Annotated in this window: 100 protein-coding genes and 4 tRNA genes (2 of these 104 only partly in view); 27 read left to right on the top strand and 77 right to left on the bottom strand. The window is 66.5% G+C overall.

Annotated elements, in window-relative coordinates; genetic code table 11:
• The 3 genes from AC5P7A_RS01520 to AC5P7A_RS01510 all read left to right on the top strand — a co-directional run.
• A protein-coding gene (locus AC5P7A_RS01520) for a DUF1653 domain-containing protein (RefSeq protein WP_014647839.1) crosses the window boundary here: on the top strand, positions 1-78 show its end. 156 nt of this gene lie to the left of the window's left edge; 78 of the gene's 234 nt are visible here — the last part of the coding sequence; its start codon lies off the left edge, out of view; the stop codon is at positions 76-78.
• A 91-nt stretch (positions 79-169) separates the two neighbouring features.
• Positions 170-742, top strand: coding sequence for a TetR/AcrR family transcriptional regulator (locus tag AC5P7A_RS01515; protein ID WP_049442390.1), 573 nt, complete (start codon positions 170-172; stop codon positions 740-742).
• A 13-nt stretch (positions 743-755) separates the two neighbouring features.
• A complete protein-coding gene (locus AC5P7A_RS01510; RefSeq protein WP_014647841.1) occupies positions 756-1,088 on the top strand; it encodes an SMR family transporter in 333 nt (110 codons plus the stop codon).
• Between the two features lie 22 nt (positions 1,089-1,110).
• Here the strand turns inward: AC5P7A_RS01510 and AC5P7A_RS01505 are convergent, their stop codons facing one another.
• Both AC5P7A_RS01505 and AC5P7A_RS01500 read right to left on the bottom strand, forming a co-directional pair.
• On the bottom strand, positions 1,111-1,284 hold the full coding sequence (locus AC5P7A_RS01505; protein ID WP_005417836.1) for a DUF1328 domain-containing protein: 174 nt from the start codon (positions 1,282-1,284) through the stop codon (positions 1,111-1,113).
• A 94-nt stretch (positions 1,285-1,378) separates the two neighbouring features.
• Positions 1,379-2,020 (bottom strand): LysE family translocator, encoded by a 642-nt coding sequence (locus AC5P7A_RS01500; RefSeq protein WP_032956184.1) that lies wholly within the window; start codon positions 2,018-2,020, stop codon positions 1,379-1,381.
• Positions 2,021-2,182: 162 nt separating this feature from the next.
• Here AC5P7A_RS01500 and AC5P7A_RS01495 point away from each other — a divergent pair, with 162 nt between their 5' ends.
• Positions 2,183-2,875, top strand: coding sequence for an aspartate/glutamate racemase family protein (locus tag AC5P7A_RS01495; protein ID WP_032956186.1), 693 nt, complete (start codon positions 2,183-2,185; stop codon positions 2,873-2,875).
• 12 nt (positions 2,876-2,887) lie between these two features.
• Here AC5P7A_RS01495 and AC5P7A_RS01490 read toward each other — a convergent pair whose 3' ends face one another.
• Positions 2,888-3,283 carry a hypothetical protein gene (locus AC5P7A_RS01490; protein ID WP_032956187.1) on the bottom strand — a complete coding sequence of 132 codons (396 nt, stop codon included), beginning with the start codon at positions 3,281-3,283 and terminating at the stop codon, positions 2,888-2,890.
• A gap of 241 nt (positions 3,284-3,524) precedes the next feature.
• On the opposite strand from AC5P7A_RS01490, the gene AC5P7A_RS01485 reads away from it, so the two are divergent.
• Positions 3,525-4,040 carry a DUF3011 domain-containing protein gene (locus tag AC5P7A_RS01485; protein ID WP_495219826.1) on the top strand — a complete coding sequence of 172 codons (516 nt, stop codon included), beginning with the start codon at positions 3,525-3,527 and terminating at the stop codon, positions 4,038-4,040.
• A gap of 86 nt (positions 4,041-4,126) precedes the next feature.
• A complete protein-coding gene (locus tag AC5P7A_RS01480; protein WP_049442388.1) occupies positions 4,127-4,576 on the top strand; it encodes a GNAT family N-acetyltransferase in 450 nt (149 codons plus the stop codon).
• On the opposite strand, the gene AC5P7A_RS01475 is transcribed toward AC5P7A_RS01480, so the two are convergent.
• From AC5P7A_RS01475 to thrS, 11 genes are all read right to left on the bottom strand, one after another.
• The gene (locus AC5P7A_RS01475; RefSeq protein ID WP_049442387.1) at positions 4,555-4,896 is read right to left on the bottom strand and encodes a low molecular weight protein tyrosine phosphatase family protein; all 342 of its coding nucleotides are present in this window, start codon (positions 4,894-4,896) and stop codon (positions 4,555-4,557) included. The genes AC5P7A_RS01480 and AC5P7A_RS01475 overlap by 22 nt on opposite strands.
• Positions 4,893-5,093: a hypothetical protein gene (locus tag AC5P7A_RS01470; protein ID WP_049442386.1), complete on the bottom strand. Its 201-nt coding sequence runs from the start codon at positions 5,091-5,093 to the stop codon at positions 4,893-4,895. The genes AC5P7A_RS01475 and AC5P7A_RS01470 overlap by 4 nt, the downstream gene beginning before the upstream one ends.
• A gap of 117 nt (positions 5,094-5,210) precedes the next feature.
• Positions 5,211-5,287, bottom strand: a tRNA-Pro gene (locus tag AC5P7A_RS01465).
• Between the two features lie 68 nt (positions 5,288-5,355).
• Complete coding sequence (locus AC5P7A_RS01460; protein WP_005410431.1) at positions 5,356-5,712, bottom strand: MerR family transcriptional regulator; 357 nt, start codon at positions 5,710-5,712, stop codon at positions 5,356-5,358.
• The gene (locus tag AC5P7A_RS01455; protein WP_005410432.1) at positions 5,693-5,992 is read right to left on the bottom strand and encodes an integration host factor subunit alpha; all 300 of its coding nucleotides are present in this window, start codon (positions 5,990-5,992) and stop codon (positions 5,693-5,695) included. Before AC5P7A_RS01455 ends, AC5P7A_RS01460 begins: the two co-directional genes overlap by 20 nt.
• A 27-nt stretch (positions 5,993-6,019) precedes the next feature.
• Entirely contained in the window at positions 6,020-8,401 is a 2,382-nt protein-coding gene (pheT, locus tag AC5P7A_RS01450) for a phenylalanine--tRNA ligase subunit beta (protein ID WP_049442385.1), read from the bottom strand.
• An 87-nt stretch (positions 8,402-8,488) separates the two neighbouring features.
• Positions 8,489-9,484, bottom strand: coding sequence for a phenylalanine--tRNA ligase subunit alpha (locus AC5P7A_RS01445; protein WP_005417865.1), 996 nt, complete (start codon positions 9,482-9,484; stop codon positions 8,489-8,491).
• Positions 9,485-9,677: 193 nt separating this feature from the next.
• Positions 9,678-10,037 carry a 50S ribosomal protein L20 gene (gene rplT, locus AC5P7A_RS01440; protein ID WP_005410435.1) on the bottom strand — a complete coding sequence of 120 codons (360 nt, stop codon included), beginning with the start codon at positions 10,035-10,037 and terminating at the stop codon, positions 9,678-9,680.
• Between the two features lie 11 nt (positions 10,038-10,048).
• Positions 10,049-10,246: a 50S ribosomal protein L35 gene (rpmI, locus tag AC5P7A_RS01435; RefSeq protein WP_005410436.1), complete on the bottom strand. Its 198-nt coding sequence runs from the start codon at positions 10,244-10,246 to the stop codon at positions 10,049-10,051.
• Positions 10,247-10,512: 266 nt separating this feature from the next.
• On the bottom strand, positions 10,513-11,055 hold the full coding sequence (infC, locus tag AC5P7A_RS01430; protein WP_079222586.1) for a translation initiation factor IF-3: 543 nt from the start codon (positions 11,053-11,055) through the stop codon (positions 10,513-10,515).
• 48 nt (positions 11,056-11,103) lie between these two features.
• A complete protein-coding gene (gene thrS, locus AC5P7A_RS01425; protein WP_197605690.1) occupies positions 11,104-13,005 on the bottom strand; it encodes a threonine--tRNA ligase in 1,902 nt (633 codons plus the stop codon).
• Positions 13,006-13,434: 429 nt separating this feature from the next.
• Here thrS and AC5P7A_RS01420 point away from each other — a divergent pair, with 429 nt between their 5' ends.
• From AC5P7A_RS01420 to AC5P7A_RS01410, 3 genes are read left to right on the top strand one after another with little or no spacing between them, the layout of a single operon-like run.
• Positions 13,435-13,731 (top strand): hypothetical protein, encoded by a 297-nt coding sequence (locus AC5P7A_RS01420; protein ID WP_014647850.1) that lies wholly within the window; start codon positions 13,435-13,437, stop codon positions 13,729-13,731.
• Entirely contained in the window at positions 13,731-13,994 is a 264-nt protein-coding gene (locus tag AC5P7A_RS01415; protein ID WP_046431798.1) for a hypothetical protein, read from the top strand. The genes AC5P7A_RS01420 and AC5P7A_RS01415 overlap by 1 nt, the downstream gene beginning before the upstream one ends.
• 10 nt (positions 13,995-14,004) lie before the next feature.
• Positions 14,005-15,564 carry a PepSY-associated TM helix domain-containing protein gene (locus AC5P7A_RS01410; protein WP_053495090.1) on the top strand — a complete coding sequence of 520 codons (1,560 nt, stop codon included), beginning with the start codon at positions 14,005-14,007 and terminating at the stop codon, positions 15,562-15,564.
• Positions 15,565-15,588: 24 nt separating this feature from the next.
• Here the strand turns inward: AC5P7A_RS01410 and AC5P7A_RS01405 are convergent, their stop codons facing one another.
• The 29 genes from AC5P7A_RS01405 to AC5P7A_RS01265 all read right to left on the bottom strand — a co-directional run bounded on the left by AC5P7A_RS01405 (position 15,589) and on the right by AC5P7A_RS01265 (position 45,369).
• Positions 15,589-15,993 carry a VOC family protein gene (locus tag AC5P7A_RS01405; protein ID WP_197605687.1) on the bottom strand — a complete coding sequence of 135 codons (405 nt, stop codon included), beginning with the start codon at positions 15,991-15,993 and terminating at the stop codon, positions 15,589-15,591.
• Positions 15,994-16,090: 97 nt separating this feature from the next.
• Positions 16,091-17,281 carry a glycoside hydrolase family 18 protein gene (locus tag AC5P7A_RS01400; RefSeq protein WP_495219825.1) on the bottom strand — a complete coding sequence of 397 codons (1,191 nt, stop codon included), beginning with the start codon at positions 17,279-17,281 and terminating at the stop codon, positions 16,091-16,093.
• A gap of 280 nt (positions 17,282-17,561) precedes the next feature.
• Positions 17,562-19,670, bottom strand: coding sequence for a polyribonucleotide nucleotidyltransferase (gene pnp, locus AC5P7A_RS01395; protein WP_046431803.1), 2,109 nt, complete (start codon positions 19,668-19,670; stop codon positions 17,562-17,564).
• Between the two features lie 151 nt (positions 19,671-19,821).
• Positions 19,822-20,082: a 30S ribosomal protein S15 gene (gene rpsO, locus AC5P7A_RS01390; RefSeq protein WP_005417886.1), complete on the bottom strand. Its 261-nt coding sequence runs from the start codon at positions 20,080-20,082 to the stop codon at positions 19,822-19,824.
• Positions 20,083-20,255: 173 nt separating this feature from the next.
• Positions 20,256-21,164: a tRNA pseudouridine(55) synthase TruB gene (gene truB / locus AC5P7A_RS01385; protein WP_014647857.1), complete on the bottom strand. Its 909-nt coding sequence runs from the start codon at positions 21,162-21,164 to the stop codon at positions 20,256-20,258.
• A gap of 107 nt (positions 21,165-21,271) precedes the next feature.
• A complete protein-coding gene (gene rbfA / locus AC5P7A_RS01380) occupies positions 21,272-21,655 on the bottom strand; it encodes a 30S ribosome-binding factor RbfA (protein ID WP_005410447.1) in 384 nt (127 codons plus the stop codon).
• Between the two features lie 132 nt (positions 21,656-21,787).
• On the bottom strand, positions 21,788-24,433 hold the full coding sequence (gene infB, locus AC5P7A_RS01375) for a translation initiation factor IF-2 (RefSeq protein ID WP_014647858.1): 2,646 nt from the start codon (positions 24,431-24,433) through the stop codon (positions 21,788-21,790).
• A gap of 92 nt (positions 24,434-24,525) precedes the next feature.
• Positions 24,526-26,037 carry a transcription termination factor NusA gene (nusA, locus tag AC5P7A_RS01370; RefSeq protein ID WP_014647859.1) on the bottom strand — a complete coding sequence of 504 codons (1,512 nt, stop codon included), beginning with the start codon at positions 26,035-26,037 and terminating at the stop codon, positions 24,526-24,528.
• Positions 26,038-26,041: 4 nt separating this feature from the next.
• Positions 26,042-26,632: a ribosome maturation factor RimP gene (rimP, locus tag AC5P7A_RS01365; protein WP_014647860.1), complete on the bottom strand. Its 591-nt coding sequence runs from the start codon at positions 26,630-26,632 to the stop codon at positions 26,042-26,044.
• A gap of 366 nt (positions 26,633-26,998) precedes the next feature.
• Positions 26,999-27,075, bottom strand: a tRNA-Met gene (locus AC5P7A_RS01360).
• 82 nt (positions 27,076-27,157) lie between these two features.
• Positions 27,158-27,234, bottom strand: a tRNA-Met gene (locus tag AC5P7A_RS01355).
• A 127-nt stretch (positions 27,235-27,361) separates the two neighbouring features.
• Positions 27,362-28,822, bottom strand: coding sequence for an NADH-quinone oxidoreductase subunit NuoN (gene nuoN / locus AC5P7A_RS01350; protein ID WP_032957446.1), 1,461 nt, complete (start codon positions 28,820-28,822; stop codon positions 27,362-27,364).
• Between the two features lie 15 nt (positions 28,823-28,837).
• Positions 28,838-30,346 (bottom strand): NADH-quinone oxidoreductase subunit M, encoded by a 1,509-nt coding sequence (locus AC5P7A_RS01345; RefSeq protein WP_019660580.1) that lies wholly within the window; start codon positions 30,344-30,346, stop codon positions 28,838-28,840.
• A 23-nt stretch (positions 30,347-30,369) separates the two neighbouring features.
• A complete protein-coding gene (gene nuoL / locus AC5P7A_RS01340) occupies positions 30,370-32,544 on the bottom strand; it encodes an NADH-quinone oxidoreductase subunit L (protein ID WP_046431809.1) in 2,175 nt (724 codons plus the stop codon).
• 7 nt (positions 32,545-32,551) lie between these two features.
• On the bottom strand, positions 32,552-32,857 hold the full coding sequence (nuoK, locus tag AC5P7A_RS01335) for an NADH-quinone oxidoreductase subunit NuoK (protein ID WP_005417921.1): 306 nt from the start codon (positions 32,855-32,857) through the stop codon (positions 32,552-32,554).
• Positions 32,854-33,510, bottom strand: a complete 657-nt coding sequence (locus tag AC5P7A_RS01330; RefSeq protein ID WP_014647864.1) for an NADH-quinone oxidoreductase subunit J — start codon at positions 33,508-33,510, stop codon at positions 32,854-32,856. The genes nuoK and AC5P7A_RS01330 overlap by 4 nt, the downstream gene beginning before the upstream one ends.
• Positions 33,511-33,519: 9 nt before the next feature.
• On the bottom strand, positions 33,520-34,008 hold the full coding sequence (gene nuoI, locus AC5P7A_RS01325; RefSeq protein ID WP_005410456.1) for an NADH-quinone oxidoreductase subunit NuoI: 489 nt from the start codon (positions 34,006-34,008) through the stop codon (positions 33,520-33,522).
• 4 nt (positions 34,009-34,012) lie between these two features.
• Positions 34,013-35,107 (bottom strand): NADH-quinone oxidoreductase subunit NuoH, encoded by a 1,095-nt coding sequence (nuoH, locus tag AC5P7A_RS01320; RefSeq protein WP_014037948.1) that lies wholly within the window; start codon positions 35,105-35,107, stop codon positions 34,013-34,015.
• Positions 35,104-37,338 (bottom strand): NADH-quinone oxidoreductase subunit NuoG, encoded by a 2,235-nt coding sequence (gene nuoG, locus AC5P7A_RS01315; RefSeq protein ID WP_111206883.1) that lies wholly within the window; start codon positions 37,336-37,338, stop codon positions 35,104-35,106. Before nuoG ends, nuoH begins: the two co-directional genes overlap by 4 nt.
• Complete coding sequence (gene nuoF / locus AC5P7A_RS01310) at positions 37,335-38,675, bottom strand: NADH-quinone oxidoreductase subunit NuoF (protein ID WP_014647866.1); 1,341 nt, start codon at positions 38,673-38,675, stop codon at positions 37,335-37,337. The genes nuoG and nuoF overlap by 4 nt, the downstream gene beginning before the upstream one ends.
• A 4-nt stretch (positions 38,676-38,679) precedes the next feature.
• Positions 38,680-39,207: an NADH-quinone oxidoreductase subunit NuoE gene (gene nuoE, locus AC5P7A_RS01305; RefSeq protein ID WP_014647867.1), complete on the bottom strand. Its 528-nt coding sequence runs from the start codon at positions 39,205-39,207 to the stop codon at positions 38,680-38,682.
• A gap of 97 nt (positions 39,208-39,304) precedes the next feature.
• Positions 39,305-40,612: an NADH-quinone oxidoreductase subunit D gene (locus AC5P7A_RS01300; RefSeq protein ID WP_445978799.1), complete on the bottom strand. Its 1,308-nt coding sequence runs from the start codon at positions 40,610-40,612 to the stop codon at positions 39,305-39,307.
• Positions 40,609-41,358: an NADH-quinone oxidoreductase subunit C gene (locus tag AC5P7A_RS01295; protein ID WP_014647869.1), complete on the bottom strand. Its 750-nt coding sequence runs from the start codon at positions 41,356-41,358 to the stop codon at positions 40,609-40,611. Before AC5P7A_RS01295 ends, AC5P7A_RS01300 begins: the two co-directional genes overlap by 4 nt.
• Positions 41,359-41,391: 33 nt before the next feature.
• Positions 41,392-41,946 (bottom strand): NuoB/complex I 20 kDa subunit family protein, encoded by a 555-nt coding sequence (locus AC5P7A_RS01290; protein WP_005417936.1) that lies wholly within the window; start codon positions 41,944-41,946, stop codon positions 41,392-41,394.
• Complete coding sequence (locus AC5P7A_RS01285) at positions 41,937-42,293, bottom strand: NADH-quinone oxidoreductase subunit A (protein ID WP_008265012.1); 357 nt, start codon at positions 42,291-42,293, stop codon at positions 41,937-41,939. Before AC5P7A_RS01285 ends, AC5P7A_RS01290 begins: the two co-directional genes overlap by 10 nt.
• Positions 42,294-42,404: 111 nt before the next feature.
• Positions 42,405-42,489, bottom strand: a tRNA-Leu gene (locus tag AC5P7A_RS01280).
• Between the two features lie 51 nt (positions 42,490-42,540).
• Complete coding sequence (gene secG, locus AC5P7A_RS01275) at positions 42,541-42,978, bottom strand: preprotein translocase subunit SecG (RefSeq protein ID WP_014647871.1); 438 nt, start codon at positions 42,976-42,978, stop codon at positions 42,541-42,543.
• 31 nt (positions 42,979-43,009) lie between these two features.
• Complete coding sequence (tpiA, locus tag AC5P7A_RS01270; protein ID WP_014647872.1) at positions 43,010-43,765, bottom strand: triose-phosphate isomerase; 756 nt, start codon at positions 43,763-43,765, stop codon at positions 43,010-43,012.
• 668 nt (positions 43,766-44,433) lie between these two features.
• Positions 44,434-45,369 (bottom strand): isopenicillin N synthase family dioxygenase, encoded by a 936-nt coding sequence (locus tag AC5P7A_RS01265; protein WP_032956201.1) that lies wholly within the window; start codon positions 45,367-45,369, stop codon positions 44,434-44,436.
• A 194-nt stretch (positions 45,370-45,563) separates the two neighbouring features.
• On the opposite strand from AC5P7A_RS01265, the gene AC5P7A_RS01260 reads away from it, so the two are divergent.
• The 3 genes from AC5P7A_RS01260 to AC5P7A_RS01250 are packed head-to-tail and all read left to right on the top strand — an operon-like array spanning position 45,564 to position 49,457.
• On the top strand, positions 45,564-47,441 hold the full coding sequence (locus AC5P7A_RS01260) for a DUF3413 domain-containing protein (protein WP_495219824.1): 1,878 nt from the start codon (positions 45,564-45,566) through the stop codon (positions 47,439-47,441).
• A 20-nt stretch (positions 47,442-47,461) separates the two neighbouring features.
• A complete protein-coding gene (locus tag AC5P7A_RS01255; protein ID WP_014647875.1) occupies positions 47,462-48,607 on the top strand; it encodes a glycosyltransferase family 4 protein in 1,146 nt (381 codons plus the stop codon).
• Positions 48,600-49,457: a polysaccharide deacetylase family protein gene (locus tag AC5P7A_RS01250; protein ID WP_495219823.1), complete on the top strand. Its 858-nt coding sequence runs from the start codon at positions 48,600-48,602 to the stop codon at positions 49,455-49,457. The genes AC5P7A_RS01255 and AC5P7A_RS01250 overlap by 8 nt, the downstream gene beginning before the upstream one ends.
• 78 nt (positions 49,458-49,535) lie before the next feature.
• Here AC5P7A_RS01250 and glmM read toward each other — a convergent pair whose 3' ends face one another.
• The 5 genes from glmM to trpB all read right to left on the bottom strand — a co-directional run bounded on the left by glmM (position 49,536) and on the right by trpB (position 54,739).
• Entirely contained in the window at positions 49,536-50,897 is a 1,362-nt protein-coding gene (gene glmM, locus AC5P7A_RS01245) for a phosphoglucosamine mutase (protein ID WP_014647877.1), read from the bottom strand.
• Entirely contained in the window at positions 50,897-51,772 is an 876-nt protein-coding gene (gene accD / locus AC5P7A_RS01240; protein ID WP_005410473.1) for an acetyl-CoA carboxylase, carboxyltransferase subunit beta, read from the bottom strand. Before accD ends, glmM begins: the two co-directional genes overlap by 1 nt.
• A gap of 261 nt (positions 51,773-52,033) precedes the next feature.
• Complete coding sequence (trpA, locus tag AC5P7A_RS01235; protein WP_046431828.1) at positions 52,034-52,843, bottom strand: tryptophan synthase subunit alpha; 810 nt, start codon at positions 52,841-52,843, stop codon at positions 52,034-52,036.
• Between the two features lies 1 nt (position 52,844).
• Positions 52,845-53,525, bottom strand: coding sequence for a hypothetical protein (locus AC5P7A_RS01230; RefSeq protein WP_049407824.1), 681 nt, complete (start codon positions 53,523-53,525; stop codon positions 52,845-52,847).
• The gene (gene trpB / locus AC5P7A_RS01225; RefSeq protein ID WP_032957499.1) at positions 53,522-54,739 is read right to left on the bottom strand and encodes a tryptophan synthase subunit beta; all 1,218 of its coding nucleotides are present in this window, start codon (positions 54,737-54,739) and stop codon (positions 53,522-53,524) included. Before trpB ends, AC5P7A_RS01230 begins: the two co-directional genes overlap by 4 nt.
• A gap of 97 nt (positions 54,740-54,836) precedes the next feature.
• On the opposite strand from trpB, the gene AC5P7A_RS01220 reads away from it, so the two are divergent.
• Positions 54,837-55,724: a LysR substrate-binding domain-containing protein gene (locus AC5P7A_RS01220; RefSeq protein WP_241887542.1), complete on the top strand. Its 888-nt coding sequence runs from the start codon at positions 54,837-54,839 to the stop codon at positions 55,722-55,724.
• Positions 55,725-55,795: 71 nt separating this feature from the next.
• On the opposite strand, the gene AC5P7A_RS01215 is transcribed toward AC5P7A_RS01220, so the two are convergent.
• The 13 genes from AC5P7A_RS01215 to prmB all read right to left on the bottom strand — a co-directional run bounded on the left by AC5P7A_RS01215 (position 55,796) and on the right by prmB (position 74,166).
• On the bottom strand, positions 55,796-56,905 hold the full coding sequence (locus AC5P7A_RS01215) for a toxic anion resistance protein (RefSeq protein WP_495219822.1): 1,110 nt from the start codon (positions 56,903-56,905) through the stop codon (positions 55,796-55,798).
• A 44-nt stretch (positions 56,906-56,949) separates the two neighbouring features.
• Positions 56,950-57,651 (bottom strand): hypothetical protein, encoded by a 702-nt coding sequence (locus AC5P7A_RS01210; RefSeq protein ID WP_014647883.1) that lies wholly within the window; start codon positions 57,649-57,651, stop codon positions 56,950-56,952.
• 2 nt (positions 57,652-57,653) lie between these two features.
• Positions 57,654-63,041 carry a DNA repair ATPase gene (locus tag AC5P7A_RS01205; RefSeq protein WP_495219821.1) on the bottom strand — a complete coding sequence of 1,796 codons (5,388 nt, stop codon included), beginning with the start codon at positions 63,039-63,041 and terminating at the stop codon, positions 57,654-57,656.
• An 85-nt stretch (positions 63,042-63,126) separates the two neighbouring features.
• Entirely contained in the window at positions 63,127-65,145 is a 2,019-nt protein-coding gene (locus tag AC5P7A_RS01200) for a hypothetical protein (RefSeq protein WP_014647885.1), read from the bottom strand.
• The gene (locus tag AC5P7A_RS01195; protein ID WP_014647886.1) at positions 65,142-65,816 is read right to left on the bottom strand and encodes a hypothetical protein; all 675 of its coding nucleotides are present in this window, start codon (positions 65,814-65,816) and stop codon (positions 65,142-65,144) included. The genes AC5P7A_RS01200 and AC5P7A_RS01195 overlap by 4 nt, the downstream gene beginning before the upstream one ends.
• 168 nt (positions 65,817-65,984) lie before the next feature.
• Positions 65,985-66,641, bottom strand: a complete 657-nt coding sequence (locus tag AC5P7A_RS01190) for a phosphoribosylanthranilate isomerase (protein ID WP_014647887.1) — start codon at positions 66,639-66,641, stop codon at positions 65,985-65,987.
• On the bottom strand, positions 66,638-67,408 hold the full coding sequence (gene truA / locus AC5P7A_RS01185) for a tRNA pseudouridine(38-40) synthase TruA (RefSeq protein WP_014647888.1): 771 nt from the start codon (positions 67,406-67,408) through the stop codon (positions 66,638-66,640). The genes AC5P7A_RS01190 and truA overlap by 4 nt, the downstream gene beginning before the upstream one ends.
• Positions 67,409-67,440: 32 nt before the next feature.
• Positions 67,441-67,803: a VOC family protein gene (locus tag AC5P7A_RS01180; protein ID WP_495219876.1), complete on the bottom strand. Its 363-nt coding sequence runs from the start codon at positions 67,801-67,803 to the stop codon at positions 67,441-67,443.
• A gap of 26 nt (positions 67,804-67,829) precedes the next feature.
• Positions 67,830-69,842 (bottom strand): FimV/HubP family polar landmark protein, encoded by a 2,013-nt coding sequence (locus AC5P7A_RS01175; protein ID WP_014647890.1) that lies wholly within the window; start codon positions 69,840-69,842, stop codon positions 67,830-67,832.
• A gap of 145 nt (positions 69,843-69,987) precedes the next feature.
• A complete protein-coding gene (locus tag AC5P7A_RS01170; protein ID WP_014647891.1) occupies positions 69,988-71,016 on the bottom strand; it encodes an aspartate-semialdehyde dehydrogenase in 1,029 nt (342 codons plus the stop codon).
• A gap of 90 nt (positions 71,017-71,106) precedes the next feature.
• Positions 71,107-72,144 carry a 2-hydroxyacid dehydrogenase gene (locus AC5P7A_RS01165; protein WP_197621854.1) on the bottom strand — a complete coding sequence of 346 codons (1,038 nt, stop codon included), beginning with the start codon at positions 72,142-72,144 and terminating at the stop codon, positions 71,107-71,109.
• Complete coding sequence (aroC, locus tag AC5P7A_RS01160) at positions 72,137-73,240, bottom strand: chorismate synthase (RefSeq protein ID WP_014647893.1); 1,104 nt, start codon at positions 73,238-73,240, stop codon at positions 72,137-72,139. Before aroC ends, AC5P7A_RS01165 begins: the two co-directional genes overlap by 8 nt.
• Complete coding sequence (prmB, locus tag AC5P7A_RS01155) at positions 73,237-74,166, bottom strand: 50S ribosomal protein L3 N(5)-glutamine methyltransferase (protein ID WP_014647894.1); 930 nt, start codon at positions 74,164-74,166, stop codon at positions 73,237-73,239. Before prmB ends, aroC begins: the two co-directional genes overlap by 4 nt.
• 123 nt (positions 74,167-74,289) lie before the next feature.
• Between prmB and AC5P7A_RS01150 the strand changes: the two genes are divergently transcribed.
• Both AC5P7A_RS01150 and asd read left to right on the top strand, forming a co-directional pair.
• Entirely contained in the window at positions 74,290-74,940 is a 651-nt protein-coding gene (locus tag AC5P7A_RS01150; RefSeq protein ID WP_014647895.1) for an SCO family protein, read from the top strand.
• Positions 74,937-75,779 carry an archaetidylserine decarboxylase gene (gene asd / locus AC5P7A_RS01145; RefSeq protein WP_169411778.1) on the top strand — a complete coding sequence of 281 codons (843 nt, stop codon included), beginning with the start codon at positions 74,937-74,939 and terminating at the stop codon, positions 75,777-75,779. The genes AC5P7A_RS01150 and asd overlap by 4 nt, the downstream gene beginning before the upstream one ends.
• A 111-nt stretch (positions 75,780-75,890) precedes the next feature.
• Here asd and AC5P7A_RS01140 read toward each other — a convergent pair whose 3' ends face one another.
• Both AC5P7A_RS01140 and AC5P7A_RS01135 read right to left on the bottom strand, forming a co-directional pair.
• On the bottom strand, positions 75,891-76,238 hold the full coding sequence (locus tag AC5P7A_RS01140; RefSeq protein WP_046431838.1) for a ribonuclease E inhibitor RraB: 348 nt from the start codon (positions 76,236-76,238) through the stop codon (positions 75,891-75,893).
• Between the two features lie 23 nt (positions 76,239-76,261).
• Positions 76,262-77,872, bottom strand: coding sequence for a transglycosylase SLT domain-containing protein (locus AC5P7A_RS01135; RefSeq protein ID WP_495219820.1), 1,611 nt, complete (start codon positions 77,870-77,872; stop codon positions 76,262-76,264).
• A 122-nt stretch (positions 77,873-77,994) separates the two neighbouring features.
• On the opposite strand from AC5P7A_RS01135, the gene AC5P7A_RS01130 reads away from it, so the two are divergent.
• Positions 77,995-79,500 carry a helicase HerA-like domain-containing protein gene (locus AC5P7A_RS01130; protein WP_046431840.1) on the top strand — a complete coding sequence of 502 codons (1,506 nt, stop codon included), beginning with the start codon at positions 77,995-77,997 and terminating at the stop codon, positions 79,498-79,500.
• Positions 79,501-79,626: 126 nt separating this feature from the next.
• Complete coding sequence (greB, locus tag AC5P7A_RS01125; protein ID WP_014647900.1) at positions 79,627-80,133, top strand: transcription elongation factor GreB; 507 nt, start codon at positions 79,627-79,629, stop codon at positions 80,131-80,133.
• A gap of 87 nt (positions 80,134-80,220) precedes the next feature.
• Here the strand turns inward: greB and AC5P7A_RS01120 are convergent, their stop codons facing one another.
• The 11 genes from AC5P7A_RS01120 to AC5P7A_RS01070 all read right to left on the bottom strand — a co-directional run bounded on the left by AC5P7A_RS01120 (position 80,221) and on the right by AC5P7A_RS01070 (position 95,901).
• On the bottom strand, positions 80,221-81,045 hold the full coding sequence (locus AC5P7A_RS01120; RefSeq protein WP_495219819.1) for a DUF3025 domain-containing protein: 825 nt from the start codon (positions 81,043-81,045) through the stop codon (positions 80,221-80,223).
• A complete protein-coding gene (gene rimO / locus AC5P7A_RS01115; protein WP_495219818.1) occupies positions 81,042-82,403 on the bottom strand; it encodes a 30S ribosomal protein S12 methylthiotransferase RimO in 1,362 nt (453 codons plus the stop codon). Before rimO ends, AC5P7A_RS01120 begins: the two co-directional genes overlap by 4 nt.
• 188 nt (positions 82,404-82,591) lie before the next feature.
• Positions 82,592-82,807 (bottom strand): hypothetical protein, encoded by a 216-nt coding sequence (locus tag AC5P7A_RS01110; protein ID WP_041863666.1) that lies wholly within the window; start codon positions 82,805-82,807, stop codon positions 82,592-82,594.
• An 88-nt stretch (positions 82,808-82,895) separates the two neighbouring features.
• Positions 82,896-91,172, bottom strand: a complete 8,277-nt coding sequence (locus tag AC5P7A_RS01105) for a host specificity factor TipJ family phage tail protein (protein ID WP_495219817.1) — start codon at positions 91,170-91,172, stop codon at positions 82,896-82,898.
• A complete protein-coding gene (locus AC5P7A_RS01100) occupies positions 91,163-91,558 on the bottom strand; it encodes a hypothetical protein (RefSeq protein WP_014647904.1) in 396 nt (131 codons plus the stop codon). The genes AC5P7A_RS01105 and AC5P7A_RS01100 overlap by 10 nt, the downstream gene beginning before the upstream one ends.
• Positions 91,558-92,019, bottom strand: a complete 462-nt coding sequence (locus AC5P7A_RS01095) for a DUF1833 family protein (protein ID WP_014647905.1) — start codon at positions 92,017-92,019, stop codon at positions 91,558-91,560. The genes AC5P7A_RS01100 and AC5P7A_RS01095 overlap by 1 nt, the downstream gene beginning before the upstream one ends.
• Positions 92,016-92,369 carry a hypothetical protein gene (locus tag AC5P7A_RS01090; RefSeq protein ID WP_014647906.1) on the bottom strand — a complete coding sequence of 118 codons (354 nt, stop codon included), beginning with the start codon at positions 92,367-92,369 and terminating at the stop codon, positions 92,016-92,018. Before AC5P7A_RS01090 ends, AC5P7A_RS01095 begins: the two co-directional genes overlap by 4 nt.
• Positions 92,366-94,681, bottom strand: coding sequence for a phage tail tape measure protein (locus tag AC5P7A_RS01085; RefSeq protein WP_069116152.1), 2,316 nt, complete (start codon positions 94,679-94,681; stop codon positions 92,366-92,368). Before AC5P7A_RS01085 ends, AC5P7A_RS01090 begins: the two co-directional genes overlap by 4 nt.
• A 94-nt stretch (positions 94,682-94,775) precedes the next feature.
• Positions 94,776-95,018 (bottom strand): phage tail assembly protein T, encoded by a 243-nt coding sequence (locus AC5P7A_RS01080; protein WP_227864145.1) that lies wholly within the window; start codon positions 95,016-95,018, stop codon positions 94,776-94,778.
• An 80-nt stretch (positions 95,019-95,098) separates the two neighbouring features.
• On the bottom strand, positions 95,099-95,443 hold the full coding sequence (locus AC5P7A_RS01075; protein WP_014647908.1) for a hypothetical protein: 345 nt from the start codon (positions 95,441-95,443) through the stop codon (positions 95,099-95,101).
• Complete coding sequence (locus AC5P7A_RS01070) at positions 95,443-95,901, bottom strand: hypothetical protein (RefSeq protein ID WP_014037992.1); 459 nt, start codon at positions 95,899-95,901, stop codon at positions 95,443-95,445. The genes AC5P7A_RS01075 and AC5P7A_RS01070 overlap by 1 nt, the downstream gene beginning before the upstream one ends.
• A 365-nt stretch (positions 95,902-96,266) precedes the next feature.
• Between AC5P7A_RS01070 and AC5P7A_RS01065 the strand changes: the two genes are divergently transcribed.
• From AC5P7A_RS01065 to AC5P7A_RS01055, 3 genes are read left to right on the top strand one after another with little or no spacing between them, the layout of a single operon-like run.
• On the top strand, positions 96,267-96,938 hold the full coding sequence (locus AC5P7A_RS01065; RefSeq protein ID WP_032957503.1) for a dienelactone hydrolase family protein: 672 nt from the start codon (positions 96,267-96,269) through the stop codon (positions 96,936-96,938).
• Positions 96,935-97,357, top strand: coding sequence for an HIT domain-containing protein (locus AC5P7A_RS01060; RefSeq protein ID WP_014647910.1), 423 nt, complete (start codon positions 96,935-96,937; stop codon positions 97,355-97,357). Before AC5P7A_RS01065 ends, AC5P7A_RS01060 begins: the two co-directional genes overlap by 4 nt.
• 15 nt (positions 97,358-97,372) lie before the next feature.
• A complete protein-coding gene (locus AC5P7A_RS01055; RefSeq protein ID WP_005418011.1) occupies positions 97,373-97,540 on the top strand; it encodes a LiaI-LiaF-like domain-containing protein in 168 nt (55 codons plus the stop codon).
• Positions 97,541-97,646: 106 nt separating this feature from the next.
• Here the strand turns inward: AC5P7A_RS01055 and dcd are convergent, their stop codons facing one another.
• Both dcd and apbC read right to left on the bottom strand, forming a co-directional pair.
• Positions 97,647-98,219 carry a dCTP deaminase gene (dcd, locus tag AC5P7A_RS01050; RefSeq protein ID WP_014037995.1) on the bottom strand — a complete coding sequence of 191 codons (573 nt, stop codon included), beginning with the start codon at positions 98,217-98,219 and terminating at the stop codon, positions 97,647-97,649.
• Positions 98,220-98,297: 78 nt separating this feature from the next.
• Positions 98,298-99,152, bottom strand: coding sequence for an iron-sulfur cluster carrier protein ApbC (gene apbC / locus AC5P7A_RS01045; protein ID WP_014647911.1), 855 nt, complete (start codon positions 99,150-99,152; stop codon positions 98,298-98,300).
• Positions 99,153-99,365: 213 nt separating this feature from the next.
• Between apbC and AC5P7A_RS01040 the strand changes: the two genes are divergently transcribed.
• The 7 genes from AC5P7A_RS01040 to AC5P7A_RS01010 all read left to right on the top strand — a co-directional run bounded on the left by AC5P7A_RS01040 (position 99,366) and on the right by AC5P7A_RS01010 (position 114,418).
• The gene (locus AC5P7A_RS01040) at positions 99,366-102,155 is read left to right on the top strand and encodes a TonB-dependent receptor plug domain-containing protein (RefSeq protein WP_014647912.1); all 2,790 of its coding nucleotides are present in this window, start codon (positions 99,366-99,368) and stop codon (positions 102,153-102,155) included.
• 387 nt (positions 102,156-102,542) lie between these two features.
• Positions 102,543-105,521 (top strand): TonB-dependent receptor plug domain-containing protein, encoded by a 2,979-nt coding sequence (locus AC5P7A_RS01035; protein ID WP_014647913.1) that lies wholly within the window; start codon positions 102,543-102,545, stop codon positions 105,519-105,521.
• Between the two features lie 94 nt (positions 105,522-105,615).
• The gene (locus tag AC5P7A_RS01030) at positions 105,616-107,643 is read left to right on the top strand and encodes an alpha/beta hydrolase family protein (RefSeq protein ID WP_495219816.1); all 2,028 of its coding nucleotides are present in this window, start codon (positions 105,616-105,618) and stop codon (positions 107,641-107,643) included.
• Between the two features lie 172 nt (positions 107,644-107,815).
• A complete protein-coding gene (locus AC5P7A_RS01025; protein WP_032957470.1) occupies positions 107,816-109,918 on the top strand; it encodes a M13 family metallopeptidase in 2,103 nt (700 codons plus the stop codon).
• Positions 109,919-110,133: 215 nt separating this feature from the next.
• A complete protein-coding gene (locus AC5P7A_RS01020; protein ID WP_069116157.1) occupies positions 110,134-112,140 on the top strand; it encodes a M13 family metallopeptidase in 2,007 nt (668 codons plus the stop codon).
• A 123-nt stretch (positions 112,141-112,263) separates the two neighbouring features.
• Positions 112,264-112,758: a VOC family protein gene (locus AC5P7A_RS01015; RefSeq protein ID WP_445978787.1), complete on the top strand. Its 495-nt coding sequence runs from the start codon at positions 112,264-112,266 to the stop codon at positions 112,756-112,758.
• Positions 112,759-112,834: 76 nt separating this feature from the next.
• Complete coding sequence (locus tag AC5P7A_RS01010; RefSeq protein ID WP_288496721.1) at positions 112,835-114,418, top strand: phytoene desaturase family protein; 1,584 nt, start codon at positions 112,835-112,837, stop codon at positions 114,416-114,418.
• A 140-nt stretch (positions 114,419-114,558) separates the two neighbouring features.
• On the opposite strand, the gene AC5P7A_RS01005 is transcribed toward AC5P7A_RS01010, so the two are convergent.
• Positions 114,559-115,012 carry the 3' portion of a rhomboid family intramembrane serine protease gene (locus AC5P7A_RS01005; protein ID WP_126411223.1) on the bottom strand. 218 nt of this gene lie beyond the right edge of the window, so only the last 454 of its 672 coding nucleotides appear in the window; its start codon lies beyond the right edge, outside the window — the gene reads right to left on this strand; its stop codon occupies positions 114,559-114,561.

Here is a 115,012-nt window from a genome sequence, read left to right as displayed (position 1 = left end):
CGCCCCTACCCGATGTTCGTCGAGCAGGTCCCAGGCAAACACGGCCCGCAGGCGCGTTTCGCACGCATCGACGATTGATCCGGCTCCCACCGGGCGGTGGCCGATGGTCGCGCCGGTGACGCGATCCGGCTGCGCTACAATCATACCGTCCAGTCGGTTTCTTCCCATCATGTCCCCGCCCCCTCCCCGCTCGCGGCGCAAAGCGCCCGACAGCGTGCGCCAGTCATTGCTGCACGCCACCATCGCCGTGATTGGCCAGAACGGGCTGGCGGCACTGACCGTGCAGGATGTCGCGCGCGTGGCCGGGGTCAGCAAGGGCGCGTTGTTCCACCATTTCAGCAGCAAGCAGGCGCTGGTCGATGAAGCCATCGGCGCACTCATCGGCGAATTCGAGGCGCGTGTGCGCACGCTCCTGCAGGACGGCACGCCCGGCCACGGCTGCTTCAGCCGCGCCTATGTGCGGGCCAACTTCGAGCACCTGCTGCAGCAGGAACAGGACAACGACGTCGGCCTGACCCTGGGCAACCTGATGGAGCCGGCCCTGCTGGCGCACTGGCGCGACTGGAAGCGCGCGATGCTGGCCGAGTTCCCCGGCGAGGCGGGCGATCCGCGCCTGTACGCGGCACGCTGCGCGGCCGATGGCTATTGGGCCACCGCCTATGGTCGGCCGCTGGACGAAGCAGAGCGCCTCAATGCGCTGGCGATGGCCGAGCAGGCCCTCAAGCTGTGCGACCCGCAGTGACCCGGAGCCCGCGATGAACCCCTATATCTACCTGGCCGCCGCCATCGTGCTGGAAGTGATTGCCACGTCGCTGCTGAAGGCCTCGGACGGCATGAGCCGGCTGTGGCCGACACTGGGCGCGCTGGTCGGCTACGGGCTGTGCTTCTACCTGCTGTCGGTCACCATGAAGTCGGTGCCGACCGGCATCGCCTATGCGATCTGGTCCGGCGTCGGCATCGTGCTGATCTCGCTGATCGGCCTGGTGGTGTTCAAGCAGCGGCTGGATGCAGCTGCGCTGGCCGGCATCGCGCTGATCTGCGCCGGCGTGCTGGTGATCAACCTGTTCTCGCGCAGCAGCGCGCACTGAACACGCTGCTGCGCGACAGGTGCTAGCTGACCTTCTTCGCCACGCTCATGCCGATCAGGAACAGCACCACGGCAATGATGATGCCGGCCCAGAACAGGAACTTGGCGATGCCCACAGCGGCACCGGCGATGCCGCCGAAGCCCAGCACGCCGGCGATGATGCCGATGATGGCGAAAATGATGGCCCACTTGATCATGTCAGTCCTTACCCCGCGGGGAACGCAAACGGTGTGATCAGGCTAGGCCGCAGCCGATGCGGCAGTCGTGAAAAGGCCGCGTGTGCGGCGTGAATCAGCGCGGCCGGAAGCGCAGCAGCGCCACCGCGAAGGCCAGGAACACGCTTCCCACCAGCCGGTCGAACCAGCGCCGTGCGAATGGCTTTGCAAGCCAACGACGCAGGCCGTGGCCACCGGCGGCGTACATCACGTACCAGAACAGTTCGCAGGCCGCGAAGGTCGCCACCAGCACGCTGTACTGCACGGCCTGGCTACGCGACGGATCAACGAACTGCGGCAGGAACGCCGCGGCGAACAACAACAGCTTGGGGTTGCTCAGGCCAACCCACAGGCCGCCACGGAATACCGTCGCTGCGCCATGTACCGGCGCCAGTGTGACCTCTGCAGCATCGGCCACCGCGGGTGCCGGGCGGCAGCTGTCACGCCACGCCTTGATGCCAAGCCAGGCCAGGTAGGCCACACCGAGATAGCGCAGCACTTCGAACAGCATCGGCGAGGAGTGCAGCAACGCGCTCAGGCCCGCAGCGGATGCGGCCAGCACCAGCAGCATCGCCAGCAGGCAGCCGGCCATGGCCGGCACGCTGCCACGGAACCCCAGCCCGACGCTGCGCCCGAGGATGTGCAGCATGTTCGGCCCGGGCGTCCCGCACAGCACGAAGACCGTGGCCAGGAACCACCACCAGGTATGCAGGGCCATTGCCGGTTTCCACTTCAGAAGACGGCACCAGCATAGGGCACCCATGCAGGACGCGGCACATACAGCGGGCGGTGGATGCGACGGTTACAGATGCCGGCGCCCGTGCACGGCAGCGCCACTGCCATCTGTGCTGCAATGGCCGTCTCTGGCTTGGAGCAGTGCATGAAGACCCTTGGCCTGATCGGCGGCATGAGCTGGGAAAGCTCGGCGCAGTACTACCGGCTCATCAACGAGGCGGTGCGGCATCGCCTCGGTGGCGCGCATTCGGCGCAACTGCTGCTGTGGTCGGTGGATTTCGCCGGCATCAAGCAGCTGCAGCACGACGGCCAATGGGATCTGCTGGGCAACCACATGCTCGATGCTGCACGGCGGCTGCAGGCCGGTGGCGCCGAGCTGCTGGTGATCTGCACCAACACCATGCACACGCTGGCCGGCCGGATCGAAGCCGGATGCCCGCTGCCCCTGCTGCATATCGCGGACCCGACCGCCGCGGCGATCCTGCAGGCCGGCATCCGCAAGGTGGGACTGCTCGGCACCGCCTTCACCATGGAGCAGGCGTTCTACCGCGACCGGCTGCAGGACCGCTTCGGGCTGGAGGTACTGGTTCCGGAGGCCGATGATCGCCGCAGCGTGCACGACATCATCTACCAGGAGCTGATCTGCGGCGTGGTCAGCGAGCATTCGCGGCAGGCATACGCCGGCGTGATCGCGCGCCTGGTTGCACGCGGCGCCGAAGCGATCATCCTCGGCTGTACCGAAATCATGTTGCTGGTCCGCGCCGAGGACAGCCCGGTGCCGCTGTTCGACACCACCACCCTGCACGCCCTGGCGGCGGTGGATGCGGCACTGGCCTGACCCTGCGCGCTGTCAGTCTTCGCCCTGCACTTCCAGTGCGGTGATCAACCAGTCGACCACGGCCTGCGAATCACACAGGAAGAAGATGGCATCGCCCGAACGCGCCTCAGTCAGCAGCCGATAGACGGTAATCGCCACTGCCGACTGGTTGGCGATGAACACCTCCGGGCTGCGCGGTCCCTCGCTGTGGCCGGCCACGGCATGCAGCGCCTTGCGCGCAGCCACGGTGGCGGGCGGGTCCGCGCTGCGGGCCAGTTCCGGCCCGCGCAGGCCCCACGCAATGAACACATGCTTGCCCTTGAACGTGGTGTCCAGGACACGCACCTGCCCGGCCTCTGCGCCAGCCGAGCGATGAATGACGGTACTGCTGATCAACGCAACCCCCTGTGGTCGTCGTGGTCCGCGCATCCTCCTCCACACGCCGGCTGCACGCCAGTGACGGCAGCCACAGGCTGGGCCGGCAAGCGTGGGAGAGATGTAAGAAGGTGTAAGCCGATGCGATCGGATGTGCCGCGATGATAAGGGATGTAAGGCTCTGCATGGGCCGGTGCACACTACTAAATCCCCACTGAGCCAACGCCGGAACGATCCGTTCCGAGGGCCCCGGGCTGGTCCATTCTTGCGGCCCGTTCCCCTGCCGAGGCCCCCCATGACCCATCGCCTGCTGCTGCCGATTGCCCTCCCCACCCTGGCCCTGCTGCTGGCCGCCACCACGGTGGCCGCCCAGGATTACGACAGCGATCCCATTGCGCCGCTGCGCTGCGAATCGCAGTTCAACAAGACCCAGCAGTGCCCGATCGAAGGCCGCATGCGCCTGGCCAGGCAGCTGTCGGTCACCCGCTGCGTAGAGGACCAGAACTGGGGCCAGAGCCGCCGCATGCTCTGGGTCACCGACGGCTGTCGCGCCGAGTTCGTGGCCGACGGACAGGGACGCGGCCGCTGGCCGGGGCGCGGCCGTGACCGTGACCGCGATGACCATGGCGAGCGCCTGGTCTGCGAGTCCTACGAGCAGAAGGACAAGGAATGCCGCATCCGTGTGCGCCACGAGGTACGCCTGGTCAAGCAGAAGTCGGTGACACCGTGCGTCGAGGATCGCAACTGGGGCTGGGACCGCCGCGGCGTGTGGGTCAGCGACGGCTGCCGTGCCGAGTTCCGTGTGTATTGACTGCCGACCACACGCTGGCTGTGGCGGATGCGCAGACACGGCCGACGCGATCGATAGACTGGGCGCACCCAGCCCAGGAGCCTTCGATGGTGCCGCCCGATCCCTCCTCGACGATGTTGCACATCCGCGAGGCAATGCCCGCCGACGTTTCCGCGTTGATCGCGCTCGACAGCGTTGCGGTCCACGATCCGCAACGCGCACGGCAGATCAGCGACTGGCAGGCCAATGGTGGCATGCACGTGGCCGAATGGGCCGGCCAGCTGGCCGGTTACCTGGCCATCCACCATCACTTCTTCGGCGAAGCCTTCGTCGAGATGCTGATGGTGGCGCGCGAACAACGCAGCCAGGGCGTCGGCGCCGCCCTGCTGCGCCATGCCATCGCGCTGCACGGCCACGGCAGGCTGTTCACTTCGACCAATGCTTCCAATACCGGCATGCAACGCCTGCTCGCCGCTTCGGGTTTCATCGACAGCGGCATCGTGCACGGATTGGACGAAGGCGATCCGGAACTGATCTACCGCTTTGCCGGCAGCTGATCGAGATACGTGGTCACCTTTGCATCCAGCAGGTCCATCAACAGCGGATCCATGCAGCGATAGTCGTCGGGGATATCCAGGCAATGCAGGCGCTTGTGTTCCAGCAGGCGCGCATAGGCGGCCTGCAGGCGATGCTGGTGCTTGGCCTCCATCACGAAGATGACATCGGCCCAGCGGATATCCGCCGGGCCGATGGGGCGTCGTGCATGCGGGCTGGTGCCGGCCGACAGCGCAGCGAAGCCGGGTCGCCGTCGCCACATGGCTTCGGCGGTCGGGCTGCGCAGCTGGTTGCGGCTGCAGACGAACAGCAGGTTGATCATTCCTGTTCCTGCAGTTGGCGGGCGCTGAGGACCGGATAGGTGAAGCCCAGCTGGCGTGCGCGCGCGAGCTTGGCATCGCGCGTATACAGCAGCTTCCAGTTCTTCTCGGGCTTGTAGCTGTAGGCGGTCGTGGCGCGGTCGCCACCACGGTTGCGAGCCTGGCTGCGACGCCAGGCACGGCTTCTTGCAGAATCCATGATGTGTTCTCGTGAGTACCGGGTTCAGCAGCCGCGGTAGTACGAGTGGCGCGCAGCATACACCGCACGCACAAAAAAGCCCACGCATCGCTGCGCGGGCTTCTTGATTCATCACAGTGGTCGGGACGGCCGGATTCGAACCGACGACCCTCTGCCCCCCAGGCAGATGCGCTACCAGGCTGCGCTACGCCCCGACTGATGCTGCGATGTGCCCGCCACTGCGGCGGGCCGTGAAGTATAGCGGATTACGATGGAAATGGGATCAGCGGCGCAGCAACTGCAGCACTTCTTCCAGCTCCATGCGCACCTGCTTGATGATCTGGTTGCTCAGCGCCGATTCCTCGCGGGCATCGGGGCCGTCCAGACGCAGGCGTGCACCACCGATCGTGTAGCCCTGTTCGTACAGCAGGCTGCGGATCTGCCGCACCATCAGCACGTCGTGGCGCTGGTAGTAGCGGCGGTTGCCTCGGCGCTTGGCCGGCTCAAGGCTGGGAAACTCGGTTTCCCAGTAGCGCAGGACATGCGGCTTGACGTCGCACAGCTCGCTGACTTCACCGATGGTGAAGTAGCGCTTGGCCGGGATCGGCGGTAGTTCGCGGTTACTGCCCGGATCCAGCATAAGCTTCCACCCTCTCCTTGAGCTTCTGGCCCGGACGGAAGGTGACCACCGTACGGGCGGAAATCGGAATTTCCTCGCCGGTCTTGGGGTTGCGACCCGGGCGCTGGTTCTTGCGCCGCAGATCGAAATTGCCGAAGCCCGACAGCTTCACCTGACGTCCCTGTTCCAATGCTTCACGCAGCACATCGAAAAACGCGTCGACGAATTCCTTGGCTTCCCGCTTGTTCAGACCGACTTCGTCGAACAGCTTTTCCGCCATCTCCGCCTTGGTCAATGCCATTGCCTGCTACCCCCGAGTGCTGCCCGCTCAGCCGCGGATCCGGGCGTGGTGTTCACGCTCGATGGCAGTGACCGCCTCGGCCACCACCGCATCCACGTCGCGGTCCGTCAGAGTGCGCGACTTGTCCTGCAAAATCAAGCCCATAGCGAGACTCTTGAATCCCGGCTCGACGCCCTGGCCGACGTAACGGTCGAACAGGTTCAGGTCGCGCAGCAGCGGGCCGGCGGCCTGGCGGACGGTGGCCGCCAGATCGGCCCAGGCCACCTGTTCAGGCACCAGGAACGCCAGGTCGCGACGCACCGCCGGGAAGCGCGACAGCTCGCCGGCGCGCGGCAGTCGGCGGGCCGTCAGCGGCTCCAGGTCCAGCTCGAAGGCGTAGACGTCGGCTTCGATATCCATCGCCCGGGTCAGTCGCGGGTGGATCTGGCCGATCCAGCCGATCGCCACGCCATCGCGGTACACCTCGGCCGAACGCGCCGGGTGACCGTAGGCGCGGACGGACGGGCGGAACTCCAGCTGCGCGCCACTGGCGGCCGCCAGCGACTCCAGGTCGCCCTTCAGGTCATGGAAGTCGACCTTGCGGGTCGGCAGGCCCCACTGCACCGCCTGCGCCTCACCGCAGACCGCAGCGGCCACGCGCGGGGTTTCCAGCGGTGCCGGCTGGCCGTCTCCGGCCTGCTGGGCGAACACGCGGCCGAGCTCGAACAGGCGCACACGGCCCAACTGGCGGGCGGCGTTGCGGCCCAACGTGGCGACCAGGCCCGGCAGCAGCGACGGGCGCATCACCGCCAGTTCGGCCGACAGCGGGTTGGCCAGCGGCACCAGGCCGTCGCGCAGCTGCCACTGGGTCAGCAGCGCGTCGTCGACGAAGGCGAAATTGACGGTTTCCTGCTGGTCACGGGCGATCAGCTGGCGGCGCACGCTCAGCGCGTCCAGCTGGGTCTCGCTCGGCATCGCCACGCGCGAGGCACCGCCCGGCAGCGTGGTCGGGATCTGCTCGTAACCGTGGATGCGGGCCAGCTCTTCGATCAGGTCTTCTTCGATGGCGATGTCGAAGCGGCGGCTCGGCGCGACCACCTGCCAGCCGTCGGCGGCGGCGACCACGTCCATGCCCAGCGCGCGCAGGATGCGCTCGACTTCCGCATCGTCGATGGTGATGCCGAGCACGCGGGTGATGCGGGCGCGGCGCAGCACGATGGTCGCTGGCTGCGGCAGATCGGCTTCACGCACGGCCTCGGTGACCGGTGCCGGGGTACCGCCGGCCAGGTCCAGCACCAGGCGGGTGGCGTACTCGATCGCGGTGCGCGGCAGCGCCGGATCGACGCCGCGCTCGAAGCGATGGCCGGCATCGGTGTGCAGGCCAAGCTTGCGGCCACGACCCATGATCGCGGCCGGCGCGAAGTGCGCGGCTTCCAGGAACACGGCGGTGGTCGCGTCGGTGACGCGGGTGTCGAAGCCGCCCATCAGGCCGGCCAGGCCGACCGCGCGGTCAGCGTCGGTGACCACCAGGAAGCTGTCGTCCAGCGCAGCATCGCGGCCGTCCAGCAGCTTCAGCGTCTCGCCCGCGCGCGAACGCCGCACGGCGATGCTGCCCTGCAGGGTGCCCAGGTCGTAGGCGTGCATCGGCTGGCCCAGCTCCAGCATCACATACTGGGTGATGTCGACCAGCAGCGAGACCGGACGCACGCCACTGCGGCGCAGGCGCTCGGCCATCCACAACGGGGTCTTGGCGGCAGCATTGACGCCTTCGATGACACGGCCCAGGTAACGCGGCGCTTCGGCGCCGGCGTCGAGCTGGATGCTCAGCTCACGGCTGCCGACTGCCGGAATGGCGTCGGCAGCGAAGTCCAGCACTTCACTGCGGGTGGCGGCGGCGACGTCGTAGGCGATGCCGCGCAGGCTGAAGCAGTCGGCGCGGTTCGGGGTCAGCTTGATCTCGATGCTGGCATCCGGCAGGCCCAGGTACTCGACCAGGGTCTGGCCGACCGGTGCGTCGTCGGGCAGTTCCAGCAGGCCGGAAGCATCGTTGTCCAGGCCCAGTTCCTTGGCCGAGCACAGCATGCCGTTGGACTCGACGCCACGCAGCTTGGCCGGCTTGATCTTCAGCTCGCCGATCTGCGCACCGACCATCGCCAGCGGCGCGACCAGGCCCGGGCGCGCGTTCGGGGCGCCGCACACGATCTGCAGCAGTTCGCCCTGCCCGGCATCAACCCTGCACACCTGCAGGCGATCCGCTTCCGGATGGCGCACCGCGTCGACGATGCGTGCCACGACCACGTGGTCGAGGCCTTCGCCCAGCGCGGTCACGTCTTCCACTTCCAGGCCGATGGCGGTCAGCACTGCACTCAGTTCATCGCGCGAAGCGCCGGTCGGGACGTGGCTGCGCAGCCAGTTTTCGGAGAATTTCATGGTGTCATCCTGGTGGGCCCGGCGCATGCGCCTGGGCCTGCGAATTTGGGAGCAGCCGAGCATGGCTCGGCCCTACACGGTTGCGGCTTACGCGAACTGTTTCAGGAACCGCACGTCGTTCTCGAAGAACGCACGCAGGTCGTTGACGCCGTAGCGCAGCATTGCAAAGCGCTCCACGCCCATGCCGAAGGCGAAGCCGGTGTAGCGCTCCGGATCGATGCCGACGTTGCGCAGCACGTTCGGATGGACCATGCCGCAGCCCAGCACTTCCAGCCAGCGGGTGCTGCCATCGGGCTGCTGCCAGGCGATGTCCACTTCCGCGCCCGGCTCAACGAACGGGAAATAGCTGGGGCGGAAGCGCATTTCGAAATCGCGCTCGAAGAAGGCGCGCACGAACTCGGCCAGCGTGCCCTTCAGGTCGGCGAAGGTCGAATGCTCGTCCACCAGCAGGCCTTCCACCTGATGGAACATCGGCGAATGGGTCTGGTCGCTGTCGCTGCGGTACACCTTGCCGGCGGCGATCATGCGCAGCGGCGGCGCGTGGTCACCCATGTAGCGCACCTGCACGCCGGAGGTGTGCGTGCGCAGCAGGCGGCCGTCGCCGAAGTAGAAGGTGTCGTGCATGGCGCGCGCCGGATGGTGCGGCGGGAAGTTCAGCGCCTCGAAGTTGTGCCAGTCGTCCTCGATCTCCGGCCCTTCCGACAGCTCGTAGCCCAGCCGGCCGAAGATGCCAGTGATGCGCTCCAGGGTGCGGGTGATCGGATGCAGGCCGGCGCGGTCGCCGTTGCGACCCGGCAGGGTGATGTCGATGGCTTCGGCGGCCAGGCGTGCATCCAGTGCCGCATCTTCCAGCAGCGCCTTGCGCTCGCCGAGCGCGCGGGTCAGCGCGTCGCGGGCCTGGTTGATCGCTTCACCGGCGGCCTTGCGCTCGTCGGCCGGCAGGGCGCCGAGCTGCTTGAGCTGCGAGGTGATGCTGCCACTCTTGCCAAGCAGGGCCACGCGCAGCTGTTCCAGCACGTCGGGGCTCTGTGCGGCGGCCACATCGGCCAGCGCCTGGGTGGTGAGGGATTGGATGTCGCTCATGGGGGGCCGGAACTCCAGTCGATCTGCCATCGCGATGCGCGAAGGGCCGACCCCTGTCGCCACCGCCGTCCCCGCGCTGCCGCCATGGCCTCGCCGGGACCCAAAAAAGAATGGGGAAGGACTTGCGCCCTTCCCCATGCATTGCCTTGACCTGACACCGTTCCGGATGAACGGTTACGGCATCGGGAAGGACTTATGCCGCCAGCGCGCCCTTGGCCTTTTCGGCCAGCGCAGCAAAACCGGCTGCGTCGTGCACGGCGATGTCAGCCAGGACCTTGCGGTCCAGGGTGATGCCGGCCTTCAGCAGACCGTTCATGAAGCGGCTGTAGCTCAGGCCGTTGATGCGGGCAGCCGCATTGATACGGGTGATCCACAGCGAACGGAAGTTGCGCTTCTTCTGCTTACGGCCGATGTAGGCGTACTGCTGTGCCTTGATGACCGCCTGCTTGGCGACGCGGAAGACCTTGCGGCGGGCGTTGTAATAGCCCTTGGCGAGATCCAGAATCTTCTTGTGGCGGCGACGCGCCTGTACGCCACGCTTAACTCGTGCCATTTTTCAGTTCCTCAGAGGTAAGGGAGCATGCGGTCCAGACGGCCTGCGTCTTCTGCACGGACATGGCCCGTCTGACGCAGATTACGCTTACGCTTGGTCGCTTTCTTCGTGAGGATGTGGCTACGGTTGGCGTGGCCGCACTTGTACTTGCCCGAGGCGGTCTTGCGGAAACGCTTGGCCGCTGCCCGGTTGGTCTTGATCTTGGGCATTGCAATGTCCTTGATGGGATTTGACCCTGGTTTCTGACTGATCTGGCGGCGGCCTGGGCCGCTCTTTCCGTCCTGCCATGATCGGCGTACGACCCGTCCTGGGTGGGTCGAGCCGGGCATGATACAGGCAAAACCGCCCTGCCACCAGCCCCAGCACCCCTTGCGCCGGCATTTCACCGGCATCCTGCAAAAGCAAAGGGACGCCAGTGGCGTCCCCTTACCCTGAACCATTCAGCCAGGCGCCCCGGAAGGCGGCCCGTCAGGCCTCAGGTCTTCTTCTTCGGCGCGATCATCATGACCATCTGACGCCCTTCCAGGCGCGGACGGGATTCAATGACGATGTCCTCGCCCAGATCGGTCTCGATCCGGTTGGCCATTTCGCGACCCAGTTCCTGGTGGCTCATTTCACGGCCACGGAAACGGATGTTGACCTTGATCTTGTCGCCTTCTTCAAGGAACCCGCGCATCTTGCGCAGCTTGATCTGGTAGTCGCCCTCGTCCGTGACCGGACGGAACTTCACTTCCTTGATCTCGACCTGCTTGGTCTTCTTCTTGGCCTCGCTGGCCTTCTTCTGCGCTTCGAACTTGAACTTGCCGAAGTCCATGATCTTGCAGACCGGCGGATCGGCCTGCGGCTGGATTTCGACCAGGTCCAGGCCTTCATCTTCGGCCATGGACAGCGCTTCGTCGCGCGACAACACGCCGATCATTTCTCCGTCACTGCCGATCACGCGGACGCGCGGCACACGGATTTCCTGATTCTTGCGGTTCTGTTTGTTGTCAGGGGTGCTGATATTACGTTCTCCCAAGGGTATCGAACCGGTCCGGGTGCCTGTGCCCCCGGACCGGACCTTTGCTTACGCGCCCTCGGCCTGGAGCCGCTCGATGAAGGCCTGCAGGCTCATGCTGCCCAGGTCTTCGCCAGAACGCGTACGCACCGCCACAGCCCCATTTTCCTTCTCGCGGTCACCAATGACCAGCAGGTAGGGCACGCGCTGCAACGTATGCTCGCGGATTTTATAGCCGATCTTCTCGTTACGCAAATCCGAGCTGACGCGGAAGCCTTGCTCCGCAAGGGTTTTGGTCACGCCCGAGACGTAGTCGGCCTGGGCGTCGGTGATGTTGGCCACCACCACCTGGATCGGCGCCAGCCAGGCCGGGAACTGGCCGGCATGGTGCTCGATCAGGATGCCCAGGAAGCGCTCCATCGAGCCGACGATGGCGCGATGCAGCATGACCGGGTGCTTCTTCTGGCTGTTCTCGTCCACGTACTCGGCGCCCAGGCGGCCCGGCATCATGAAGTCGACCTGCATGGTGCCCAGCTGCCAGGTACGGCCGATGGCGTCCTTCAGGTGGTACTCGATCTTCGGGCCGTAGAAGGCGCCCTCGCCCGGCAGCTCCTGCCATTCCACGCCACAGGCGGACAGCGCCGAACGCAGTGCGCCCTCGGCCTTGTCCCAGGTGGCGTCGTCGCCCAGGCGCGATTCCGGACGCAGCGCGATCTTGATCTGGATCTCGTCGAAGCCGAAGTGCTGGTAGACCGCCAGCGCCTGCTGGTGGAACGCGGTCACTTCCGATTCGATCTGGCTCTCGGTGCAGAACACATGGCCGTCGTCCTGGGTGAAACCACGCACGCGCAGGATGCCGTGCAGCGCGCCGGACGGCTCGTTGCGGTGGCAGGAACCGAACTCACCGTAGCGGATCGGCAGGTCGCGGTAGCTGTGCAGGCCCTGGTTGAACACCTGGATGTGGCCCGGGCAGTTCATCGGCTTGACCGCGTAGGTGCGCTTCTCCGACTCGGTGAAGAACATGTTGTCCTGGTAGTTGTCCCAGTGGCCGGACTTCTTCCACAGGCTCACGTCCAGGATCTGCGGGCAGCGCACTTCGCCGTAGCCGCTGCTGCGGTAGACCTTGCGCATGTACTGCTCGACCACCTGCCACAACGCCCAGCCCTTCGGGTGCCAGAACACCAGGCCCGGCGCCTCTTCCTGCAGGTGGAACAGGTCCTGCTGCTTGCCGATGCGGCGGTGGTCGCGCATCTCGGCTTCCTCGATGCGCTTGATGTACGCCTCGAGCTGCTTCTTGTCGGCCCAGGCGGTGCCGTAGATGCGCTGCAGCTGTTCGTTCTGCGCATCGCCGCGCCAGTAGGCGCCGGAGATGCGGGTCAGCTTGAAGGCCTTCAGGAAGCGCGTGTTCGGCACGTGCGGGCCGCGGCACATGTCCACGTATTCCTGGTGGTAGTACATGCCCATCGCCTGGATGTCGTCGGACATGTCCTCGATCAGGCGCAGCTTGTAGTCCTCGCCACGGGCCTTGAAGATCTCGATCACTTCGGCGCGCGGCGTCATCTTCTTGATGACGTCGTAATCCTGGGCGATCAGCTCACCCATGCGCTTCTCGATCGCGGCCATGTCGTCCGGGGTGAACGGGCGCTCGGAATAGATGTCGTAATAGAAGCCCTCGGCGATCACCGGGCCGATCACCATCTTCACGTCCGGGTACAGCTGCTTGACGGCGTGGCCGACCAGATGGGCGCAGGAGTGGCGGATGATCTCCACGCCCTCCTCGTCCTTGGCGGTGATGATGCGCAGGCTGGCATCGTGGTCGATGACGTCACTGGCATCGACCAGCACGCCATCGACCGAACCGGCGATGGTGGCCTTGGCCAGGCCGGCACCGATCGACTGGGCGACGTCCATGACGCTGACGGGGTTTTCGAACTCGCGGCGGCTGCCGTCGGGAAGGGTAATGTTGATCATCGCATTGGCTTCGTGCGGGGCCCGCTGGGCGGGCTGGAAAGCGTTCCCGGGCCATTGCCCGGGCAATAAAAAAGCGCCGCGAGGGCGCCTGGAACACAGGGCCTTCGGGGGCAGGTCAACAGTGGGCGGTGGTAGTGCTCATGTCGCACGCTCGGCCGGCGCTGGGCGCGGGCCACCTTGTTCCAGTCAGGGTTCTGCGACGATCTTAAACCAGCACACCGGAAAGCCCAAGGCCTACCGTACGGTCCGCTGAATGGCCCTCGCTGGCGGCGTGAAAACGCAATGATTACCATGTCCGCGCAGCCCGCCCCGTGCCAGCCTGCCCGCTTCCCCCCAGGACCTCGTGATGCGCCACCCGCTCCGACCGGCTCCCGCCGGCCCCGCCCGTGCCCCGCGTTCGCTGGCCCGCTGCCATGGCGGCCGCCCGCAATGATCACCGTCGGCCTTTCCACGCTGGGCTTCTGCAGCCTGGGCATGCTGGCAGCGATGTTCTCGGCACTGGCCTTCTATGCCGCCTCGCCGCACTGCCGCTGGCCCCGCCTGCGCCGCGCCGGCCGCCTCGGCCGCGAGATCGGCCTGGTCGCCGCGGCTGCCGCATTGTGGCTGTGGATGGCCGAACTCGGCTTTGCCGCTGGCCTGGTGGCGATGCTGTGCACCTGGATGCTGGCCGCGATGCTGCTGCCGGCACTGGCCGCCTGGCATCGCCCGGGCACGGAGTCGCCCTGATGTGGCCGCGCGCCTTCGCCGGCATCGTGGCCGGCTTCTTGCTGGCCGCCGCCGCGACCGGGCTGGTGACGTGGTTGCCGCCGGGCCCCTGGCAGAACGCGCTGGTGCCCAGCCTGATCACGTTCATCCCGCTGTGGATGCTGGCTGCCCTGTGGGCGTTCAGCTTCCGCAGCGCGCTGCGCGCCTGGGTGACACTGGCCGGCAGCGCTACGGCCGGCTTCGCCGTGCTGACGCTGCTGCGCCTGACCGGCGCGGTGCAATGAGACTCCCCCCATGAAGTTCAGCTCGCAGACCCTGCGTACGTTCACCACCCTGCACACCTGGGTCGGCCTGGTTGCCGGCTTCGGCCTGTTCGTGGCCTTCTACGCGGGTGCGCTGACCCTGTTCCACCACGACCTGCCGCTGTGGCAGACGCCCGGTGCAGCCACCGCGTTGCCGGCGGGCCTGGACGACGCACAGTACCTGCTGGAAGACGTGCTGGCGGCACACCCGGAGGCCCGCCGCCACGTCGGCATGACGTTCCCCGGCGCCGAACATCCGCAACCCCTGGCCTACTGGCAGGCCGACGACGGCAGCTGGCGCTATGCCTGGCCGGGCCAGATCGCCGGCAGCCCGACGCCGCCACAGACCGGGCTGGCCGAACTGGTCAACGAACTGCACTACAGCCTCGGCCTGCCAGTGGCCGGCATCTACGTGATGGGCATCGTCAGCCTGCTGTATGGCATGGCGCTGCTGAGCGGCCTGGTGATCCACCTGCCGAAGCTGTTCGGCGACCTGTTCGCGCTGCGGCCGGGCCGCAACCTGAAGCAGCTGTGGCAGGACGCGCACAACGTGATCGGCGTGCTCAGCCTGCCCTTCCACCTGATGTTCGCGGTCACGGGCGCCCTGCTCTGCCTGGTGTTCGTGCAGATGGCCCTGCTCAATCCACTGATCTACGACGGCAAGGCCCTGCAGGCGGTACCGACTGCAATGGACACCGCGCCGGTGCGCGACGCCAGTGGCATCCCGGCACCGCCGGGCAGCCTGCGCCTGCTGCATGCGCGCGCGCTTGAAGTAGCCCGCGCACAGGGCGTGGCCAACTTCGAGCCGGCCTACCTGAAACTGGCCAACGCCGGCGATGCCAACGCCACGATCGAGATCACGGGCGAATCCACCGGCACACTCGGGCCGCTCGGTTCGGTGGCCCTGGACGTGGCCACCGGCAACGTCCTGGCCTCCCAGCTGCCGGGCCAGCGCGATGCCAACCACGCCACGCTCAGCGCCGCCTATGCCCTGCACTTCGGCGAGTTCGGCAACGGCGTGGTGGTCTGGCTGTACTTCCTGCTCGGCCTCGGCGGTGCGTTCCTGTTCTACTCCGGCAACCTGTTGTGGATCGAGTCGCGGCGCAAGCGTCGCCAGCCGCAACAGCCGCGTGCCGGGGTGAACATGGCACGGGCCACGGTTGGCGTGTGCATCGGCCTGTGCGTGGCGATCTCGGTCGCTTTCATCACCGCGCTGGTGCTGGAGCGGTTGGCACCGTCGGCGGTCGACCATGGCATCCGCTGGGCCTGCTTCGGCAGCTGGGCAGCCTGTGCGCTGTGGGCTGCACTGCGCCGCCCCGCGCAGGCGGCGCGCGAGCTGCTGTGGGCCGCAGCGCTCAGCACTGCACTGGTGCCGGTCCTGCACGGCGCACTCAATGGTGACTGGCTGTGGCGCGCCGCCGCGCGTGGCCATTGGCCGCTGTTCTGGGTCGATGCCATCGCGCTGGCCATGGCCTTCGGCTTCGCTCGCCTGGCCGTCGCCAGCCAGCGCCGCGCCCGCAACGGCGACCCCAACAGCGTCTGGGCCAACTAAGCGTTCACCGGGCATGGCCCGGCGCTACCGCTGCGGGTGTTCTTCGCCCGGGTAACGACTCACTTCGATCAGGTTGCCATCCGGGTCGCGGAAGTACACCGATTCGATCGGTCCCAGCGCACCGGTACGTGTGGCCGGCCCCTCCTCCACCGCGATGGCCTGCGCCCGCAGGTGCGCCAGCACATCGACCATTGCCGTATGCGTGACCAGGCACAGATCGGCACTGCCCGGCGTGGGTCGCAGCGCATGCGGCTGCAGTGGCGCGCTGGCCGGATGCAGGTTGATCTTCTGCTGGCCGAACTGCAGCGCGGTACGGCCAGCGCCGAAGCGCACGACCTGCATGCCGAGCACGCGCTGGTAGAAGTCACAGCTGCGTTCGATGTCGGCGACGGTGAGGACCAGGTGGTCCAGGCGTTCGAGATGGATCATGCCCAAAGCGTAGCGCCGCCGGCGTCGTCGCAATGTGCGGTGTCGGGCCGATGGCGTTGCCGCCTGGCGCCGGGCATGGCCCGGCGCCACCAGTGACTCAATCGCCGATGCGCGCCTTCTGCCACGGGCCGAGCATCGCGTTGAGCAGGCTGGCCTGCTCGTCGTCGCCGGTCAGCTCCCACATGAACACCCCGGCCAGGCCCTGCTCGCGGGCGAACCGGGCACGCAGGCCGATCGAGCGCGGGTCTTCATAGCTGATGAAGATCTTCTGCACGGCGTTGTACAGCCACGGGCTCTGCGCCTGCGGCTGCCAGTGCTTCACCCAACCCGGCTGGTCGAGATAGCGCGCCTTGATCACCCGCCAGTCGCCGGCGTCGGCCGGTGCGCTGTAGGGCTGATACAGGCCATCCGGCGCATCGCCGGTGACCTTGAAGCCGCGCCCATAGAACGGCACGCCCAGCACCAGCTTGTCGGCCGGCACGCCGTGCTCGCGGTAGTACTGCACCGCGCCGGCCACGTTGTTCCAGCGCCGCAGCTCCGGCGCCAGCGGATCGGCCGGCACTTCATGCAGGGGCGCATTGAAGGTCGACACCGATGAGAAGCCGGTGCCCATGTCATAGCTCATCAGGTTGATGAAATCGAACACCTTGGCCAGCGCCGGCAGGTCGTAGCTCGCCGCCGGATCATAGGGGCCATCGGTCTGGAGGCGACCGGCGGCCAGCGCGGCGCTCAGCAGCATTGGCTGCCCCACCTTGCGCCCGTGCGTGTCGAGTGCCACGCGGAACGCCTGCGCGAGCCTGGTCAGGTTGGCGCGATCCTGCGGGCGATGCGCCAGCTCCTTCGGCCCGCCACTGACCGGGAACTCCCAGTCGATATCCACACCATCGAAGCTGCCGGCATGGTGATCGAAGAACAGTGCCATGCATGAGTCCACCAGGCGCTTGCGGCTGGCCTCGGTCAACGCTGCATCGGAGAACCCACCCGCACCCCAGCCACCGATCGAAATCAGCGTGCGCAGGTGCGGATGCGCCTTCTTGAGCTCGGCCAGCGCGGCGAAGTTCTTCGGCGCTTCCGCGCCGACCGCGCAGCGGCCGTCCTCGATGGTGGAGAACGCATAGAACAGATGGGTCAGGCGCTCGGCGGGAATGCTCGACACCGGATAGCGCTCGGCCGAGCCGCCGGGGTAGTAGGCACCGAAGATCGGCGGCGGCGCCGGCGCAGCGCGCGCAGCGATGGGCACGGCACCGGCGATCAGCACGGCAAGGACGGCCACGGTCTGGCGGAACATGGGATCTCCCGGTTCGAAGGCGCCGCCACGTTAGCAAACCGATGTGGCTGTGGGACGGTTGTCGCGGCATGTCGTCCCGTGGACATTCGTGATCCGCGCAACCGTGACAGAACGATGGCCACGTGGCGGCGCTCACGCACTGCAGCAGGACATGCAGCGACCTGGATGAGCGGCACTGCATGACATCAAGGCAAAGAAAAAGCGGGCCGAAGCCCGCTTTTTCATTTGCGAAAGCGTGAGGACCGACGGGCCTCACCCACCGCACAATCAGCAGTACCGATTATTCGGCGCTGACGGCGTCGCCTTCTTCCACGGCCTTCATCGACAGGCGGATACGGCCCTGCTTGTCGACTTCCAGCACCTTGACCTTGACCACATCGCCTTCCTTCAGCACGTCGCCGACCTTCTCGACGCGATCGCTGGAGATCTGCGACACGTGGACCAGACCGTCCTTGCCCGGCAGGATCGTGACGAACGCACCGAAGTCCATGATCTTGGCGACCTTGCCTTCGTAGATGCGGCCCGGCTCGACGTCCGAGGTGATCTGCTCGATGCGGGCCTTGGCGGCCTGGGCAGCGATGGCATTGACCGAAGCGATGACGATGGTGCCGTCATCCTGGATGTCGATCTGGGTGCCGGTTTCCTTGGTGATGGCCTGGATGGTCGAGCCACCCTTGCCGATCACTTCGCGGATCTTGTCCGGGTGGATCTTGATGGTCAGCAGGCGCGGCGCGTAGTCGGACAGCTCTTCACGCGGAGCGGTCAGGCCGTGGGCCATTTCGCCCAGGATGTGCAGACGACCAGCCTTGGCCTGCTGCAGAGCCTGCTTCATGATCTCTTCGGTGATGCCTTCGATCTTGATGTCCATCTGCAGGGCGGAAATGCCCTCAGCGGTACCGGCCACCTTGAAGTCCATGTCGCCCAGGTGATCTTCGTCACCCAGGATGTCGGACAGGACGACGAAGCGCTCGCCTTCCTTGACCAGGCCCATGGCGATACCGGCCACCGGCGCCTTCACCGGCACGCCGGCGTCCATCAGGGCCAGCGACGAGCCGCAGACCGATGCCATCGACGAGGAACCGTTCGACTCGGTGATTTCCGAGACGACGCGGATGGTGTACGGGAAGGATTCCAGCGACGGCATGACAGCCAGCACGCCGCGCTTGGCCAGGCGACCGTGGCCGATTTCGCGGCGCTTCGGGCCCATCATGCGGCCGCACTCACCCACCGAGAACGGAGGGAAGTTGTAGTGGAACAGGAAGTTTTCCTTGTACTCACCGGCAACGGCGTCAATGACCTGGCCGTCACGGGCGGTGCCCAGGGTGATGGTCACGATGGCCTGGGTTTCGCCACGGGTGAACAGCGAGGAACCGTGGGTACGCGGCAGCACGCCGGTCTTCACGGTGATCGGGCGGACGGTGTCCAGCGCACGGCCGTCGATACGGACCTTGGTGTCCAGCACCGAGTCACGCATGGTGCGGTATTCCAGTTCGCCGAATTCCTTCGACAGCTCGGCCGGGTTCCAGCCTTCAGCGGCCACGCGACCAGCCAGGGCTTCGAACACGTCCTTCTTGATCGCCGAGATGGCGTCGCGGCGCTGCAGCTTGTCACGCACCTGGAAGGCTTCGCCCAGGCGCGGGCCGATGGCTTCCTTCAGGGCGGAGATCAGCGCTTCGTTCTTGGCCGGGGCTTCCCAGGTCGACGGCTTGGTGCCGGCTTCGACGGTCAGCTCGTTGATCGCGTTGATGACCTTCTGCATTTCGCGGTGACCGAAGGTCACGGCGCCCAGCATCACTTCTTCGGACAGCAGCGCGGCTTCGGATTCAACCATCAGCACAGCGTTGGAGGTACCGGCGACGACCAGCTCCAGCTGCGAGTCAGCCAGTTCGCTGACGGTCGGGTTCAGGATGTACTCGCCGTTCTTGTAACCGACCTTGGCCGCGCCGATCGGACCCATGAACGGGGTGCCAGCCAGGGCCAGGGCAGCCGAAGCACCGATCAGGGCCGGGATGTCACCGTCCACGTCCGGGTTCAGCGACATCACCGTGGCGATGATCTGCACTTCGTTCTTGTAGTCTTCCGGGAACAGCGGGCGGATCGGACGGTCGATCAGACGCGAGATCAGGGTTTCCTTCTCGGTCGCACGGCCTTCGCGCTTGAAGAAACCACCCGGGATACGGCCGCCGGCGTAGAACTTTTCCTGATAATCGACGGTCAGCGGGAAGAAGTCCTGGCCTTCGCGCGCGCTCTTGGCGGCGACGGCGGTGACCAGCAGTACGGTGTCGTCCATCTTGACGATGACGGCGCCGCTGGCCTGACGGGCGACTTCGCCGGTCTCAAGCGTGACGGTGTGCTTGCCGTACTGGAAGGTTTTGGTGATTTTTGCCACGGAGGGTGTCCTTGGGGATGCTGTCTGCGAATTTGGACCGTCGGCGACCCTTGCCGCCAGCGGGTGGCCGGATCGTTCCGGCCTGAATCGGGGATTGCGGTACTACAAAACAAAACCGCGGCGCATCGCTGCGCCGCGGGGGATTCGTTGCTTAGCGACGCAGGCCAAGCTTCTCGATCAGGGCCTTGTAGCGCTCGACGTCCTTCTTCTTCAGGTAGTCGAGCAGGCTGCGACGGCGGTTGACCATCTGCAGCAGGCCGCGGCGGCTGTGGTGGTCCTTCTTGTGGGTCTTGAAGTGGCCGGTCAGCAGTTCGATGCGGGCGGTCAGCAGTGCAACCTGGACTTCCGGGGAGCCGGTGTCAGCCGCGCTGCGCTTGTTGTCTTCAATGACCTTCTGGGTGTCGATCGACATTTCTTTTTTCTCTGTGATGCGTGGCCGGCAGGAACGCGCTTCGCGCACCGCCAGGCTCGCCGTGGACTACGAGGATGAAACCTGCGCGAGGCAGGTTGCCGGAAAACGGCCGCGAAATTGTAACGGCCGGGGGCGTCCGGGACAAGGACCGGGGCTGAACCGGCAGGCCCCGGTCAGAGGTTGAAACGGCGCTGCGGGGCCAGCAGGCCACTCTCGTCGACCTGGCCCAGGCCCTGGACAGCATCGTCCGGACCGAACACGGCCACCAGGCCGCGCGGCCAGGACAGGTCGCGCTGGCGCTGGCCCACGCAGAACCGGTGGGCCTGGTCGGCGTCCAGGTCGACCCTCGGGTATTCAGCCAGGCCGGCCGCCAGCGGCAGCAGCAACGCGTCCATGCCAGCCTCGTCACCGGCCTCGACCATCGCCCGCAGCTGGTCCAGGGTGACCATGGCAGGCTCGCGGAACGGCTCGACCCAGAGCCGGCGCAGCGCGCTGATGTGGGCGCCACAGCCCAGGCGTTCGCCGAGGTCGCGGGCCAGACTGCGGATATAGGTGCCGGAACCACAGGTCACGCGCAGCCGCAGCCGTTCCGGCTGCTGCTCCAGCACCTCGATGGCGTGTACCTGCACCTCGCGTTCGGGCGCTTCGATGACGTCACCGCGGCGGGCCTTCACATACAGCGGTTCACCGCCCTGCTTCAGCGCCGAATAGATCGGGGCACGCTGGCGGATGGTGCCGGTCAGCGGCGCCAGCGCAGCCTGCAGGGCCTGGGCACTGATCGCCGGCACCGGGCGCTGCAGCAGTACCTGGCCTTCGGCATCGTCGGTATCGGTGGTCTGGCCGAGCACGATCTCGGCGTCGTAGGCCTTGGCCGAACCCAGCAGCAGGCCGGCGATCTTGGTCGCCTCGCCGAAACACAGCGGCAGCAGGCCGGTGGCCAGCGGGTCGAGGCTGCCGGTATGGCCGCCCTTTTCGGCGCGGAACAGGCGGCGCGCCACCTGCAGGGCGGCGTTGGAGCTCATGCCGGTCGACTTGTCGAGCAGCAGGATGCCATCCAGGCGACGGAACTGAATTCGGGTCATGACAGGAAAGTGTTGAGACGGGCCATGCTCGGCTGCCGCAGCGCGGCCTGCATCAGACATCGCGCAGCCGGAATGCAGCAACGCCGGGCATGCCCGGCGTCGCGCGGTTATTCTTCGTCGCTCTCGCGACGCTTCTCGGCGGCCAGCGTATCGGGCAGGTCGCGCAGGATGTTGTCGATGTGCTCACCACGATCGACCGAGTCGTCGTAGTGGAAATGCAGCTCCGGCACGTGGCGCAGCTTCATCGCGCGGGCCAGGTCCATGCGCAGGCGGTAGCCCAGTTCCTTCAGGCCGGCCACGGCTTCAGCCGAACGTTCCGGCATCAGCGCGGTGACGAACACCTTGGCATGGGCCATGTCGCGGGTGATTTCCACGTCGGACACGCTCACCGAGGGCAACCCGTGCTCGCGCACGGCGTTGTGCACCAGGGTGCCGAGTTCACGGCGCAGCTGGGCGGAGACACGGTCGGTTCGATGGAAAGTCTTGGGCACGAGGAGCTCTTGGTTCAGTTGTCGCCCGACCAACGGTCGGGCACTACCTTTGATTCGATTGTCGCCCGACCAACGGTCGGGCGCTACAGGTACATGGTGGGGCCCGACCGTTGGTCGGGCCACCTTGCAGCATTACAGGGTGCGCGGCACTTCGATACGTTCGAAGCACTCGATCTGGTCACCCGGCTTGACGTCGTTGTAGGCCTTCACCGCGATACCGCATTCGGTACCGTTGCGGACTTCCTCGACGTTCTCCTTGAAGCGACGCAGCGATTCCAGCTCGCCCTCGAAGATCACTACGCTGTCGCGCAGGACGCGGATCGGCTTGTTGCGCTTGACCACACCCTCGATGACCATGCAGCCGGCGACGGCACCCAGCTTCGAGCTGCGGAAGACGTCGCGGACCTCGGCGATACCGATGATCTCTTCGCGGATCTCCACGCCCAGCAGACCGGAGGCCACCTGCTTCACCTGGTCGATCACGTCATAGATGATCGAGAAGTAACGCAGGTCGACACCATTGGATTCGATGATGCGACGGGCCGAAGCGTCCGCACGCACGTTGAAGCCGATGACGGTGGCCTTCGAAGCGGCGGCCGAGTTGGCGTCCGACTCGGTGATGCCACCCACGCCGGAGTGGATCACGTTGATGCGGATGTCTTCGTTGGACAGCGCGACCAGTGCCTGGCTCAGCGCCTGCACCGAACCCTGCACGTCGGCCTTGATGACCAGGTTGAGGACCTGCTGGCCCTCGCCCTTGCCCAGGGTCGCCATGATGTCTTCCATGCGGCTGCCAGCGGTGGCCACCAGGCGCGATTCACGGCGCTTGGTCTCGCGCTGCTGGGCAACGTCCTTGGCCAGGCGCTCGTCCTCGACGACCACGAAGTCGTCACCAGCTTCCGGCACGCCGGACAGGCCCAGGACCTGCACCGGGATGGACGGGCCGGCGAACTCCGGCTGCTTGCCGGTTTCGTCGAACAGCGCACGCACGCGGCCGTACTGGATGCCGCACACCAGGTAGTCGCCCTTCTTCAGGCGGCCCTGCTGCACCAGCACCGTCGCGACCGGGCCGCGGCCCTTGTCCAGCGACGATTCGATCACCACGCCCGAGGCGCGGCCTTCATCGACCGCCTTCAGTTCCAGCAGTTCGGCCTGGATCGAGATGGCGTCCAGCAGGTCGTCGATGCCCAGGCCGGTCTTGGCCGAGATCTCCACCATCTGGGTGTCACCACCGAAGTCTTCGGCCACGACCTGCTCGGACAGCAGTTCGTTCTTGACCCGCATCGGATCCGCGTCGGACTTGTCGATCTTGTTGATCGCCACGATCAGCGGCACACCCGCCGAACGCGCGTGCTGGATCGCTTCCTTGGTCTGCGGCATGACGCCGTCATCGGCGGCCACGACCAGCACCACGATGTCGGTCAGCTTGGCGCCGCGCGCACGCATCGAGGTGAAGGCGGCGTGGCCCGGGGTGTCCAGGAAGCTGATCACGCCCTTCGGCGTATCGACGTGGTAAGCGCCGATGTGCTGGGTGATGCCACCCGCTTCGCCGGTGGCGACCTTGGTGCGGCGGATGTAATCCAGCAGCGAGGTCTTGCCGTGGTCGACGTGGCCCATGATGGTGACCACCGGCGGACGCTGGGTGGCTTCGCCCTGGTTTTCACCGGTCGAGGCCAGCAGTGCGTCTTCGGCGTCGTTGTCGTTGGCGCGGATCGCCTTGTGGCCGAGTTCTTCGGTCACCAGCGCGGCGGTGTCGTGGTCGATGGACTGGGTGATGGTCGCCATCACGCCCATCTTGAACAGCGCCTTGACCACCTCGCCGCCCTTCAGCGCCAGCTTCTGCGCCAGGTCGGCCACGGTGATGGTGTCGCCGATCGCCACTTCACGCACCACCGGTGCAGTCGGACGCTCGAAGGCGTGCGGGCCGGCATTGTTGCCACCGCGCGACATGTCGCGACGGCCACCGGCCTGGTTGCGCCCGCCCGGACGACCCCGGGTGTTGCTGTTGTTGCTGTTGCCACGACGCGCACGGTCGGCGGCCGACAGGTGCATCTGGCCGGCGAAACGGTCACCCGGGCCACGCTCGTTGCGCGGCGCGCTGCGGTTGTTGCGGTCGTCGTTGCGCGGCGGCGGCGGTGCACCACGCGGCGCAGCCGGGGCTGCGGCCGGGGTGCGCGGCGGGCGCGGCGCGGTTTCGTCGATCGGAGCACGCTTGGGCTTGCTGGCAGCCAGCGTCTCGGCCGCCTTGGCGGCAGCCGCAGCTTCCTCGGCAGCCTTCTTCTCGGCCTCGGCGCGTTCCTTGGCGGCGGCCTCTTCCTCACGGGCACGGACGATGGCTTCGTCGCGCAGACGATCCTTCTCGGCCAGGGCCTGCTGTTCGGCAAGGTTGCGGGCACGCGACTCTTCCAGCTTGCGCAGGATGTCGGCGCGCTCTTCGTCCGGGGTCATGGCGCGAGCACCATCCTTGACGTAGGTACGCTTCTGGCGCACCTCGACATTCACGGTCGTCTTGCTGCGACCGGAATTGACCGTCACTTCCTGCTGCTTCCGGCGGTTGAGCGTGATCTTCTTCGCAGACTGATCGGTCTCTTCCGGGGCCTGCTCGGGCTTGCCGTGCGAACGACGAAGGAAGCCCAGGAGCTTCACCTTCTCGGAGCTGGTCACGACCTGGTCGGGACCGCTGAACTTCATGCCGGCACCGGCCAGCTGTTCCAGCAGTTTTTCGACCGGCGTGTTGACCAGTTCGGCAAGCTTGCGGATGGTGGTTTGCTGCGACATTCGGATCCTATGATCTTGTGGGCGCCCCCCCGCATGTGGAGGTGGCGCGGATTCTACGCCCTGAGCGGCTCAGGGCCCTGTTCATTGCCGGCTCATTCGCCGCGTTCCAGTCGGGCGATCTCCTCGGCACGGGCGGCCAGGATCAGCGCAGCGGCGCGCGCCTGATCCAGTCCTTCGATGCCGAAGTCCATGACCTCGTCGGCGGCCAGGTCGGACAGATCCTCGCTGGTACGCACGCCGTGGCCGGCCAGCGCGTACGCGGTGGCTTCGTCCATGCCCTTCAGGGACAGCAGGTCCTGCGCCGGCTGGCCGTCTTCAAGGCCTTCCTCGACTGCCAGGGCCTCATTGAGCAGCGCATCGCGGGCACGAGCGCGCAGCTCTTCGACGATGTCCTCGTCGAAACCTTCCACGGCCAGCAGTTCGCCGACCGGGACATATGCGATTTCCTCGACGGTGCCGAAGCCTTCGCTGACCAGGATGCCGGCGATTTCCTCGTCCACTTCCAGCTTGTCCATGAACAGCTGGCGGGCCGCAGCCTGCTCGGCTTCCGACTTGGCGGTGACCTGGTCCTGGGTCATCACGTTGAGCTGCCAGCCGGTCAGGCGGCTGGCCAGGCGCACGTTCTGGCCGCCCTTGCCGATCGCCTGGGCCAGGCGGTCTTCGGCAACGGCCAGGTCCATCGAGTGCTTGTCTTCATCGACGATGATCGACTGCACTTCGGCCGGCGCCATCGCGTTGATGACGAAGTTGGCCGGGTTGTCGTTCCACAGCACGATGTCCACGCGCTCGCCATTGAGCTCGTTGGACACGGCCTGCACGCGCGAACCGCGCATGCCGATGCAGGCGCCGATCGGATCGGTGCGCTGGTCGTGGGCCAGCACGGCGATCTTGGCGCGGTCGCCCGGGTCACGTGCACAGGCCTTGATTTCCACCAGGCCCTGGCCGACTTCCGGCACTTCCAGCTTGAACAGCTCGATCATGAATTCCGGGGCGGCACGGCTGATGAACAGCTGCGGGCCACGCGGCTCCGAGCGCACTTCGGCCAGGTAGCCGCGCACGCGGTCACCGGCGCGCAGCACGTCGCGCGGGATGCCCTTGTCCTTCGGGATGAAGCCTTCGGCGTTGCCGCCGAGGTCGACATAGATGTTGCCGCGCTCGGCGCGCTTGACCACGCCGGTGATCAGCTCACCCACGCGATCCTTCCACGCATCCACGACCTGCTGGCGCTCGGCTTCGCGCACGCGCTGGACGATGACCTGCTTGGCGGCCTGGGCAGCGATGCGGCCGAAATCCGGGTTCTCGATCTGCTCTTCGATGTAGTCACCGACCTCGACGCCTTCGGCTTCATCGACGGCGTCCATCAGGCGGATCTGGCGGTCCGGCGATTCCATGACCACGTCATCGGCCACCACTTCCCAGCGGCGGAAGGTTTCGTAGCTGCCGTCCTTGTGGTCGATGACCACGCGGGTCAGTACTTCCTCGTCGGGATAGCGCTTCTTCGCTGCCGAGGCCAGGGCGGCCTCGATGGCATCGAAGATCACTTCACGCGGCACGCCCTTCTCGTTGGCGACTGCGTCGACTACCAGCAACAGTTCCTTGCTCATTGGCTCACTCCGCGCGCGGCTTCTTTGCCGCCGGCTCGTTGGAAGAAGAATTCGTGTTCGGCTTCGGACGCTTCGGTGCCGGACCGGTCGGCTTGCTCGGGGCCAGCCCCAGCGCCACCCAGTCGGGCATGATCCGTGCCTTGTCGATGTTGTCGGCCGACACGACCACTTCGGCCTTGTCGACGATGAAAGTGATGGTCCCCGCCGCCTCGTCGGTCGCCTCGATACGACCCTGCAGGCGACGACGGTTGTCCTGCGGCAGCTTCAGCGTGACCTTGGCCGATTCGCCGAGGTGACGGCCGAACTGCTCCAGGCTGAACAGCGGACGGTCGACGCCCGGCGAGGACACTTCCAGCGTGTAATTGCCGCTGATCGGGTCCTCGACGTCCAGCTGCGCCGACACTTCGCGGCTGACCCGCTCGCAGTCGTCGACATTGATGATGCGCTCGGGCTGTTCAGCCAGCGGCACGTCGATGTAAAGGCGCAGGGTCGCACCGCCGGGGGCCGGCAGATACTCAACGCCCAGCAGCTCCAGGCCCAGCGACACAACGGTCGGGGCGAGCAGATTCGCGATGTCGGTTGCCTTGTCGCTCACAGCCTGCCTTGATCTCTATGGTTGGGTGCCGGCCTTGGCCGGCGTGGAAACGTGACGCCCCGGAAACGACAAAGGGCCCGTTGGGCCCCTTTTCCGGAAAGACTCCGGTGACTGGATTCCGGTTGCAACCTGCATTGCCTGCCGGTTGCGGCCCTCCTTCCGGGTCCGGACTCCCGCTGGGAGGCCGCCTTCAGGGGTACTGCTAGGCCGCTGATGATAGCGACTGCACCGCGCTGGTGCAAGGTGCGGACCCGGGTCAGATCCCTTTTCCCGTGGATAAGGGATCTGACCCCGATCACACAGAAACAACGCAGACCCCAAAGAAAAACGCCCTCGAAGCAGGACTTCGAAGGCGATCTCTTTACTTGGTAGCGGGGGCAGGATTTGAACCTGCGACCTTCGGGTTATGAGCCCGACGAGCTGCCAGACTGCTCCACCCCGCATCAGAAGCGGAATCATGAGGCATTGCTGCGAAAAATGCAAGCTTTCCCTCATTCATCGAACCGGTTGGCGCCGATCCGACGTTGGTAGCGGGGGCAGGATTTGAACCTGCGACCTTCGGGTTATGAGCCCGACGAGCTGCCAGACTGCTCCACCCCGCACCGGAAGTGTTTGAACTGCTGCCCTGCTCTTTCGAGGAGGACTACCGCAACGATGTTCTGGCTGAACCGCTGCAGTGACAACTCAGGCTGCGCATATTACACGAATCGCGCAGCTTTGTGTCAACTTTTATGCAAGATGCGCAAATGCCTGCTGGCACCAGACCATGATCGGGTTCCAGGCCAGGCCCAGCGCGAGCAGCGCCAGGGCATTCACGCCCAGCACCACGCCCAGCACGCGGTCGTTGCTGCGCGGCATGGCCTCGCCCACCGGCTCATCGAAGTACATGACCTTGATGACGCGCAGGTAGTAGAAGCAGCCGACCACGGCGCACAGCACGCCGAGGATGGCCAGCCACAGCAGCCCGCCGTTGACGGCCGCGCCCAGCACCGCCAGCTTGGTCCAGAAGCCCAGGAACGGCGGGATGCCGGCCAGCGACGCCATGATGCACAGCACCAGGCCGGCCATCCACGGGTTGCGGGCGTTCAGGCCCTTGAAGTCCTCGATGTTCTCGGCTTCAAAGCCGGCACGCGACAGCGCGATGATCGCGCCGAAGGCGGCGGTGGACATGATCGCGTAGGCCAGTGCGTAGAACAGCGCGGCGGCGTAGCCCTGCGAACCGCCACCGGCGATGCCCATCAGCAGGAAGCCGATGTGCGAGACGGTGGAGAACGCCAGCATGCGCTTGAGGTTGCTCTGCGCGATGGCCATCAGGTTGCCGATGACCAGCGATACCGCGGCCAGGCCGGCGATCAGCAGCTGCAGTTCGGTCGACAGCGGACCCACGCCCATTTCCAGCAGGCGGTAGGCCATGCCGAACGCGGCCAGCTTCGGCGCCGAGCTGATGAACAGTGCGATCGGTGCCGGGGCACCCTGGTACACGTCCGGCAGCCACATGTGGAACGGCGCGGCACCCAGCTTGAAGGCGACGCCGGCGATCATGAACACCGCACCGGTGATCAGCAGCACGCGCTCTTCCGAGTGCGGGATGGCCTCGCGGATCACATCCAGGTGCAGGCTGCCGGTGGCGCCGTAGATCAGCGACATGCCGTAGAGCAGCAGGCCCGAGGCCAGCGAACCCAGCACGATGTACTTCATCGCCGCTTCCGACGCCAGGCCGCTTTCGCGGTTGCTGGCGACCAGGGCGTAGGAGCACAGCGCCAGCAGTTCCAGGCCCAGGTAGACCATCAGCAGGCTGCCGGCCGAGACCAGGATCATCATGCCGGCGGTGCCGAACAGGATCAGCACCGGGATCTCGCCCTGGAACAGGTCGCGATCACGCAGGTAGCGCCAGCCGTAGACCAGGGTCAGGCCGCTGAGCAGCACGATTCCGGTCTTCATCACGTCCGCGGCGGTATCGCGCACGAACATGCCATGGAAGACCTCCCCCTGCCCGCCCACGCCGGTGGCCAGCATGAACAGCACCACGGCCAGCGCAGCGAGCGAGAACAGGTGGGTGACGATCTTGTTCCGGTTGCTGACGAACAGGTCGAGGATCATCAGGGCGAAGGCGCTGCCGATCAGCACCAGCTCGGGAGCGAGCGGTGGCAGGTCAGCGGCGGTCAATGGCAGCAGCGGCGAGGTGGTCATCATCAAATCCTGGAATTACAGCAGCTTGCTGGATGCGATCTGCATCGCCAGCTTCGCGATCGAGGGCTCCATCAGGTCGGTCAGCGGCTTGGGGTAGATGCCCAGGGCCAGCACGCCGATGGCGAACACGCCCAGCACCAGCCATTCGCGGCCGTTGATGTCCTTCAGTTCGGCAACATGGCTGTTGGCCACTTCACCGAAGAAGATGCGCTTGTACAGCCACAGGGTGTAGGCGGCGCCGATGATCAGGGTGGTGGCCGCGCCCAGGGCGATCCACGGATTACGCTGGAAGGCCGAGAGGATGACCATGAACTCGCCAACGAAACCGCTGGTACCCGGCAGGCCCGCGTTGGCCATGAAGAACAGCATCGCGAAGGTGGCGAACCACGGCATCACGTTGACCACGCCGCCGTAATCGGCGATGCGGCGGCTGTGCATACGGTCGTACAGCACGCCGACGCAGGAGAACATCGCGCCGGACACGAAGCCGTGCGAGATCATCTGCACCATGGCGCCCTGCAGGCCCAGGCGCGCGGCGTCGGCGTTGCCGGCTTCGCGCACCAGCCACAGGGCGATGAAGGTGCCCAGGGTGACAAAGCCCATGTGCGCGATCGACGAATAGGCGATCAGCTTCTTCATGTCGTCCTGCACCAGGGCGACCAGGCCGACGTAGATCACCGCGATCAGCGACAGCGCGATCACCAGCCAGGCCCATTCCTGCGACGCGTCCGGGACGATCGGCAGGTTGAAGCGCAGGAAGCCGTAGCCACCGATCTTCAGGGCGATCGCGGCCAGGATCACCGAACCGGCGGTCGGCGCTTCCACGTGGGCGTCCGGCAGCCAGGTGTGGACCGGGAACATCGGCACCTTGACCGCGAAGGCGATCAGGAAGGCGAAGAAGATCCAGGTCTGCTCCTTGGCCGACAGCGGCAGCGCGTACAGGTCGGCCAGCTGGAAGCTGCCGCCCTTCATGTACAGGTAGATCAGCGCCACCAGCATCAGCACCGAGCCGAGGAAGGTGTACAGGAAGAACTTCAGCGCGGCGTAGATGCGGCGCGGACCGCCCCAGACACCGATGATCAGGAACATCGGGATCAGCATCGCTTCGAAGAACACGTAGAACAGCATTGCGTCCGTCGCGGCGAAGATGCCGACGGTGACACCTTCCAGGATCAGGAAGGCCGCCACGTACTGGTTCACGCGCTTGTCGATGGCGCTCCAGGCGCCGATCAGGGCAAGCACGCTGACCAGGGTGGTCAGCAGGATCAGCGCCACGGCAATGCCGTCCACGCCCAGGTTGTAGCCGATCTTGTACGCCGGGATCCAGGCATGGGTCTCGACGAACTGCAGACCATCGACGCCTGCGTTGTAGCCGCTCAGCAGCGAGAGGCTCGCCACGAAGGTCAGCACCGCTACGCCCAGCGACGCCCAGCGGGCGGTCTGCGCATCACGGATCGCAAGGATCAGGGCACCACCGATGATCGGCAGCCAGATGAGGACACTGAGTAGAGGCCAGTTCGACACGTCTTCTTATTCCGTACAGGTCATCAACGCAGGTAATGCATCAGCACGCCCAGCAGGGCAATCAGGCCGATGATCATCGCGAAGGCGTAGTGATAGAGGAAACCGGATTGGGTACGACGCAGCACGCCGGCTGCGACGTCCACAACACGTGCCGAGAGATTGACCACGCCGTCGACGATGTTGCTGTCGATCCAGCGCGAGACCTTGCCCAGCTTGACGCTGCCACCGGCAAAGCCATCGATCCACAGCTTGTCGAAGCCGTACTTGTTTTCAAGCACCGACACCAGCGGAGCAAAGGTCTTGCGGGCCTTGCCCGACAGGTCCGGCTTCCACAGGTAGAACAGTGCGGCCAGCAGGAAGCCCGCAACGGTCAGCATGAACGCCGGAGCCATCATGCCATGCAGCGCGAAGGCGACCGGGCCATGGAACTCCTCACCCAGGAAGCCGATGGTGTTCTTGGCCGGATCGTAGAAGTCGACGATGCCGGTGAAGAACGTGTGCGCCTGGCCCTTGATGGCATCGTGCGCGTGGTTGCCGGCCCAGTCGGTGCCGTACAGCATCGGGCCGATGCTGAAGAAACCGATGGCGATCGACGGGATGGCCAGCAGGATCAGCGGCAGGGTCACCACCCACGGGGTTTCGTGCGGCTCGTGCGGACCGTGGCCATGGCCGTGGTCGTCGTGGCCATCACCATGGTGTGCATCGCCGTGGTGGGCGTCGGCGGCGTGGTGATCGTCATGGCCATGGCCGTGATCGTCATGCGCGTCGCGGAAACGCTCCTTGCCGTGGAAGGTCAGGAACAGCAGGCGGAAGCTGTAGAAGCTGGTGACGATCACGCCACCCAGCACCGCCCAGTAGCCATAGGTGGCCACCCAGCTGTTGGACAGGTGCGCGTGCAGCTCGGCCGCCTCGATGATGGTGTCCTTCGAGTAGAAGCCGGAGAAGAACGGCGTGCCGACCAGCGCCAGGGTACCGATCCACATGGTGATGAAGGTGATCGGCATGTACTTGCGCAGGCCGCCCATCTTGCGCATGTCCTGCTCGTGGTGCATCGCGATGATGACCGAGCCGGCGCCCAGGAACAGCAGGGCCTTGAAGAAGGCGTGGGTCATCAGGTGGAACACGGCAGCCGAATAGGCCGACACGCCCAGTGCAACCGTCATGTAGCCCAGCTGCGACAGGGTCGAGTACGCGACCACGCGCTTGATGTCGTTCTGCACGATGCCGATCAGGCCAGTGAAGAACGCGGTGGTGGCACCGATGAACAGCACGAAGTTCAGCGCGGTCTGCGACAGCTCGAACAGCGGCGACATGCGGGTGACCATGAAGATACCGGCGGTCACCATCGTCGCGGCGTGGATCAGTGCCGAGATCGGGGTCGGGCCTTCCATCGAGTCCGGCAGCCACACGTGCAGCGGGACCTGGGCCGACTTGCCCATGGCACCGATGAACAGGCAGATGCAGATGACGGTGGCGATCGACCAGATCACCGGCTCGTTCAGCAGCTGCATGCCCAGCAGCGTGCCGTCCCAGATCTGCAGCTGGGCGCGCGGGTCGGCCAGCATGCCGGCCTGCGAGAACACCTGCGAGTAGTCCAGGGTGCCGAACACCCACAGCACGCCGGCGATGCCCAGCAGGAAGCCGAAGTCACCGACGCGGTTGACCAGGAACGCCTTCATGTTGGCGAAGATCGCGGTCGGGCGCTTGAACCAGAAGCCGATCAGCAGGTACGACACCAGGCCCACCGCTTCCCAGCCGAAGAACAGCTGCAGGAAGTTGTTGCTCATCACCAGGGTGAGCATCGAGAAGGTGAACAGCGAGATGTAGCTGAAGAACCGCTGGTAGCCCGGATCGTCCTGCATGTAGCCGATCGTGTAGATGTGGACCAGCAGCGACACAAAGGTCACCACCACCATCATCATCGCGGTCAGCTTGTCGACCATGAAGCCGACGTGGGCCGAGTACTGGCCGACTTCGAAGAACGTGTAGATGTTCTGGTTGAACGGCTGCGCCCCACCCCACAGCAGCTGGTAGAGCGTATACATCGACAGGCCGCAGGCCACCGCGACGCCGAGGATGGTGATGGTCTGCGCGCCGAAGCGCTTGACCTGGCGACCGAACAGGCCGGCGATGATGCTGCCGAACAGCGGTGCGAGCACCACTGCGATCAACAGACTCTTGGAGAGAGTGATTTCCATCTGTGGATCAGCCCTTCAACGAATCGACTTCGCCGACATTGATCGTGCGGCGTGTACGGAACAGAGTCACCAGGATCGCCAGGCCGATGGCGGCTTCCGCGGCGGCGACGGTCAGGATGAAGAACACGAACAGCTGGCCGGACGGATCGCCCAGCTGACGCGAGAAGCCGACGAAGTTGATGTTCACCGACAGCAGCATCAGCTCGATCGACATCAGCAGGACGATGACGTTCTTCCGGTTGAGGAAGATACCGGCCAGGCTGATGGCGAACAGCACCGCGCCCAGCGCGAGGATATGGCCAAGGGTGATCACGGCTGGGTCTCCTCGCCGGCGACCGGCTTGCTGTTGCTGTGCACGACCGGTGCTTCGGCACCCATCTTGACCATGCGCAGGCGCTGGCCGGCCTTGACCATGGTCTGCTGGCCCGGGTTCTGGCTCTTCACGCCGGTACGGCGACGCAGGGTCAGCATCACGGCGGCAACCACGGCCACGGTCAGGATGACGGCGGCGAACTCGAACGGCAGCAGGTACTCGGTGAACAGCGTGCGTGCCAGCCAGGTGATGTTGGAGCTGTCGGCGGCGACCGCAGCGGCGTTGTCGGCCGGGAACGGCGTGACCGAACGCGCCTTGACCCCGATCAGGATCAGCATCTGCGCCAGCATCGCGACCGCGACAATCAGGCCGACCGGCAGGTAGCGCACCCAGCCCTCACGCAGCTTGGTGGGGTCGATGTCCAGCATCATCACCACGAACAGGAACAGCACCATCACCGCACCGACGTAGACCAGCACCAGCGCCACACCGAGGAACTCGGCGCCCACCAGCAGCCACACGCAGGCGATGGAGAAGAAGGTCAGCACCAGGCAGAGCACGGCGTGAACCGGGTTGCGCACGCTGATCACCGCACCGGCCGAAACCGTTGCCGCGATGGCGAACACCCAGAAAGCGATATTTACCCAATCCATCTCTCGACCTCAGCGGTAAGCGGCATCGGCGGCGCGACGCTCGGCGATCTCGTTTTCGAGACGGTCGCCCAGGGCCAGCAGCTGCGGCTTGGTAACGATGTTTTCGCCACGATTCTCGAAGTGGTACTCGAGGATGTGGGTTTCGACGATCGAGTCCACCGGGCAGCTTTCCTCACAGAAGCCACAGAAGATGCACTTGAACAGGTCGATGTCATAACGCGTGGTGCGGCGGGTGCCGTCCTCGCGCTTGGCCGAGTCGATGGTGATGGCCAGCGCCGGGCACACCGCTTCGCACAGCTTGCAGGCGATGCAGCGCTCTTCGCCGTTGGGATAACGGCGCAGCGCATGCAGGCCACGGAAGCGCGGCGACTGCGGGAACTTCTCCATCGGGTACATCATCGTGTACTTCGGCTTGAAGCTGTACTTCAGCGTCAGCCAGAGGCCCGCCAGCAGTTCGAGCAGCAGCAGGCTCTTGAAGTAATGGGTAATCCTGTTCATCACTTTAGACGCCCTTTTGAATCACGCCGAAGAACACCATGACGGCGGTAACCGCGATCCACAGAATGGCCAGCGGGATGAAGACCTTCCAGCCCAGGCGCATGATCTGGTCGTAGCGGAAGCGCGGGAAGCTGGCACGGAACCAGATGTAGGCACTGGCGAAGAAGAACACCTTGACGAACAGCCACGGCGCGCCCCCCTTCCAGATCCAGTCGACCAGCGGCGAGACATCGCCGAAGTTGACCCAGCCCTGGACCGGGCTCAGCCAGCCGCCGAGGAAGAAGATCGAGATCAGGAAGCTGATCAGGATCATGTTCGCGTATTCGGCCAGGAAGAACAGGGCGAAGGCACCGCCGGAGTATTCGACCATGTGGCCGGCGACGATTTCCGATTCGCCTTCCACCACGTCGAACGGCGCGCGGTTGGTTTCAGCCACGCCCGAGACCCAGTAGATGACGAACAGCGGGAACAGCGGCAGCAGGAACCAGTCGAAGAAGCCGGAACTGCCGGCCTGCGCCATCACGATGTTGCTCAGGTTCAGGCTGCCCGAGGCGATCATCACGCCGACCAGGGCGAAGCCCATGGCGATTTCGTAGCTGATCATCTGCGCCGAGGCGCGCATCGCCCCCAGGAACGCATACTTCGAGTTGGACGCCCAACCGGCCAGGATGATGCCGTAGATGCCCAGCGAGGTCATCGCCAGCAGGTACAGCAGGCCGGCGTTGGCGTTGGACAGCACGATCTGCGAATCGAAGGGCACCACCGACCAGGCCGCGAAGGCCGGGGCCAGGGTGATCAGCGGGGCCAGCAGGTAGATCGCCTTGTTGGCGCTGCTCGGCTGAACCACTTCCTTGAACAGCAGCTTGAAGACGTCGGCGAAGGCCTGGAAGATGCCCATGCCCACGTACATCGGGCCGTGGCGGACGTGCATCCAGCCGATCAGCTTGCGTTCCCAGACCACGTAGAAGGCCACCGAGATGATCACCGGAACGGCGATCACCAGGATCTTCAGGATGATCCAGATCAGCGCGCCGATGTCACCGAGGCCCAGCAGCCACTGGTGCAGCGGGTCGACCGCGTTCAACAGCAATTCGTTCATGCAGCCACCACCGATACGCGAGCGGCACCCAGCGGCGCGGTCGCGCCGTGGCCCGATTCAATCCAGACCGAACCCGCAGCGACGCGGGCGTCGACCACCACCGGCAGGGTGGCCTTGCCGGCATCGGTGCCGACCTTGGCCATCTGCCCTTCCTGCAGCTGCAGGCGAGCGGCATCTTCAGCGTTCAGCACGATGCGCGGGGCGTTGTTGAGCGGATGCGACTGCAGCGCCGGGGCGCGACGGACCACCGCATCGGTGCGGTAGATCGCGGCGGTCGAAGCCACTTCCAGGCCTTCGCCGGCAACCACCGGCTGCGCCGAAGCGGCAACGGTGACCGATACCGGGGCCAGGCTGGCGCGCAGGCCGGCCAGGTCGGTGAAGTCGAAACCGGCCACGGCCAGCTCGCCGCCCAGGGCGCGCAGCACGCGCCAGCCTTCACGGGCCTCGCCCGGCAGCTTGCCGCCGGCACGGGCCGACTGCTCGCGACCATCAAGGTTGGTCAGGGTGGCGTCGATTTCCGGCAGCGCACCGATCGGCAGGATCACGTCGGCGACGTCGCGGGTGGAGGCACAGGCGAACTGGCTGAAAGCCACCACCTGGGCACCGGCCAGCGCCTTGCGCGCGGCAGGTGCATCGGCGAAGTCCAGGCCCGGCTCAAGGCCGTACACCACATAGGCCTGGCGCGGCTGCGCCAGCATCGCGGCGACGTCCTTGCCAGCCGGCAGCACACCGGCGCGGGTCAGGCCAACGGCGTTGGCGCCCTGCGGGATGCGGCACAGCTTGGCACCGGTGGCGGCGGCGAACTCACGCGCAGCAGCGCGGATCGCGGCAGCCTGCGGGTGGTTTTCGGCGATGCCACCGACGATCAGCACGGTGTTGTTGCCGCCCTGCACTGCCGAACGCAGCTCGGCGTTGGCCAGCGCGTCGACGAACTTGGACGGTGCGACGATCTGCTTGCCGGCGATGCTGAAGGCGAAGTCGAAGTCCACCGGGTTGACGACATGGATCTTCGCGCCCTTGGTGGTCTGCGCCTTGCGCAGGCGGGCGTGCAGCAGCGGCAGTTCGTGGCGGATGTTGCTGCCCAGAACGACGATGCGGTCAGCGCCTTCGATTTCGGCCAGCGGCAGGCCGAACACTTCGGCGGTTGCGGCGTCGGAGAAATCGCGGTTGTTGATGCGGTGGTCGACGTTGCCCGTGCCCAGGCCCTTGGCCAGGCGGGCCAGCAACGCGCCTTCCTCGTTGGAGGTGGACGGGTGCACCAGCACGCCCAGGTTGTCGCCCTGGTTCGCCTTGAGGATCTCGGCGGCCGCGGCCAGGCCTTCGGCCCAGCTCACTTCCTTCCACTCGCCATTGACCTTGCGCAGCGGCTTGACCGCACGGTCTTCGCTGTACAGGCCCTGGTGCGAGTAGCGGTCACGGTCGGACAGCCAGCACTCGTTCACGGCTTCGTTGTCGCGCGGCACGGTGCGCAGCACTTCACCGCGACGCACGTGCAGGAACAGGTTCGAACCCATCGCGTCGTGGTAGCCCAGCGATTCGCGCGCGGTCAGTTCCCACGGACGGGCGCGGAACTGGAACACCTTGTTGGTCAGCGCGCCGACCGGGCAGACGTCGACGACGTTGCCGGACAGCTCGGTGGTCAGCGGCTTGCCGTCGAAGGTGCCGATCTGCAGGTTCTCACCGCGGTACATGCCACCCAGTTCGTAGGTACCGGCAACGTCGGCGGTGAAGCGGACGCAGCGGGTGCACTGGATGCAGCGGGTCATCTCGGTAGCGACCAGCGGGCCCATGTCCTCGTCCGGCACCACGCGCTTGCGCTCGTTGAAGCGGCTGACCGAACGGCCATAGCCCAACGATACGTCCTGCAGCTCGCACTCGCCGCCCTGATCGCAGATCGGGCAGTCCAGCGGGTGGTTGATGAGCAGGAACTCCATCACCGAGCGCTGGAACTTCAGTGCCTTCTCGCTGCGGGTGGCGACCTTCATGCCGTCCATCACCGGGGTGGCGCAGGCCGGCGCCGGCTTCGGCGACTTCTCCACGTCCACCAGGCACATGCGGCAGTTGGCGGCGATCGGCAGCTTCTCGTGGTAGCAGAAGCGCGGAATCGGAATACCGGCCTTGTCGGCCGCCTGGATGATCATCGAACCCTTGGGCACGACCAGCGACTTGCCATCGATCTCGATGGTCACGTGATCCGGTGGCACGTTCGGGTTTACGGGTTGCGCGCTCATGCGGCGGCTGCCTCCACCTTCTTGCCGTCAACCATCGAATGACCGTTGACGATGTAGTACTCGAATTCGTCCCAGAACTGGCGCAGGAAGCCCTGGATGGGCCATGCAGCCGCTTCACCGAACGCACAGATGGTGTGGCCTTCGATCTGCCCCGCCACCGCCTTCAGCTGGTGCAGGTCTTCCATCGTGGCCTTGCCGGCGACGATGCGCTCCAGCACGCGGTGCATCCAGCCGGTACCTTCACGGCACGGGGTGCACTGGCCGCAGGATTCCTTGTGGAAGAACTGGCTGATGCGGCAGGCGAACTTGACGCAGCAGACGCTGTCGTCGAGCACCACGATCGCGCCCGAACCCAGGCCGGAGCCCAGTGCACGGATGGTGTCGTAGTCCATCGGCAGGTCCTCCAGCTCGGCCGCGGTCAGCACCGGCATCGACACGCCGCCCGGGATCGCGCCCTTCAGCGTGCGGCCCGGACGCAGGCCACCGGCCATTTCCAGCAGGTCGTGGAATTTGGTGCCGAGCGGCACTTCGAAGTTGCCGCCGTTCTGCACGCAGCCGGACACCGAGAAGCACTTCGGACCGCCGTTGGCGGTCAGGCTCAGGCCCTTGAACCACTCCGGACCGTTGCGGATGATCGCCGGCACCGAACCGTAGGTTTCGGTGTTGTTGATCGTCGACGGCTTGCCATACAGGCCGAAATTGGCCGGGAACGGCGGCTTGTAGCGCGGCTGGCCCTTCTTGCCTTCCAGCGATTCCATCAGCGCGGTTTCTTCGCCGCAGATGTAGGCGCCGGCGCCCAGCGCACCGTAGATGTCGATGTCCACGCCGCTGCCGAGGATGTTCTTGCCCAGCCAGCCGTTCGCATAGGCGTCGGCCAGGGCCTGCTCGAAGTGCTCGAACGGCTCGTGGTGGAACTCACCGCGCAGGTAGTTGTAACCCACGGTCGAACCGGTGGCGTAGCAGGCAATCGCCATGCCTTCCACCACCGAATGCGGGTTGTAACGCAGGATGTCGCGGTCCTTGCAGGTGCCCGGCTCGGATTCGTCCGAGTTGCAGAGGATGTACTTCTGCATGTTGCCCTTGGGCATGAAGGACCACTTCAGGCCGGTCGGGAAGCCTGCGCCACCGCGGCCGCGCAGGCCCGAGGCCTTGACCATCTCGATGACCTGCTCCGGCGGGATCTTCTCTTCGAGGATCTTGCGCAGGGCGGCGTAGCCACCGGTCTTCAGGTAGCTTTCGTACGACCACGGGGTGTCGTAATGCAGGGTGGTGTAGACCACCTGGTGCGGCAGCGGCGCGGGGCCGACCGGACCCTTGGATTCGTGGTGATGTGCCATGCCCTTACTCCAGCCCGTCCAGCAGCTCGTCGACCTTTTCCAGGGTCAGACGCTCATGGTAGTGACCGTTGATGACCATCATCGGCGCGCCGCCACAACCGGCCAGGCACTCTTCCTCGCGCTTGAGGTAGACGCGGCCATCCGGGGTCGATTCACCGTGCTTGATGCCCAGCTTCTTCTCGCAATGGCGGACGATGTCCTCGGCGCCATTGAGCCAGCAGCTGATGTTGGTGCAGATGGCCACGTTGTTGCGGCCCACCTTCTCGGTCTCGAACATCGAGTAGAAGCTGGCGACCTCGTAGGCCCACACCGGCGGCAGGTCGAGGTACTTGGCGACGGCGGCGATCAGCTCGTCGGTCAGCCAGCCCTGGTTCTGCTCCTGGGCCGCATGCAGGCCCTGCAGCACGGCAGAGCGCTTGCGGTCCGGCGGGAACTTGGACAGCCAGTGATCGATGTGAGCGCGGGTCTTGTCGCTCAGCACCACCATCGGGTCGACGTCGCGCGCCGCCTCGAAATTACCTGTCGCCTTCATCGGCCGACCTCAGCGAAATGCATAACGTGAAATTCCAGAAACTGCGGCGCCGGCTTGCGCCGGCTGCCTGCAGCGGGCGTTGGCGTGGCGGACGGCATTACCGGTCAACCTCGCCGAACACCAGGTCATAGGTACCGATCATCGCCACCACGTCGGCCAGCATGTGGCCGCGCACGATCGAATCGATCGAGGACAGGTGGGCGAAGCCCGGTGCGCGCAGGTGCACGCGGAAGGGCTTGTTGGCGCCATCGGAGACCAGGTAGCAGCCGAATTCGCCCTTGGGCGCTTCCACGGCCGCATAGGTTTCACCCGCCGGTACGCAATAGCCTTCGCTGAACAGCTTGAAGTGGTGGATCAGCGCTTCCATGTCGTCCTTCATGTCCTCGCGCTTGGGCGGAGCGACCTTGAAGTTCTTGACCATGACCGGGCCGGGGTTGGCCTTCAGCCACGCCACGCACTGCTTGATGATGCGGTTGGATTCGCGCATTTCGGCGACGCGGACCAGGTAGCGGTCGTAGCAGTCGCCTTCCTTGCCCAGCGGGATGTCGAAATCGACAGCATCGTACTTGGCGTACGGGCGCTTCTTGCGCAGGTCCCAGGCCACGCCCGAGCCACGCAGCATCACGCCGGTCATGCCCCACTGGTGCGCCAGTTCCGGAGTGACCACGCCGATGCCGACGGTACGCTGCTTCCAGATGCGGTTGTCGGTCAGCAGGGTTTCGTATTCGTCGACGCGCTTGGGGAACTCGACGGTGAAGTTCTCCAGGAAGTCCAGCAGCGAGCCTTCGCGCGAAGCATTGAGCTGCTTCAGCGCCTTGCCCTTGTGCCAGCGCGATTCCTTGTACTTCGGCATGTGGTCCGGCAGGTCGCGGTAGACACCGCCCGGGCGGTAGTACGCCGCGTGCATGCGCGCGCCGGAGACCGCTTCATAGCAGTCCATCAGCTCTTCGCGCTCACGGAAGGCATACAGCATCACGGCCATCGCACCCAGGTCGAGCGCGTTGGAGCCCAGCCACATCAGGTGGTTGAGGATGCGGGTGATCTCGTCGTACATGGTGCGGATGTACTGCGCACGCTCCGGCGCCTCGATGCCCATCAGGGTCTCGATCGCGCGCACGTAGGCGTGCTCGTTGCACATCATCGACACGTAGTCGAGGCGATCCATGTAGCCGATCGACTGGTTGAACGGCTTGGACTCGGCCAGCTTCTCGGTGCCACGGTGCAGCAGACCCACGTGCGGGTCGGCACGCATGATGGTTTCGCCGTCCATTTCCAGGATCAGGCGCAGCACACCGTGAGCGGCCGGATGCTGCGGGCCGAAGTTCATGGTGTAGTTGCGGATTTCCTGCCGGCTTTCGGCGGCGTTGCTGGCGAACGCTTCGCCGGCCTGGTGTACTTGGCTCACTTCACTGCCTCCTGCGCGCGCTCACCGGCTGCGGTCTGCAGACGGGCGTCGTCACGGATCACGCGCGGCACGCCGACACGCGGCTCCACCGAGGTGACCGGTTCGTAGATCACGCGCTTCTTTTCTTCGTCGTAGCGGACTTCGACATTGCCGATCAGCGGGAAGTCCTTGCGGAACGGATGGCCGACGAAACCGTAGTCGGTCAGGATCCGGCGCAGGTCCGGGTGGCCTTCGAAGATCACGCCGTACAGGTCGAACGCTTCGCGCTCGAACCAGTTCAGGCCCGGCCACACGCTGGTCAGCGAGGACACCACCGGCAGCGCTTCGTCAGGGGCGAAGCAGCGCAGGTGCATCATCAGGTTGTGCTGGTACGAGCGCAGCTGGGCGACCACGGCGAAACGCTGGGTCGGCATGTGCTGCGGGCGGGCACCGTCGGCACCGTTTTCCTCGGTGGGGAACTCGCCCCACGCGAAGCGGCCCTGGGCCTTGCCTTCGACGCCACGGCTGAAGCCCTGCGAGGACACGTCGGCGGTGTCCCATTCGTCGGAGCCATAACCGAGGTAGTCGACGCCGCACAGATCCACGGCCTGCTCGAAACCAAACTCGTCACGCAGCGCCAGGGCGGTGGCGTGCCACTCGGCGGCAGGCACTTCCAGCGTCACTTCGCCGCGGGGTTCGACCACGATGACCTTCGCACCAGCGAAACGTGCGGAGAGTCGGTCGATGAAGGATGCTTGCTCTGCCATGGGGGCTTGGCGCGCTCTTGTCAGGTGAAGGGGTCAGCGGGCGATGGTCTGTGTACGCCAGATCTTCTTCTGCAGCTGCAGGATCCCGTACACCAGCGCCTCGGCGGTCGGCGGGCAGCCCGGGACGTAGACGTCCACCGGCACCACGCGATCACAGCCGCGCACGACAGAATAGGAGTAGTGGTAATAGCCACCGCCGTTGGCGCAGCTACCCATCGAGATGACCCACTTCGGGTCCGGCATCTGGTCGTAGACCTTGCGCAGCGCCGGGGCCATCTTGTTGACCAGGGTACCGGCCACGATCATCACGTCGGACTGACGCGGCGACGGGCGGAACACCACGCCGTAACGGTCAAGGTCCAGGCGCGCGGCGCCGGCGTGCATCATCTCGACCGCGCAGCAGGCCAGGCCGAAGGTCATCGGCCACATCGAGCCGGTGCGCGCCCAGTTCAGCAGTGCGTCGACGCTGGTGGTGACGAAGCCCTTTTCCAGCAGCGGGTTGTCGCCTTCCGGCCGCAGGATGTCATCAACCCGGCCTTCCGGCGACGGGTTGTTCATGAGGCCATCGAGAGTCTGAATCACTCCCATTCCAGCGCTCCCTTCTTCCAGACGTAAATGAAACCGAGGAACAGCATGCCGACGAACAGGCCCATGGTGATGAGCGAACGGGCGCCCAGCTCCATGAAGACCTGGGTCCACGGCACGATGAAGATGATTTCCAGGTCGAAGACGATGAACTGGATCGCGATCAGGTAGTAGCGCACGTCGAACTTCATGCGCGCGTCTTCGAAGGCCTCGAAGCCGCACTCGTACGGCGACAGCTTTTCCAGATCGGGGCGGCGGGGACCGAGGAATCGACCAACCAGCATCAGCGTAATGCCGATACCGGTGGCAACGATCAGAAACAGCAGAGAAGGCAAATATTCGGCCAGCACAGCGATTCTCTCTTGCCTCTGCCGCCGCGCCTGCAGGCGCTTTGGCATGGGGGAGTGGACGGGAACCTGCCTGGCGCCTTGCGCGCCAGACGAACCCGCTTTACTTACAAATGGTGCCCAAGAGGGGACTCGAACCCCTACGACTTGCGTCGCTACCACCTCAAGGTAGTGCGTCTACCAATTCCGCCACCTGGGCAAACGATCACATCAGACTATCTTCCCGATGCGCCGCGTATTGTAACCGGCTTCAGTGTTTCTGGGAGCCTTCCGAAGGCTTTTCTTCACCAGAAACCGAAGATTCCGCCTGAGCCGGCACATTCGCCGCCGGAACCGGGGCGGCCGGGACCGGATCGGCCTTCGGAACGGCCGGCAGTTCGCCCGCCGGAGCCGCCGGCGCGCTGGCCGCCGGGGCGGACATCAGGCCCAGGTCCTGGTCGGCCGCCGGACGGGTGCCGTGACCGGCATACCAGGCCATGAAGAGACTGATGCCGAAGAACACGACGGCCAGCCACTTGGTCGACTTGGACAGGAAGTTCGAGGCGCCACGCGCACCGAACACCGTACCCGAGGCGCCGGCGCCAAAGCCCGAACCCGCCGCCGCACCCGAGCCACGCTGCATCAGGATCAGCGCGATCATGGCCACAGCGACCAGCACGTAGACGACATTGAGGATCAACATCAGCATTGGAAACCGCCCTCGGACAATACTTCTAGGATTAGTTCGCGGCCGCCGCCCGTGCGATGGCCAGGAAGTCCGCGGCCACCAGGGAGGCGCCGCCGACCAGCCCACCATCGACATCCGGCTGCGCGAACAGTTCCCCGGCATTGTCGGGCTTCACGCTACCGCCGTAAACAATGGGCAGTGAATCAGCAATTCTAGCATCGAAGCGCGCAACTTCGCCACGGATGAACGCGTGCACCTGCTGTGCCTGCTCCTTTGTAGCAGTACGGCCGGTACCGATGGCCCAGACCGGCTCGTAGGCGACCACGGCCTTGGCAAAGCCGGCCGCGCCGACCAGTTCCAGCACCGGCGCCAGCTGGCTGGCGATGACCGCTTCGGTCTGCCCGGCCTCGCGCTGCTCCAGGGTCTCGCCCACGCACAGCACCGGCACCAGGCCGGCATGCTGGGCGGCGGCGAACTTGCGCGCGACCAGCTCGCTGCTTTCATGGTGATACTGGCGGCGCTCGGAATGGCCGACCAGGCCATAGCGGGCCCCGACCTCGACCAGCATGGCCGCGCAGACCTCGCCGGTATAGGCGCCCTTCTCGTTGCTGCTCACGTCCTGCGCGCCGAAGGCCAGGCTGGTCTCGCCGAAGTCCTCGACCAGCTCGCCCAGGTACGGCAGCGGCGGCAGGATCACCACATCCACCCCCTCCAGCGGCAGCCCGGCAGCCACCTGCCCCAGCAGTTCATTGGCGAATTGACGGCTGCCATGCAGCTTCCAGTTTCCGGCGACGATCTTGCGGCGCATGAGCGGGTGGCTCCTGTGTGAAGTCAGCCGGTCATGATACCCGTTGCGGCAAAATCCGTTTCATTGTAAGCGGTTACATGGATTTTCAGCCAACGGCGCAGCCCCTCGTGGCGGGAGTTTGTTTGGGTTGGTCGCGGAAAGCCCGGTTGGATTGGTGGGCTTGGCCGGGCGGGTGGGGATGGCGGGGGACGCCGTAAACCCGTCCGTGGGGGCTTGGCCGCGGCATCCATGCCGCGGACACCCCCGTCATCCCCACCCGCCCGGCCTCCGACACATTCCGGCGGTTCCGCCCGCCACGGAAAGAAAAAAGAAGAGCAAGAGCAAAAGCGGCATACCACGTGCCCTGCCCCACTTCGATCTAACAGATCTCATCCACGCATGGCGTGGATCTACCGTGTCGAGCAAGGTCGACACCCACCAACCGTCACCGGGAAACTGTCGAAGGCGGGGAGGTGTCGGATGGCGGGGTGTCCGCGGCATGGATGCCGCGGCCAAGCCCCCAGGGATGGGTTTACGGCGTCCCCGCCATCCGACACCTCCCCGCCTCCCCACGGAACACCCCAGAGCCGCTTTGGCTTTGGACTTGCCGGCCAGCGGCCGGCACTACCGCGGGTGCAGGGTGCAACCCTGCAAAGAAAAAGGCCGCCTTTCGGCGGCCTCACTTTTCTTTACTTCAGCTTGATCTCGCGCAGGCGTTCCTCGAGGAAGCCGTGGGCGGTGATCGCCTCCGGATACCGGCTCGGGTTCTCCGGAGTGATGCACGAGGGCAGCACGTCGATCAGGAAGTCCGGGTTCGGGTGCAGGAAGAACGGCACCGAGTAGCGCGGCTGGCGCGCCAGGTCACCCGGGGGGTTGACCACGCGGTGGATGGTCGACGGATACACGTGGTTGGTCAGGCGCTGCAGCATGTCGCCGATGTTGACCACGATCGTGTCCGCATCTGACGTAAATGGCACCCACTCGCCGTCATGCGACTGCACTTCCAGGCCTGCGGCACTGGCGCCGACCAGCAGGGTGATGAAGTTGATGTCGCCATGGGCACCGGCACGCACGTTCGGGATGTCGTCAGTGGTGATCGGCGGGTAGTGGATCGGGCGCAGGATCGAGTTGCCGAAGTTGGTCTTGTCGGCGAAGAAGTCTTCCGGCAGGCCAATGTGCAGGGCCAACGCGGACAACACGCGCGACCCCAGGTTGTCCAGCGCCTGATACAGGCCGTAACCGCGCTCACGGAAACCTTCGACCTCGGCCGGCCACAGGTTCGGCGCCATCACGTCCCGGTACTTGGAATCGTCGGCGATCTCGCGGCCGATGTGCCAGAACTCCTTCAGGTCGAAATGCTTGGAGCCCTTGGCGGTTTCCACGCCGAACGGGGTGTAGCCGCGGGCGCCGCCGCTGCCGGCCACGTGGTACTTGCGCTTGACCTCTTCCGGCAGGGCGAAGAAAGCCTTGAAGGCATCGTAGGCCGCGTCGATGTCGGCCTGCGGGATGCCGTGGTTACGGATGCCCGCGAATCCCCATTGGCGGTAGGCCGCGCCCAGCTCGGCCACGAAGGCCTCGCGGTCGCTGTCGAAACGGGTGATGTCGAGGGTGGGGATCTGGCTCACAGCGGTTCCTGGCTTGTCGTTGGGTCTGAGGGGGCCAACGCATTCATGGCCCGCCTGAACATTGTGACAGATCGCCCGGGGGACGCCACTCGATACACGGAAACAAACCGATACAATGCGCGACCCGCGCGCGGAGCAACGCTTCCGTCACGTTGGCCCCGCCCCTCTCCTTCACCCCCTGAACCTGTCCCACCATGCCCGCAGCTGCCCCTGCCGCCCCTGCCATTGAAGGTTCCGCCCGGCGCTGGCGGCGGCTGGCCTGGTGGTCGCTGTTCATCGCCGGCAATGCGGTACTGGCCGCGGCGATTGCGCTGGGCAATGTACCGCTGCGTGACAATCCGGGCGGCGGCGCCGGCCTGGCCTATCTGGCGGTCGCCCTGCCCGGCCACCTGCTCGCGTTCGGTGTGCTGGCCGGCCTGCTGCCGCTGCTGCTGGGCCTGTGGCCACGCAGCGCGCGTACGCTGAGCATCAGCGCGGCCGTGCTGCAGGGCCTGTGGCTGTGCCTGCTGCTGGTCGACGCCAAGGTCTTCACCCTGTACCGCTTCCACCTCAATGCCATGGTCGTGAACATGGTGTTCGGCGGCGCCCTGCAGGACCAGGTTGCCCTGTCCTGGAAGACCTGGCTGCAGGTCGGCCTGCTGGTTGCCGCGGTCTTCACCGCCGAGGGCCTGCTGGCCTGGGCGTGCTGGAAACTGCTGCCGGCCGCGCCGCGCCGTCGACGGGTGCTGCAGGCCTGGGCGGTGGTCGCGCTGCTGATGGCCGGCGGCCAGGTCGCCACGGCCTACTACGACGCCCGCGGCGACCGTGATGTGATCGCGCAGTGGAACTACCTGCCGTGGGCGCAGCCGATCACGGCCAAGAGCTTCATGCGGCGCCTGGGCGTGGTCAGCCAACAGCACGCCGGCCTGCCCGACCCGCGCCATGCGCAGCTGCTGTACCCGCTGCATCCGCTGCGCTGCCAGAGCCCACATCGTCCCAACGTACTGATGGTGGTACTGGAGTCGCTGCGCCACGATGTGCTGACACCGCAGCTGATGCCCAACACGTCGACGCTGGCGCAGGATGCGCGCGTCTTCGACCACCATTTCAGCACCGGCAATGCCACCCGCTACGGCCTGTTCGGACTGTTCTACGGCCTGCCCGGCGGCTATTGGCCGAGCATGCTTGACGAGCAGCGTGGCTCGCAGCTGTTCCAGGTGCTGGGCCAGCAGGGCTACGACCTGCACCTGTACGGCAGTGCGCCGTTGTACAGCCCGGAGTTCGATCGCACGGTGTTCGCCGATGTCCGCGACCAGCTGCACCAGGGGCCGGCAGCGCTGAAGTCAGACGGCCGCGACCGCGCGATCATCAGTGCGCTGCAGCAGGACATCCGCGCCAGCCAGGCCGCGCAGCGCCCGTGGTTCGGCTTCGTGTTCCTCGACTCCACCCATGCGCCCTACCACATGCCCGAGGGCTATCCGGCGGTGGCCACACCGATGGCCGCCGATATCGATTTCCTCAAATTCGGCCCGGAGCATGACCCGACGCCGGAACTCAACCGCTACCGCACCGCCGTGCACTATGCCGACAGCCTGATCGGCTCGCTGCTGGACGACCTGCGCGCACAGGGCCTGGCCGAGGACACCATCGTGCTGGTCACCGGCGACCATGCCGAAGAGTTCAACGACCTCAAGCTGAACTACTGGGGCCACAACGGCAACTTCTCCGACTATCAGCTGCAGGTCCCGTTCGTGCTGCATTGGCCGGGCAAGGCCGCTGGCCACGACGCACGCACCAGCTCGCACGAAGACTGGGTGCCGACACTGATGCGCCACGCACTGGGTTGCGAGAACGCACTGGCCGATTACAGCACCGGCCAGGACCTGCTGGCCGAGCCGCAGGGCACGCGTGCGCTGGTGGTCGAAAGCTGGTCGCAGCGCGCGGTGCGCCATGGCGATGCCATCTATGTGTTCGACAAGTTCGGCAACGCCACCGCCCTGGACCTGCGCTACCGGCCGCTGCCACAGCAGGCGCCCGATGCGGCCGCCGTACGCACTGCATGGGAAGCGCTGACCCGCTTCCGCAACCGCTGACCCTCAAGGATCGATCCTGCATGAACCGTCCGCTGCGCATCCTGCACACTGAAGCCGCCAAGGGAATGGGCGGGCAGGAGATCTACATCTTCCGCCACATGCAGGTGATGCGCGCGCGTGGCCACGAGGTGGCGCTGCTGTGCCAGCCCGAAGCGCGACTGGCCCAGCTGGCACGCGATGATGGTTTCACCGTGCATACCCTGCGCATGGGTGGCCTGCTGCGCCTGCTGCGCGGCATCTGGTCGGTCTCGCGCCTGGTGCGCCGCGAACGCTATGACGTGGTCAACACCACCAGCCGCCGTGACGCACTGATCGCCGCCGCCGGTGCACGCCTGGGCGGCACGCCGCTGGTGGTGCGCTCGCGCCACCTGATGAGCCCGGTCAACTCGCTGCTGACCTATACCGGCCTGCCGCACCGGGTGCTGACCGTCAGCAGCTTCGTGAAGCAGTTGCTGGCCGCGCGCGGCATTCCGGCCGAACACATCGGTATCGTGCCGCCCATCGCGGTCCCGCCGCGCTGGAGCGAAATTCGCAAGGACGACCCCTGGCAATGCCTGCAGGAGGTACGCGCGGACGTGCGCGCCGAACTCGGCTTCGGCGAACAGGACATCGTGGTCGGTTGCGTGGCGGTGCTGCGCGAACCCAAGGGTCATGCCGACCTGCTGCAGGCGATGGTGCCGCTGTGCAAGACGCACCCGAACCTGCACCTGGTGGTGGTCGGCGATGGCCAGCCGGTCATGGACCGGCTGCAGGCGCTGCGCGACGAGCACGGGCTGCAGCAGCAGGTCCATCTGCTCGGCTATCGTGATGGCGCATGCCGGCTGATGGCTGGCTTCGACATCTTCGCGCTGGCATCGCACAAGGAAGCGGCCGGTACCGTCTTCCTGGAGGCCGCCTATGTCGGGGTGCCGATCGTGGCCACGCGGGTGGGTGGCGTGCCGGAGATGGTGGTGGATGGCAGCAATGCGATCCTCACCCGGCTGGGCGACAATGCAGCCCTGACAGGCGCCCTGCGCCTGCTGGTGGACGATCCGGAACGGCGGCGGCAGATGGGCCGCGCCGGGTGGGACTGGATGCGCAGCGCGCACCGGTTCACTCCCGACGGCCACGGTGAGACCACCGAACACTATTACCACCAGTGGCTGAAGGAGCTGGGACATGGCTGATGCCCGAACCGTACCGGTGCTGATGCACCACCACGTCAGTCCGTCGCCGGGTATGATCACCGTGTCACCGGAGAATTTCGAGAGCCAGATCGCATGGTTGGCCGGCAACGGCTGGACCTCGCTGACACTGGACCAGTACGCCGGTTTCCTGGCCGGCAAGCCGGTGCCGCGCAAGTCGATCGTGATCACCTTTGACGATGGCTACCTGGACAACTGGGTGTATGCGCACCCGATCCTGCAGAAGTACGGCATGCACGCGGTGGTGTTCGTGGTCACCGGCTGGATGGGCGAAGGCCCGGAGCGGCCCCACGCCGGGCTTGCCGGGGCAACGTTGCCTGCCACGCCGGACCATCGCGGCTGCGAAGCGGCGATCTACGAGCAGAACCGCAGCGACGACGTGATGATGCGCTGGAGCGAAGCGCGCGCGGCCATCGCCGCCGGCACCTTCGAAGTGCATTGCCACACCCATACCCACACCCGCTGGCTGCGCCGCGACGACCTGGACCGCGCACAGCGCCGTGCCGGCCTGAGCCACGACCTGGCAGTCTCGCGCGACGTCCTGCAGGACAAGCTTGGCGAGGTGTCCGATACGCTGTGCTGGCCCTACGGCGATTTCGACCAGGACCACATCGAGGTGGCGCGCGAGCACGGCTTCCGCTACCTGCATACCACCCACCCGTTCGGACGCAATGTGGTGGGCGGCGACCCGGAGCGCATCTATCGTTTCGCGATCCGCAACCGCCCGGCCAGCTGGCTGCGAAAACGCATCGCACAGAGCTACAACCCGCTGATGGCACCGCTGTTCAATGGCTTCAAGGCACGCCAGAAGAAGATGGTGCCGGGGCCGTAGGCAACCCACCGCCCTGCCCCTTCAACGAAAACGCCCCGGAATGCCGGGGCGTTTTCGTTGGGCGGATGTGCAGCGGCCTCAGGCGGCGGCTTCACGTACCGCCGCGGACAGTCGATCCAGCGTGTCCTGCATCAGCGTCGCATCATCGGCCTCGACCGTGACCCGCACCACCGGCTCGGTACCGGACGGGCGCAGGAACGCACGGCCACGGCCGGCCACCGACTGCTGCGCGACAGCCAGCGCGGCCTGCACGCTGCCGGCCTGCACCGTGGCCTTGGCCGAGACATTGCCCAGCCGCACGTTGACCGTCTTCTGCGGCACCCGCACCAGTCCTTCCAGCGCCTGGCGCAGGGTCTGCCCGCTGTTGCGCAATGCCACCAGCACCTGCAGCGCGCTGACGATGCCGTCGCCGGTGGTGGCCCGATCCAGGCACAGCAGGTGGCCGGAGGCTTCACCGCCGAGCACGCCGCCGCCTTCCATCAGCGCCTGGTGCACGTAGCGATCGCCGACATTGCTGCGCACGAACGGAATCTGCAGGTCGGCAAATGCCTTCTCGACGCCGTAGTTGCTCATCAGCGTGCCGACCACCGGGCCGCGCAGGCGGCCTTCGGCTTTCCATGCACGGGCCAAGATATACAGCAGGTCATCGCCGTCGACCGGGTTGCCCTGGTCGTCGGCCATCAGCACGCGGTCGCCATCCCCATCGAAGGCGATGCCGAGATCGGCGCGGGTTTCGCGGACCTTGGCCGCCAGGTTGTCGATGTGGGTGGAACCCACGCCGGCGTTGATGTTGACGCCGTTGGGCTCGGCACCAATGCCGATCACCTCGGCGCCCAGTTCACGGAACAGCAGCGGCGCGATCTGGTAGGTGGCGCCGTGCGCGCAGTCCAGCACCAGGCGCACGCCACGCAGGTCGAACGCGCGCGGCACGCTGGCCTTGCAGAACTCGATGTAGCGGCCGACCGCTTCGCGCGCACGCGACGCCTTGCCCAGCTTTTCCGATTCGGCGGTGGTGAACGGGATGTCCAGCGCCGCTTCCAGGGCCAGCTCGGTGGCATCGTCGAGCTTCTCGCCCTGGGCGGAGAAGAACTTGATGCCGTTGTCGTAGTGCGGGTTGTGCGAGGCGCTGATGACGATGCCAGCGTCCACGCCAAGCGTACGGGTCAGGAACGCCACCGCCGGGGTCGGCATCGGCCCCAGCAACTGCACGTCCGCACCGGCGGCGACCAGGCCGGCTTCCAGTGCCGCTTCGAACATGTAACCGGAGATGCGGGTGTCCTTGCCGATCACCACGATCGGCCGGCGCCCATCCTGGCCGCGCTGGTCGACCAGGACACGGCCCAGGGCGTTGCCCAGGCGCAGCACGAAGTCGGCCGAGATCACGCCCTGGCCGACCCGTCCACGGATGCCATCAGTACCGAAGTACTTGCGGCCTCCCATCAAGCCACCTCCGGCGCCGGCTGACGGCCCAGCATTGCCAGCAGATCGGACAGGCGGTCGCGCATTTCGCGACGGTCGCAGATCTGGTCGATGGCGCCGTGCTCCAGCAGGAATTCCGAGCGCTGGAAGCCTTCCGGCAGCTTCTCGCGCACGGTCTGCTCGATCACGCGCGGGCCGGCGAAGCCGATCAGCGCCTGCGGCTCGGCGATGTTGATGTCACCCAGCATCGCGAAGGAAGCCGACACGCCGCCGGTGGTCGGATGGGTCAGCACCGAGATGTACGGCAGGCCGGCTTCACGCAGCTTGCCCAGCGCGGCCGAGGTCTTGGCCATCTGCATCAGCGAGAACAGGCCTTCCTGCATGCGGGCGCCACCGCTCTGCGAGAAGCACACGTAGGGCGCACCGATCTCGACCGCGGTTTCCGCGGCCAGTGCGAAACGCTCGCCGACCACCGAGCCCATCGAGCCGCCCATGAAGGCGAAGTCGAACGACGATGCCACCAGCGCACGGCCCTTGAGCAGGCCGCGCATGGCGATCAGCGCGTCGTACTCGCCGGTGTTCTTCTGCGCGATCTTGATGCGCTCGCTGTACTTCTTCTGGTCCTTGAACTTGAGCAGGTCGGTCGGCCCCAGGCGCGCACCGATCTCGGTGGTGCTGTCGGCATCGAACAGGGCGGCCAGGCGCGCACGCGCACGGATCGCCATGTGATGGCCGCACTTCGGGCAGACTTCCAGGTTCTCTTCCAGTTCCGGACGGTACAACGCGCTGCCGCAGTTGCTGCACTTTTCCCACAGGCCCTCGGGGACACTGCGCTTCTTGCTGGGGGTGTTGTCGGTGCGGATGCCGGACGGCATCAACTTGCTGAGCCAACTCATGCGGGAGGACACTTCCGTTCAGGGCGGCCCGGGGGCCGCAAAGGCGGACAGTCTAGCTCCGCTTTCCCCGCCCGTGCACCCCCTTGCCAGCCACGGGGCAGCCGGAAAAAACCATGCTGGGACGTACGTTTAGGTGCTGGGGCGGTGCCCACCGCTGGCCGGCAGCCCTTGCGTGCAGACCGATGGGTAGTGCCGGCCGCTGGCCGGCAGCCCTTGCACGCGAGCCCTCAGGAGGATGCCGGTCAGCGGCCGGCACTACCGTTACGCGTCCAGCGCCTGCCGCAGCGGGGCGAGGAAGGTCCGGGCGTGCTGCGCGGCCTCTTCCGCCGAGCCCGCTTCGGCCAGCGCCGCCACCAGCGCGCTGCCCACCACCACGCCGTCGGCCTGCCGGGCCATGGCCGCGGCACTGGCGGCATCCTTGATGCCGAAGCCCGCCACCACCGGCACCGACGCACGCGCGCGCAACGCCTGCAGGCGGGCACTGGCGGCATCGCTGTCCAGGCGCTCGGACGCGCCGGTGACACCGGCAAAGCTGACGTAGTAGAGATAGCCACGGGCCAGCGCCAGCAGCTTGTCGGCTCGCGCCTCGCTGGTGGTCGGCGACGCCAGCAGTACCAGCGCAAGGCCGGCTGCGTCGAACGCCTGCTGGGCGTCGCCCGCTTCTTCCGGCGGCAGGTCGACCAGCAGCACGCCGTCCACGCCGGCGTCGACGGCGGCCTTGGCGAAGGCCGCGTAACCGTGGATCTCCACCGGGTTCAGGTAGCCCATCAGCACCACGGGGGTCTGCGCATCGCGCTCGCGGAACTGCGCCACGGCCTGCAGGACGTAGCGGCTGCCGGCGCCGCGCGCCAGCGCGCGCTCGGAGCTGCGCTGGATGGTCGGGCCATCGGCCATCGGGTCGGAGAACGGCACGCCCAGTTCAATCACGTCGGCGCCGGCGTCGACCAGTGCGTGCATGACCGGCACGGTGGCCTCCAGCGAGGGATCACCGGCCGTGACGAAGGGGATCAGCGCCTTGCGCTGCTGTTCGCGCAGACGCTGGAAACAGGCATCGAGTCGGGATACGGACATTTCAGGCACATCCTTCAATCAGTTCAATCGCATCGCTGGTTCCCCAGTACATCTGGGTGACCCGCCCTTCAAACAGTTCCACGCGGATACCCAGGTCCGAACCCGGGTCCTGCCAGGTGAGGTACTCGCCCTGGTCACCATCGTAGGCATGCGGGCTGGATACCGGCGGCTTCGGGAACTGGGCCATGGCCTGGGCGCGGGTCATGCCGACACGCAGGCCGAACGGACCGGGCTGCTGGGTCGGCGCCCCGCTGTCCGGATCCAGGCCGAGATCGAAACGGACGACGCGATCTTCATCGGTCATCATCGACACGCCGGGCGGCAGCCCCTTGCCGTCGTAGTACTCGCAACTGCCGCCGATGGCTTCGACCGCCCCTTGCGCGGTCCACGGCCCGAGTGCCTTCAGATCGCCCATGTGCTGGCCGATCAGCACCTCGCCGGCATGGTCCAGCGCCACCGAGACCACCGCGGGCGCGCCATCGCTGTCCATATCTTCCGTGGACGGCGGATCGACGATCGGCGCACGTGCCATCGGGTCGAGGTCATCATTCGCGGCCGCCTGCTGTGCCGGCTGCGTGGTGGCCTTGGCGGCCGGTGCCAGCAGCGGCGGCTCCGGCGGCTGGCACGCGGCCAACCCCAGCGCCAGCAGCAGCACGCCACTGTTGCGCAGCAGCGCGCTCACAGCACCAGCCCTTCGCGCGCGGCGATGGTATGCACATCCTTGTCGCCACGGCCGGACAGATTGCACAGCACGATCTGGTCACGCGGACGCTCACGCGCCAGCTTGATCGCCTGCGCCAGCGCATGGCTGGACTCCAGCGCCGGCAGGATGCCCTCGGTATGCGCCAGCAGGTGGAAGGCCTGCAGTGCTTCGTCATCGGTGATGCCGAGGTAGCGCGCGCGGCCGGTATCGGCCAGGAATGCGTGTTCGGGGCCGACGCCCGGATAGTCCAGGCCGGCCGACACCGAATGGGTCTCGATGATCTGGCCGTCGTCGTCGCACAGTACATAGGTGCGGTTGCCATGCAGCACGCCCGGGCGACCGGCGGCGATCGATGCAGCATGGCGACCGGTGCTGATGCCATCACCTGCGGCCTCGGCGCCGACGATCTCGACCTGGCGGTCGTTGAGGAAGGCATGGAACAGGCCGATGGCATTGCTGCCGCCGCCGACGCAGGCAGTGATCGCATCGGGCAGGCGGCCGTACTCGGCCAGCATCTGCTCGCGTGCCTCGCGGCCGACGATGGCGTTGAAGTCGCGCACCATGCGCGGATAGGGATCCGGACCGGCGACCGTACCGATGATGTAGAAGGTGTCCTGGACATTGGTCACCCAGTCGCGCATCGCTTCGTTGAGCGCGTCCTTCAAAGTGGCCGAACCGGAGGTGACCGGCACCACCGTCGCGCCGAGCAGCTTCATGCGGTAGACGTTGATCTTCTGCCGCTCGATGTCGGTGGCGCCCATGTACACCACGCATTCCAGGCCCAACCGCGCGGCAACCGTGGCGCTGGCCACGCCGTGCTGGCCGGCACCGGTCTCGGCGATGATGCGCTTCTTGCCCATCCGCGCCGCCAGCAGCGCCTGGCCGATGGTGTTGTTGATCTTGTGCGCGCCGGTGTGGTTCAGGTCTTCGCGCTTGAGCAGGATCTGCGCGCCGCCGACATGGTCGCTCAGCCGCTGGGCGTGGTAGATCGGGCTCGGCCGGCCCACGTAATGGGCCAGGTCGCGGTCGTAGGCGGCCTGGAAGGCCGGATCCTGGCGGGCCTGGTCATAGGCCTGGGCGAGTTCCTGCAGCGGGCCGACCAGGGTTTCGGCAACGAAGCTGCCACCGTAGCGGCCGAAATGGCCCTGGGCATCCGGGAAGGCGTGGTAGTCGGCAATGGGGGAGGCAGACATGGAAGCGACCGCTGGTTCGAGACAGGTGGATACTCTAGCGCACGGGTCGTGACCGGAAAATGGATATTATCTGGCATATACCGTCAGGAAATCTCACATGAGCCGTTCGCTGTTGCCACCGCTCAATGCGCTGCGCGCGTTCGAGGCCACCGCCCGCCTGGGCGGGGTTGGCCGCGCCGCGCAGGACCTGCACGTGACCCACGGCGCGGTCAGCCGCCAGCTGAAGCTGCTGGAAGACCACCTCGGCCTGGCGCTGTTCCAGCGGGCCGGTCGCGGCCTGCGCCTGACCGATGCGGGCACGCGCCTGCAGGCAGCGTGCAGCGAGGCCTTCAGCGGCATCGAAGACTGCGTGCGCGAACTGCGCCGGCCGACCGCGGCCCCGGCGCTGGTGCTGGGCTGCAGCGGCAGCGTGCTGGCGCGCTGGATGATTCCGCGCCTGCCCGCACTGCAGGCTGCCCTGCCCGGCGTACGCCTGCAGTGGTCGGCGCTGGATGGCAGCTTCACCGAGGCGCAGGCCGCACTGGACGCGGTGCTGCTGCTGGCGCAGGGGCCGTGGCCCCGGGGCTGGCAGGTGCGTGAGCTGGCGCCGGAACGGGTCGGTGTGGTGGTGGCCCCCTCGCATCCGGCCGCGCAGCGCCTGCGGCATGTGCCGCCCTCGGCGCTGCTGCAGGAGACGCTGCTGCACACCAGCTCACGGCCGCAGGCATGGCCGGCGTGGGCGCAAGCGCACGATCTGGACACCTCGAAGCTGCAGCTGGGTACTGCCTTCGAGCACCTGTACTACCTGCTGGAGGCAGCGGTGGCCGGGCTGGGCCCGGCGATCGCACCCGAGCCCCTGGTGGCCGAGGACCTGGCCGCCGGGCGACTGGTCGCGCCGTGGGGGTTTGCCGCCACCGGTGGCTTCTGGGTGCTGGCGCGACCGGATGGACCGGCAGATGGGCGCGTGGATGCGCTGGCCGACTGGCTGGGCCAGCAACTGCGCTGACAACAAAAAGGGGACGGAGGGGATTAAGTCGCAAGTGGCACAAACGACTTAATCCCCTCCGTCCCCTTTTTTCAGCTGGCAGTCGGGGTGACCAGTCGCTGCTGCAGGTCTTCGCGCAGGCGCGACAGCTCGACTTCGGCCTGCTGCCGCTGCTGCATTCCTTCGCGATGGATGCTGCGCACTTCCTCGACCGTGGCGATCAACTGGTCGTGCACGTGGCGCAGCGTGGCCACGTCGATCACGCCGCGCTGGTTGCTGCGCGCGGTATCCACCGAGGCCTGGCGCAGCAGGTCGGCGTTGCGGCGCATCAGCTCGTTGGTGGCATCGTCGATGGCGGTGGACAGCTCGACCGCGGCCTTCTGCTCACCCAGCGAAAGCTGGATGGCGAACTGGCGCTTCCACGACGGGATGGTGATCTCGCGCACCGTGTTGAACTTCTCGATCAGCTGCAGCGCGTTGGCCTGGATCAGGCGGATCATCGGCAGCGACTGGTCGGCCGCATGCTGCATCAGCTGCAGGTCGGACACGCGCTTTTCGAGGAGGCGGATCGCGTTGTCGACTTCGCTCTGGCGGATGCGCTGCTGCGGATCCTCACTGCCCTGCCCGGCCTGCTGCTCGGCCTGCAGTTCGGCCAGGCGCTGCTTGCCGGCCGCAGCATACAGGCCCAGCGCATGGCGTTCTTCGCGGACGATGTCATGCATGCGGTCGAACTCGCCCACGCGCTTGCCCATCAACGCCTGCTGCACACCGACATCACCCAGCAGCTGCTCGATCTGCGCATTGGTGTCGCTGAACTTCTGCACCAGCTCGCCCTTGGATACGCGCAGGCGGTCGATCAGGCCACCGATCACCGGCACCTTCGACCGCTGCGCGAAGCCGTCCAGCTTCAGGCTGCGTGCGATGCGCACCACTTCGCCCAGTTTCTCGCCGCTGGCATCGAGGTCACGATTGCGCACCTGGTCCAGCAACTGGCTGGAAAACGCTGCGGTGCGCGTGGCCGCTTCGCGACCGAAGACCTGCAGGTTGCCCGGGCGCAGGTCTTCCAGCTCCAGACGGATCTCGGCGATGCGCGGCAGATCCTCGCGGACCAGGCCAAGCGCCTGCAATGCGCCTTCATCGAGCGGAACGGCGGTAGTCGTGCCGGGTACGAGGGCACCGGGGGTCTGGCTGTCCTGGGTCATCGGGCAGTCTCCTTGCAGTTGGGTAAGCGGCAGCGGCGGCCGGCTCAAGGCAGTCTAGCCTGAGCCGCCGCGACCTCGTCATCGATCTGTGCGTGCAGCGTGGCGGCCTTCGCCGCCAATGTGGCGCCGGCCGCGGCCTGGCCCGCCGCGGCGGCCTGCCGCCAGGCTGGCAACAGGACGTCATGGATGCGCGCGAAGCGTTGCAGCAGCACGTTGTCCTGGTCCTGCAGGAGCTGCCACTGGCCGGCCTCGAGACGGCGCAGCGTGGCCAGCCGGCGCAGGTGATCGAGCCGTTGCGACAGCGCGGCCTGGCCGGCGGTATCCAGCGACGCCAGCCGCACCGCTGCCAGCTCGACCCAGGCGTCCAGCGCTGCGGCCGCCGCTGAATGTCCGGCGATGGCCATGGCCCGCAGCTGCAGCTGCTGCTGCAGCTGCTGGGCCTGCTCGCGCGCCTGCAGGGCCAGCACGCCCAGCTGCGACTGCAGCGCACGTCCTTCCGCCTCGCGATCGACATCGCGCCCCAGCAGGCGGCCCCACCAGCCCGCCTGCTGCCGGATCTGCGCCGGGTTATCGGCCTGCAGGGCCAGCGCGATGCGTGCCAGTGCGGCCACCAGCCCTGCGCCCGCGCCCGGCGGCAACGGTGTTTCGCGCCGCGCCAGCGCCTGCAGCAACGGCGCACCATAGTCGGCCAGCGCGGCGACATCGGCCGTGTCCGGCAAGCTCGGTGGCGGCAGTGGCGCCTGCATGGTCACGGCAGCGGCGGCGGCTTCGGTGTCGTCGCTGGAATCTCCTCACCGTCGTCCGGCGGCAACGACTCGCCGTAGAAGTGACGCATCAGCGCCTCATCCAGCGCGCGCTCCTCCGGCGTCGTGGCACGGCGCACACGCGCACGCTGCGCCACCGCACTGTTCGGCACCCCACGCTCGACCTGCTGCCGCGCCCAGCCGGCGAACGCGGCCAGGGTCTGGGACACCTGTGCCTGCTGCGCCTGCGATGCCGCCAACAGTTCCACCAACGGTGCCAGGCCAGCCTGCAGGTCGTCGGCCAGGACCGTCGTCGGCACACTGGCGGCTGCCGCGACCGGCACCGGCGCGGCGGCCGGACGTGTTTCAGAAAGACGATGCAGGGCCTCCAGCAACGCCGGCCACGGTGCCGGGTCGGCAACGGCAATCGCTTCCGGCGCCGGCGGTGGAAGCTGCAGGGCGGTGGCGATGTCGGCCAGCTGCGCGACCACGCGCCCGCCGACATCGCTGTCGTCGGCCCCCATGGCCTTGTTGCGCAGGAAGTCGCGCTTGATCTGCGTCCAGCGTTGCGCCTGCGTGTCGTCCAGCACGCCGCGCAGCTCGGCCAGCTTCAACAGGTTTTCTTCGGCGCCGGTGGTCAGCAGCTGTGCCTCGCCCAGGTAATGATCGGAGATCAACTGCTGCAGCTCGTCCTCGTTCATCACCGGCGAGATCTTCTCGGCCAGCTTGTTCATGTTGCGGTAGCTACCCTGCAGCCGGAACGGCGGCTCGGTGCGGTAGCGATCGTCCTGCGCGGCACTGGCGATGTACTGCTGGTTGACGCGGTAGACCACGTCGCGCACGCGCAGCATGCGCTGCAGGGTGGCGGTGATTTCGTTGATCTCCGCGCTGCTGTAGGCGTGGCTCAGGCCGTTGGTCGAGACCTCCTTGCCCATCGCCCGGTCGACCAGCGTGTACAGGTCAGCCATGTCGCGCGTAGCCAGCGGCGCCAGCACCGGGTTGGAAGTCAGGCTGTTCTCGATGTAGCTGAGGGTAAAGGCCGCCTCCATGCCACCGAGCACATCACCCAGGTTGTAGATGTCGGCACGGTTGGCCAGCATGTCCGGAATCTTGAACACCTCGCCAGACTCGGTGTACGGATTGCCGGCCATCACCACGCAGAATTTCTTGCCGCGCATGTCGTAGGTGCGGGTGCGACCGCGCCACACACCCTCGATACGGCGGGTGCCATCGCACAGCGAGATGAACTTCTGCAGGAACTCCGGATGGGTGTGCTGGATGTCGTCCACATACAGCATGGTGTTGTTGCCCATTTCCAGCGCCAGGTTGAGCTTCTCCAGCTCCTGCCGCGAGGTCGCGTCCGGTGCCTGGGCCGGGTCCAGCGACCGCACCTCGTGACCCAGCGCCGGGCCGTTGATCTTCATGAAGACCAGGCCCAGGCGGTGCGCCACGTATTCCATAAGCGTGGTCTTGCCGTAGCCGGGCGGCGAAATCATCATCAGCAGGCCCATCAGGTCGCTGCGCTTGTTCTCGCCGACCGTGCCCATCTGCTTGGCCAGGTTGTCACCGATCACGCCCAGGTAGACATCATTGATCAGCTTGTTGCGTACGAACGAGGACAGCGGCCGCGCCTTGAACTCGGAAAGCCGCAAGGTCTCGCGCTCGCGGCCGATGATGCCCTGGCGCAGCGCCTGGTAGGCATGGAACGCTGGCACGAAATGACGCAGGTGCTGCTTCAGGCGCGCCAGGAAATCATCCAGCGATACCACCAGCGTGCCGTTGCTGATGCGTGCGTGTTCACCCAGCAGGCCACTGACCTCCGCCTGCAGCGCGGCGTCGCTGGCACGGGTACGCAGCTGGCGCTGCACCAGCAGCAGTGCTGCAGCCTCGTCGACGTAGCCGGCATGCGGGGCATGCGCCGGCATCCGCGCCAGCGCCCGCAGCCACTGACCGGCCAGCGCCCAGCGCGTGGCCAGCGGATCCTGGCTGCGCTGCAGGGCGCGTTCGACCGCCTCGCGTTGCCCGGCCTGTTCCAGCTGCCGAGCCAGTGCCTCCAGCAGCGCTACCGCATGGCGGCTGCTGCTGAACACCGGTTCGCCGGCCGCCAGTTCCTCGCCCAGATAAGCGGCCGCGGCCTCTGCGGCATCGGCATCGAACGGCAACGCGTGGGATTGCGCATACGCCAGCAGTGCCTCGGCCATTTCCGCACGCAACGCCAGGCGCCCTTCGTCGGACCCCAGCAGGCGTGCCAGCGCTTCAGCACCCATCTGGCGGGCCGGCCATTGCGCCACCGCTTCGCGCCGCTGCTCGGCAGCCCAGAACAGCACCGCCAGCGCACGCACCCGCGGTGCATGCCGCAGGCTGCCGGCCGCCTGCTGCAAGGGCAGCAACGCACGCAGGATCAGCGCGGCATCATGGTCATGGATGCCGCGCTCGTAGCCTTCGCGGTAGCGCGGTGCGGCAAACGCACGCACGCGCTGGTCCAGTGCTTCGGGCGTGGCGACGTCGTGCTGCAGCGTGGCCAGGTCAAGCCCGTCGCTCCCCTCCTGCGCGGCCATCAACAGGCTGCCGGCAAGATACTCGCCGCGATACAGTGCAGGTGATTCGGAGTCCAGGGTGACCGGCCAGAACGGCTTCAGCGCATCCAGCTCCGGATCGTGCAGCGTCTCCAGGAAGTCGGTGCCGGTCAGATGGATCGCCAGCGTGTCACCACGCGGCAGCAGGGTCAGGTCCAGCGCCTGGGTGTTGACGCTGAAGCGATGGCGCGGCCCCAGCCGCACCACGTTGCCGCCCGCCTCGTACAGATCACTGCGGTCACGCAGCTGGCGCACCGCCTGGTCACGCACGCCCTTCAGGCGCGCTTCGATGTCGTCGGCCTTGACGTTGTCATGCAACGCGCGCAGGCGTTCGGCCAGCTCACGCAGCTTGAGGATCAGCGGATCGCCGGCAAAGAACGCATTGAGCTCATCGGCGGTGGCGAAGCGCTCGGTGCGCTTGGCCAGGCCATCGAGGATGCGGCTGGCCGCATCCAGCACCGAACGTGCCTTGCGCTGGCGGTCATCCAGCAGCGCCTGCTTGTGCGTTTCGAAGGCTTCAACCAGCTCTTCGCGCTTGCTCAGGATGTCGCCGAGGAACTGCTCGTGTTCGCCGAACTGGCTCTCCAGCTCCTCCAGCTGCACCAGCAGGCGCGACAGCTGCTCGTCGGCACGCTCCGGGTCCGTGGCCAGCGCCAGCGCGCTGGTGATCGACTGCGAGAACAGCGCGAACTGCGCGGCGAACTGCGCCACGGCCTCGGCTGAGCCGAGCGACCTGCGGCGCTGATCGGCACGCGCGCGGGCCTGGTTGAGGCGGCCGTACAGCACCGAAATGGACTCGACCACGCGGGTGCGGGCGGTGGCATCGTCCACCTTCAGGCCGGCCATCAGTTCAGACAGCATATCCAGATCGGCCGCCATCCCGCGCAGCCCCTCCAGCTGCTCATCCAGCTGGCGGGCACTCTGCGCCTGCTGCGCAGCTTCATCCAGCGCCTGCAGGCGCGTGGTCAGCGGCACCAGCGCGGCATCGCCGGCGAGGAAGTCACCCGTGGCGGCGCCGACATGATCCTGCGCCTCCACCAGCTCGGCCGTCATCGTCTCGATGCGCGCGGTGTCGATGTAACGCAGCTCGCGGATGGTCAGCAGCCGTCCACGCAATGCGGTGATCGCATTGAGGGCCTCGACGAAGGCCTGCACCTCGTTCCAGTTCTGCGGCTGCAGCCGGCCCAGCAGCGCCTTGTGCGCGGCCTCTGCCTCGACCATCGCCTGCGCCGACTGCTGGCGGATCGACTGCACCTTCTCGTACTCGTCCAGCACCGATTCGCCGGTGGCGCTGATCTGCCGCAGCAGCGCCTCGGCGCCATCGCAGGCCGCGTCGCCCAACCAGTGGTGGGCATCGAACAGGCGCCGGGTGTCGGCCACCAGGCGCTGGTAGCGCTGCACCGACACGTCCTGGCCATCGATCTCGCGCGCCAAGTTGAACAGGTTGGAGATGCCCCGCACCAGTTCGGCATTGCCGATGCGGCCCATGAAGGTGTTGCCGGGTGGCCGGCTTGCAGCAAACTCGTCACTGCTGAACGGGGTCTGCCAGACCTGCATCGGATGGATGCGGGTCGGTTCGCTGCCTTCGGCATGGAACAGCACCATGCGCCCGTCCTGCATCAAGGCGTAGCCATGGCCGAACACCGGGTTCTGCAGCACGCGCTGGATGGTGTTGTAGACGAACAGCGCCGAGCGCCCGCCTTCGCGCTCGTAGAAGATGTACAGCACGTCCTCGCCGTTGGGCGAACGGATGCTGCGCTTGAACTGCATGCCGGCCATCGAGGCGTCGAACGCCTTGTGCTCGCCGCCCTGCAGGTAATAGCCACCCGGGAAGATCACGCCGTGGTCTTCGGGCAGCTGCACGCAGGCCTGCACGATCGCATCGTTGCGCACGATGCCGCCGGTCAGCGTGTTGTAGATCAGCCCGCGCCACTCCGTCTCGCGGTACGGCAGCACTTTCAGCAGCACCAGCGAGCCGACCCGGGCGAACTCGAACTGGGCGTCGTCCAGCGACTGCGTGCTGTCCTCCACCGGTTCGCTGTAGATGCCCTGCCCTGTCTCGGTGTTGTTCTCGACCTTGATCGTGAGGTCGCCGCCGGTGGTCTCCACGAACAGGGTATCGAGGATGTTCAGGTGCGAATGGCGGCCATTGACCGCCAGGTCGCGGGTCGCCCGGGTCCATTCGAAGTCGAACGGCGGCGGCAGTGCGACATCGCGCTCACCGCGCGCATCCAGATAGGTCAGTTCGCCATCGCGCGACAGCGCCCAGCGGAACACGCGCACGTCGCTGCTGCGCTCACCGATCTGGAACGACGCCAGCAGCTTGTCCCCCACCACGATCAGCTGCAGCAGGCGCGCGTGCTTGTAGTAGGCGTACAGTTCGTTGAAGTCGTGCACGAAGCCGGGCTGGTCGAGGAAGCTGCCCTTCAGCTCCAGCGCCGCCACGTCGTAGCCGTCGCTGCCCTGCACCAGCCGGTACAGGCCGAACACGTCCTCGATGCGGGTCTGGGTCTTCAGCCCGATGAACACGTTGTAGCCGAACAGCAGGCGGTCCGGCCCGACCTGCACGATGTCACGGCCGACGCAGTTGTTTTCGCTGCGGATGCGGAAGCGACCGACCACCTCCAGGCGGCTGTCGCCGAACTCGGCCAGGCGCTGGCGGTTGAGCGTTTCGGCCAGGCCCTGCAGGCGCTGGCCCTGCTCGGCCAGGCGGCGGCGCAGGACTTCATAGGCACCGCCCTGGGCAACGGCCTGGTCGACGGTAGTGCCGCCGGCCTCCGGTGCAGTGGATTCGGCGGACGGATGGGTATCAGACATCAGCAGGCTTCCGGCTCACGGGCGGACGGCCGCGGTTGCGGCCGACGCGGGCGGGCGATGGCCGCAGCAGCCATCGCCCGATGCATCAACGGGCGCTGTCGACCACGGTGGCCGACACGGTCGGCACCGCTTCGGCATCCTCGGCGATCTGGCGCGGCGCCGGTTCGGCCACGGCCACGCCCAGGTAGCGCTGCATCAGCTCCTGCACGATCGGGCTCTTGCCGGCAAAGCCTTCGATCGACTTGCCCAGCGACACTGCCTTGACCAGGTTCTCGAACATGCCGCCGTCGCCACCGACCAGATCGATATCGGCATTGCGCAGCGCGCTGGCGATGACGTTGGCGTTCTCGCGCGAGACTTCCTTGCCGGCTTCGATCGAGGCCAGCGCCTGCTTCAGGCTGTTGTCCAGCATCATGCGGAACTCTTCGTGGCCACGTGCCTGGTCGCTCAGCGAAGCGATCGCTTCGAACTTGCGCACCAGGCCTTCGGCCTCGGCCAGCAGCTTCTTCTGCACCACGCCGGCTTCGGCGTTGCCCAGCGATTCGGTGGCGGTGGCACGGGCCAGGCCCATCTTCTCCTCACCCTGCGCCTGCGCCTGCAGGGTCTCGGCCAGCACGCGGGCTTCGTTGCTGCCCTGCTTCAGGCTGGCTTCGGCCTTGGCTTCGATCACGCGGGCCTCGGCGATGCCGACCTTCTCGATGGCCAGTGCCGAAGCTTCACGCACCTGCGCTTCGGCCAGGCCCGGTGCGGCCTGCTCGGCGCGCAGCGCGTCGGCCAGCAGGCGCTTGGCTTCGGCCTGCTTGCCGGCTGCTTCGTGTTCGGCCTGGGCCAGCGTGGTCAGTTCCACTGCGCGGTGCTTGGAAGCGGTCTCGCGTGCCTGCGCTTCCTTTACCTCGCGCACCAGCGATTCCTGCGCCTTGGCCTCGGCTTCCAGGATCAGCACCTGCTTCTGGCGGTCGGCCTCGGAGACCTCGCGCACTTCCTTGATGCGCTCTTCCTCCTGCGCCACGGTCTTGTCGATGGAGATGCGTTCGCGGGTGATGTTGGCCACGTCCATCTTGCCCTGCTCGACCACCTTGTCGCGCTCCACGCCCTGCAGCTGCACTTCGCGGTCGGTGGTGACCTGCTCAAGCTGGCGTGCGCGCTCGACGCGCTCGGCCTCGATGGCCACGGCGCGCTGGCGGTTCTGCTCGGCCACTTCCACTTCGCGCAGGCGGTTCTGGTCGCGGATCTCGATCAGCTGCTGTGCTTCGATGCGGGCGTTCTCGGACAGCTGGCGCTGCTCTTCCTGCACCTTGGCGGTCTCGGCCTCCTCGCGCGCGCGGATGGTCTCGATCTCGCGCTTCTGGCGTGCTTCGGCTTCGGCCTGCTGGCGTTCCAGCGCCAGCAGCGCTTCACGCGCTTCCACGTTCTTCTTGGTGATGGCGAGCTTCTCGTTCTGCTCCAGCTCGTTGGTCACCACGTTCTGCGCGGCGGTCAGCTCGGTGATCTTGCGGATACCCTGCGCGTCAAGGATGTTGAACTGGTCCAGCAGCGCCTTCGGGGTCTGCTCCAGGTAATCGATCGCCACGTCTTCCAGCACATAGCCGTTGAGGTCGTTGCCGATCACCGCGATGATCTCGTCGCGGAACTCCTGGCGCTTCTCGAACAGTTCGGTGAAGTCGAACTTCTTGCCGACCGTCTTCAACGCTTCGGAGAACTTGGCGTTGAACAGCTCATCGACGGCATGCTTGTCCGACGCACGGTCGGCACCGATGGCCTTGGCCACGCGCAGCACGTCGGCCTGGGTCTCGTTCACCCGCAGGTAGAAGGCCACGGCGATGTCGGCACGCATGTTGTCGCGGCAGATCAGGCCTTCCTTGCCACGGCGGTCGATCTGCAGGGTGATCAGGCTGATCCGCATCAGCTCGGCGCGGTACAGCACCGGGATGATCAGCGCACCGGTGAAGTGCACCTTGGGCGTGGAGCTCATGTCGTTGACGATCAGGGCCACGCCCTGGTCGACCTTGCGGTAGAAGGCCTTGAACAGCCCGGCCACGCCCAGCAGCAGGACGAGCAGGCCGCCGGCGACGGCCAGGAACGGTAAGAGGGATGCCAACGTCATTGATGAGTCTCCTTGTTGCCCGGAAGCAGGTTGTCCTGGAAATCGAGGGCGATCGCATCGGCGCGGACCACCCGGTAATAGTGTTGTTCGGCCATGTGCTCAACCAGCACGATGCGCTCGCCACGCTGCAGTTCGATGTCGCTGCGGATCTGCAGCACCAGCCCGGCGCCGCCATCATCGACCGTGGCATGACCGCTGCGTGCGTCCACCTTCGGCGACGCGACCACGCCGGCCCGGCCGAGCAGCGATGCCTGCGGCACCGGCCGCAGGCGCAGCAGGAAGCGCCGGACCGGGCGCAGGATCAGCGCGATGAGCGGTACCGCTGGCAGCGGTGCCAGCACCGCCACGAGCGTACCCAGGCCCCAGCGCAGCAGGTCCGGCAGCGGCAGCAGTACGAACAGATGGATGAAATAGGTGATGAGCCAGCCGAACAGGCTCAGCAGGGTGACCACCACCATGATCGGGACGCCACCCAGGCCCCAGCGCGCCAGCATGGCCGACAGGCCACTGAGGTCGGTCCCCGCCTCGAGCGCGCCATCGGCGCCGAGATTGCCAAAACCGTCATCGACCAGGCCGAACGCCGCAACCGCCCAATACATCACCGACACCAACAGCAGAATGCTGTACGGCAGCGTCGGGTAACCGAGTACGACGGTGAGAAACTCCTGCATCGCTTGCCTTCCTGGGCTGTGGGCGGCGGCCGCCCGTTCGGGGCGCGCCGCGCGCGTCCCGTCGATCCCCGCGCCAGCCCTCATGGCAGGCGCGCTTGGGACCATCCTATGTGAAGAATGCGTGCAGGCTCAAATCCAGGTCCAAATCACGGCAAATAATGACGCCAATCACTCGAGAACCGTGCAATCGGCGCGGCGCACTTCCTCGACGAAGGTGCGCATCTTGTAGCCGTCCTTGATGCCCGGCTCCAGTTCGATGCCACTGGAGACATCCACGCCCCACGGCAGGGTACCCAGCACCGCGTCGTAGACGTTTTCCGGGTTCAGGCCGCCGGCCAGCAGGAACGGGCGATGCAGGCCGGTCGGGATCCGGCCCCAGTCAAAGGCCACGCCGGTGCCGCCACCGCCACCCGGCGCGTGGCTGTCGAACAGGAAGCCGGCGGCGCTGGGATAGCGCAGCTGCAGGGTGCGGGCGTTGATCTCTTCACGGCCGCCCATGGCGATCGCCTTCAGGTACGGCATGTTGAAGCTGCGGCAGAAGCTCTCGTCTTCCTCGCCGTGGAACTGCAGCAGGGTCGGTCGTACCGTGCGCAGCACCTCGCGCACTTCTTCCTTGCTGTTGTTGCGGAACAGCGCCACCACGTCGACCATGGGCGCGATCGCCTGGCGCATCGCGCGTGCCTCGGCCGGAGCGACCCGGCGGCTGCTTTCACGGGCGAAGATGAAACCCACCGCGTCCACGCCCAGCTCACCGGCCAGGCGGACGTCGCCGGCCCGGGTCATGCCACAGAACTTGATGCGCGTGCGGTAGTAGGAGCGGCTCATAGCGTGACCTCGGCGGGCAGATGCCAGTTGTCGGGGTACAGGGGCCCAAGGAACACCAGGCCCTGCGGCGGTGCGGTGGGACCGGCTACGGTGCGATCGCGCCCGGCCAGCAGTTCGGCGATCCATTCCACCGGCTTCTCGCCACTGCCCACCAGGATCAGCGATCCGACGATATTGCGGACCATGTGATGAAGGAATGCATTGCCCTGCACGGCGACCTCGATCACCTCGCCCTGGCGGCTGACCTGCAGTGACTGCAGTTCACGCCGTGCATGCAGCGCCTGGCACTGCACCGAGCGGAACGCGCTGAAGTCGTTCTCGCCTAGCAGGGCCTGGCCGGCGGCATGCATCAGGCCCGCGTCCAGCGCACGGCGCTCCCAGCTGAGGGTCTGCCGCTGCAGCGCCGGCCGCACTTCGCGGTTGAGCAGGCGATAACGGTAACGGCGTGCCCGCGCCGAGAAGCGGGCGTGGAAATCATCGGCCACGGGCACGCACCAGCGCACCGCGATCGAGCGCGGCAGGCGGGTGGTGGTGCCCAGCATCCAGGCGCGCGGATCGCGCACCACGTCGGTGTCGAAATGCACGACCTGGCACTGGCCGTGCACGCCGGCATCGGTGCGACCGGCACAGACCACCTGCAGCGGCGCATCGGCCACCGACGACAGGGCCTGCTCAAGGCTGGCCTGCACGCTGGGACCACCCTCGCCCAGGTTCTGCCAGCCCCTGAAATCGCTGCCGTCGTACTCGACGCCAAGCGCGTAACGCATGTGCTACCTCGATGTTGCGGGAGGGGCGGCGCTCAGGCCGGATCGCGTTCGGACCAGACCGCCAGTTCGTTGCCACCGGGCTCGACGAACTGGAAGCGGCTGCCACCGGGGAAAGAAAACACCGGCCGTACGATCTCACCGCCAGCGTTGCGCACCGCCGCCTCGATGGGCGCCAACTGGTCGGCATACAGCACCAGCAGCGGCGCGCCGCTGTCACTGGCCCGTTGCGGCTGGCCGCGGAAGAAGCCGCCCTGCAGGCGGCCATCGTCGAAGGCGGTGTAGTCGCTGCCATAGTCGACGAACGACCACCCGAACACCTTTTCGAAGAAGGCGCGGCTGTCGGCCGGGTCACTGGAGGCGAATTCAACGTAGTCGATACGGCGCTCGCGGCTCATGGCACGGTCCTTGTCGGCGGGTTCGGTCACGGCAGGCGGGCCAGCAGTTCGCGAGCCTGGGCCTGGCAGTGCAGGTCGCCGCCCTCGGCCACTTCCAGCAGCAACGTCCGTGCGGTCTGCGCATCGCCCAGGTCGAGGTAGGCGATGGCCAGTTCCAGGCGTTCCTGCCCGGCGCGCGGCGCCCAGCCGGCATCGCTGGCCGGCGCGGCAGTACCGTCTTCATGCGCGGCCGCGGCCAGCGCGTCGTGCGGCGCCGCGCTCGAATCCCCGCCGTCATGATGCTCGGCCGGCAGGTCGAACACGCCGCGGAACTGCGGCTGCTGTTCGGCGTGCAGCGCGTAGTCCGGTACTGCGATCTCGTCAGGGACCGCCTGCGCGGGCGGCTCATCCTGCACGGGGGTGTCCTGCATGGCCACCGGCTCGTCCCAGCGCGGCAGGTCGGTCACGGCCCCGGGCAGCTCCACCACTTCGTCATCGCGCAGCGTCTGCGCCTGCCAGTCAGTCTGGGCGGCGACGTCGGCGGCCGCTTCGGCAGCCACGTCATCCTGCACCTCGGCTTCGGTCGCCCAGGCAGGCATCGCCGGTTCCTGGCGGCCACTGTCGGACACCGCCGTCGACCACGAAGACTGCTCGGCCAGCGTATCCAGCGCCGCGCCGGCCGGTACCGCAGCGGCCAGGCCGGCGGCGTCGCCTTCCTCGCGCAGCGGCGGCAGTGGCGACGGCTTGCGACGACGCAGCAGCCAGGCCGCGCCGGCCGCCAGCAACAGCACCGGCAGACCCAGCCAGTACCACGGCGTTGCCGCATCGCGGGCAGCCGGTGCCTGCGCCAGGCGCTGCTGCGCCGCGGCCAGGTCGTTGTCCTTCATCGCGATCAGCGACTGCTGCTGTTCCTTGAGTTTTTCCAGGTCGGCCACCCGCTGCTTCAGCTCGCCGATCTCGGCATCGCGGGTCGCGATGTCCTCGCGTGCCTGGCGCAGTTGTTCGTTGCCCAGCATGTCACCCTCGCTGCCGGCTGCAGTGCCGGTGGTTGTGCCCGCGTGCGCGGCGTCGGAGGCCAGCGCCGGAGCGATTTCAAGTCGTGCCCCAGTGGCCGCAGCCGGGGAAGAAGCCTTCGTGGTTCCCGCCGTGGCGACCGGGGCGACAGTACCCGCCGGTTGCGGCACGGTGCGCGCCTGACGCCACTGTGCGGCATGCTCGCGCACCAGCGCGGCGGCCTCGGCGGCATCGACCGCCGCCAGTGCATCGCTGCCGGGCATGCGCAGCACGGCGCCCTGCCTGAGCAGGTTGACGTTGCCACGGATGAAGGCCTCCGGGTTGGCCCGCAGCAGCGCAATCATTGCGCGGTCGCGGCTGACCTGGTTGCCGCGGGCCACCACGCTGGCGATCTGCGACAAGGTCTGCCCACGCTGGACGGTAACGCTGCCATCGGCTGCCGGTGCGGCAGCGGGTGCAGCCACTGCACGCGGACGAGCCGGTGCGGGTGCCGGCGTGGTGGCGGTGGACGGCGCAGGCGCGCTCACGCTCTCCGCGGCGGCGGGCGCCGGGGCGGCCTCACGGGCGATGGTGTTGGAGAGCGTACCTGCGGGTGCAACGATTTCCGGCTCGGCCACGGCCAGTGCGCTGGACGGTGCATCGACCAGCGCCGAGTACTCGCGCACCAGGCGGCCCTGGCCCCAGTCCGCCTCAATCAGGAAGCTCAGCGACGGGGTCTCGACCGGCGTCTGCGAGGTCACCCGCACCACTGCCCTGCCCTGCGCATTGCGGGTCAGTTCGAACTGCAGTTCGCCGACCAGCCCGGTCGGCCGCTGCAGGCCGACGCGCTCGAAGGTGACCGGTGAGGCCAACGCGACACGCAGGTTCTCCAGCTCGGACGGATCGGCCGAGACCACCGGGATTTCGGCCAGCAGGGGCTGGCCCGGCTTGGACAGGACACGGATGTCGCCCAAGCCCAGGGCAAGCGCCGAACTGCTGGCCAGGGCCAGCAGCGCGGTGGAAAGATAGAGGAGGGGGCGCTTTGCGCCCCTGGCCCGTTTATTCATGGCGACACTATAAAGCGTGCGGACCGCGGTCCGCACCCACCGATGGAGACCTTCGGTAGTGCCGGCCGCTGGCCGGCAGACACGCACGTGCCATCACGGCAATGCCGGCCAGCGGCCGGCACTACCGGTGAGGCAACCGCTGTGATCAGCGCTGCTCGGCGGCGACCAGCTCGGCCAGCTGCACGGCATTCAGGGCGGCGCCCTTGCGCACGTTGTCCGATACGATCCACAGGTTCAGGCCGCGCGGGTGCGACAGGTCCTCACGGATGCGGCCGACGTACACCGCGTCGGTGCCCGAGGCGTGGGTGACCGGGGTCGGGTAGCCACCGGCCTCGTGACGGTCCACCACTTCGATGCCCGGCGACTGCTCCAGCAGCGCACGTGCTTCGGCCACGGTGACCTTGTCGCGGGTTTCGATCGCCACCGACTCGGAATGGCCGTAGAACACCGGCACGCGCACTGCAGTCGGGTTCACCAGGATGCTGTCGTCGCCGAGGATCTTGCGGGTCTCCCAGATCAGCTTCATTTCTTCCTTGGTGAAGCCGTTGTCCTGGAAGTCGTCGATGTGCGGGATCAGGTTGAAGGCGATCTGCACCGGGAAGCGCTGCGGATCGATCTCCTGGAAGCTCAGCAGCTGGCCGGTCTGCTTGCCCAGCTCCTCGGTGGCCGAACGACCACCGCCGGACACCGACTGGTAGGTGGAGACGTTGATGCGCTCGATGCCGTACTTGCGGTGCAGCGGCGCCAGCGCCACCAGCATCTGCATGGTCGAGCAGTTCGGATTGGCGATGATGCCGCGCGGACGGTTGGCGACCTGTTCCGGGTTGACTTCGGACACCACCAGCGGCACGTCATCGTCGTAACGGAAGGCCGAGGAGTTGTCGATCACCACCGCACCTGCGGCGGCGAACTTCGGTGCGTATTCCTTGGACACGCTGCCACCGGCCGAGAACAGCGCGATCTCGACGCCGGCCGGATCGAAGGTGGCCAGGTCCTGGACCGTGACCTTCTGGCCGTTGAACTCGATCTCGCCACCGGCCGAACGCTCGGAGGCCAGGACGCTCAGGGTACCGACCGGGAAATCACGCTCGGCCAGGATCGACAACATGGTCTCGCCGACGGCGCCGGTGGCACCGACGACGGCGACGTGGAAACTGCGCTGTGCATTGCTCATGGGGGAACTCTCACGAAAACGGGAATGGGGAAAAACACGCACGACAGCTGGGTTCGGGGAACCTCCTCAAGCGGGGCGCGCGGAGGTTCCCTATCGTTTCCCGGTTTTTTTGCCCAGCGTCACGCGCGCGGCCATCGCCGCGTCAGCGTTGATCGCGCTCGGCATCCGCGACGGGCCGCCGTCCAGGCCGAGCCCGGCAAGCAGATTATCCACGGCCAGCTGTACCATCGCCGTGCGCGTGGCCAGCGAGGCGCTGCCGATATGCGGAGTGAGCACGACGTTGCGCAGCGCCAGCAGTTCCGGGCGTACCGTTGGCTCGCCTTCGTACACATCCAGACCCGCCGCAGCCAGGCGACCGTTGGCCAGCGCATCGGCCAGCGCGATCTCATCGACCAGGCCACCGCGGGCGATATTCACCAGCGTCGCCGACGGCTTCATCTTCGCCAGTGCGGCGGCATCGATCAGATGATGCGAGGCCGGCGTGTACGGCAGCACCAGCAGCAGGTGGTCGGACTGTGCCAGCAGCGTATCCAGGTCCACATAGGTCGCGCCCACTTCCGCCTCGGTCGCCGCCGGCAGCTGCGACCGGTTGTGGTACAGCACCTTCATGCCGAAACCGTGCGCGCCGCGACGGGCGATGCCCTGGCCGATGCGGCCCATGCCAAGGATGCCCAGCGTGCTGCCGTGGATATCGGCACCGAGCATGGTCTGGAACGACCACTGCTGCCACTGCCCTTCGCGCAGCCAGCGCTCGGACTCGGTGATGCGGCGCGCGGTGGCCATCAGCAGGGCGAAACCGAGATCGGCGGTGGTTTCGGTCAGGACGTCCGGTGTGTTGCTGGCCAGGATGCCGGCGGCGCTGAGCGCGTCGACGTCCAGGTTGTTGTAGCCCACCCCGACATTGGCGATCACCTGCAGCTGCGCGGCGCCGGCCACCTGGGCCGCGCCGATGCGCTCGTTGAGCGTGATGATCGCGCCGTCGGCGCTGGCCAGTTGTCCGGCGATCTGGTCCGGCGCCCAAGCGGTGACGGTGTCGGTGCTGCGCAGCTGCACGCGATCGCGCAGCGGCGCGATGGCCGCGTCGATCAGCGGCTGGCTCACCCACACGGTCGGCCGCGTGTCAGCCATCGATCTGCCCGGGAATGCGCGGGGTGATCGTGCCGACATCGCCGCACTGCGCGCGGTGGCGCAGCGCCTGGTCCATCAGCACCATCGCTACCATCGCCTCGGCGATCGGGGTGGCGCGGATGCCGACGCAGGGGTCGTGGCGGCCGGTGGTGACCACCTCGACCACGTTGCCGGACGTATCCAGCGACGGGCCCGGCAGGCGCAGGCTGGAGGTCGGCTTCAACGCGATCGAGGCGACCACCGGCTGGCCGGTGGAAATGCCACCGAGGATGCCACCCGCATGATTGCTGGCGAAGCCCTGCGGGGTCAGCAGGTCGCGGTGTTCGGTGCCCTTCTGCGCGGCGCTGGCGAAACCGTCGCCGATCTCCACGCCCTTCACCGCGTTGATGCTCATCAGCGCGGCAGCCAGTTCACCGTCGAGTTTGCCGTAGATCGGCTCACCCCAGCCCGGCGGCACATTGTCGGCGACCACGTCCACGCGCGCGCCGACCGAATCTCCGGACTTGCGCAGCGCGTCCATGTACGCCTCCAGTTCGGGCACCTGTGCAGCGTGCGGCCAGAAGAACGGGTTGTCTTCCACCGCCGACCAGTCGAAACCGGCCGGGGTGATGTCGCCCAGCTGCGACAGGTAGCCACGCACGGTGACGCCGAAGCGCTCGGCCAGCCACTTCTTGGCGACCACGCCAGCGGCCACGCGCATGGTGGTCTCGCGTGCCGAGGAACGGCCGCCACCGCGCGGGTCGCGGATGCCGTACTTGTGCCAGTAGCTGTAGTCGGCATGGCCCGGCCGGAACTGCTGGCCGATGTTGGCGTAATCCTTGCTGCGCTGGTCGGTGTTGCGGATCAGCAGCGCGATCGGGGTGCCGGTGGTCAGGCCCTCGTACACGCCGGACAGGATCTCGACCTCGTCGGCCTCGCGCCGCGCCGAAGTATGCCGGCTCTTGCCGGTGGCGCGGCGCTGCAGGTCGTGGGCGAATTCGGCCGCGTCCAGCGCCAGCCCCGGCGGGCAGCCATCGATCACGCAGCCGATGGCCGGCCCGTGCGACTCGCCGAACGTGGTGACGGTGAACAGCTTGCCGAACGAATTGGAGCTCACGGGCGCTGCGCCGCCAGTTCGGTGATGCGTGCGCTGTGGGCGATCAGCTCGCGGCATTCAACCGCGAAGATACCCATCTGGCCGACCTTGAATTCGATCCAGGCGAAATCGACTTCCGGCAGCAGCTTGACCAGATGCTGCTCGGATTCGCCCACTTCACAGATCAGCAGGCCGTCCTCGCTCAGGTGCAGCGGGGCATCGCGCAGGATCTTCAGCACCAGGTCCAGGCCGTCGTCGCCGGCACGCAGGCCCATCTCCGGCTCGTAGGAGTATTCCTGCGGCAGGGCATCGGTCTCGTCGTTGGTGACATATGGCGGATTGGTGACGATCAGGTCGTAGTGGCGGCCGGACAGGCCGTTGAACAGGTCCGACTTGATCAGGGTGACGTTGTGCGCCTGCAGGCGCTCCTTGTTTTCTTCGGCCAGCGACAGTGCATCGTCGCTCAGGTCGACGCCGTCCACCTGCCAGTTCGGGTAGTAGTGGCCCATGGCGATGGCGATGCAGCCCGAACCGGTGCACAGGTCCAGTGCACGGTACACGTCGCGGCCGGCCAGCCACGGCTCGAAGCCGCATTCGATCAGTTCGGCGATCGGCGAGCGCGGTACCAGGGCGCGCTTGTCGCTCTTGAAGCTCAATCCTGCAAACCAGGCCTCACCGGTCAGGTAGGCGGCCGGGATGCGTTCATCGATGCGGCGCTGGAACAGCTCCAGCACGCGCAGCTTTTCGGCCTGCAGCAGGCGCGCCTGGCCGTAGGCCGGGCCGAGGTCGTGCGGCAGGTGCAGGCTGTGCAGCACCAGCTGGGTGGCCTCGTCCAGCGCGTTGTCGTAGCTGTGCCCGAAGGTCAGCCCGGCTTCGTTGAAACGGCTGGTGCCGTAGCGGATCAGATCGATGATCGTGTGGAGTTCGGCGGCCGTTTCAGCGGTCATGGCGGTACTGCGGGCAAAGTGGCCCCCGATTATAGGGGCTGGCGCCCGTGGCGGCATCCGTTGCGGCGGAAACGATTCGGGCCACAGCCGGTATGATGGGGCCCACTTCGCGCGGGAGCCCCCATGTTCAATCGCAACGCCGGCATCATCCTGCTGATCGCCCTGGCGGCGGGTCTCGGCCTGCTGGCCGCCCAGCAGGTGTTCGCGCCGAAGCCGCCGGCCAATGCCCCGGCCACCGAAGCGATCACGCTGTACCCACAGCCGCGCGAACTGCCCGACTTCAACCTGGCCCAGTCCGACGGCACCCGCCTGATCCCGGGCGAACTGAAGGGCCACTGGACCCTGGTGTTCCTGGGCTTCACCTTCTGCCCGGACGTCTGCCCGACCACGCTGGCCGCGCTGGCCGGCGCGCAGAACCAGTGGGAAGCCCTGCCCGACAGCCTGCGCCCACGCGTGCTGTTCATCTCGGTCGACCCCGACCGCGACAGCGCCACCCGGCTGGGCGAGTACGTGCACGGCTTCCACAAGGACACCCTGGCCGCCACCGCTGACGTTCCCTCGCTGGAGCGCTTCGCCACCTCGTTGGGCTTCGTGTTCCAGAAGGTGCCGGGCAAGCATTTCGACGAGAACCCCGAGGATTACACCGTCGAGCATTCGGCCAGCCTGGCCGTGCTCGACCCGCAGGGCCGCCTCGCCGGCCTGGTACGCCCCCCGTTCAACGCGCCGGCGATCGCCCGCGACCTGCAGAAGCTGACCGAGAAAACCGCCCCATGAGCCTCACCACCGCCCTGACGTATGCCCTGCCCCACCGCCTGCTGTCCTCGATGGCGCGTTCGCTGGCGTACTCGGACGATCCGCGCGTGTCGCGCTGGCTGATCGACACGGTCACCCGCAAGTTCAACGTCAACCTGGACGAAGCGGCCAACCCGGACCCGCGCAGCTATGCGACCTTCAACCAGTTCTTCACCCGTGCGCTGAAGCCGGGCGCACGCGTGGCCGATGCCGATCCGCGCAGCCTGGTGATGCCGGCCGACGGCCGCATCAGCCAGCTCGGCAGGATCGAGGCCGGCCGCATTTTCCAGGCCAAGGGCCAGTCGTTCACCGCCGCCGAACTGCTGGGCGGCGCCGAGGATGCCAAGCCGTACAACGACGGCCTGTACGCCACCGTGTACCTGTCCCCGCGCGACTACCACCGCGTGCACATGCCCTGGACCGGCACCCTGCGTGAAACCGTGCACGTGCCAGGGCGCCTGTTCAGTGTCGGCCCGGCGGCCGTCAACGGCGTACCGCGCCTGTTCGCACGCAACGAACGCCTGGTCTGCCATTTCGATACCAGCTTCGGCCCGATGGTCAGCGTGATGGTCGGTGCACTGCTGGTGTCCGGCGTGGAAACCGTGTGGAGCGGCGAGGAGATTCCGCACTACGGCGACCGCATCACCCGCAAGGACTACCGCGGCCAGGGCATCAGGCTGGAGCGTTTCGCCGAGATGGCACGCTTCAACTATGGCTCGACCGTGATCGTGCTGCTGCCGCCGGGCGTGGCCGAATTCGCCCCGCAGCTGGGCGCCGAAAGCCCGGTACAGCTGGGCCAGGCCCTGGCGAAGCTGCGCTGATAAAAAGGGGACGGAGGGGATTAAGTCGTTTATGCATAAACGACTTAATCCCCTCCGTCCCCTTTTCCACAACGGGATGACGGCCAGCGGCCGGCACTACCGGTACGCGCGTTACTGCAGGGCCGGGGCCGGGCCGACGTCCATGCCGTCGTAGTCTTCCACGCCCTTCTCCGCGGCCAGCGCTGCGAATTCCTGGTTGCGACGGTCCAGCGAGGCTTCGTCGTGGATCTCCACGCGCTCCACATGCAGCACGTGGAACGGCGCGTCACCCTCTTCCGGATCTTGTTCGAACAGTTCCACGAAGGTGTAGCCCTGCGCCTGCAGGTGCTCTGCCAGTGCCTGCAACGGCTCAGCAGTGGAGTGCACGAAGAAGTACCCCCACAGCAACGGGCCGTTGATGTCCCAGTCGGTGTTTTCGCGGAGGTTGGCGAACAGGTTGCGGGTGTCTTCGAGATCCATGCGGGTTCCAGGGGTCGGGGGAATTACTTGTCGCAGCCCTGCAGCTTCAGCGTCTGGCCGTGACGCAGGCTGTAGGCCGGGGCCTTCAGGCCGTTGGCGCGGGCCAGGGTCGGCACGTCGCACTGGAACTTCGCCGCGATGGCGCCCAGGGTCTCGCCCTTGCCCACCTTGTGGCTGCGCACCGGCTTCGGGCGCGCGGCCGGCGCCGGGCGAGGCGTCGCCACCGCCGCCACCGGCGTGGTCGGCACACTGGTAGAGGCCGCAGCGTCGGCCACCGGCACCACGCCGCCCACGGCGACGCTGCCGGTGTAGCTGGCCGCGGTCGGGCGCTTGATCGCCGCGTTCAGATCGGCGGTGATCAGGGTGCGGGCCATGTCGGCACGCGGGCCACTGACGCAGTTGCGCTGGTACAGCCCGGCGATGCGGGTGGTGGCGTTGATCAGGGTGCCGGCCGGAATCCAGCCATCGGCTTCATAGCGCGGGTTGAGGTTGCGCAGCGCGCGCATGTAGCCATCACGGGTGCCGTGGCTGCCCAGGCAGATGGTCAGTTCATAGATGGTGGTGGACTTGGCCAGGCGCAGCGTGGCCGGCTGCGCGCTGATCTTCGGGAACTCCACGCCATACTGCTGCGGGTGCAGGAAGATCCAGGCCGCGGCAATCACCATCGGCACATAGTCCTTGGTCTCGCCCGGGAACTGGTTGTAGACACTGTCGGTCCAGAAGCTCTGGCCGGCGCTCTGCTTGAACACGCGTGCGGCACGGCCTTCGCCACCGTTGTAGGCGGCCACCGACATTTCCACGTTGTTGTTCAGTTCGCGCAGGCGTTCGTTGAGGTAGCTGGCGCTGGCCTCGGCGGCGCTGCGCGCATCGAAGCGCGTGTCGAAGCCGGTGCCATCCGGGCCGAGGCCGAAGCGACGGCCAGTGGCCGGCATGAACTGCATCAGGCCGGCGGCGCCGGCACGCGAGGAAGCGTGCACGCGGCCGTTGGATTCCTTGGCCATGATGCCGAACAGCAGCGCCTCGGGCAGGCCACGCTTCTCCCACTCCGGCCACATCACCGCGCGCAGGTTCTGGTAGTTCTCGTAGCTGGTCAGCAGCGCAGGACGCATGTCGGTCAGCCAGCGACGGATGCCGGCCTGCACCGCCGGGTTGTACTCGACCATGCTGTCGAAGGCGTGCCGCTTGTCGTTCAGCAGCGCGGCAGCGCGCGCGGCCTCGGGCACATCCGCGGTCAGCGGGCCGATGTGATCCGGGTCGGCTTCCAGGCGGTCACCCCCCTCGTCGGCCACGTCATCGCTGGCAGCGGCATCGGCGTCGTGCTTGAGCAGGCGCTTGTAGCTGGCCAGCAGGGTGCCCATCTGGCAGCCCTTCTGCTTCACGCAGTCGTTGAGGACATCTTCCATGTCCTCCAGCGCGGCGTCGGCCTCGTTGCTGCCCTTGGGGTCGGCATTGGCGACCAGCAGCAGGGCGTCGCTGTAGCGCTTTTCGGCGACGGTCATGCGCTGCTGCAGCGCATCCACCTTCACCTTGTCCCGGGCCGAAACCCGCTGCGCATGGGCGTCGGGCGCCAGGGAAACCAGGCCGGCCAGGGCCAGCAGCGGCCAACCGCGGGAAATCAGGACAGGAACGGGCATTGATGGCACTGTGTGCGAAACAGGCAGGCAGAGTAGCGGCGCCGCCAAGGTCCGGGCAAGCCGACCTTCGGACCGTCACTGCCGGCGGTTAACATTGGGCTATTCATCACAAGGGCTGGACCATGGATCCGATTCTGCTCGGCAAAGGCATTACCGACGATATTGCCGTCACCCTGCTGCCGAAACTCGGCAACCGCCACGGCCTGGTGGCCGGCGCCACCGGTACCGGCAAGACCGTGACCCTGATGACGCTGGCCGAGGGCTTCTCGCGACTGGGCGTGCCGGTGTTCCTGGCCGATGTGAAGGGCGATGTCTCCGGCCTGGCCGTGCCCGGCAGCGGCGCCGAGAACCTGCTCCAGCGTGCCGCCGAGATCGGCGTGGCCGACTATGCGCCGGCCGCCAGCCCCACCCTCTTCTGGGACCTGTACGGCAAGCTGGGCCACCCGGTGCGCACCACCGTCAGCGAAATGGGCCCGACCCTGCTGGCGCGCATCCTCGAGTTGAACGACACCCAGTCCGGCGTGCTCGACATCGTGTTCAAGCTGGCCGACGACCGCGGCCTGCTGCTGCTGGACATGGACGACCTGCGCGCCCTGCTCGGCCTCGTCGCCGAGGAGCGCAAGGACATCTCCACCGAGTACGGCCTGGTCAGCGCGCAGTCGATCGCCGCGATCCAGCGTTCGGTGCTGCGCCTGGCGCAGGACGGTGGCGAGCACTTCTTCGGCGAACCTGCGCTGGAGCTGGCCGACATCATGCGCGTCAACCACGACGGCCGCGGCATGATCGGCATCCTCGCCGCCGACCAGCTGGTACTCAAGCCCAAGCTGTACTCCACCTTCCTGCTGTGGCTGCTGTCGGAGCTGTTCGAGCAGCTGCCGGAAGTGGGCGACCTGGACAAGCCGAAGCTGGTCTTCATCTTCGACGAGGCGCACCTGCTGTTCGACGATGCGCCGCCATCGCTGGTGCAGCGCATCGAGCAGGTGGTGCGCCTGATCCGCTCCAAGGGCGTGGGCGTGTATTTCTGCTCGCAGTTCCCCGACGACGTGCCAGGCAACATCCTCGGCCAGCTCGGCAACCGCGTGCAGCACGCACTGCGCGCGTTCACCCCGCGCGACCAGAAGGCGGTGAAGACCGCGGCCGAAACCTTCGTGCCGAACCCGAAGCTGGACGTGGCCAAGGTACTGAGCCAGCTCGGCACTGGTGAGGCCCTGGTCTCCACGCTGCAGGACAAGGGCATCCCGATGCCGGTGCAGCAGACCATGATCGCGCCGCCACGCTGCCGGATGGGGCCGATCACCGAAGCCGAACGCGCCCAGGTGCGTGCCGGCAGCCCGGTCGGCAGTCGCTACGACACCGCGATCAACCGCGAATCGGCCGCCGAACTGCTGGCCCAGCGTGCACAGAAGACTGTCGAACAGGCGCAGGCGCCGGCCGCGCGCAGCCGCGAGCAGGACGAAGCGCAGGAAGGCGGTTTCGGCCAGGCGATCAAGGATGCGATCTTCGGCACCAAGCGCCGCCAGGGCATGATCGAGACGATGGCCAAGCAGACCACGCGCACCGTCGGCACCAAGCTGGGCAACCAGATCGTGCGCGGCATCCTGGGTGGCATCTTCGGCGGAAAGCGTTGATCTGCCACGGCCGGGGTCAGAGCCCTTTCCGCTGGAAAGGGATCTGACCCCAGGGTCGGATCCCCCCCGCCAGGGAGGGCTCCGACCCCGCTCCCCGTTCGTCATCCAGAAAAGAAGTCGTATTGCATGTCGCGTTGGCGTCCCCCCGCAGAAAAAAGCACGGCCCTGATCACCGCCTCCGGGCATGCCCGGCTGAAGGCCGAACTGGATGAGCTGTGGCGCGTGCGCCGCCCGGAGGTGGTGAAGGCACTGGCCGCGGCCGCCGCGGAAGGTGACCGCTCCGAGAACGCTGAATACACCTATCGCAAGAAGCAGCTGGGCGAGATCGACCGTCGCGTGCGCTACCTGACCAAGCGGCTGGAATCACTGCGCGTGGTCGACACCACGCCGACCGACCCGCTGGCGGTGTTCTTCGGCGCATGGGTGGAACTGGAGAATGTGGACAGTGGCGAGACCAGCCGCTATCGCATTGTCGGGCCGGATGAGACCGATGCCGGGCTGGGCTGGATCAGCATCGATTCGCCGTTGGCGCGGGCGCTGCTGAAGAAGCGACTGGATGACGAATTCTCGGTGGAGCTGCCCGGCGGGCAGTTCACCTTTGCGGTGATCGGGGTGGAGTACGCGCCGTTGTAGAGTCGAGTCATGCCCGACCTCGCTGCCGTTGTAGAGCCGAGCCCATGCTCGGCTGATGGGCAAACGCAGCCGAGCATGGGCTCGGCTCTACAACGGCGGCGGGTATGTGCGCCCTGCGCGCAACGGGCGGAAATACCCGGCATTGCGATAGAAGGCGGAATCCTGCACGCCGTGCCAGCCAGGAACACCGGCCAACGGCAGGGGCCGCAGCTGCAGCGGATCGGTCACTGCCCTGCCTTCGGCAATGGCCGCAGTCACCGCGTCGACGCAGGCAGCATCGGCATCACCCTGCACCACCACGCACTTGCCCACCAGCAATCGCCCCGGCAGCAGTGCCTGTTCCATCAACGCGTGCCCGAATATCGTGGCAATGGCGATGTCACCGCTCTGCCAGCGCGTCGGCTCGAACAACGCAGGCCAGTCATGCCCATCCCACGCGCGCAGCAACGTGACATCATCCACACGCACGATCACGCCGGTTTCGTCGAACTGGGTCAAGGCGGCCTGCGCGCGGTTGCGCTGGCCGGGTGGCATGGCTTCGATATGCCGGCACTGCTGCACGTTGAGTGCCCGCTTGAGCTTTGGGTGGGAGGCCCACACCAGCGCGTTGAACAGGTCGTGCCAGTTGTCGGCACGGGTGGCGATGCGCCCCTGCGCGATGCGGGCCTCGTAGTGCAGGCCATCGGCCAGCAACGCGGCATCCTGTTCGACCAGCTGCCAACCCGGCAGGGACAGGCGTGCGTCAAGCGCCGCGATGGACGGCCAGTGGGAGCCAACCAGCAGATCACGGAAATCCTGCAGCCCGGCAAACAGCGGCTGCGCGAACACCTGCGGATCGATCGCCGCACGTGGCGGCGGTACGAAGCGCCGGACGCCGCCCCCGTCATTGGCGGCGGTCGTCGCTGCGGTCACAGCATCTTGAGGTCGAATGCCGGGCGGGTAGCGGCGGGCAGCGCGTCACCGTACAGGTCGTGCTCGTCGCTCTCGGTGATTTCCACGTCGACGAATTCGCCCACGCGCAGCGGCACCTGGTCGGCGTTCTGGATGTGCACCAGTCCGTCGATCTCCGGCGCATCGGCCCTGGAACGGGCCACGGCGATATCGCCTTCGATGGCGTCGACCAGGCACTGCTGCACGGTGCCGATCTTGGCCTCCAGGCGTGCGGCGGAGATCTGCGCCTGCTTCTCCATGAAGCGGGCCAGACGCTCCTGCTTCACTTCCTCCGGCACAGCATCGGGCAGATCGTTGGCGGTGGCCCCCTCGACCGGCGAATAGGCGAACGCGCCCACGCGATCCAGCTGCGCTTCGTCGAGGAACGACAGCAGTTCTTCGAACTCGGACTCGGTCTCGCCCGGGAAGCCGACGATGAAGGTCGAACGCACGGTGATGTCCGGCGCGATACGGCGCCAGTTCTGCACGCGCTCCAAGGTCTTCTCGACCGCACCGGGGCGCTTCATCAGGCGCAGGATGCGCGGACTCGCATGCTGGAACGGGATGTCCAGGTACGGCAGGATGCGGTTCTCGGCCATCAGCGGCACCACTTCGTCCACGTGCGGATACGGGTAGACGTAGTGCATGCGCACCCACGCATCCAGCTCGGACAGGCCTTCGCACAGCGCCTTCAGGCGGGTCTGGTAGGCCTTGTCGCGCCACATCTTCTCGGCGTACTTCACGTCCACGCCGTAGGCAGAGGTGTCCTGCGAAACCACCAGCAGCTCACGCACGCCACCACGCACCAGGCGCTCGGCTTCGCGCAGCACCTCATCCACCGGGCGCGAGAGCAGCTTGCCGCGCATCGACGGAATGATGCAGAAGCTGCACTTGTGGTTGCAGCCTTCGGAAATCTTCAGGTAGGCGTAATGGCGCGGGGTCAGCTTGATGCCGTAGTCGGGCACCAGATCCACGAACGGATCGTGCTTGGGCGGCAGTGCTTCATGCACCGCTTCCATCACGCTCTGGTAATCCTGCGGGCCGGACACCGCCAGCACGTTGGGGTACGCCTCGCGGATCTGCTCAGGGCGCTTGCCCAGGCAGCCGGTGACGATGACCTTGCCGTTCTGGTTCATCGCCTCGCCAATGGCATCCAGCGACTCGGTCACCGCCGAATCGATGAAGCCACAGGTGTTGACCACCACCACGTCGGCCGAATCGTAGGACGGGACGATGTCGTAGCCTTCCGAGCGGAGCTGGGTGAGGATGCGCTCGGAATCGACGAGGGCCTTCGGGCAGCCAAGGCTGACGAAGCCGACTTTGGGGTTCAGCTGGGACATGGAATCGCGGGACTCTGGGGGCCTGGGCCCCTGCCGGCATGGCAGGGGTTCCTGGGGGCCGGGGCCTGAAAGGGCGCCAGTATACCGGGCTTCGGGCCAGCGCCCTGAATCGCCGCTGCCGCCTGCGGCGCCTGGCCCGTGAAGGGTCAGTACCCGGTCATATCCAGCACCACTGCAACCGCCCGGTCTCAGCCAGCGGCTGCTTCAATGGGCAGCGCTTCTTCCACCTCGATCGCCTCGAACCGGTACAGTGCCCCGAACTTCAAGGCATACGCATCCAGCGGCGATACCGGGATCACCATCTGCGGAAGAAGGTTCTCGCCCTCCGGCCGGAAATGCAGATTGACCACCCCCGACTGCTCCACTGCGCGGGTCAGCAGGACAAGACGTGCGTTGAACTTCATGTTGGATCTCCAAAAAAAAGGGCCGCATCCACCGGCGGCCCGAACGGTTTTCATGCAGGGCACCCACCGCGACGGGCAGGTGCACGGGTCACCACACGCCCATGCGCACGCGCAGGCGTCCGGCTTCGTCATAGACCCGCCAGTTGCCATCGCTGTACTCGGTACGACGCCCGCCACCGGGGGCACTGACACTGAACGCGTCGGCCACCACATCGAAACGCGAGACCTGGCCGCTGGACGCCAGTTGCACGCCCCCTACCCGGCCATCTGCACGGACGTTGACCGACCACTGCGCGGAAGACTCGGTGCCTCCGGCCGACCAGGTGGGCGGGGCGGTTGCTGCCGCGTCCACCTGGCTGAGCATCGGGCGGAACATCCAGAAATAGGGCGTGTTTCCACCGGTGCCGATCACGATCACGCGAAAGCGAGCGAAGGTCGCCGTGGCGGGCGCCTTGGTGATCAGGAACGTGCGCGTCAAGCGGTCGAGCGTGATCGGGGTTCCGGTATCGCTCCTCACGCCCGGGCTGTGCACCAGCCCCAGGTGATTGCCGGCCGCATCGAAGAACGTCATCTCCAGCTTGGCTTCCACGCGATGGGTATTGATCCAGGCGGACGCGCAATAGGTCTTGCCGCCTTCGATGGCGATGTCGTACTCGGTTCCCCACCATGCCATTTCGCCTGCTGCGACGACGCCGGGCGTCACCGCGCCCAGCCCGAAGATCCCCTGCGGATGCCAGCTGTCATCGCCGGTGGGGTTGCCCAGTTCGGTCCACCGCCCGTTCGGATTACTGCCCCAGCCCCACCCCGAGCGCTGCCAGAAGGGGAACGTGGTGTTCATCAGCAGGTTGCCACCGGCGCCCAGATTCTTGACCTGCGCCTGCATGCTGGTGACCACGGCTGCATCCGCCTTGCCACCCAGTGAGGCCTGCACGCCATCGATCCGCCCGGACAGCGCAGTCAGTTGCGTACCCTGCTGGCTGACCTGGCTGTTCAGCTGCGAGAAGCCGCTGGCCGATACGTCGCCCACCTGGGTCTTGAGCTGGGTCAGGTCACGCGCGGTGGTGTCCAGCTTGGTGCCCTGCTGGCTTACCGAGGTGCTCAGCCCCGTGATGGCCGAGGCATTGGCATCGTTGGCCACCTGGTCGGTGATGTCATAGACCTGGACGCTGTCCACCCGCACCTGACCGTTGTCGGGATGAACATAGAGGTTCAAGCGCCAGGCATCGATGCCGCTGTTGAAGGCATCGAAGTCGAACGATCGGGTCTCGAACGCCTCCACCGCGAACACGGCACGCAGATCCTGGTAGGACTGCTGGCCTGCCGCATTCTTGCGATATATCCGCACCAGCAGATTGTTGGCGCCGCCAGCACCGCAGGCGCGGACGATCACCCGCAGGCGGCGCGCGCCGTTGATCGGCACCCATTTGCCACCGTTGGCCTGCAGGGTCGGATTCACGTTCGTGTAGCGGTTGAGCAGCACACCTGGGCGTCCGTCGCCGTTGACCGTACTCCACACCGCCCCATTGGCCGCCGCCGATGCCGTCCACCCCCCCAGCCCTTCGGCGAAGTCGGGATTGGGCAGCAGGCCGCTTCCGGTGTTGAGCACGCCCTTCAGCCCGCTGGACAGGTCGGTGAGCTGCTGCGCCTGCGCGTCGACCTTCGTGCCCTGCTGATCGACTTTGGTGGTCAGCGCGGTCACCGCGGTGGCCGTGGCAGCGGCGCTCTGCTGCGCGGCGTAGGCGTCGGTGACATCGATCATGCGGATGTCGTCCACCTGCACGCGCACGCCCACTTCGCGCGCACCACTTCCTCCCGGAATGCTGACCAGCATCCGCCACTTCGCCGCAGACGCGGCGGTGTTCAGGTAACCGCTGACCTTGGTCCAGCCATCCTTGCGCAGCGAGGCCAGTGCGTAAGCCTGCAAGGGCCAGGAATTCTCCGCGTTGGCTTCGTTGGTGGTCTGCCAGCCCACCCGGATGGAACCACCGGTCGGCTGGATACTGTCCGGATGCAGGCGGGCGTAGTACTCCACATAGATGCGGCGATTGCCGGTGATGGGGGTCCACTGCCCGAGGTACAGGTCCGCATTGGTGTTCGGACTGGTGTTGGCCGCAACGTTCACATCCAGACCGCGCTCACCGGTCCGGCGAGCATCGGCGCGGGCGGTGTAGATCGTGCCCGCCGCACTGCCCAGCAGTTGGCCATCCTGGAACGTTTCGAACGCACCCAGCGGGAACAGGCTGTCGCTGCCATTGAGGACCGACTGCACGTCCGACTGCAGCTTGAGCACACTGGACGCACTGCTGGTGACACGATCGCCCAGCTGCACCACGTCGCTGCGCAGGTTGGCGATGGCCGTCGCGTTGCCGGCGATGTCCTGCGCATCGGTGATGTCGTAGAACTCGATCCGGTCGAACAGCACCTTGCCGCCGGCGTTGGTCAGATGCACCTGCGGCATGATCTCGTTGCGATCCTGCGCGGCAGACCATTCGGCCGTGTAGGTTTTCCAGGACGCATCGGACAGGTTCAGCGTCACGTCGGCATGGCTTTCACTCACCCCGCTGGTCCGCACGCGCAGCCGGCAGACCAGGGTCGCCGTGGCTTCATCAAAGGCGCGAGCCACCATCACCAGTCGGTACCGGCGCGACCGCCCCGCAACCACCGGCAACCACCGCGCGTCATTGGCCGTGATGAAGGGGTTCTGCCCGGCCTGCGGCCCGTGCGTCATCAGCAACGCATCACCACTCTGGCCCGATGCCTTCACCCACTCCACGGTGTTGGCCGACACGGTACGGGTCAGCGTCCACCAGGCGGCACTGCCAGCAAAGTTACTGTTGCGCAGCACGTTGTCGCTGCTGGTCACCGAGGTGTCGACCCGCGCGGTCAGGCTGGTCAGGCTGTCGGCGGCGGACACCAGGTCGGTACCGAGCTTGCTGACGTCGGTGCGCAGCCCGGTCAATGCGTCCGCATTGCTCCGCGCCGTACGATCGAGCATCGACGAATCCTGCGATCCGGTCGGCACGCCATTGAGCACGGTGACGGTCATTTCCACCCACATGCCAGTACGGCCGGTCTCCGGCAAGGGCGACAGGATCTGCCTGCCACCGCCGGCACCACTCCTGCGCCGCCCGATCATCACCAGCATCCGCGACCCCGACAGGGCCGCCAGGTTTTCCTGTGACAGGCCCGCGTCCAGCAGGCGGGTGCGCAGGCCACTGGTGTCGCTGTTGCTGGCACTACTGATCGCCCCCACTGCATCGGACGTATAGGCAATGAAGTACTGGTTGTCCTTCAGCGTCTGGTCGTACCAGGTGTTGAAGCGGGCCGACTCGCTCTGCAGATTGCCATGGGTATCGAACACCGCCGTATCGGTGATGCTGTTGTCCGCATTGATGATGCCCACCCGCAGCCCCCGGTTGGCGCCCATGCCCGGCACGATGCTGCCATTGGCACGGTACACACCCGATGCACGGGGGCCACCGGTGGGCCAGGCGAGGATATGTGCGTTGGCGATGATGTTGTAGGCCACCATGTTGCCGATGCCCGAGGCCAGCCGGGTGACGTCCTCGGCGGCACTGCTCAGCTTGCCATCGATCTGTTCCACCCTGGTCGACAGGCCACTGACCGCCGCAGCGTTCGCGTCGACATCGGTCACATCCTCCACCCACAGATCGTCCAGCCACAACGTGCCGGCCGTGCCATTGCGGTTGATCGTGACCTTGATGCCCTGCACCGTGCCGGTAGGCGACAACGTCACGAAGGTCTCGGTCTTGACCCAGTCCGCCGATTTCGGGAACGACTGCGTGGCGCCGCCCATCAGGTTGCCGTTGTGGTCGGCGACGCGCAGCTTGGTATTGTCGGCGGTGCCGTCGAAGTCCTCGCTGGTCCGCGTCCAGCACGACACTCGATAGCGACGGCCGGCGGTCAGGGTGATGACGCGCCCCTCATTGACCGCGGCGCTGACCACCGTATTGCTTCCGCCCGCATAGGGCTCCGCCTTCCAGCACAGGCTGTTGCCGCGGCCCTCGCGCACCACCGATGCTGCGGTGGTGTTGAAGAACGTCCAGCCGGTGCCAGCGCCCAGGTTGAAGTCGCCATTGAGCGCGAGGTTGCTGCCCGCGCCCATCACCGCTTCCATGCGACTCTTCAGCTGCACCAGGTCCTGGCTGCTGCTGGTAACCCGGCCATCGAGCTGCCCGACTTCGGTCTTCAACGCATTGAAGGCGCTGGATCCGATCTTGTCCCCCATCGTGGCATCGAGGCTGTCCACGCGCCGCCCCAGCGCGGTGTCAGCGGTCACCATCGCCTGCTGCAGGCTGCTGACACTGGCACTGGTGGCCAGCGCGCCGGTGCCTGCCGGCATCCGTGCCTGGAGTGCCTGGATCGACTGCGCGTTGACCTGGTCGCCACTCAGCCGTGCGGTCTTCTCGGCCGCGATCAGGCCCTGGCTGACCCCTGCCAGGTCACCGCCCTCGTAGCTGCCGCGCAACTGCACGGCCAGCGACTCGCGCCGGCCCGCTTCGCTGCTGTCTGCTGCGACGCGTGCAGTGGCTTCGTCCTGCAACATGGCCACCGACGCACCCGGCGTCGGGCGGCCGATCGCCACCCAGTCCAGCAGGAAGTAGTCGGCATCGGTCTGCGCCTTGGACAGATCCAGGCGGATCTGGTCGACGATGGTCCCGTTCCATGGAATGTTGTCCACGTCCAGCGTCGCGATGCCGTTGCTGTCATAGCTTGGCTCCGCGAACTGCACCATGCGTGCGTTGTCCCACGACTGGCCGGGACCATTCCACAGCAGGCGCCCGTCCCAGGCAGGACTGCCCACCTTGCGGATGCGCAGCTTGACGAAGCGGTGCGCCGCGCCCTGGACATCCTGGCCGCGCGGGCTCGTCACGAAGGCGTCGCTGGCATGGTTGGCCGGGCGCAGCCAGCCCTCCACCAGCGTTGGACTGCCGCCATTCGCGCCCCAACCTTCCACGCTGCTGTCGAAGTACCAGATGCGCTTGCTGTCGAACTGCACGCCACTGCCTGCCGACAGCTGGCTCACCATGCGGGTCAGGTTCTCCACATCCGACCGGCGCTCGCTGGTTTCGCGGGTCACCGCCGTGGTCAGCTCGGTGCGGGTATTCAGATCGCCGGCAGCACGGTCCAGCACTTCGCGCGCCAGGCCATCGGTGTTCGCCTTGAGCGCCTGCGCCTGCTGGTCCAGCCGTTCGGCCTGGCCGGCAAGTCGTTGGGCGCTGGCGGTGATCTGGTCCTGCAGGCGCAGCGATTCGCTACGCAGCGCCTCGGCTGCACGGGTGGCGGCGGCCAGGTCGCTGTCGATGCGGGCGTTGATTTCCTTGCCCAGGTCCTGCTTGACAGATTCGACCACACCGCCGATTCCCTCCAGCGTCTGCCCGGTATTGCGCCCCAGCGAGCGTCGCAGGTAGCGGGCACCGACGGACAGCACGCCAGCGGTGTTGCGACTGCGGCACGCAAACGTCCAGCTGCCCGCCTCTGGCAATACGGCTTCGATTGCGGAGGTGAAGAAGCCACCGGCATCGCCCAGCGGGGTCATGTGCTCCCACAGCGGGTTGTCGATACTGCCGGCGGTATAGCGGATTTCCACGCCGGCGAAATCAGCCGACTGCACGGTGTCGCCGGAGAAGCCCCACACATACCGGCGCACGCCACCGCTGAGCTCTTCGATGTCGAACAGATCGACCAGGACCGGCGGCGCATCGGCACCCAGCGTGGTGTACTGGGTGGACACGGCAACGCCGGCACGGCCATCGGGGCTGTACGGACGAACGACCACCGGATAGGTACCCGCTCCGGGAATCGCCCAGCTCGCTGATCGCGTGGTGGTGCGTGCCACTTCCTCCAGCGCGGCATTGCCGTCTGGATCGGACAGGACCCGCGTTTCGCCGGTGGGTCCACTGATATCGAAGCTGGCCTGCAGTTCGGTATGCACGCTGCCACCCCGGCTGACCTGGCGCTCGACCACCTTCAGATTGCTGGCCACCGGCCGGGTCTGCAGCGAGGATTCATTCGACGGCGGCACATACTGCCCGGTCCGCACGTAGTGCCAGAACTCGGGCCCCTCCTGCACCACCTCCACAGCGGCGCCCTTCAGGTCACCTTCCGGGCGGATGCCGGTCACGCGCACGCGGGTACCCGGCGTCTGCTTGAAGTCGTAGATCCAGATCGTGTCGTGTGCAGGATTGCCGTCGTTGTGGCCCGGCAGCGGTGCATCTGCCGGCCACGGATCGGCCAGCACCAGCCTGTCACTTGGCTCAGCGCCCGGAACCACGCGCAGTACGCGGTAGACACGCTCGCCTGGAATACGCAGGCCGATGAACGCACTGCCCAGCGAAGGTGCCGGGACCGTCTCGTCCAGTTGCAGCGTGGCAACGCCTGCAGCGTCGACGGCGGCATCGATCAGGCGGCCACCGAAGCCCCACTGGGTAAGGTCGTGCTGCAACGCCAGCACCGACAACCGCGAGTAGGCCAGGTGCTCGATGTCGGTGCTGTAGCTGATCGACTTGTATTGATAGACGCTCTGCGCCAGATGCCAACGCGCCAGCATCGCGGCATGGGCTTCGGAGCTGACGCCCTCACCGGTGATCTTGGCCGGATTGAGCATCACCTCCACGCCCGGCGCCGGCACGCGCAGCGTCGCCGCCTTCCAGGTGCGGCGGTCCAGGTAGCTGTACTCGATGCCGTCGGCAGCGTTGGCCAGGGTGTAATCGACCTGGAACTGGCCCTTCTTGATCGTGGCCATGTTGACCACGCCGGACAGGGGCTGCTCATCGGCCGCCCAGGCCACGCCCAGCCGGCCCTTGGCCCAGGTCACCTGGCCGAAGCCGGCCAGCGCGATGGCGTCGAGCACTGCCTGGTGGCTGCGCACCTCGGTCAGCCAGTAGTCGTAGCCCAGCGCGTTGTCCGCGCAGTGCAGCATGAAGGCTTTCAGGCTTTCGATATCGATGCGCCGGTCGGCCATGCCCAGGCCGGCGATGCGCTTGCCGTTCTCATCATGGATGCCACGCGCGTAGGCCAGGATCTGTGCGCCCGGGTTGCTGGTTTCCTCGGTCACCCAGCCGGCCGCTTCACCCTTCCACACCGGAATCGGTCGCGCGTGGGCCACGCAGCGGATCTCATCCGGGGTGCCATTGAGCTGGCCGGACGCCTTCATCTGCAGGCCGATGGCAGGAATGCCGGCATGGCTGGCGTCGTCGCGCTGCACGCTGACCAGCGTGGTCCAGGTGAAATTCGCCTGCGCGCCACTGCCATCGGTGTTCTGCCCGGCCACGCGTACGCGCACGTCGTACTGGCCCAGCTCCACGTCGCGGCCGTAGCTGACGCGGCGCGCCTTCTGCGTGCGTCCCACGACGCTGTAATTGCCGAACGACTGCCAGGCATCGGAGCCGACCGGCCGGTACTGGATCTGGATCTGCTCGCGGTTGTCCTTGTCCTTGCCCTTGGACGTGGTATCCCACAGCCGGAACTCGATGTTCACCTGCAGGCGCAGAGAGTCAGCGGAGCTGGTGCGCTCCACCCACGGGCTGGCCACGTGCTTGGCATCGCTGCCGGTATCGAGCAGCTGCGCGCCTTCAATCACATCCGCGTTGCTGTACAGCGGAATCGCTTCGTCGGGCATCTGCGGGAAGCCGCGGAACCAGGTGCGCACGCCTTCGTAGCTGGACAGCGCTGAATCACCGTTCTGCAGGGCCTCCACCCGGCCAACGTTGATGCCCGGGCTGAGGGTCAGGCCGACGTACTGCTCATCGCCCTCGAACCAGGTATAGGGGCGGCTGATCAGGTCCGGAGCGAGGCGCGTGGAACCGAACAGCAGGCCCAGCGGTTCATAGGCGCGCACACGGTTGCGCGGCGCTGCCAGGGAATACGCCGTGTCGGCGACACCGCCGCCACCGGGCTTGGGCGGCTTCGGCGTGAGAACCTTGTTGATCAGCACGCTGCCGGCCACGTAGACCGCGGATGCGGCCAGCGTGCCGTACGTGCCTGCGATGGCGCCTGCGCCCCACGCGGAACCGGCCACCAGCGTGCCGATGCCGAAGGTGAAATAGGTCAGCGCGATCATCGCCACCAGCGGAATCACCGCCTTGCCCACCACGCTGCGCACTTCGATCAACTGGCCATGGCGCGGTCGCGTGTGCATCCACTGCTCGCGCGGCACCTCCAGCCCGTCAACGCAGACCTGCCATGCGCGGCCATCGAGCCCGTCTACATGGCGCATGAGGAATGCGTACAGGCTTTCACCCGGGCGCAGTTCGACCGGCACGTTGCGCTGGCCATCCAGCAGCACCGGGTGCGGGGTGATGATGAGGCGGCCGTCGACCGCCGGTTGTGGTGTCAGTTCCATGCGTAGTATCCCTCGATCCTCAGCCCAAATCCGGGCAGGTCACGAACGCGGTGCAGCACGCTGCAGCCGTTCGTTTCGTTGCTGTGCAAGACCCAGCCCTCATGAGCCAGGAAAAAGAAAACCCCGGCGTGGCCGGGGTTGTGTTGTCCGCGTTCGATCATCAGTACCAGGTCGCCGTCCTGTGGAGGCCCCTCGCGAGGTACCGCCTGCGCGCGCGACAATGCGCCCAGCTCGGCCGAGCCGCGCCGCCCGCGCGGCCGGCGTCCGGGCAGTGCCACTTCACGGGCGAACAGAGCCCGCTGCACCTGCATCACCAGGTCGGCGCAGTCGCACGCTGCTTCGTCATAGGGGATGCCCACCCATCGCTCGACGTCGACCAGGCGCATCAGAAGATTCCCGGCAGCGTGAACGGATTGGCATGCAGCAGCACGGCCTGCTGGCGCATCAGGAAGTCGACACCACACTGGGCACTGACCGTGCGCGTGTTGACCGACACCTGGGTCATCGGCAGGTCGTACTCGGCCTCGATGGCATCCGGATCGGCGCGATCGGTCAGCATCAACCGTGCGGTCACCATCTCTCCGGGGGCAAGCCCTTCCAGGTCCTCGGTGAGTGCGCGGCCGATGTTGTCGATCACCAGCTGCGCGCGCGGTGCCTGTCCACTGACATCGTCGGGAAGCTGGAAGCCGAACGGTGCGGCAATGAACTCCTTGCCGTTGCTGGTCCAGTTGACGTTGTCGTTGACGATCCGCAACACCTCCGGCATCGACGGCGCCGACACTTCCAACAGCATCAGCGGTCCCTGGGTGTCGGCCAGGCGCTGGCGGCGCTCATGGAAGGAACTCATCGCATGTACTCCAGTACAAGATCGCGCTTGGAGAAGCGGAACCGGGTGTTCAGTGGCACCAGGCGGCCGATGCCCTGCGGGAAGCGGGCGCTGATCGGCTGCCCGGTCCGCGGGTGCTCCATCGTGAACCAGCCGACGCGACCGACATCGTGCAGGTACCACGCTTCGAATGCCTCGGCGTCAGCCGCGGTGCGGAACTGCACCGAGGCGTACACGTTCTTCATCACCCGGCTGTTGAGCGCGCGCATCTTGCTGGGGCCGCGCTCCATCTCGGTCCGCTCTTCCGAAGCGACGATCTCCTCGCCGTAATCCGCAAAGCGGATTTCTGCATATTCTGGCCAACTGCTCATCCCACTGCCTCCGTCCATCCGTATCGGGCCCGTCCAATGGCGCCCAGCTCACCACCGTTGAGGCTGTCGCCCACGATGTCGATCACCAGCCGCCGTACTTCGCTGCCATCGGGCATGCGCTGCCGCTCTTCCCGGGTGTTGACCCGGCTTTCGCCGTAGTTGTTGATTTCCACATTCATCCCACCCTCGCCGGCACGGGCGATCGGTACCTGCACATAACCCCCGCTATCACCACCGGACAGGCCATTGCCGGTTCGCAGCGAAGTGCGCAGGGCGAAGAATGCCGATGGGCCGCCGAGCGCAGCCATGTCTTCCTGGCTGAGCACGCCCTCGCCCTTGTGGACGATGCCGGCCGGCTCGTACTTGCCCCCTGGGCCCGTGTACCCGCCGATGGAAAAGCCGGTGATCTTCGGCCCGAACATCTGCCCGATCGAACTGATCAGCCCACTGACCATCTGTTTGGCTGCCACGCGCGCCAGATCGGCGATGATCGAGTCGGCGAGGTCGGAGAAGGACAGCTTTCCGGTCTGGGCAAACTTGACCAGACTGTCTTCCAACCCGCCCAATGCATTACTGAAGACGCCGTGGCTCAACTCGGCGGCATTGGCCGCGGCATCGGCATAGTCCTCGAACGCCCGCATTGCGCCGTTCTTCCAATCGGACTGGTATGCCTTCTTGTTCTCCTGGAACTCTGCCTCGCGTTGCAGTGACTGTTCATGGAATGCATCGAGCTCGGCCAGCCGGGCTCTGTAGCGCTCCGACTCGATGACCTTGCCGTCCTCACCACGCGACTCGTCGTCCAGCGCGCGCTTTCGATTGTCCCGGTCCTCATCCAGAGCGGAACGGCGTTGCATGCGATCCACGCTCGCTGCGCCATGGCCGATGCCGAACAGCGCCTGGTCGTTGCCGCGCTGCTGTGCATGCGCCGCCTGCTGGAGCTCCCGCTGCAGCTTCAGCAGATCCTGCTGGGCCTTCTTCGACGCTTCAGCGGCTGCCGCTTCCTTGGCCAGGGCCACCGCGGCGTCCAGCGAGGCCTTCACCCGCAGTTGCTTCTGCTCGCTGAGCTTCTTCTCGGCATGCTCCATCTCGTCAAGGAGGGTGACCTGCAGCTTTTCCGCCTCTGTCATCCCCTCCTTCAGCTTCTGCCGCACCCGGTCCTGGGCGATCTGCTTCTCGATGCGATCCATCAGCCCGGCGTACGCATCAGCCTGCTCGTGCACGCCCCTGACCGACTGCTGGGCGGCCTGCTGCTGTTCGCGGAACTGGGCCTTGCGTTCGATGTCGGCCTTCTTGCGCGCGGCATCCCTGTTGAACTCTGCGCGCTGGGCCGGGTCCATCTTGTCCGGGCCGCCCCTTGCGTTGATCTCCGCGCCGCGTTCAGCCATCCAGGCCGCGTACTCGCCACGGGTCAGCCGGATCCACTCGACCTCGTCCCGCCACGCCTCTCCGCGCATGGCGCCCAGCATGCCGTTGAAGGCATCGGTCGCCTTCAATGCGTTCCATTGCGTCGCACCCAGAGACGCGATGAGCTGGTCAAGCGTCTGGTTGTCCACGTTCTGGATGGCCGCGGCAATCGCATTGAACAGCTTCTCGTCGAGGGCGCCCCTGATCGTTTCTTTCAGGCCACGGAACTTCTCCTGGACCGGCGCGACCTCCGCCTGGAACGCTTCCAGGTTCGCCCTGGCCTTCTCCAGCTCGGCGTAGTCCGAGGCTGCACTCAGGCCCGCCCCTTCCCGTCCCGATCGCTGGCCATGACTCACTCGGCCTTCCCAATGGACGACCGAGCCCTGCAGCGCCTTCTCGCGTGCCTCCAGCTCGCGCAGCGCCCTGGCCTGCTCATGCAGCGTGGCGACCGCCTGCTCCAGGGGCAGCGTGCCCGCGCCCATGCCCAGGCCGGCCTGGTCCATCGAGAACGACATCTGCTGCAGCGACTGCATCTGCTCCTTGTACTCGCTGCGCGCACGTTCGGACGCCTTGACCATGTCCAGGTACGCTTCGCCCAGCTTCTGCACCGACGCGATGGCGATGCCCCATGGGCCACCGGCGGCCGTCAGCAGGCCGCTACCAAGCTCCTTCAAGCCGCTGCCGAGCACATCGCCGCCGACGTTGGCCTTTGCCTTTGTCGCGGCCTTGCCCGTTGCGCCCTCCGGTGCCGCATGCACGCGCGCCAGCGCGGCGGCCGTCCGCTCGGCCTCCGCGCGCAGTGTCTTGAGATTCTGCGTTGCCAGGCGGCTGGCCTCCGCCATTGCGGTACGGAAGCCCGTCGTGTTGACCCGCAGTACTACGTCTAGATTCTGGTTAGTGGACGCCATACGCGTTCCTCCAAGAATGATGAGGGGCCCCGCAGGGCCCCAGGTTCGATTGCATGCCACGCATCGGAGAAGCAATGCCCTGCCCCGCCCGGAATCACGCCGCAGCGTTGCGCCGCGATGCGCTGCCGAACAGTTCCAGCAGCTGCTGCGAGCGCTCCTTTGCCGCCCTCTCCGGCGACGCACGCGGTCGCACCAGCAGGAAGTCGTCGGCAGTGGTCGTATTGCCGTGCACCTGCGCCAGCACACTGGTCAGCTGGGCGAGCATCCCCTGCAGGGGCTGGTCCAACGGCTCCAGGCGTGCGAACGCATACATCTCCGAGAGCTGGCGGGAGGTCACTCCCGCCAGCAGGTGGTCCGGATGCGGGAGGCCCAGCCTCCACGCGATCCGGAACTGAAGCCGGCGCTCAGGCCGGCGGATCAGTTTTTTTCCAGCTCTCCCACGGCCGCATCGCCGAGCGCATTGAGCGTCTGCGCGACACGGAACACGCGATCCAGCGCCGCGGCCGATTTCGTGCCCAGCTGGGCCACCTCATGGTCGGAGAACAGGCGCTCGCCCATTTCATCGACCAGGCACAGGCCGACGAATCGCGCGCGGAAGTCATCCACCTTGGGCGTGTCACCGCCATAGGTCTCCTGCTCCCAGCGATCACGGTCACGCGCCGACATCATCGCCACGCGCACGCTGCCGCCCCATTCGGGTACGGCGACGTCCTCGTGCCGGCGATCCTGCGCGTCCAGGATCTGCTGCTTGCCCAGCAGCATCACGGGGTGCCGCCAGCGGCCACGGTTACCAGCGCGAACTCACGCGGCAGCAGGTCCGCAGTGAACGTCAGCACCTGGTTGGTGCCCGGGGCCACGTTGAAGGCGGCGACCTTGGCGACGAAGGTAGCGGCATCGCCGGTGGGCAGCACCATCAGGAAGTGCAGGTCGGCATCCGGATCGGCGTCGCGCAGGATCTCCTGGCCTGCCGAGCTGCCGACCGGCCAGCGGTGGCCGGACACCTGCACGGCCTGGCCGCCGGACAGACCCGCAATGTTCTCCATCTGCTTGGAACGCAGGTTGGTGGCATCAAGGGTGTTGGCCTGGCCGCGGCCGAACGGGAAGGCGGTCAGGCCGTCGATTTCGGTATAGCCGGCCGGATTGTTCGGCGCGGTCGGGGCGGTACCGGCCTTCACGTACAGCGCGGAGTCCTGGGCGGAAATGGCTTGATTGATGGACATGGTGTTGAATCTCCTGGAAATGAAAAAGCCGCCTTGCGGCGGCTGGGGTTCGGGGTGATCAGGCTCGGGGCTGCCTGCAGTGGGTCATCGTGGCTGGCCCGTCACAGCCACCGGTTGCGCGTTGCGACCCGCAACACGCGGACAACAAAAAAGCCCCCGGCTCGCGCCGGAGGCTTGTATGTCATCGTGGCTGAAAGCTTAGGCTGCGGGTGTGCACCGGTCAATGCAGAAACAGCCCTCTGCACCGCCTTGGGAACGCACTGCCGCAAACCCGCAGCCGCCCGATCCGGCACAGCCGCTGACGCCGCGCTAACCGGCGCAGCGCCGACAATGCAGCTCTGTTCCCAGCAACGAGGAAGATGACGATGGCCGAGTGGATCACCCTGGATACGCATCACGGCCCGGTACGGGCCTGGCAGGCCCTGCCGGACGGCACCGCGCGCGGCGGCCTGGTGGTGGTGCAGGAAATCTTCGGCGCCAATCCGCACATCCGCAGCGTGGCCGAGCGCTTCGCAGCCGAAGGCTATGCGGTGCTGGCGCCCTCGTTCTTCGACCTGGTCGACGGCCCCGACGCCGACCCGGATGCGCTGCCCTACGACGCCGAGGGCGTGAAGCAGGGCCTGGAACGGGTCGGCGCGCTGGGCATGGAACGGGCGCTGGAGGTCGTGCGCGCGGCGGCCACCCGACTGGCGCCCTACGGCAAGGTCGGCACCGTCGGCTACTGCTGGGGCGGCACGGTGGCGATGCTGTCCGCACTGCGCCTGGGGCTGCCGTCGGTCAGCTACTACGGTGCGCGCAACGTGCAGTTCCTCGACGAGGCGCCCAAGGCCCCGGTGATCTTCCACTTCGGCGCCCAGGACCGCAGCATCCCGCCGGAAGCGGTCCAGGCCCACCGCGAGAAGCTGCCGCAGATGGCCACCTACGTCTATCCGGCCGATCACGCCTTCAACCGGGAGGTCGGACATGCGTATGATCCAGACAGCGCCGCCCTGGCGCTGCAACGCACCCTGGACTTCTTCTCGGAGCATCTTGGATGAGCGAATTCGAACTCGATTCACGCCTGGCCACCGATAGCGTGCTGGTGGCGGAAGGACCGTTGTCGCAAGTGCGGCTGATGAACGACGAACGATTCCCCTGGCTGGTGCTGGTACCGCGCCTGGCCGGGGTGACCGAGTGGATCGAGCTGGACGGCGAGCAGCAGGACAAGCTGCGCACCGAGCTCAACCGCGCCTGCAAGGCCCTGAAGGGTGCCGACGGGGTGGAGAAGATCAACATCGGGGCGCTGGGCAACATCGTGCGCCAGCTGCACTTCCATGTCATCGGCCGCCATGACGGTGATCCGGCCTGGCCGGGCCCGGTCTGGGGCAGTGGCCCGGCGCACCGCTACGAGCCGGCGGCGCTGGACCAGCATGTCGCCTACTGGAAGGAACGGCTAGGATATCCGGCCCAGTCCTGAGCCTTCGCCGACCCGATGCGATTCAACCTCGTTGCCGCCGTCCTGCTGATCCTGATCGGCCTGTTCATGCTCGCCAGCAATCTCGGCTGGACGCACCTGAACCTGTCCAAGCTGCTGTTGACCTGGTGGCCGGTGGCCCTGGTTGGTGTCGGCATCGCGATGCTGTTCGGTCGCGGCAAATAAGGAAGGCGGCGCATTGCGCCGCCTTCCCTCATGTAGAGCCGAGCCATGCTCGGCTTCAATGCAGGGCAGCCGAGCATGGCTCGGCTCTACAAATCGCCTGCAATCGTCAGGTCCGCGGCAGGGTCACGCCGGTCTGGCCCTGGTACTTGCCGCCACGGTCGCGGTAGGACGTCTCGCAGACGTCGTCGGCGGCCGCCTGGAAGAACAGCATCTGTGCCACGCCTTCGTTGGCGTAGATGCGCGCCGGCAGCGGCGTGGTGTTGCTGAATTCCAAGGTGACGTGGCCTTCCCATTCCGGCTCCAGCGGCGTCACGTTGACGATGATGCCGCAGCGCGCGTAGGTGCTCTTGCCCAGGCACACCACCAGGGTATCGCGCGGGATGCGGAAGTACTCGACGGTACGCGCCAGCGCGAAGCTGTTCGGCGGGATGATGCATTCGTCGGCGGTGATGTCGACGAAGCTGCCCGAGTCGAAGTGCTTGGGATCGACGATCGTCGAGTTGATGTTGGTGAACACCTTGAACTCGCGCGAGCAGCGCACGTCGTAGCCATAGCTGGACGTGCCATAGCTGACGATGCGCTGGCCGTTGGCCTGCTTCACCTGCCCGGCCTCGAACGGCTCGATCATGCCGTGCTGCTCGGACATGCGGCGGATCCAACGGTCACTCTTGATGCTCATGCTTTGTCCTGGGGGTACGAGGGGGCGCGAGGATTCTAGCAGGGGCCCGGCCTCGGCCGGCGGCCCCTGCCCCGGCCCTTACAGCAGCGACGACAGGATCGGGATGGAAGCCCGCGGGCGCCTGCCCACTTCCTCGATCAGGCGCTGTGCGGCATGGCGGTAGGCCTGGGCCGGCGCCGAATCCGGCTGGGCGACGGTGATCGGGGTGCCTGCATCGCCCTGTTCACGGATGCCGATCTGCAGGGGCAGAGAGCCCAGCAGCGGCACGCCGTACTGCGCGGCCATGCGCTCGCCGCCGCCCTCGCCGAACAGGTGCTCGATGTGCCCGCAACTGCTGCAGGTGTGCACCGCCATGTTCTCGACGATGCCCAGCACCGGCACCTCGACCTTCTCGAACATCTTCAGCGCTTTCTTCGCGTCCAGCGTGGCGATGTCCTGCGGCGTGGTGACGATCACCGCACCGGCCAGCGGAATCTTCTGGGTCAGGGTCAGCTGGATGTCACCGGTGCCCGGCGGCAGGTCGATCAGCAGGAAATCCAGGTCGTCCCACAGGGTGTCGTTGAACAGCTGGGTCATCGCCGAGGTGGCCATCGGGCCCCGCCAGATCATCGGCGTGTCCTCTTCGATCAGGTAGCCGATCGACATGGTGTCCACGCCAAAGGCACGCAACGGCTCGATGCTCTTGTTGTCCGGGCTTTCCGGGCGACCGGACAGGCCCAGCATGGCCGGCACGCTCGGCCCGTAGATGTCCGCATCGAGCACGCCCACGCGCGCACCGAGCTGCTGCAGCGCCACGGCCAGGTTCACCGAGGTGGTGGACTTGCCGACGCCGCCCTTGCCCGAACCGACCGCGATCACGTTGCGGATGCGGGCATGCGGCGTAAGTCCCTTCTGGACCTGGCTGACATGGGGACGGCGGGGAGAACTGTTCACAACGGGCACCGGCGGGGTCAGGGGGATAACCCGACATCATACAAGCTGGATGCAAGCTGACTGAAATTCAGGAATGCGACAGATTCGTGCACAGATTGTTAAGTTCATGTTACGTTCGATGAGCACTGTTTTGAGCTGCGGAGCCGGATATTCCAGCCCGCGCGATGGCGCATGCGCAGTGCCGTTTTTGTTTTTGCTCTCCAATGGAATTACATGAAACACGTCAGCAATACCGCACGTCGCAACACGCTCGCCGTCGCCCTGATGTCCGCTCTGATGGCCGCCGCCCCGGCAATGGCCCAGGACAAGGCGACCAACCTGGACAAGATCACCGTCACCGGTTCGCTGATCCCGCAGACCCAGGTCGAAACCCAGACCCCGGTGATGTCCATCACCGCCGAAGACATCCAGACCCGCGGCTTCAGCAGCGTTGCTGAAGTTCTGCAGCAGTCGTCGCTGACCACCGGCGGCCTGCAGGGTGGACAGACCTCGGGTGCGTTCACCCAGGGCGCCGAAGCCGCCGGCATGTTCGGCCTGAACCCGGGCTACACCAAGTACCTGATCAACGGCCGCCCGATGCTCTCGTATCCGGCGCTGTACAACGGCAGCGAGTCGTTCAACAACATCAGCGGCATTCCGATCGACATCGTCGAGCGCATCGAGGTCCTGCCGGGCGGCCAGTCGTCGCTGTACGGCTCGGACGCGATCGCCGGCGTGGTCAACATCATCCTGAAGGAACGCATGGACGGCGGCACGATGTCGATCCGTGGCGGCACCTACACCGAAGGTGGTGGCAGCAACATCCGCTTCAGCGCCGCCAAGGGCTTCAACGCATTCGACGACCGCTTCCACGCGCTGGTCAACGTGCAGATCGAAAACGGCAGCCCGATCTGGGGCTACCAGCGTGACATCACCAAGCAGAACAACCCGGTCGGCTATACCGCACAGCTGCCGTCGAACGACTTTGCCGTCATCGGCAACGCCGACAACAAGCTGTACATGATGGACCCGACCCGCTGCGCCAACGTCGCAGGCCTGTACGACGGCACCACCACCGTCGGCAAGCGTGCATCGGGCGAATCGTGCGGCTCGGTGTACAGCGCCGGCTACAAGACCCTGAAGAACGGCAAGAACAGCGGCCAGTTCTACTCGTCGATGACCTTCGACGTGAACGACAACTTCCAGCTGTTCGCCGATGTGCTGTACAGCAAGGAAAAGACCGAGTTCACCTCCGGCTCCAGCGCCCTGTGGTGGGGCACCAAGTCGGTGATGGGCGGCTTCTACGACCAGGGCCTGGGCAAGGTCGTGAACCTGCAGCGCGCCTTCGCACCGGAAGAAATCGGCCCGGGCCACTACAACAACATCCTGAACTCCGATGAGAGCCGTTCCTACCAGGTCACCCTGGGTGGCAAGGGCATGGTCGGCGACTGGGACTACAGCGCCAGCTTCACCCGCGGCGAATACCGCCTGGACCAGAACCGCTTCGCGCGCTGGAAGGACAAGATCGAAGGCTTCTTCGGCGACACCGTGCTGGGCCCGCGCCTGGGTACCACCGCTGATGGCTTCGGCATCTACAACCCGGACTACGCCGCGTTCTACTCGCCGATCACCCCGGACCAGTTCGCCAGCTTCACCGGCTATGGCACCCACCGCAGCAAGACCTGGCAGAACCTGGGTCGCGTGCAGGTGACCAACGGGTCGCTGTTCTCCCTGCCGGGCGGCGACGCCGGCCTGGCCGTGGTGCTGGAAGGTGGCAGCGAAGGTTGGGATTACTCGCCCGACCAGGCCTTCGTCGATGGTAACGCCTGGGGCGCCACCGCCGTGGCCGGTGCCGGCCACCGCAGCAACTACGCGGTGACCAGCGAACTGCGCATGCCGGTGTTCGAGTCGCTGACCATCAGCGCCTCGGGCCGCTACGACGCCTTCAAGATCGCCGACAAGACCGTTGACAAGGCCACCTACAGCATCGGCCTGGAATACCGCCCGGTTGAGAGCCTGCTGCTGCGCGGCAAGTACGGCACCGCATTCCGTGCGCCGACCCTGTCCGATGCCTTCCAGGGCATGAGCGGCTCGTTCGCCTCCGGCCAGAACGACTACTACCGCTGCAGCCAGATGGGCTACGCGCTGCGTGACGAAGCCTGCTCGTTCTACAAGACCACCTCGGTGTACAGCGAAAAGTCCGGCAACCCGGACCTGAAGCCGATCACCGCCGACGTGTGGAGCGCGGGCGTGGTGTGGGCCCCGGTGAGCAACTTCTCGCTGTCGGTCGACTACTACAACTGGAAGATCAAGAACGAGGTCAAGACCCTGAGCACCGACCAGCTGCTGCTGGCCGAGTACCAGTGCCGCAACGGCCTGCCGAACAACACCTCGGCCAGCTGCCAGAACGTGACCGACTGGGTGTCCCGCGACGCCGGTGGCAACCTGGCCCGCGTGTACACCCCGAAGCTCAACGTGGCCAGCCAGAACCTGGAAGCGGTGACCGTCGGCGCCAAGTACCAGCAGGACCTGGGCCGCTTCGGTTCGCTGATGTTCTCGGGCAACTACACCAACATGCTGAAGCGTGAAGTGGTGCCGCTGCCGGGCGCACAGAAGCTGGATCTGCTGAGCGATCCGTACAACATGTGGTACTACGACAACTTCGCCAAGGTGCGCGGCGATGTGTCGGTGGGCTGGGCCATCTCCAAGTTCACCACCACCCTGTACGCCAACTACGTCGGCAGCACCCCGAACTACCTGGCCTACACCGGCCGCAGCTATGACTACGTCCACTCCTCCGGCGCCAAGGCCGGCAAGTGGGGCTCGTACACCACCTACAACATGAGCCTGAACTACCAGGCGCAGGACGATCTGACCCTGTCGCTGATGGTCAACAACGTGTTCAACAAGCTGCCGGAAGGCCAGCGCTACAACTACCCGGGCAACGAATCGACCCCGTTCAACGACGGCTTCTACAGCGTCTACGGCCGTCAGATCTCGGCCCAGGTCAAGTACGACTTCTGATCCCGTCGTATTCCGGACTGCGTGTCTGGACCAGGCCCCGCTTCGGCGGGGCCTTTTTTTGTCCGTCGCACAGCACGGCCACATCCCGTTCACGGCTCAGACACGTTTGACATGAACCGAAACAAATCAATACATATCAATGAGATGAAGGAGAAATGGGCGCTCCTGTCACTGCAAGGCGCGCCCATCACCCACAGCTTCATGACTCCCTCGTGAACGTTTGACAGGCTCGGTTAATGTCGTGTTAATCTCGGGTCATCGGCACGTGAAGCCGGTACCAGCGCCGGGTGGCAGCACGCTGCCGACCCCGGGCAAGGGGCACACGGAGACGCCGACAAGGACCTGTCCCGGTGTACGACGCAATCATTCGATTCAAGGGGATTTCAGATGATCAATCGCAAGTCGCTCAGCAAGCACCCGCTGAGCTTCGCCCTCGCCTCCGCCGTGCTGCTCGCTGCGGCTGCCCCGGCGATCGCACAGGACGCCTCGGGCTCGACGCAGACCACCGAAGAGGCATCCAAGTCCAAGGCCACCAATCTGGATACGGTGACCGTCACCGGCTCGCGCATCAGCCGCGACGTGTTCAACTCGGTCTCGCCGGTGCAGGTCGTCACCCGTGAAGAAACCACCCTGGCCGGCTTCAACTCGACCACGGCGGCCCTGCAGAGCACCGCGGTCACCGCCGGTGCGGCGCAGATCAACAACGCCTATGGCGGCTACGTCACCGACGGTGGCCCGGGCGCCAACACCCTGGGCCTGCGCGGCCTCGGCCCGACCCGCACCCTGATCCTGCTCAATGGCCGCCGCGTGTCGCCGGCCGGTACCCGCGGCTCGGTGGGCTCGACCGACCTGAACGTGCTGCCGAACTCGATCGTCGACCGCGTCGAAATCCTGAAGGACGGTGCGTCCTCGATCTACGGCTCCGACGCCGTTGCCGGCGTAATCAACATCATCACCAAGAAGAAGGTCGATGGCGTCAGCTTCGAAGCACAGCACAACGCCACCGATGGCGGCGGCGGTGAAGAGCGCCGTTACTCCATCATGTTCGGTGCCACCGGCGAGCGCTCGCACTTCTCCGGCTCCTATGAGTACTACACCCGCAACGAGCTGACCCTGGCCGACCGCAGCTGGGCCGGTGGCTGCCCGACCGACATGTACCGCGACATCGACGCGGGCGACTATTGGGGCAGCGGCGACTTCATCGACCCGCTGACCGGCAAGCCGAAGTGCTGGTCGCTCGATGCCGGCGGCACCACGCTGAACACCATCGGCACCAACACCCGTACCGGTGTTGCGGCCCCGGGCGGCGCCGGCACCCGCTTCAACCGCTGGCGCCCGAATGCGGCCATCACCACCGGCCTGGTGGGCTACGAAGGCGTGGACCTGAACACCCGCGACACCTTCGATCCGGCCATGCGCAACCAGTCGCTGATCTCGCCGACCAAGACCCACACCCTGTACCTGCAGGGTGGCTTCGACCTCAACGCACTGGGCGATGCCGAGCTGTACTACGAGTTCCTGGGCAACAAGCGCAAGTCGACCCAGACCGGCTATCGCCAGCTGACCCTGGACTATGCCGTGGGCAGCCCGCTGATCCCGGCCAACCTGCGTGACAGCGTTGCCGGTGCTCCGACCGACCAGACCAGCGGCAAGAACCTGGGCGTGCGTGCGTTCATCGGTTTCGGCAACGACACCAACAAGCAGAACGTCGACTTCCTGCGCTTCAATGCCGGCCTGCGTGGCCACCTGAGCTCGGAGTGGAACTATGACTTCAACGTCATGCACTCGCGCAGCGACGCCGACTACACCTTCGAGAGCTTCCTGACCAGCCGCCTGCGCCAGAGCCTGGACGTGGTCTCCAACGGTGCCGGTGGCTATGTCTGCCGGGACGGCTCCAACGGCTGCATCGCCGCGCCGGCGCTGAACACCAACACCATCGGTGGCAAGCTGCCGCAGGACTGGAAGGACTGGGTGTTCGTGCCGGTCACCGGCAACACGCTGTACAAGGAAACGACGGTCAACTTCAACGTCAACGGCCCGCTGTTCGACATGCCGTACGGTTCGGCCGGTGGTGCATTCGGCGTCGAGTACCGCAAGGCACGCATCGACGACACCCCGTCGCCGTACTCGATCAATGCCGACCTGTACAACCTGACCAACGCCACTCCGACCCGCGGTTCGGACTCGGTGTTCGAAGCCTACGGCGAACTGGAACTGCCGCTGCTGTCCGGCGTCACCGCTGCCGAGGAACTGACGGTCAACCTGTCCGGCCGCTACACCGACTACAAGTCCTACGGCTCGGATGAGACCTACAAGATCGGCGCGCTGTGGACCCCGGTGAAGTGGCTGTCGTTCCGTGCGTCGTACGGCACCTCCTACCGCGCACCGGCGCTGTTCGAACAGTTCCTGGGCGGCACCACCGGCTTCCTGAGCAGCAGTGCCGACCCCTGCAACGAGTATGGTGATCGCAACCCGAGCTCGCCGCGTTACCAGAACTGCGCATCGCTGGGCCTGGCACCGGACTACCTGGCCACCCAGGGCGTGACCGTGGTCACCCAGGGTGGTGCCGAGGCCGGCCTGGAAGCCGAAACCTCCAAGGCCAAGACCCTGGGCGTGGTGATCCAGCCGGAATTCGGCAGCGGCTTCGGTGACCTGTCCTTCGCCGCCGACTACTTCGACATCGAAGTGAAGAACGGCGTCGACAGCGCGGGCGGCGCGAACATCCTGTCGCGCTGCTACGACAGCGGCAGTGCCGACTTCTCCTCCGGTTCGGGTCTGTGCCGCCTGGTGGCCCGCAACCCGGTCAACAACCAACTGGTGGTGACCAACGGCTTCATCAACCTGTCCACCGACAAGGTCCGTGGCCTGGACTTCACCACCCGCTATGTCCGCGAAATCGGCCCGGGCACCCTGCGCACCACGCTGCAGTTCACCCACTACCTGGAACAGGCCAGCAAGGTCTTCTCCGACGATCCGCTGGTGGACTACAACGGCATGCTGTCGCGTCCGGAAAACACCGCCTCGCTGGACCTGAGCTACAAGTGGAAGAACTGGCAGGTGCGTTACGGCCTGGACTGGATCGACAAGATGGACAGCTACGCGTACTACGAGGAGCGCAACCCGGGTGACTTCGATCCGGCCACCTCGGCGTACAAGCTGTACACCCCGAACTACTTCCTGCAGGCCATCTCGGTGAAGTATGAAGCGGACAAGTGGTCGGTCACCGGTGGCGTGCGCAACTTCGCCGACCGCAAGCCGCCGACCATCTCGCAGGGTGTCTACAGCACCGTCGGCAACGCGCTGCTGTACAGCGGCTTCGACTACTTCGGTCGCAGCTACTTCCTGAACATCACGCGTTCGTTCTGATCCTGCTCCCTGCAACCGCCGCCCTTCGGGGCGGCGGTTCCATTTCAGGCACCGGATTCTCCGCAGGCCGGTGCCAACGCATTCCGAGGTTGCAATGAAGCGAGCCCTGCTGCTGGCGGCCCTGGCCAGCCTTTCACCGTTGCTGCACGCCAAGCCTGTGGCGCCCACCATCGAACAGATGGCCGCCTTCCCGGCCATCTCCAGCCTGTCGTTGTCACCAGACGGAAAACACATCGCCGGCCTTCGCGCCGATGGCGAGGAGCGCGTGATCGTGGTTTGGCGGACCGATGCACTGGACAAGCCACCCACGGTGATCGGCGCCAACCGCATGAAGTTCCAGAGCGTGTCGTTCATCAAGAACGGACAGCTGGCCGTCGTGCTGTGGCAACCCTACGACCTGCGCGCCGACCGGGTGACCAAGACCTTCGTCAGCAAGTTCTTCATCACCGACATCGAAGGCAAGCAGTGGAAGGAGCCGATCACGCCGCCGCGCGCCTCCAGTCGCAATGAAGAGCTCGAGCAGGCACTGGCCAACGCCACGGTGCTCGACACCCTGCCCAACGATCCCGACCACATCCTGGTGGTCAACGGTTCGGGCAGCAGTTCCGGTGACGTCTACAAGGTCGACCTGCGCAACTTCACCTCCCAGCGCATCCAGAAGACCGAAGAGCGCGTGGCGGGCTATATCACCGACCTGGACAGTGAACTGCGGGCACGCCTGCGGCAGGACGTCGACGGTACCGGCGCCTACGTCGCCACCGAGTTCCGCTCGCCTGCCAACGGTGCCTGGGAGGAGCATTTCCGCTCCTACGTGAAGAACCGCGACGTCAACCAGGTGATCGGCTTTGCCGATGATCCGAACATCGCGTTCGTACTCAGCAATGTCGGCCGCGACAAATCAATCGTCTACGAGTACGACATCACGGCCCGCAAGCAGAAGGAAGTGCTGTTCGAGCACAAACTGTTCAACGCCGGCTCGATGCTGATCAACCGCCACCGGAGCGGTGCGGTACCCTTCGGCGAGATCATGGGAATCGGCTACGCCGGTCCGCGCGGCGACGACATCCAGTGGACCTCTCCGCGCATGAAGGCCCTGGACCAGGGGCTGCGCCAGGCGCTTGGCATCCGCCAGGAGCCGCTGGCGATGGTCGATACCGCGAACGGCCAGCGCTACACCGCCAACTACGATACAGGCCTGAGCTACCGCATCGTCGACTACACCGCCGATCTTTCCAATGTGCTGGTGGCTACCTCCGGCCCTTCCAACCCGCCCGAGTATCACCTGCTGCACGACGGCAAGCTGACCCTGCTGGCCAAGACCTATCCGCAGATCCAGCCAGCCGCGCTGGGCACCACCCGGCTGGTCTACTACAAGGCACGCGACGGGCTGGACATTCCGGCATTCCTGACCACGCCCAGCGCCGAGCTGTGCGGTGCCGGCCCGTGGAAAGCCGTGGTGCATCCGCACGGCGGCCCGTGGGCACGCGATGGCATGGACTTCGACGGCTCGATGTGGGTACCGCTGATGGCATCACGCTGCATGGCGGTCCTGCGCCCGCAGTTCCGCGGCTCGGCCGACTGGGGCCGCAAGCTGTGGATGGCCGGTGATGCCGAATGGGGCCAGAAGATGCAGGACGACAAGGACGATGGCGCGCAGTGGATGATCGACCAGAAGATCGCCCAGCCCGGCCACATCGCCATGTTCGGCTTCTCCTATGGCGGCTACTCGGCGTTCGCGGCTTCGGTGCGTCCCAATGGCCTGTACAAGTGCGCCATCGCCGGTGCCGGCGTTTCGGACATCAAGAAGATCTGGTCGCGCTTCTATACCAACCCGTTCTTCCGCCAGGCCCAGGCGCCGACCGTGGCCGGCCTCAACCCGGTCGACAAGGCCGGTGAAATGAAGATTCCATTGATGGTCTACCACGGTGACCGCGACCGCACGGTGCCGATCGAGCAGTCGGAGTGGTTCGTGAACAAGGCCAGGGGTTCGGGGCAGCCGGTCGAGTTCCACGCCATCGCCGACTACGCGCATGGTCCCGCCTGGACCCGCGCGATCATGGGTGACCAGCTCAGGCTGATCGACGACTACCTGGGCAAGGGCTGCGGCGGCGGCGGCCTGTAAGCCGCACCGCTTCCTGCAAGGGCGCCCACGGGGCGCCCTTGCACGTTCTGGCCCTTGCGCCCGGACATGACCTTCGACACCCTTGCAGGCCAGGCCGGCGGCGTATCGTTCGGCCCACGGCCGTACCTGCGGCTTCTCCCTGACTCACTCGGCCTGGAGGCCAAGAATAGTGATGACGCGCACTCCCAAGATCGTCCTGCTCAGCCTGGCCGTGTCGGCCGTGCTGGCCGGCTGCGGCAAGAACGAAACCCCGGCCAAGGATGCCGCGACCCCCGCCCCGGCCACCGCCGAAGCCACCACCTACAAGCTGGACGACAGCAAGCTGCCGGCCTACAACGCCTTCCAGCCGAGCGACCTGGACACCACCAAGGACGCGTGCACCGCCTTCGGCGACTACGTCAACAGCAAGTGGCTGGCCGCCAATGAAATCCCGGGCGACCGCACCAGCTGGGGCGCGTTCACCATCCTCGACGAACGTTCGGTGGCCGTGCAGCACCAGCTGGCCGAACAGGTTGCGCAGGTCAAGAATCCGAACCACATCGAGAAGATCGTCGGCGACCTGTGGGCCACCGGCATGGACGAAGCCAAGATCAACGCCCAGGGCATCGAGCCGCTGAAGGCCGACCTGGCTGCGATCGACGGCCTGCAGGACAAGGCGGCCATCGCCAACTACCTGCGCACCAGCGCCGCCAAGGGTGACAACCTCCTGTTCGGCTTCGGCGCTGAAGCCGACTTCAAGAACTCCGGGGTGAACATGGCCTATGCCAGCCAGGGCGGCCTGGGCCTGCCGGATACCACCTACTACACCGATGCCAAGAACGCCGACAAGCTGAAGGCCTATCAGGCGCATGTCGCCAAGGTGCTGGAGCTGTCCGGCGTGGCCGCGGCCGATGCAGCCAAGCAGGCCGAGGACGTGGTCAAGTTCGAAACCCGCCTGGCCAAGGCCTCCAAGTCGCGCGTGGAGCTGTCGCGCAACGTCGAGCTGTACTACAACCCGGTCACCCTGGCCGACGCCGACAAGCTGACCCCGAACTTCAGCTGGACCGAGTTCTTCAAGTCGCAGGGCGTGGCCGCGCCGGAGAAGTTCTCGCTGGCCATGCCGGCCTTCCATGAGGAAGTGAGCAAGTCGCTGGCCGACACCGATCCGTCGGTGTGGCGCGCCTACCTGCGCTTCCACACCGTGGACAGCGCCTCGCCGTACCTGGCCGATGCCTTCGTGCAGGAGAACTACGAGTTCTACGGCAAGACCCTCAACGGCCAGAAGGAGCAGAAGCCGCGCTGGAAGCGTGTGCTGGGCACCATCGAAAACGATGCCGGTGAAGCCTTCGGCCAGCTGTACGTGAAGGTTGCCTTCTCGCCGGAAGCCAAGGCGAAGATGGAAGAACTGGTGAAGAACCTGGCCGCCTCGCTGAAGGACCGCATCCAGGGCCTGAGCTGGATGAGCGAGGAAACCAAGGCCAAGGCCATCGCCAAGTGGGAAACCTTCACCCCGAAGATCGGTTACCCGGACAAGTGGCGCGACTGGTCGGGCCTGCAGACCCAGCGCGACAGCTACCTGGGCAACGTGCGCGCGGCCAACGAGTTCAACTACAAGTTCAACCTGTCCAAGATCGGCAAGCCGGTGGACAAGACCGAGTGGGGCATGACCCCGCAGACCGTCAACGCCTACTACAACCCGCTGCAGAACGAGATCGTGTTCCCGGCCGCCATCCTGCAGCCGCCGTTCTTCGATCCGAAGGCCGACGACGCGCTGAACTACGGCGGCATCGGTGCGGTGATCGGCCATGAGATGACCCACGGTTACGACGACCAGGGCGCACGCTTCGGGCCGACCGGCAACATGGAAGACTGGTGGACCCCGGCCGACAAGAAGAACTTCGAAGGCCTCACCGGCAAGCTGGTCAAGCAGTTCGACCAGTACAAGGTCGACGGCCAGGCAGTGAACGGCCACCTGACCCTGGGCGAGAACATCGCCGACCTGGGCGGCCTGGCCACCGCCTACGACGCCCTGCAGAAGGCCACCGCCGGCAAGGAAGATGCGAAGGTCGACGGCTTCACCCGCGACCAGCGCTTCTTCTTCAACTGGGCCACCGTGTGGCGCACCAAGTACACCCCGGAAAACGCCAAGGTCCGCCTGGCCACCGACCCGCACGCCCCGGCGCAGTTCCGCGCCATGGGTGCGCCGTCGAACCTGCCGACCTTCGCTGCCGCGTTCCAGTGCAAGGCCGGTTCGCCGATGGCCCGCACCGGCGAGCAGCAGGTGGTGATCTGGTAAGCCACGGCTGACGCTGCGGCAGACCTGCAAAGGCCCGGGAATCCCGGGCCTTTGTTTTTCACAGCGCCCGTCATCCACGCATGGCCCAGGCCGTTGGTAGATGCCGACCCTGGTCGGCGCACGGCCCGGCGGCGCCACCGTGACGCGTGCATGCCGCGCCCATGCACGGCTTGCTATAGTGCGCGCGCCCTCAATCCATCACGGATTCGTTCCACATGCCCAATTTCCGTCCGCTTGCCATCGCCCTGGGCATCAGCCTGGCGACCCTGGTCCCGACCCACGATGCGTTCGCCGCCAAGAAGAAGGCCGCGCGCGCCCCGGCCGTCAGCGCCCAGTGCAGCGACTTCTACGATGCCACCAACGCAGGCTGGCTGAAGGCCAACCCGGTGCCGCAGACCGGTGCCACCACCGCGCTCGGCCAGCTGGTCGAGCGCAGCCGCCAGCAGCAGCGTGAACTGCTCGACGCCGCGATGAAGTCGCCGCAGGGCAACGTGCAGAAGCTGCTGGGCGACTTCTGGGCCAGCGGCCTGGACGAAGCCGCCGTGGAAGCGGACGGCTCCAACCCGATCGCGCCGCTGCTGACCCGCATCAACGCCATCAAGAAGGCCAAGGATGTGCCGGCCTCGATCGCCGCGCTGCACCAGGTGGGCATCCCGGTGGCCTTCAACTTCGGCCCGGACGTCGACCTGAAGGCACTGGACCGCCACATCGGTTACTTCATGCAGGGCGGCATGGGCCTGCCGGACCCGGCGTTCTATACCCGCACCGACGCCGATACCGTGGCGCTGATGGGGCGCTACCGCAACTACGTCAAGCAGATCCTGGCGCTGACCGGCACCCCGGCGGCCAGGCTCGATGCCGAATCGCAGTCGGTGATCGCGCTGGAGACCGAGCTGGCGCGCAATGCGCAATCGCTGGCCGGCATCAACAACCCGTTCAACAACTACGCGCCGATCTCCACCAAGGAGCTCAACAGCCGTTACCGCAACCTGCAGCTGGACGCGTTCCTGAAGGCACAGGGCGTGGACGACGACCTGGTCTCGCTGGCCGACCCGGGCCTGTTCAAGCAGCTCGATGGCATGGTCACCAAGCTCAAGCCGGACCAGTGGAAGGCCTACCTGCGCTGGCGCGTGGGCGACTCGATGGCACCGTACCTGTCCAAGGCCTACCGCGACGCGGAGTTTGAATTCCGTGGCCGCGTGCTGCGTGGCGAAACGCTGCCGCCGCAGCGTTGGGAAGACGTGCTGGAGGCGATCAACGTGGCCGCCGGCCCGATGGTCGGCCGCGAATATGCGGCCCGTTACCTGTCGGCCGAAGACCGTCGCCAGGCGGCGTGGATCGTCGACAAGCTGCGCGAAGTGCAGATCGAGGCGGTCAAGAACAACAGCTGGATGAGCGCCGAAGCCAAGACCGAAGCGCAGGCCAAGCTGGCTGCGCTGAAGATCGAGATCGGCACCCCGTTGCGCGACCTCGACTACAGCGTGCAGCCGATGGGCCGCGGTTCGTTCGGCGGCAACATGCTGATCGCGTCGACCTGGCGCCACCGCGAGGAAATGAAGCGCATCGGCAAGGGCAACGCCGACCGCCGCTGGGACGTGCTGCCGCAGCAGCCGTCGCTGGCCTACGACCTGGCACAGAACCGCCTGATCGTTACCGCGGCGATCCTGCAGGGCCCGGTGTTCAATGCCAAGGCCGACGCCGCCGACAAGTTCGGCAGCTTCGGTGGCCTGGTCGGCCATGAGCTGACCCGTGCGATCGACGCCAAGGGTGCACTGGTCGACGCCAAGGGCGAACTGCGCAGCTGGTGGACCCCGGCCGACAAGACCGCCTGGACCCTGCTTGGCAACCGCGTGGCCGCGCAGTACAGCGCCTACGATTTCCCGGGCGTGAAGGGTGCCAAGGTCAACGGCACGCTCACCCAGGAAGAGAACCTGGCCGACATCGCCGGTCTGGAACTGGCCTGGGCGGCCTATACCGCGCAGGAGCCGAAGGCCAAGCCGGCACAGCAGCAGGGCTTCTTCCGCGCCTGGTCGGCGTTGTGGGCACAGCAGCTGTCGCCGAACGAGGCCGTGCGCCGCCTGACCGCCGACATCCGCGCGCCGGGCCTGTGGCGCAGCAACGGCACGCTGGCCAACCTGCCGGCATTCGGTGCCACCTTCAGCTGCAAGGCCGGCCAGCCGATGCAGCGCAGCGAAGCCGACCAGATCAAGGTCTGGCGCTGAGCCACGCGCACTACCCGTAGTACAGGGGGCGCCTTCGGGCGCCCTTTTTTGCGGGTGCAGCACGATCCCGGGTTAACACCGCGCGTGCTATCGCTGCGGCTTCGTCCATCGCGGAGCCCCGACATGGCACACAAGAACACGATCTGCCTCTGGTACGACAACGGCGCGCTCGAGGCCGCCACCTTCTACGCCAGCATCCTGCCCGACAGCGCGGTGATCGCCGTGCATCGCGCCCCCGGCGACTTTCCGGATGGCAAGGAAGGCAACGTGCTGACGGTCGAGTTCACGGTCTGCGGCATTCCCTGCGTCGGCCTCAACGGCGGACCTGCGTTCAAGCACAGCGAAGCGTTCTCGTTCCAGATCCAGACCGACGACCAGGCCGAGACCGACCGCCTCTGGGATGCGATCGTCGGCAATGGCGGACAGGAGAGCCAATGCGGCTGGTGCAAGGATCGCTGGGGCATCTCCTGGCAGATCAGCCCGCGCATGTTGATCGAAGCCGTGACCAGCAAGGACAAGGCATTGGCCAAGCGCGCCTTCAACGCGATGATGCCGATGAAGAAGATCGACATCGCCACCATCGAAGCGGCAATCAAAAAAGGGGACGGAGGGGATTAAGTCGTTTCTCCCCATGCCCCGTGTGCAGATGCAGATTGCGACTTAATCCCCTCCGTCCCCTTTTTGCGAGGTGTTGATGTCCTGGGATGCGATCGTCGTTGGTGGCGGCCACAACGGCCTGGTCTGCGCGGCCTATCTGGCGCGCGCTGGAAAGAAGGTGCTGGTGCTGGAACGTCGTGGCGTTCTCGGCGGTGCTGCAGTCACCGAGGAATTCCATCCCGGCTTCCGCAACTCGGTGGCGTCGTACACGGTGTCCCTGCTGCAGCCCAAGGTGATCGACGACCTGCAACTGCATGCGCATGGGCTGCGCATCATCAATCGCCCGGTCAACAACTTCCTGCCGATGGAGGATGGTCGTTACCTGCTGTCGGCACCGGGCCGCACCCAGGCAGAGGTCGCGAAGTTCTCCGAGCGGGATGCGCAGCGGCTACCCGAATACGAAGCGCGCCTGGAGATCTTCGCCGATGTGCTGCGCGCGTGGGCCCTGCGCGCGCCACCGGATGCCGGCGTTGCGGGTGGTTGGCGCGCGTTGCCTGCGCTGTGGCAGATGGGTCGTCTTGGTCGTGAACTGGCCACGCTGGATGCCTCGCTACGGCAGGAGCTGCTGGACCTGTTCACGCTGTCGGCAGCCGAGTATCTGGATCGCTGGTTCGAAAGCGAACCGATCAAGGCGCTGTTCGGCTTCGATGGCATCGTCGGCAACTACGCAAGCCCCTATACACCGGGCAGTGCCTACGTACTGCTGCACCACGTATTCGGCCAGTGCAATGGCGTGAAGGGTGCGTGGGGCCATGCGATCGGCGGCATGGGCGCGATCAGCCAGGCGATTGCAGCCTCGGCACGCGAGGCCGGAGCGGAACTGCGCGTGGAGGCCGGCGTGCAGCGCGTGCGAATCGAACAGGGCCGCGCGGTGGGCGTCGAACTGGCCAACGGCGAGATCCTGCGCGCACGCACGGTGGTCGCCAATGTCAATCCGAAACTGCTGTACGAACAATTGCTGGAACCGGCACAGGTACCCAACGCGACACGCGAACGCATGGCGAACTGGCGCTGCGGTTCCGGCACGTTCCGGATGAACGTGGCGCTGTCGCGGCTGCCGGAGTTCCGCGCCCTGCCCGGGCCCGGCGATCACCTCAGCGCCGGCATCATCATGGCACCCAGCCTGGATTACATGGACCGCGCCTGGCTGGATGCGCGCCGCGACGGTTGGGCGCGCGAACCGATCGTGGAAATGCTGATTCCGAGCACGCTGGACGATTCGCTGGCGCCGCCCGGGCAGCACGTGGCCAGCCTGTTCTGCCAGCATGTGGCGCCGGTGTTGCCTGAAGGCCGCCATTGGGACGATCACCGGGAGACCGTGGCCGACCTGATGATCGCCACCGTCGAACAGCATGCGCCCGGCTTCACCGCCAGCGTGCTCGGTCGGCAGGTGCTGTCGCCGCTGGATCTGGAACGCACCTTCGGCCTGGTCGGCGGCGACATCTTCCACGGCGCACTGAGCGCCAACCAGCTGTTCTCGGCACGGCCGATGGTCGGCCAGGCCGGCTATCGTGGCGCCCTGCCCGGGCTGTACCTGTGCGGTTCGGGCACACACCCCGGCGGCGGCGTCACCGGTGCACCGGGGCACAACGCGGCGCAGGTGGTGTTGCAGGATCTGTAGAGGCGTGCCGACCAACGGTCGGCACCTGCAGCGTCAAATGATCCCATTCAAAGCGTGCCAGCCAGGGTTGGCACCTGCCCGCGTGGGAGAAGGCGTGCCGACCAACGGTCGGCACCTGCAGCGTCAAATGATCCTTCGGATCATTTGACGCTGCGCAGATGGTTCGGGCGCTTCGGTGGGCCGGGCGGGCGGCGCCTGAACGGCGGCTGCCCGCGCCAGTAGCGGATCAGCAACCAGCCGAACAGCATGCCGCCGAGGTGCGCGAAGTGGGCCACGCCCGGCTGCCAGCCGGTCATGCCCAGCACCAGCTCGCCCACACCGAACAGGATCACGAAAGTGCGCGCCTTCATCGGGATCGGCGGGAACAGCAGCATCACCCGCTGGTTCGGGAACAGCATGCCGTAGGCCAGCAGCAGGCCGAACACGCCGCCGGAGGCGCCCAGCACCGTGGCAGGGTTTTCCAGCAGCGTACCCACCAGCAGCTGGCAGACACCGGCACCGGCCACGCACACCAGGTAGTACAGCAGGAAGCGCTTCTCGCCCCAGGTCTGCTCCAGCGGCGCGCCGAACATGAAGACCGCCAGCATGTTGAAG

This window comes from Stenotrophomonas sp. YJH_SMC_65 (assembly GCF_059369475.1).
This window is presented reverse-complemented; position numbering and strand designations above follow the sequence as displayed.

Excerpts from the sequence above, each read along its gene's own strand:
- AC5P7A_RS01420 (WP_014647850.1), top strand. The coding sequence starts at position 13,435 with ATGATCACCGTCGGCCTTTCCACGCTGGGCTTCTGCAGCCTGGGCATG.
- dcd (WP_014037995.1), bottom strand. The coding sequence starts at position 98,219 with ATGAGCATCAAGAGTGACCGTTGGATCCGCCGCATGTCCGAGCAGCAC.
- AC5P7A_RS01220 (WP_241887542.1), top strand. The coding sequence starts at position 54,837 with ATGAGCCGTTCGCTGTTGCCACCGCTCAATGCGCTGCGCGCGTTCGAG.
- nuoF (WP_014647866.1), bottom strand. The coding sequence starts at position 38,675 with ATGGCACATCACCACGAATCCAAGGGTCCGGTCGGCCCCGCGCCGCTG.
- AC5P7A_RS01030 (WP_495219816.1), top strand. The coding sequence starts at position 105,616 with ATGAAGCGAGCCCTGCTGCTGGCGGCCCTGGCCAGCCTTTCACCGTTG.
- AC5P7A_RS01110 (WP_041863666.1), bottom strand. The coding sequence starts at position 82,807 with ATGAAGTTCAACGCACGTCTTGTCCTGCTGACCCGCGCAGTGGAGCAG.
- trpA (WP_046431828.1), bottom strand. The coding sequence starts at position 52,843 with ATGTCCGTATCCCGACTCGATGCCTGTTTCCAGCGTCTGCGCGAACAG.
- tpiA (WP_014647872.1), bottom strand. The coding sequence starts at position 43,765 with ATGCGCCGCAAGATCGTCGCCGGAAACTGGAAGCTGCATGGCAGCCGT.
- rplT (WP_005410435.1), bottom strand. The coding sequence starts at position 10,037 with ATGGCACGAGTTAAGCGTGGCGTACAGGCGCGTCGCCGCCACAAGAAG.
- AC5P7A_RS01095 (WP_014647905.1), bottom strand. The coding sequence starts at position 92,019 with ATGAGTTCCTTCCATGAGCGCCGCCAGCGCCTGGCCGACACCCAGGGA.
- nuoI (WP_005410456.1), bottom strand. The coding sequence starts at position 34,008 with ATGAACAGGATTACCCATTACTTCAAGAGCCTGCTGCTGCTCGAACTG.
- AC5P7A_RS01260 (WP_495219824.1), top strand. The coding sequence starts at position 45,564 with ATGCCCGCAGCTGCCCCTGCCGCCCCTGCCATTGAAGGTTCCGCCCGG.
- AC5P7A_RS01460 (WP_005410431.1), bottom strand. The coding sequence starts at position 5,712 with ATGCTGGATCCGGGCAGTAACCGCGAACTACCGCCGATCCCGGCCAAG.
- AC5P7A_RS01515 (WP_049442390.1), top strand. The coding sequence starts at position 170 with ATGTCCCCGCCCCCTCCCCGCTCGCGGCGCAAAGCGCCCGACAGCGTG.
- AC5P7A_RS01130 (WP_046431840.1), top strand. The coding sequence starts at position 77,995 with ATGGATCCGATTCTGCTCGGCAAAGGCATTACCGACGATATTGCCGTC.
- AC5P7A_RS01475 (WP_049442387.1), bottom strand. The coding sequence starts at position 4,896 with ATGATCAACCTGCTGTTCGTCTGCAGCCGCAACCAGCTGCGCAGCCCG.
- AC5P7A_RS01040 (WP_014647912.1), top strand. The coding sequence starts at position 99,366 with ATGAAACACGTCAGCAATACCGCACGTCGCAACACGCTCGCCGTCGCC.
- secG (WP_014647871.1), bottom strand. The coding sequence starts at position 42,978 with ATGCTGATGTTGATCCTCAATGTCGTCTACGTGCTGGTCGCTGTGGCC.
- AC5P7A_RS01485 (WP_495219826.1), top strand. The coding sequence starts at position 3,525 with ATGACCCATCGCCTGCTGCTGCCGATTGCCCTCCCCACCCTGGCCCTG.
- AC5P7A_RS01175 (WP_014647890.1), bottom strand. The coding sequence starts at position 69,842 with ATGAATAAACGGGCCAGGGGCGCAAAGCGCCCCCTCCTCTATCTTTCC.
- AC5P7A_RS01290 (WP_005417936.1), bottom strand. The coding sequence starts at position 41,946 with ATGGGAGTGATTCAGACTCTCGATGGCCTCATGAACAACCCGTCGCCG.
- AC5P7A_RS01170 (WP_014647891.1), bottom strand. The coding sequence starts at position 71,016 with ATGAGCAATGCACAGCGCAGTTTCCACGTCGCCGTCGTCGGTGCCACC.
- rpmI (WP_005410436.1), bottom strand. The coding sequence starts at position 10,246 with ATGCCCAAGATCAAGACCAACCGGGCAGCGGCCAAGCGTTTCCGCAAG.
- nuoL (WP_046431809.1), bottom strand. The coding sequence starts at position 32,544 with ATGGAAATCACTCTCTCCAAGAGTCTGTTGATCGCAGTGGTGCTCGCA.
- nusA (WP_014647859.1), bottom strand. The coding sequence starts at position 26,037 with ATGAGCAAGGAACTGTTGCTGGTAGTCGACGCAGTCGCCAACGAGAAG.
- thrS (WP_197605690.1), bottom strand. The coding sequence starts at position 13,005 with ATGATCAACATTACCCTTCCCGACGGCAGCCGCCGCGAGTTCGAAAAC.
- AC5P7A_RS01255 (WP_014647875.1), top strand. The coding sequence starts at position 47,462 with ATGAACCGTCCGCTGCGCATCCTGCACACTGAAGCCGCCAAGGGAATG.
- truB (WP_014647857.1), bottom strand. The coding sequence starts at position 21,164 with ATGACCCGAATTCAGTTCCGTCGCCTGGATGGCATCCTGCTGCTCGAC.
- AC5P7A_RS01480 (WP_049442388.1), top strand. The coding sequence starts at position 4,127 with ATGGTGCCGCCCGATCCCTCCTCGACGATGTTGCACATCCGCGAGGCA.
- AC5P7A_RS01455 (WP_005410432.1), bottom strand. The coding sequence starts at position 5,992 with ATGGCATTGACCAAGGCGGAGATGGCGGAAAAGCTGTTCGACGAAGTC.
- AC5P7A_RS01470 (WP_049442386.1), bottom strand. The coding sequence starts at position 5,093 with ATGGATTCTGCAAGAAGCCGTGCCTGGCGTCGCAGCCAGGCTCGCAAC.
- nuoG (WP_111206883.1), bottom strand. The coding sequence starts at position 37,338 with ATGAGCGCGCAACCCGTAAACCCGAACGTGCCACCGGATCACGTGACC.
- AC5P7A_RS01060 (WP_014647910.1), top strand. The coding sequence starts at position 96,935 with ATGAGCGAATTCGAACTCGATTCACGCCTGGCCACCGATAGCGTGCTG.
- AC5P7A_RS01150 (WP_014647895.1), top strand. The coding sequence starts at position 74,290 with ATGTTCAATCGCAACGCCGGCATCATCCTGCTGATCGCCCTGGCGGCG.
- AC5P7A_RS01075 (WP_014647908.1), bottom strand. The coding sequence starts at position 95,443 with ATGCTGCTGGGCAAGCAGCAGATCCTGGACGCGCAGGATCGCCGGCAC.
- AC5P7A_RS01250 (WP_495219823.1), top strand. The coding sequence starts at position 48,600 with ATGGCTGATGCCCGAACCGTACCGGTGCTGATGCACCACCACGTCAGT.
- AC5P7A_RS01135 (WP_495219820.1), bottom strand. The coding sequence starts at position 77,872 with ATGCCCGTTCCTGTCCTGATTTCCCGCGGTTGGCCGCTGCTGGCCCTG.
- pheT (WP_049442385.1), bottom strand. The coding sequence starts at position 8,401 with ATGAAATTCTCCGAAAACTGGCTGCGCAGCCACGTCCCGACCGGCGCT.
- AC5P7A_RS01025 (WP_032957470.1), top strand. The coding sequence starts at position 107,816 with ATGACGCGCACTCCCAAGATCGTCCTGCTCAGCCTGGCCGTGTCGGCC.
- AC5P7A_RS01100 (WP_014647904.1), bottom strand. The coding sequence starts at position 91,558 with ATGCGCCTGGTCGACGTCGAGCGATGGGTGGGCATCCCCTATGACGAA.
- AC5P7A_RS01015 (WP_445978787.1), top strand. The coding sequence starts at position 112,264 with ATGGCACACAAGAACACGATCTGCCTCTGGTACGACAACGGCGCGCTC.
- nuoN (WP_032957446.1), bottom strand. The coding sequence starts at position 28,822 with ATGACCACCTCGCCGCTGCTGCCATTGACCGCCGCTGACCTGCCACCG.
- nuoE (WP_014647867.1), bottom strand. The coding sequence starts at position 39,207 with ATGAAGGCGACAGGTAATTTCGAGGCGGCGCGCGACGTCGACCCGATG.
- AC5P7A_RS01105 (WP_495219817.1), bottom strand. The coding sequence starts at position 91,172 with ATGGAACTGACACCACAACCGGCGGTCGACGGCCGCCTCATCATCACC.
- AC5P7A_RS01090 (WP_014647906.1), bottom strand. The coding sequence starts at position 92,369 with ATGAGCAGTTGGCCAGAATATGCAGAAATCCGCTTTGCGGATTACGGC.
- AC5P7A_RS01140 (WP_046431838.1), bottom strand. The coding sequence starts at position 76,238 with ATGGATCTCGAAGACACCCGCAACCTGTTCGCCAACCTCCGCGAAAAC.
- prmB (WP_014647894.1), bottom strand. The coding sequence starts at position 74,166 with ATGACCGCTGAAACGGCCGCCGAACTCCACACGATCATCGATCTGATC.
- infB (WP_014647858.1), bottom strand. The coding sequence starts at position 24,433 with ATGTCGCAGCAAACCACCATCCGCAAGCTTGCCGAACTGGTCAACACG.
- AC5P7A_RS01400 (WP_495219825.1), bottom strand. The coding sequence starts at position 17,281 with ATGTTCCGCCAGACCGTGGCCGTCCTTGCCGTGCTGATCGCCGGTGCC.
- AC5P7A_RS01195 (WP_014647886.1), bottom strand. The coding sequence starts at position 65,816 with ATGCAGGAGTTTCTCACCGTCGTACTCGGTTACCCGACGCTGCCGTAC.
- AC5P7A_RS01200 (WP_014647885.1), bottom strand. The coding sequence starts at position 65,145 with ATGACGTTGGCATCCCTCTTACCGTTCCTGGCCGTCGCCGGCGGCCTG.
- AC5P7A_RS01020 (WP_069116157.1), top strand. The coding sequence starts at position 110,134 with ATGCCCAATTTCCGTCCGCTTGCCATCGCCCTGGGCATCAGCCTGGCG.
- greB (WP_014647900.1), top strand. The coding sequence starts at position 79,627 with ATGTCGCGTTGGCGTCCCCCCGCAGAAAAAAGCACGGCCCTGATCACC.
- AC5P7A_RS01490 (WP_032956187.1), bottom strand. The coding sequence starts at position 3,283 with ATGCGCGGACCACGACGACCACAGGGGGTTGCGTTGATCAGCAGTACC.
- AC5P7A_RS01505 (WP_005417836.1), bottom strand. The coding sequence starts at position 1,284 with ATGATCAAGTGGGCCATCATTTTCGCCATCATCGGCATCATCGCCGGC.
- AC5P7A_RS01070 (WP_014037992.1), bottom strand. The coding sequence starts at position 95,901 with ATGTCCATCAATCAAGCCATTTCCGCCCAGGACTCCGCGCTGTACGTG.
- AC5P7A_RS01165 (WP_197621854.1), bottom strand. The coding sequence starts at position 72,144 with ATGGCTGACACGCGGCCGACCGTGTGGGTGAGCCAGCCGCTGATCGAC.
- truA (WP_014647888.1), bottom strand. The coding sequence starts at position 67,408 with ATGCGTTACGCGCTTGGCGTCGAGTACGACGGCAGCGATTTCAGGGGC.
- glmM (WP_014647877.1), bottom strand. The coding sequence starts at position 50,897 with ATGGGAGGCCGCAAGTACTTCGGTACTGATGGCATCCGTGGACGGGTC.
- AC5P7A_RS01065 (WP_032957503.1), top strand. The coding sequence starts at position 96,267 with ATGGCCGAGTGGATCACCCTGGATACGCATCACGGCCCGGTACGGGCC.
- AC5P7A_RS01405 (WP_197605687.1), bottom strand. The coding sequence starts at position 15,993 with ATGATCCATCTCGAACGCCTGGACCACCTGGTCCTCACCGTCGCCGAC.
- AC5P7A_RS01035 (WP_014647913.1), top strand. The coding sequence starts at position 102,543 with ATGATCAATCGCAAGTCGCTCAGCAAGCACCCGCTGAGCTTCGCCCTC.
- rpsO (WP_005417886.1), bottom strand. The coding sequence starts at position 20,082 with ATGTCGATCGACACCCAGAAGGTCATTGAAGACAACAAGCGCAGCGCG.
- AC5P7A_RS01510 (WP_014647841.1), top strand. The coding sequence starts at position 756 with ATGAACCCCTATATCTACCTGGCCGCCGCCATCGTGCTGGAAGTGATT.
- AC5P7A_RS01415 (WP_046431798.1), top strand. The coding sequence starts at position 13,731 with ATGTGGCCGCGCGCCTTCGCCGGCATCGTGGCCGGCTTCTTGCTGGCC.
- AC5P7A_RS01500 (WP_032956184.1), bottom strand. The coding sequence starts at position 2,020 with ATGGCCCTGCATACCTGGTGGTGGTTCCTGGCCACGGTCTTCGTGCTG.
- AC5P7A_RS01330 (WP_014647864.1), bottom strand. The coding sequence starts at position 33,510 with ATGGATTGGGTAAATATCGCTTTCTGGGTGTTCGCCATCGCGGCAACG.
- AC5P7A_RS01295 (WP_014647869.1), bottom strand. The coding sequence starts at position 41,358 with ATGGCAGAGCAAGCATCCTTCATCGACCGACTCTCCGCACGTTTCGCT.
- nuoH (WP_014037948.1), bottom strand. The coding sequence starts at position 35,107 with ATGAACGAATTGCTGTTGAACGCGGTCGACCCGCTGCACCAGTGGCTG.
- accD (WP_005410473.1), bottom strand. The coding sequence starts at position 51,772 with ATGAGTTGGCTCAGCAAGTTGATGCCGTCCGGCATCCGCACCGACAAC.
- asd (WP_169411778.1), top strand. The coding sequence starts at position 74,937 with ATGAGCCTCACCACCGCCCTGACGTATGCCCTGCCCCACCGCCTGCTG.
- AC5P7A_RS01055 (WP_005418011.1), top strand. The coding sequence starts at position 97,373 with ATGCGATTCAACCTCGTTGCCGCCGTCCTGCTGATCCTGATCGGCCTG.
- rimO (WP_495219818.1), bottom strand. The coding sequence starts at position 82,403 with ATGTCCCAGCTGAACCCCAAAGTCGGCTTCGTCAGCCTTGGCTGCCCG.
- AC5P7A_RS01495 (WP_032956186.1), top strand. The coding sequence starts at position 2,183 with ATGAAGACCCTTGGCCTGATCGGCGGCATGAGCTGGGAAAGCTCGGCG.
- AC5P7A_RS01180 (WP_495219876.1), bottom strand. The coding sequence starts at position 67,803 with ATGAGCCGCGAGCGCCGTATCGACTACGTTGAATTCGCCTCCAGTGAC.
- trpB (WP_032957499.1), bottom strand. The coding sequence starts at position 54,739 with ATGTCTGCCTCCCCCATTGCCGACTACCACGCCTTCCCGGATGCCCAG.
- AC5P7A_RS01085 (WP_069116152.1), bottom strand. The coding sequence starts at position 94,681 with ATGGCGTCCACTAACCAGAATCTAGACGTAGTACTGCGGGTCAACACG.
- AC5P7A_RS01205 (WP_495219821.1), bottom strand. The coding sequence starts at position 63,041 with ATGTCTGATACCCATCCGTCCGCCGAATCCACTGCACCGGAGGCCGGC.
- AC5P7A_RS01210 (WP_014647883.1), bottom strand. The coding sequence starts at position 57,651 with ATGCAGGCGCCACTGCCGCCACCGAGCTTGCCGGACACGGCCGATGTC.
- AC5P7A_RS01010 (WP_288496721.1), top strand. The coding sequence starts at position 112,835 with ATGTCCTGGGATGCGATCGTCGTTGGTGGCGGCCACAACGGCCTGGTC.
- AC5P7A_RS01190 (WP_014647887.1), bottom strand. The coding sequence starts at position 66,641 with ATGAGCCGCTCCTACTACCGCACGCGCATCAAGTTCTGTGGCATGACC.
- AC5P7A_RS01410 (WP_053495090.1), top strand. The coding sequence starts at position 14,005 with ATGAAGTTCAGCTCGCAGACCCTGCGTACGTTCACCACCCTGCACACC.
- AC5P7A_RS01215 (WP_495219822.1), bottom strand. The coding sequence starts at position 56,905 with ATGACCCAGGACAGCCAGACCCCCGGTGCCCTCGTACCCGGCACGACT.
- AC5P7A_RS01445 (WP_005417865.1), bottom strand. The coding sequence starts at position 9,484 with ATGAGCGACATCCAATCCCTCACCACCCAGGCGCTGGCCGATGTGGCC.